109 protein-coding genes, 2 tRNA genes and 2 pseudogenes (1 of these 113 running past the window's edge) are annotated in these 115343 nt (G+C 45.1%); 59 read left to right on the forward strand and 54 right to left on the reverse strand.

Features of this window, described 5'->3' with window-relative positions; genetic code table 11:
- Nucleotides 1-157: 157 nt before the first annotated feature.
- From LAY57_RS02445 to pruA, 4 genes are all read right to left on the reverse strand, one after another.
- A complete protein-coding gene (locus LAY57_RS02445) occupies nucleotides 158-3130 on the reverse strand; it encodes a phospholipid carrier-dependent glycosyltransferase (protein ID WP_249064707.1) in 2973 nt (990 codons plus the stop codon).
- 118 nt (nucleotides 3131-3248) lie between these two features.
- Nucleotides 3249-3464, reverse strand: a complete 216-nt coding sequence (locus LAY57_RS02450) for a DUF6887 family protein (RefSeq protein ID WP_249064708.1) — start codon at nucleotides 3462-3464, stop codon at nucleotides 3249-3251.
- Nucleotides 3445-3636: a DUF6888 family protein gene (locus LAY57_RS02455; protein ID WP_249064709.1), complete on the reverse strand. Its 192-nt coding sequence runs from the start codon at nucleotides 3634-3636 to the stop codon at nucleotides 3445-3447. The genes LAY57_RS02450 and LAY57_RS02455 overlap by 20 nt, the downstream gene beginning before the upstream one ends.
- A 271-nt stretch (nucleotides 3637-3907) precedes the next feature.
- The gene (gene pruA, locus LAY57_RS02460) at nucleotides 3908-6889 is read right to left on the reverse strand and encodes an L-glutamate gamma-semialdehyde dehydrogenase (RefSeq protein ID WP_249064710.1); all 2982 of its coding nucleotides are present in this window, start codon (nucleotides 6887-6889) and stop codon (nucleotides 3908-3910) included.
- 219 nt (nucleotides 6890-7108) lie between these two features.
- Here pruA and LAY57_RS02465 point away from each other — a divergent pair, with 219 nt between their 5' ends.
- A complete protein-coding gene (locus LAY57_RS02465; protein WP_249064711.1) occupies nucleotides 7109-7627 on the forward strand; it encodes a DUF29 family protein in 519 nt (172 codons plus the stop codon).
- A gap of 95 nt (nucleotides 7628-7722) precedes the next feature.
- On the opposite strand, the gene LAY57_RS02470 is transcribed toward LAY57_RS02465, so the two are convergent.
- From LAY57_RS02470 to LAY57_RS02495, 7 genes and pseudogenes are all read right to left on the reverse strand, one after another.
- Nucleotides 7723-7926, reverse strand: coding sequence for a hypothetical protein (locus LAY57_RS02470; protein WP_249064712.1), 204 nt, complete (start codon nucleotides 7924-7926; stop codon nucleotides 7723-7725).
- Nucleotides 7927-7930: 4 nt separating this feature from the next.
- Nucleotides 7931-8266 carry a hypothetical protein gene (locus LAY57_RS02475; RefSeq protein ID WP_249064713.1) on the reverse strand — a complete coding sequence of 112 codons (336 nt, stop codon included), beginning with the start codon at nucleotides 8264-8266 and terminating at the stop codon, nucleotides 7931-7933.
- Nucleotides 8267-8341: 75 nt separating this feature from the next.
- Nucleotides 8342-8692 (reverse strand): DUF433 domain-containing protein, encoded by a 351-nt coding sequence (locus LAY57_RS02480; RefSeq protein ID WP_249064714.1) that lies wholly within the window; start codon nucleotides 8690-8692, stop codon nucleotides 8342-8344.
- A gap of 121 nt (nucleotides 8693-8813) precedes the next feature.
- The gene (locus LAY57_RS02485; RefSeq protein ID WP_249064834.1) at nucleotides 8814-9194 is read right to left on the reverse strand and encodes a DUF5615 family PIN-like protein; all 381 of its coding nucleotides are present in this window, start codon (nucleotides 9192-9194) and stop codon (nucleotides 8814-8816) included.
- A gap of 20 nt (nucleotides 9195-9214) precedes the next feature.
- Entirely contained in the window at nucleotides 9215-9565 is a 351-nt protein-coding gene (locus LAY57_RS02490; protein WP_249064715.1) for a DUF433 domain-containing protein, read from the reverse strand.
- A 115-nt stretch (nucleotides 9566-9680) separates the two neighbouring features.
- Nucleotides 9681-9770: pseudogene (locus LAY57_RS35690) on the reverse strand (DUF5615 family PIN-like protein); the annotation flags it as partial.
- An 18-nt stretch (nucleotides 9771-9788) separates the two neighbouring features.
- Nucleotides 9789-10058: a DUF433 domain-containing protein gene (locus LAY57_RS02495; protein ID WP_338022342.1), complete on the reverse strand. Its 270-nt coding sequence runs from the start codon at nucleotides 10056-10058 to the stop codon at nucleotides 9789-9791.
- Between the two features lie 159 nt (nucleotides 10059-10217).
- Here LAY57_RS02495 and LAY57_RS02500 point away from each other — a divergent pair, with 159 nt between their 5' ends.
- The 14 genes from LAY57_RS02500 to LAY57_RS02565 all read left to right on the forward strand — a co-directional run bounded on the left by LAY57_RS02500 (nucleotide 10218) and on the right by LAY57_RS02565 (nucleotide 22384).
- Nucleotides 10218-10424, forward strand: a complete 207-nt coding sequence (locus LAY57_RS02500; protein WP_249064716.1) for a type II toxin-antitoxin system HicB family antitoxin — start codon at nucleotides 10218-10220, stop codon at nucleotides 10422-10424.
- Entirely contained in the window at nucleotides 10421-10642 is a 222-nt protein-coding gene (locus LAY57_RS02505; RefSeq protein WP_249064717.1) for a type II toxin-antitoxin system HicA family toxin, read from the forward strand. The genes LAY57_RS02500 and LAY57_RS02505 overlap by 4 nt, the downstream gene beginning before the upstream one ends.
- A 409-nt stretch (nucleotides 10643-11051) precedes the next feature.
- Nucleotides 11052-12632, forward strand: coding sequence for a Re/Si-specific NAD(P)(+) transhydrogenase subunit alpha (gene pntA, locus LAY57_RS02510; RefSeq protein ID WP_249064718.1), 1581 nt, complete (start codon nucleotides 11052-11054; stop codon nucleotides 12630-12632).
- 186 nt (nucleotides 12633-12818) lie between these two features.
- Complete coding sequence (pntB, locus tag LAY57_RS02515) at nucleotides 12819-14225, forward strand: Re/Si-specific NAD(P)(+) transhydrogenase subunit beta (protein WP_249064719.1); 1407 nt, start codon at nucleotides 12819-12821, stop codon at nucleotides 14223-14225.
- Between the two features lie 235 nt (nucleotides 14226-14460).
- A complete protein-coding gene (locus LAY57_RS02520; RefSeq protein ID WP_249064720.1) occupies nucleotides 14461-14979 on the forward strand; it encodes a DUF2808 domain-containing protein in 519 nt (172 codons plus the stop codon).
- A gap of 73 nt (nucleotides 14980-15052) precedes the next feature.
- Entirely contained in the window at nucleotides 15053-15196 is a 144-nt protein-coding gene (gene rpmH, locus LAY57_RS02525) for a 50S ribosomal protein L34 (protein WP_190474509.1), read from the forward strand.
- 35 nt (nucleotides 15197-15231) lie between these two features.
- Nucleotides 15232-15639, forward strand: a complete 408-nt coding sequence (gene rnpA / locus LAY57_RS02530; protein ID WP_249064721.1) for a ribonuclease P protein component — start codon at nucleotides 15232-15234, stop codon at nucleotides 15637-15639.
- Nucleotides 15611-15988, forward strand: coding sequence for a PH domain-containing protein (locus tag LAY57_RS02535; RefSeq protein ID WP_249064722.1), 378 nt, complete (start codon nucleotides 15611-15613; stop codon nucleotides 15986-15988). The genes rnpA and LAY57_RS02535 overlap by 29 nt, the downstream gene beginning before the upstream one ends.
- Before the next feature lie 197 nt (nucleotides 15989-16185).
- Nucleotides 16186-17328 carry a membrane protein insertase YidC gene (yidC, locus tag LAY57_RS02540; RefSeq protein WP_249064723.1) on the forward strand — a complete coding sequence of 381 codons (1143 nt, stop codon included), beginning with the start codon at nucleotides 16186-16188 and terminating at the stop codon, nucleotides 17326-17328.
- A gap of 5 nt (nucleotides 17329-17333) precedes the next feature.
- Nucleotides 17334-17846, forward strand: a complete 513-nt coding sequence (locus LAY57_RS02545) for a Jag family protein (RefSeq protein WP_249064724.1) — start codon at nucleotides 17334-17336, stop codon at nucleotides 17844-17846.
- Between the two features lie 104 nt (nucleotides 17847-17950).
- Nucleotides 17951-18457, forward strand: coding sequence for a YceD family protein (locus LAY57_RS02550; protein ID WP_249064835.1), 507 nt, complete (start codon nucleotides 17951-17953; stop codon nucleotides 18455-18457).
- Nucleotides 18458-18577: 120 nt separating this feature from the next.
- Nucleotides 18578-20092: a Ycf46 family AAA ATPase gene (locus LAY57_RS02555; protein WP_249064725.1), complete on the forward strand. Its 1515-nt coding sequence runs from the start codon at nucleotides 18578-18580 to the stop codon at nucleotides 20090-20092.
- A 394-nt stretch (nucleotides 20093-20486) separates the two neighbouring features.
- A complete protein-coding gene (locus LAY57_RS02560; RefSeq protein ID WP_249064726.1) occupies nucleotides 20487-21023 on the forward strand; it encodes an SH3 domain-containing protein in 537 nt (178 codons plus the stop codon).
- Between the two features lie 257 nt (nucleotides 21024-21280).
- Nucleotides 21281-22384 carry a peptidoglycan-binding domain-containing protein gene (locus LAY57_RS02565; RefSeq protein ID WP_249064727.1) on the forward strand — a complete coding sequence of 368 codons (1104 nt, stop codon included), beginning with the start codon at nucleotides 21281-21283 and terminating at the stop codon, nucleotides 22382-22384.
- Nucleotides 22385-22449: 65 nt separating this feature from the next.
- Here the strand turns inward: LAY57_RS02565 and LAY57_RS02570 are convergent, their stop codons facing one another.
- From LAY57_RS02570 to lipA, 5 genes are all read right to left on the reverse strand, one after another.
- Nucleotides 22450-22905: a Fur family transcriptional regulator gene (locus LAY57_RS02570; RefSeq protein WP_249064728.1), complete on the reverse strand. Its 456-nt coding sequence runs from the start codon at nucleotides 22903-22905 to the stop codon at nucleotides 22450-22452.
- Nucleotides 22906-23032: 127 nt separating this feature from the next.
- Nucleotides 23033-23551, reverse strand: coding sequence for a Fur family transcriptional regulator (locus tag LAY57_RS02575; RefSeq protein ID WP_249064729.1), 519 nt, complete (start codon nucleotides 23549-23551; stop codon nucleotides 23033-23035).
- A 253-nt stretch (nucleotides 23552-23804) separates the two neighbouring features.
- Entirely contained in the window at nucleotides 23805-25046 is a 1242-nt protein-coding gene (sigC, locus tag LAY57_RS02580; RefSeq protein ID WP_249064730.1) for an RNA polymerase sigma factor SigC, read from the reverse strand.
- Between the two features lie 421 nt (nucleotides 25047-25467).
- Entirely contained in the window at nucleotides 25468-26499 is a 1032-nt protein-coding gene (locus tag LAY57_RS02585; RefSeq protein ID WP_249064731.1) for an NAD(P)H-dependent glycerol-3-phosphate dehydrogenase, read from the reverse strand.
- Nucleotides 26500-26577: 78 nt separating this feature from the next.
- A complete protein-coding gene (lipA, locus tag LAY57_RS02590) occupies nucleotides 26578-27456 on the reverse strand; it encodes a lipoyl synthase (RefSeq protein WP_249064732.1) in 879 nt (292 codons plus the stop codon).
- Nucleotides 27457-27726: 270 nt separating this feature from the next.
- Here lipA and LAY57_RS02595 point away from each other — a divergent pair.
- A tRNA-Pro gene (locus LAY57_RS02595) sits at nucleotides 27727-27800 on the forward strand.
- Between the two features lie 60 nt (nucleotides 27801-27860).
- Here LAY57_RS02595 and LAY57_RS02600 read toward each other — a convergent pair.
- Together LAY57_RS02600 and LAY57_RS02605 are read right to left on the reverse strand one after the other, a co-directional pair.
- Nucleotides 27861-27933: transfer RNA gene (locus LAY57_RS02600), tRNA-Arg, on the reverse strand.
- Between the two features lie 31 nt (nucleotides 27934-27964).
- Nucleotides 27965-29470 carry a site-2 protease family protein gene (locus LAY57_RS02605; RefSeq protein ID WP_249064733.1) on the reverse strand — a complete coding sequence of 502 codons (1506 nt, stop codon included), beginning with the start codon at nucleotides 29468-29470 and terminating at the stop codon, nucleotides 27965-27967.
- A 3-nt stretch (nucleotides 29471-29473) separates the two neighbouring features.
- On the opposite strand from LAY57_RS02605, the gene LAY57_RS02610 reads away from it, so the two are divergent.
- Nucleotides 29474-30130 carry an MBL fold metallo-hydrolase gene (locus tag LAY57_RS02610; protein ID WP_249064734.1) on the forward strand — a complete coding sequence of 219 codons (657 nt, stop codon included), beginning with the start codon at nucleotides 29474-29476 and terminating at the stop codon, nucleotides 30128-30130.
- Between the two features lie 105 nt (nucleotides 30131-30235).
- On the forward strand, nucleotides 30236-30829 hold the full coding sequence (locus LAY57_RS02615; protein ID WP_249064735.1) for a Uma2 family endonuclease: 594 nt from the start codon (nucleotides 30236-30238) through the stop codon (nucleotides 30827-30829).
- A 45-nt stretch (nucleotides 30830-30874) separates the two neighbouring features.
- Here LAY57_RS02615 and LAY57_RS02620 read toward each other — a convergent pair whose 3' ends face one another.
- From LAY57_RS02620 to LAY57_RS02655, 8 genes are all read right to left on the reverse strand, one after another.
- A complete protein-coding gene (locus LAY57_RS02620) occupies nucleotides 30875-31243 on the reverse strand; it encodes an aspartyl protease (protein ID WP_249064736.1) in 369 nt (122 codons plus the stop codon).
- On the reverse strand, nucleotides 31240-31560 hold the full coding sequence (locus LAY57_RS02625; protein WP_249064737.1) for a hypothetical protein: 321 nt from the start codon (nucleotides 31558-31560) through the stop codon (nucleotides 31240-31242). Before LAY57_RS02625 ends, LAY57_RS02620 begins: the two co-directional genes overlap by 4 nt.
- 91 nt (nucleotides 31561-31651) lie before the next feature.
- Nucleotides 31652-32020 carry an aspartyl protease gene (locus LAY57_RS02630; protein ID WP_249064738.1) on the reverse strand — a complete coding sequence of 123 codons (369 nt, stop codon included), beginning with the start codon at nucleotides 32018-32020 and terminating at the stop codon, nucleotides 31652-31654.
- Nucleotides 32017-32337 (reverse strand): hypothetical protein, encoded by a 321-nt coding sequence (locus tag LAY57_RS02635; protein ID WP_249064739.1) that lies wholly within the window; start codon nucleotides 32335-32337, stop codon nucleotides 32017-32019. The genes LAY57_RS02630 and LAY57_RS02635 overlap by 4 nt, the downstream gene beginning before the upstream one ends.
- 91 nt (nucleotides 32338-32428) lie before the next feature.
- Nucleotides 32429-32797 carry an aspartyl protease gene (locus tag LAY57_RS02640; RefSeq protein ID WP_249064740.1) on the reverse strand — a complete coding sequence of 123 codons (369 nt, stop codon included), beginning with the start codon at nucleotides 32795-32797 and terminating at the stop codon, nucleotides 32429-32431.
- A complete protein-coding gene (locus LAY57_RS02645) occupies nucleotides 32794-33117 on the reverse strand; it encodes a hypothetical protein (protein ID WP_249064741.1) in 324 nt (107 codons plus the stop codon). Before LAY57_RS02645 ends, LAY57_RS02640 begins: the two co-directional genes overlap by 4 nt.
- Before the next feature lie 474 nt (nucleotides 33118-33591).
- On the reverse strand, nucleotides 33592-35763 hold the full coding sequence (locus LAY57_RS36120; protein ID WP_249064742.1) for a methyl-accepting chemotaxis protein: 2172 nt from the start codon (nucleotides 35761-35763) through the stop codon (nucleotides 33592-33594).
- A gap of 209 nt (nucleotides 35764-35972) precedes the next feature.
- Nucleotides 35973-37169 carry an NAD(P)/FAD-dependent oxidoreductase gene (locus tag LAY57_RS02655; protein ID WP_249064743.1) on the reverse strand — a complete coding sequence of 399 codons (1197 nt, stop codon included), beginning with the start codon at nucleotides 37167-37169 and terminating at the stop codon, nucleotides 35973-35975.
- A 69-nt stretch (nucleotides 37170-37238) separates the two neighbouring features.
- Between LAY57_RS02655 and LAY57_RS02660 the strand changes: the two genes are divergently transcribed.
- Together LAY57_RS02660 and LAY57_RS02665 are read left to right on the forward strand one after the other, a co-directional pair.
- A complete protein-coding gene (locus LAY57_RS02660; RefSeq protein ID WP_249064744.1) occupies nucleotides 37239-37394 on the forward strand; it encodes a hypothetical protein in 156 nt (51 codons plus the stop codon).
- A gap of 37 nt (nucleotides 37395-37431) precedes the next feature.
- Nucleotides 37432-38019, forward strand: a complete 588-nt coding sequence (locus tag LAY57_RS02665; RefSeq protein WP_249064745.1) for a Uma2 family endonuclease — start codon at nucleotides 37432-37434, stop codon at nucleotides 38017-38019.
- Between the two features lie 468 nt (nucleotides 38020-38487).
- Here the strand turns inward: LAY57_RS02665 and LAY57_RS02670 are convergent, their stop codons facing one another.
- Nucleotides 38488-40158, reverse strand: coding sequence for a DUF655 domain-containing protein (locus tag LAY57_RS02670; protein WP_249064746.1), 1671 nt, complete (start codon nucleotides 40156-40158; stop codon nucleotides 38488-38490).
- Nucleotides 40159-40586: 428 nt separating this feature from the next.
- Between LAY57_RS02670 and LAY57_RS02675 the strand changes: the two genes are divergently transcribed.
- Both LAY57_RS02675 and LAY57_RS02680 read left to right on the forward strand, forming a co-directional pair.
- Nucleotides 40587-40967, forward strand: a complete 381-nt coding sequence (locus tag LAY57_RS02675) for a DUF7682 family zinc-binding protein (protein WP_249064836.1) — start codon at nucleotides 40587-40589, stop codon at nucleotides 40965-40967.
- A 73-nt stretch (nucleotides 40968-41040) separates the two neighbouring features.
- Nucleotides 41041-42207 (forward strand): cysteine desulfurase family protein, encoded by a 1167-nt coding sequence (locus tag LAY57_RS02680; RefSeq protein WP_249064747.1) that lies wholly within the window; start codon nucleotides 41041-41043, stop codon nucleotides 42205-42207.
- Between the two features lie 15 nt (nucleotides 42208-42222).
- On the opposite strand, the gene LAY57_RS02685 is transcribed toward LAY57_RS02680, so the two are convergent.
- From LAY57_RS02685 to LAY57_RS02700, 4 genes are read right to left on the reverse strand one after another with little or no spacing between them, the layout of a single operon-like run.
- Nucleotides 42223-42456: a hypothetical protein gene (locus LAY57_RS02685; RefSeq protein WP_249064748.1), complete on the reverse strand. Its 234-nt coding sequence runs from the start codon at nucleotides 42454-42456 to the stop codon at nucleotides 42223-42225.
- A gap of 22 nt (nucleotides 42457-42478) precedes the next feature.
- The gene (locus LAY57_RS02690) at nucleotides 42479-42724 is read right to left on the reverse strand and encodes a hypothetical protein (RefSeq protein ID WP_249064749.1); all 246 of its coding nucleotides are present in this window, start codon (nucleotides 42722-42724) and stop codon (nucleotides 42479-42481) included.
- A gap of 22 nt (nucleotides 42725-42746) precedes the next feature.
- On the reverse strand, nucleotides 42747-43679 hold the full coding sequence (locus tag LAY57_RS02695) for an RpnC/YadD family protein (protein ID WP_249064750.1): 933 nt from the start codon (nucleotides 43677-43679) through the stop codon (nucleotides 42747-42749).
- 56 nt (nucleotides 43680-43735) lie between these two features.
- Nucleotides 43736-44548: a DUF8743 domain-containing protein gene (locus LAY57_RS02700; RefSeq protein WP_249064751.1), complete on the reverse strand. Its 813-nt coding sequence runs from the start codon at nucleotides 44546-44548 to the stop codon at nucleotides 43736-43738.
- 89 nt (nucleotides 44549-44637) lie between these two features.
- On the opposite strand from LAY57_RS02700, the gene LAY57_RS02705 reads away from it, so the two are divergent.
- The gene (locus LAY57_RS02705; RefSeq protein WP_249064752.1) at nucleotides 44638-45381 is read left to right on the forward strand and encodes a DUF1995 family protein; all 744 of its coding nucleotides are present in this window, start codon (nucleotides 44638-44640) and stop codon (nucleotides 45379-45381) included.
- Nucleotides 45382-45394: 13 nt separating this feature from the next.
- On the opposite strand, the gene LAY57_RS02710 is transcribed toward LAY57_RS02705, so the two are convergent.
- Nucleotides 45395-45904: a GNAT family N-acetyltransferase gene (locus tag LAY57_RS02710; RefSeq protein ID WP_249064753.1), complete on the reverse strand. Its 510-nt coding sequence runs from the start codon at nucleotides 45902-45904 to the stop codon at nucleotides 45395-45397.
- Between the two features lie 267 nt (nucleotides 45905-46171).
- Between LAY57_RS02710 and LAY57_RS02715 the strand changes: the two genes are divergently transcribed.
- The 3 genes from LAY57_RS02715 to LAY57_RS02725 all read left to right on the forward strand — a co-directional run bounded on the left by LAY57_RS02715 (nucleotide 46172) and on the right by LAY57_RS02725 (nucleotide 54960).
- Nucleotides 46172-48034: a GAF domain-containing sensor histidine kinase gene (locus LAY57_RS02715; RefSeq protein ID WP_249064754.1), complete on the forward strand. Its 1863-nt coding sequence runs from the start codon at nucleotides 46172-46174 to the stop codon at nucleotides 48032-48034.
- A gap of 80 nt (nucleotides 48035-48114) precedes the next feature.
- A complete protein-coding gene (locus tag LAY57_RS02720) occupies nucleotides 48115-54402 on the forward strand; it encodes an AAA family ATPase (protein ID WP_249064755.1) in 6288 nt (2095 codons plus the stop codon).
- Between the two features lie 177 nt (nucleotides 54403-54579).
- Nucleotides 54580-54960 carry a response regulator gene (locus tag LAY57_RS02725; protein WP_249064756.1) on the forward strand — a complete coding sequence of 127 codons (381 nt, stop codon included), beginning with the start codon at nucleotides 54580-54582 and terminating at the stop codon, nucleotides 54958-54960.
- Between the two features lie 59 nt (nucleotides 54961-55019).
- Here LAY57_RS02725 and LAY57_RS02730 read toward each other — a convergent pair whose 3' ends face one another.
- Nucleotides 55020-55607 (reverse strand): MiaE family protein, encoded by a 588-nt coding sequence (locus LAY57_RS02730; RefSeq protein WP_249064757.1) that lies wholly within the window; start codon nucleotides 55605-55607, stop codon nucleotides 55020-55022.
- Nucleotides 55608-55922: 315 nt separating this feature from the next.
- Between LAY57_RS02730 and LAY57_RS02735 the strand changes: the two genes are divergently transcribed.
- Nucleotides 55923-56666 (forward strand): metallophosphoesterase family protein, encoded by a 744-nt coding sequence (locus tag LAY57_RS02735; RefSeq protein WP_249064758.1) that lies wholly within the window; start codon nucleotides 55923-55925, stop codon nucleotides 56664-56666.
- A 211-nt stretch (nucleotides 56667-56877) separates the two neighbouring features.
- Here the strand turns inward: LAY57_RS02735 and LAY57_RS02740 are convergent, their stop codons facing one another.
- On the reverse strand, nucleotides 56878-57741 hold the full coding sequence (locus LAY57_RS02740) for a M48 family metallopeptidase (RefSeq protein WP_420839058.1): 864 nt from the start codon (nucleotides 57739-57741) through the stop codon (nucleotides 56878-56880).
- A 295-nt stretch (nucleotides 57742-58036) separates the two neighbouring features.
- Between LAY57_RS02740 and LAY57_RS02745 the strand changes: the two genes are divergently transcribed.
- The 4 genes from LAY57_RS02745 (at nucleotide 58037) to LAY57_RS02760 (ending at nucleotide 61471) form a co-directional block, all read left to right on the forward strand.
- Nucleotides 58037-58567: a DUF4330 domain-containing protein gene (locus LAY57_RS02745; RefSeq protein ID WP_249064759.1), complete on the forward strand. Its 531-nt coding sequence runs from the start codon at nucleotides 58037-58039 to the stop codon at nucleotides 58565-58567.
- 399 nt (nucleotides 58568-58966) lie between these two features.
- Nucleotides 58967-59611: a hypothetical protein gene (locus tag LAY57_RS02750; RefSeq protein ID WP_249064760.1), complete on the forward strand. Its 645-nt coding sequence runs from the start codon at nucleotides 58967-58969 to the stop codon at nucleotides 59609-59611.
- Nucleotides 59612-59717: 106 nt separating this feature from the next.
- Nucleotides 59718-60500, forward strand: a complete 783-nt coding sequence (locus LAY57_RS02755) for a hypothetical protein (RefSeq protein WP_249064761.1) — start codon at nucleotides 59718-59720, stop codon at nucleotides 60498-60500.
- 272 nt (nucleotides 60501-60772) lie between these two features.
- On the forward strand, nucleotides 60773-61471 hold the full coding sequence (locus LAY57_RS02760; protein WP_249064762.1) for a polysaccharide deacetylase family protein: 699 nt from the start codon (nucleotides 60773-60775) through the stop codon (nucleotides 61469-61471).
- A gap of 366 nt (nucleotides 61472-61837) precedes the next feature.
- Here LAY57_RS02760 and LAY57_RS02765 read toward each other — a convergent pair whose 3' ends face one another.
- Nucleotides 61838-61984: a hypothetical protein gene (locus tag LAY57_RS02765; protein ID WP_249064763.1), complete on the reverse strand. Its 147-nt coding sequence runs from the start codon at nucleotides 61982-61984 to the stop codon at nucleotides 61838-61840.
- Between the two features lie 384 nt (nucleotides 61985-62368).
- Between LAY57_RS02765 and rpoD the strand changes: the two genes are divergently transcribed.
- Nucleotides 62369-63493 (forward strand): RNA polymerase sigma factor RpoD, encoded by a 1125-nt coding sequence (rpoD, locus tag LAY57_RS02770; protein ID WP_249064764.1) that lies wholly within the window; start codon nucleotides 62369-62371, stop codon nucleotides 63491-63493.
- A 263-nt stretch (nucleotides 63494-63756) separates the two neighbouring features.
- Here rpoD and LAY57_RS02775 read toward each other — a convergent pair whose 3' ends face one another.
- Complete coding sequence (locus LAY57_RS02775; protein ID WP_249064765.1) at nucleotides 63757-63909, reverse strand: CAB/ELIP/HLIP family chlorophyll-binding protein; 153 nt, start codon at nucleotides 63907-63909, stop codon at nucleotides 63757-63759.
- Nucleotides 63910-63961: 52 nt separating this feature from the next.
- The gene (locus LAY57_RS35705; protein WP_275993525.1) at nucleotides 63962-64096 is read right to left on the reverse strand and encodes a hypothetical protein; all 135 of its coding nucleotides are present in this window, start codon (nucleotides 64094-64096) and stop codon (nucleotides 63962-63964) included.
- 285 nt (nucleotides 64097-64381) lie between these two features.
- Between LAY57_RS35705 and LAY57_RS02780 the strand changes: the two genes are divergently transcribed.
- Nucleotides 64382-70207 carry a trifunctional serine/threonine-protein kinase/ATP-binding protein/sensor histidine kinase gene (locus LAY57_RS02780; RefSeq protein ID WP_249064766.1) on the forward strand — a complete coding sequence of 1942 codons (5826 nt, stop codon included), beginning with the start codon at nucleotides 64382-64384 and terminating at the stop codon, nucleotides 70205-70207.
- 34 nt (nucleotides 70208-70241) lie between these two features.
- On the opposite strand, the gene LAY57_RS02785 is transcribed toward LAY57_RS02780, so the two are convergent.
- Together LAY57_RS02785 and LAY57_RS02790 are read right to left on the reverse strand one after the other, a co-directional pair.
- A complete protein-coding gene (locus LAY57_RS02785; protein ID WP_249064767.1) occupies nucleotides 70242-70478 on the reverse strand; it encodes a hypothetical protein in 237 nt (78 codons plus the stop codon).
- 33 nt (nucleotides 70479-70511) lie between these two features.
- Nucleotides 70512-71792: an ABC transporter ATP-binding protein gene (locus tag LAY57_RS02790; RefSeq protein WP_338022343.1), complete on the reverse strand. Its 1281-nt coding sequence runs from the start codon at nucleotides 71790-71792 to the stop codon at nucleotides 70512-70514.
- Between the two features lie 238 nt (nucleotides 71793-72030).
- Between LAY57_RS02790 and LAY57_RS02795 the strand changes: the two genes are divergently transcribed.
- Both LAY57_RS02795 and LAY57_RS02800 read left to right on the forward strand, forming a co-directional pair.
- Nucleotides 72031-74418 (forward strand): CHAT domain-containing protein, encoded by a 2388-nt coding sequence (locus LAY57_RS02795; protein ID WP_249064768.1) that lies wholly within the window; start codon nucleotides 72031-72033, stop codon nucleotides 74416-74418.
- 72 nt (nucleotides 74419-74490) lie between these two features.
- Nucleotides 74491-75753: an FAD-dependent oxidoreductase gene (locus tag LAY57_RS02800; protein WP_249064769.1), complete on the forward strand. Its 1263-nt coding sequence runs from the start codon at nucleotides 74491-74493 to the stop codon at nucleotides 75751-75753.
- Between the two features lie 114 nt (nucleotides 75754-75867).
- On the opposite strand, the gene LAY57_RS02805 is transcribed toward LAY57_RS02800, so the two are convergent.
- Complete coding sequence (locus tag LAY57_RS02805; protein WP_249064770.1) at nucleotides 75868-76548, reverse strand: metallophosphoesterase family protein; 681 nt, start codon at nucleotides 76546-76548, stop codon at nucleotides 75868-75870.
- A 66-nt stretch (nucleotides 76549-76614) separates the two neighbouring features.
- Nucleotides 76615-79164 (reverse strand): DNA gyrase/topoisomerase IV subunit A, encoded by a 2550-nt coding sequence (locus LAY57_RS02810; RefSeq protein ID WP_249064771.1) that lies wholly within the window; start codon nucleotides 79162-79164, stop codon nucleotides 76615-76617.
- Nucleotides 79165-79497: 333 nt separating this feature from the next.
- Between LAY57_RS02810 and LAY57_RS02815 the strand changes: the two genes are divergently transcribed.
- The 5 genes from LAY57_RS02815 to LAY57_RS02835 all read left to right on the forward strand — a co-directional run bounded on the left by LAY57_RS02815 (nucleotide 79498) and on the right by LAY57_RS02835 (nucleotide 86368).
- Nucleotides 79498-79896 carry a response regulator gene (locus LAY57_RS02815; RefSeq protein WP_249064772.1) on the forward strand — a complete coding sequence of 133 codons (399 nt, stop codon included), beginning with the start codon at nucleotides 79498-79500 and terminating at the stop codon, nucleotides 79894-79896.
- Nucleotides 79897-80436: 540 nt separating this feature from the next.
- The gene (locus LAY57_RS02820; protein WP_275993529.1) at nucleotides 80437-80829 is read left to right on the forward strand and encodes a CHASE2 domain-containing protein; all 393 of its coding nucleotides are present in this window, start codon (nucleotides 80437-80439) and stop codon (nucleotides 80827-80829) included.
- 221 nt (nucleotides 80830-81050) lie between these two features.
- Nucleotides 81051-83978: an ATP-binding protein gene (locus LAY57_RS02825; protein ID WP_249064774.1), complete on the forward strand. Its 2928-nt coding sequence runs from the start codon at nucleotides 81051-81053 to the stop codon at nucleotides 83976-83978.
- A gap of 2 nt (nucleotides 83979-83980) precedes the next feature.
- The gene (locus tag LAY57_RS02830) at nucleotides 83981-84343 is read left to right on the forward strand and encodes a response regulator (protein ID WP_249064775.1); all 363 of its coding nucleotides are present in this window, start codon (nucleotides 83981-83983) and stop codon (nucleotides 84341-84343) included.
- A gap of 633 nt (nucleotides 84344-84976) precedes the next feature.
- Nucleotides 84977-86368: a response regulator gene (locus LAY57_RS02835; RefSeq protein WP_249064776.1), complete on the forward strand. Its 1392-nt coding sequence runs from the start codon at nucleotides 84977-84979 to the stop codon at nucleotides 86366-86368.
- A 202-nt stretch (nucleotides 86369-86570) separates the two neighbouring features.
- Here LAY57_RS02835 and LAY57_RS02840 read toward each other — a convergent pair whose 3' ends face one another.
- A complete protein-coding gene (locus LAY57_RS02840) occupies nucleotides 86571-87407 on the reverse strand; it encodes a tetratricopeptide repeat protein (protein ID WP_249064839.1) in 837 nt (278 codons plus the stop codon).
- 559 nt (nucleotides 87408-87966) lie between these two features.
- Here LAY57_RS02840 and LAY57_RS02845 point away from each other — a divergent pair.
- Entirely contained in the window at nucleotides 87967-89877 is a 1911-nt protein-coding gene (locus LAY57_RS02845; RefSeq protein WP_249064777.1) for an HlyD family efflux transporter periplasmic adaptor subunit, read from the forward strand.
- Between the two features lie 12 nt (nucleotides 89878-89889).
- On the opposite strand, the gene LAY57_RS02850 is transcribed toward LAY57_RS02845, so the two are convergent.
- The gene (locus tag LAY57_RS02850; protein ID WP_338022345.1) at nucleotides 89890-90147 is read right to left on the reverse strand and encodes a hypothetical protein; all 258 of its coding nucleotides are present in this window, start codon (nucleotides 90145-90147) and stop codon (nucleotides 89890-89892) included.
- A 77-nt stretch (nucleotides 90148-90224) separates the two neighbouring features.
- Here LAY57_RS02850 and LAY57_RS02855 point away from each other — a divergent pair, with 77 nt between their 5' ends.
- Nucleotides 90225-91439 (forward strand): ABC transporter permease, encoded by a 1215-nt coding sequence (locus LAY57_RS02855; protein WP_249064779.1) that lies wholly within the window; start codon nucleotides 90225-90227, stop codon nucleotides 91437-91439.
- A 112-nt stretch (nucleotides 91440-91551) separates the two neighbouring features.
- Nucleotides 91552-92313 carry an ABC transporter ATP-binding protein gene (locus tag LAY57_RS02860; RefSeq protein WP_275993533.1) on the forward strand — a complete coding sequence of 254 codons (762 nt, stop codon included), beginning with the start codon at nucleotides 91552-91554 and terminating at the stop codon, nucleotides 92311-92313.
- A 419-nt stretch (nucleotides 92314-92732) separates the two neighbouring features.
- Here LAY57_RS02860 and LAY57_RS02865 read toward each other — a convergent pair whose 3' ends face one another.
- Nucleotides 92733-93662, reverse strand: coding sequence for a LysR substrate-binding domain-containing protein (locus LAY57_RS02865; RefSeq protein WP_249064780.1), 930 nt, complete (start codon nucleotides 93660-93662; stop codon nucleotides 92733-92735).
- Nucleotides 93663-93941: 279 nt separating this feature from the next.
- Here LAY57_RS02865 and LAY57_RS02870 point away from each other — a divergent pair, with 279 nt between their 5' ends.
- The 5 genes from LAY57_RS02870 (at nucleotide 93942) to LAY57_RS02890 (ending at nucleotide 98229) form a co-directional block, all read left to right on the forward strand.
- Nucleotides 93942-95405, forward strand: a complete 1464-nt coding sequence (locus LAY57_RS02870) for an APC family permease (protein ID WP_249064781.1) — start codon at nucleotides 93942-93944, stop codon at nucleotides 95403-95405.
- Between the two features lie 51 nt (nucleotides 95406-95456).
- The gene (locus LAY57_RS02875) at nucleotides 95457-96152 is read left to right on the forward strand and encodes a cadmium resistance transporter (RefSeq protein WP_249064782.1); all 696 of its coding nucleotides are present in this window, start codon (nucleotides 95457-95459) and stop codon (nucleotides 96150-96152) included.
- Nucleotides 96153-96179: 27 nt separating this feature from the next.
- Nucleotides 96180-96836: a cadmium resistance transporter gene (locus LAY57_RS02880; RefSeq protein WP_249064783.1), complete on the forward strand. Its 657-nt coding sequence runs from the start codon at nucleotides 96180-96182 to the stop codon at nucleotides 96834-96836.
- 140 nt (nucleotides 96837-96976) lie between these two features.
- Nucleotides 96977-97648, forward strand: coding sequence for a hypothetical protein (locus LAY57_RS02885; protein WP_249064784.1), 672 nt, complete (start codon nucleotides 96977-96979; stop codon nucleotides 97646-97648).
- 152 nt (nucleotides 97649-97800) lie between these two features.
- Nucleotides 97801-98229, forward strand: a complete 429-nt coding sequence (locus LAY57_RS02890; RefSeq protein WP_249064785.1) for a YidH family protein — start codon at nucleotides 97801-97803, stop codon at nucleotides 98227-98229.
- 254 nt (nucleotides 98230-98483) lie between these two features.
- Here the strand turns inward: LAY57_RS02890 and LAY57_RS02895 are convergent, their stop codons facing one another.
- The 4 genes and pseudogenes from LAY57_RS02895 to LAY57_RS02905 all read right to left on the reverse strand — a co-directional run bounded on the left by LAY57_RS02895 (nucleotide 98484) and on the right by LAY57_RS02905 (nucleotide 101307).
- Entirely contained in the window at nucleotides 98484-99281 is a 798-nt protein-coding gene (locus tag LAY57_RS02895; RefSeq protein WP_249064786.1) for a sulfite exporter TauE/SafE family protein, read from the reverse strand.
- 83 nt (nucleotides 99282-99364) lie between these two features.
- A pseudogene (locus LAY57_RS36390) lies at nucleotides 99365-99562 on the reverse strand (RNA-guided endonuclease IscB); the annotation flags it as partial.
- 176 nt (nucleotides 99563-99738) lie between these two features.
- On the reverse strand, nucleotides 99739-100107 hold the full coding sequence (locus tag LAY57_RS02900) for a DUF7980 family protein (RefSeq protein ID WP_249064787.1): 369 nt from the start codon (nucleotides 100105-100107) through the stop codon (nucleotides 99739-99741).
- 393 nt (nucleotides 100108-100500) lie between these two features.
- Nucleotides 100501-101307: a prohibitin family protein gene (locus LAY57_RS02905; protein ID WP_249064788.1), complete on the reverse strand. Its 807-nt coding sequence runs from the start codon at nucleotides 101305-101307 to the stop codon at nucleotides 100501-100503.
- Between the two features lie 456 nt (nucleotides 101308-101763).
- Here LAY57_RS02905 and LAY57_RS02910 point away from each other — a divergent pair, with 456 nt between their 5' ends.
- The 5 genes from LAY57_RS02910 to LAY57_RS02930 all read left to right on the forward strand — a co-directional run bounded on the left by LAY57_RS02910 (nucleotide 101764) and on the right by LAY57_RS02930 (nucleotide 105763).
- Nucleotides 101764-102840: a sulfate ABC transporter substrate-binding protein gene (locus tag LAY57_RS02910; protein WP_249064841.1), complete on the forward strand. Its 1077-nt coding sequence runs from the start codon at nucleotides 101764-101766 to the stop codon at nucleotides 102838-102840.
- Between the two features lie 40 nt (nucleotides 102841-102880).
- Nucleotides 102881-103486 (forward strand): NIL domain-containing protein, encoded by a 606-nt coding sequence (locus LAY57_RS02915; RefSeq protein WP_249064789.1) that lies wholly within the window; start codon nucleotides 102881-102883, stop codon nucleotides 103484-103486.
- 83 nt (nucleotides 103487-103569) lie between these two features.
- Nucleotides 103570-104427, forward strand: coding sequence for a sulfate ABC transporter permease subunit CysT (gene cysT, locus LAY57_RS02920; protein WP_249064790.1), 858 nt, complete (start codon nucleotides 103570-103572; stop codon nucleotides 104425-104427).
- Nucleotides 104417-105298 (forward strand): sulfate ABC transporter permease subunit CysW, encoded by an 882-nt coding sequence (gene cysW, locus LAY57_RS02925; protein ID WP_249064791.1) that lies wholly within the window; start codon nucleotides 104417-104419, stop codon nucleotides 105296-105298. The genes cysT and cysW overlap by 11 nt, the downstream gene beginning before the upstream one ends.
- Before the next feature lie 111 nt (nucleotides 105299-105409).
- Nucleotides 105410-105763, forward strand: a complete 354-nt coding sequence (locus tag LAY57_RS02930) for an NIL domain-containing protein (RefSeq protein ID WP_249064792.1) — start codon at nucleotides 105410-105412, stop codon at nucleotides 105761-105763.
- Nucleotides 105764-105887: 124 nt separating this feature from the next.
- Here the strand turns inward: LAY57_RS02930 and LAY57_RS02935 are convergent, their stop codons facing one another.
- From LAY57_RS02935 to LAY57_RS02945, 3 genes are all read right to left on the reverse strand, one after another.
- Nucleotides 105888-106532, reverse strand: coding sequence for a response regulator transcription factor (locus LAY57_RS02935; protein ID WP_249064793.1), 645 nt, complete (start codon nucleotides 106530-106532; stop codon nucleotides 105888-105890).
- 302 nt (nucleotides 106533-106834) lie between these two features.
- Entirely contained in the window at nucleotides 106835-107275 is a 441-nt protein-coding gene (locus LAY57_RS02940; RefSeq protein WP_249064794.1) for a (2Fe-2S) ferredoxin domain-containing protein, read from the reverse strand.
- 90 nt (nucleotides 107276-107365) lie between these two features.
- Nucleotides 107366-107527, reverse strand: a complete 162-nt coding sequence (locus LAY57_RS02945) for a hypothetical protein (protein WP_249064795.1) — start codon at nucleotides 107525-107527, stop codon at nucleotides 107366-107368.
- Nucleotides 107528-107709: 182 nt separating this feature from the next.
- Between LAY57_RS02945 and groES the strand changes: the two genes are divergently transcribed.
- The 5 genes from groES (at nucleotide 107710) to LAY57_RS02970 (ending at nucleotide 111126) form a co-directional block, all read left to right on the forward strand.
- Complete coding sequence (groES, locus tag LAY57_RS02950; protein WP_249064796.1) at nucleotides 107710-108021, forward strand: co-chaperone GroES; 312 nt, start codon at nucleotides 107710-107712, stop codon at nucleotides 108019-108021.
- An 85-nt stretch (nucleotides 108022-108106) separates the two neighbouring features.
- On the forward strand, nucleotides 108107-109747 hold the full coding sequence (gene groL / locus LAY57_RS02955) for a chaperonin GroEL (protein WP_249064797.1): 1641 nt from the start codon (nucleotides 108107-108109) through the stop codon (nucleotides 109745-109747).
- Between the two features lie 112 nt (nucleotides 109748-109859).
- The gene (locus tag LAY57_RS02960; protein WP_249064798.1) at nucleotides 109860-110051 is read left to right on the forward strand and encodes a DUF6888 family protein; all 192 of its coding nucleotides are present in this window, start codon (nucleotides 109860-109862) and stop codon (nucleotides 110049-110051) included.
- Nucleotides 110035-110250, forward strand: a complete 216-nt coding sequence (locus tag LAY57_RS02965; RefSeq protein WP_249064799.1) for a DUF6887 family protein — start codon at nucleotides 110035-110037, stop codon at nucleotides 110248-110250. Before LAY57_RS02960 ends, LAY57_RS02965 begins: the two co-directional genes overlap by 17 nt.
- A 315-nt stretch (nucleotides 110251-110565) precedes the next feature.
- Nucleotides 110566-111126 (forward strand): hypothetical protein, encoded by a 561-nt coding sequence (locus LAY57_RS02970; RefSeq protein ID WP_249064800.1) that lies wholly within the window; start codon nucleotides 110566-110568, stop codon nucleotides 111124-111126.
- Between the two features lie 236 nt (nucleotides 111127-111362).
- On the opposite strand, the gene LAY57_RS02975 is transcribed toward LAY57_RS02970, so the two are convergent.
- Both LAY57_RS02975 and ilvD read right to left on the reverse strand, forming a co-directional pair.
- Nucleotides 111363-112241, reverse strand: a complete 879-nt coding sequence (locus LAY57_RS02975; RefSeq protein ID WP_249064801.1) for a hypothetical protein — start codon at nucleotides 112239-112241, stop codon at nucleotides 111363-111365.
- Between the two features lie 89 nt (nucleotides 112242-112330).
- Complete coding sequence (ilvD, locus tag LAY57_RS02980) at nucleotides 112331-114016, reverse strand: dihydroxy-acid dehydratase (RefSeq protein ID WP_249064802.1); 1686 nt, start codon at nucleotides 114014-114016, stop codon at nucleotides 112331-112333.
- A 362-nt stretch (nucleotides 114017-114378) separates the two neighbouring features.
- Between ilvD and LAY57_RS02985 the strand changes: the two genes are divergently transcribed.
- Nucleotides 114379-115215 carry a pentapeptide repeat-containing protein gene (locus LAY57_RS02985; protein WP_249064803.1) on the forward strand — a complete coding sequence of 279 codons (837 nt, stop codon included), beginning with the start codon at nucleotides 114379-114381 and terminating at the stop codon, nucleotides 115213-115215.
- A 67-nt stretch (nucleotides 115216-115282) separates the two neighbouring features.
- On the opposite strand, the gene LAY57_RS02990 is transcribed toward LAY57_RS02985, so the two are convergent.
- On the reverse strand, nucleotides 115283-115343 hold the end of the coding sequence (locus LAY57_RS02990) for a tetratricopeptide repeat protein (RefSeq protein WP_249064804.1). 1985 nt of this gene lie beyond the right edge of the window; 61 of the gene's 2046 nt are visible here — the last part of the coding sequence; the start codon falls outside the window, past its right edge; the stop codon is at nucleotides 115283-115285.

Here is a 115343-nt window from a genome sequence, read left to right on the forward strand (position 1 = left end):
CCCTCTTCCCTCTTCCCTCTTCCCTCTTCCCTCTTCCCTCTTCCCTAGCCCCTAGCCCCTAGCCCCTAGCCCCTAGCTATAAGTACTAAAATTTTTCGATTGTTGAAAGACCGTTTAGTATAAAAAAGTCCATTTTTAAAGAAAAAAATTAAGCTACTTACTTAGCAAAAGTTAATATTTTGAAATAATTCCAAGCTGCTACCACATTGCCCTGCATGAGTGCGGCAACACCACTGAGTGCTTGGAGTTCTGGTAGATTGGGGTTGAGAGCTAGAGCGGGCTTGAGGGCGTTTTGGGCTGCTTTGGGATGCCAGTCGTACAGGTGGACAAAGGCGAGATAGGCGTAGGCGTAGGGGTTCTGGGAGTCCAGTTTGGTGATTCGTGACAAGGCGGCGATCGCACCTGCTGGCTGTCGCCGCAACACCTTCGCAAGGGCCAAAGCATAAGCCAAGTCTAGGTTTTGCGGTGACTGCTGCAATCGATAATTTAGTGTCTTGCTAGCTTGAATCAGATAATCTTGAGTCGGATCGTACTGGTTGATTCGCCCAGTTTGGTCAAAGACGGGATCGAGTGCTGTTGGCCCTTGGGGTAATTTAACTGCTAAAGTCCGTAATTGAGTGAGTAAATCTAATTCCGGTGCGGGTGTTGGCTTCGCAGTTGGGTCAATTTTCAAGGTGACAGGCGGTACTGGGATAGGATAACTTTCACCAGTTTGTCGATTTAGGTAAGTTGCCTCTAAAGTGTAAATTCCAGGGACGAGATTGGCGGGCGGAAGCATCGCCGTTCGTTCGATTACTTGAAAAGGCTGACTGTCTGTTGGGACGCGCTTACCCGGATGCAAATTTCCCATCGCGATAGCATGGTCATGCAACCACTGTTTTTGCTTCGTTGCTTGTGCAGGCGAAACACCTAAGTTGCGCCAAGTTAACACTACCAGGCCCGATCGCAATTGATTCCAGGGGCCAGACCAATCGTAGACGACGGGAACTGGAACTCCTGGTGGCGATCGATCTGGTACTATAACTCGATTCAATTTTAGATTTTGGATTTGGGACTCAGAAATTCTCTCCTGCTTTACTTGTACCGGGGGAATTCGGCTGTGGTAAAGCTTCAAAGTACTCTCATCTGGCAAATTCCAAGTTTTCTGTAATTGGAAATCTCCGCCTTGTTCTACAATTTGGACGATCGCAGATTGCGCCTCGCTGGGAACTGACCCTTGATTGCCAGTTTTGGTGAGAAACCAGGAGAGACTGCGTGCATCTTGCTGTAGGTGTTTTTTTCGCGTCCCCACCTGACGCCCATAAACCTGAAAATTGCTTAAAGCTCCGTAATAATTGAAGTTGTGCTGGTTTAGTTCTGGTGTCGAGGGTAGGACACCTAAAGTCGATCGCAGATAAGGTTCAGTTTTGATGATTTCCCCAATTACCTGCTGATGCGGCCACCCAGCACCAAAATATGGATAATGCTGAAAGCGAGGACTGAGAATCTGCGTTATCGAGCTACCTCCGATCGGATAAATATTTGCCAACATTAATAAGATGGCTAGACCGATAGTATTGCGGCGGATATGTTGCGCCCACCGCCCAGACCAAAGCGTTAACCAGTAAGCTAATAACAGCGACAGCACTGGCAAATATGGCAAAACATAACGAGTATCTTTATTAATATTTATAGAACAAAGCAGATAGGCACTCACCAAAAATATAACTAACCATTTAATAGGCGATCGACGAAAGTTATTACTCTCTGCACCTATGCGCTCCCGATCCTCTGCTTTTATGCCAAGTGGCTTACTTATATAATACATACAACAGAAAATTAACAATATAACTTTGTGCCATAATTTGATCTGCAAAACTGGCTGTTGTTCGATCTCCGCTGCTGTTTTTCTAAATTCGGGCGGCCAAGCTGACATTTGTTTTTCGATCTCCGCCGCTGCTTTCCTAAATTCGGGCGGCATCTTGCCAGTTTTCCTAAATTCGGCCTGCCAAGCTGACATTTGTTTATTTTCCGCTGCTATTTTCCGTAGCGGCTCTGCTTCCTCAGCTGTTTTCCTACGTAGCTGCTCTACCCCTCTAATGGCTAACTTACCCAGATAAAGTAGTAAACCGACGATGGGTACTAGCAACAGAGGCCAAGAAACTATGTATGGTAAATCTTTCCAATAAAAAATCCAGGCATCGAGGGTATTGAGGGCTGGGTCGCCTTCTGCGATCGCCGAATCTATAGTAGCTCGTTTCCCAGCTGTCAGCATTAGAAGCCAATTCGTGCGATACCAAGGGCCAAATACTAACACTGACAACAACAAAGCACCTAATAGCTGAGCTAATCTTTCAATTGCATTAAAAATAGAAGAAGGCTGATTTTTAATTCTTAATCCTAAGTTTTTCCAGAAATTACTAAAATCGTCATTTATTACCAAAACTATTGGTATTAGCAGGAAAAATAGGGCTGTTTGCTTCACCATTAAAGCGACGCCCAAAGAAATACCAAATGCAGCTGCCCAAAACCATTTTTGAGTGCTGAGTGCTTCGGCTTTAGTGCTGAGTGGGAGAGTGGGAGAGTGGGAGAGGGGGAGAGTGGGGGAAGTAGTATTTTGTTCCTCTGCTTTTCTGGCTATTCCCTTCCAAACACTAAGGCAATAGAAACTTAAAGTGACAACGGATGTCAGGGGATAATCCAATAAAAAATCTATGCGAAATCTATATAATCCCGGCAAAACCTGACATATCGCCGCCGCCAATAACCCGACTTCAACGCTGAACAATTCTACGCCCAAACCATAAACGGAGACTAATAGAATAGCGCTAAAGAAGAGGTTGACAAGTGTAGCTTTATCTGCACCAGTGCCAAATATATTTTGGATAATACCTGCGGCAATATAGGTAAAAGGCGGGACTTTGGAGGTGAGTTGCCAAAAACTCGTCCACCATTCACCGGAAAACCACTGGGGATGTTGTAAGGCTTGCCAGTAGTTTAACGAACCTGTGAGGTAGTCTGCCTGATCCCAAGCTGGGATAGAATGGTCGATGGCGAACCAGATGCGATCGCACACCGCACCCGCCAGCCAAATTATACCCAGGACTAGCAGACCCTTCTTGAACTGGTTGTCTTTCTCGCTCTGAGTCACCGATCGCACCAGATTAGGTTAACCTTTCGACCATTTTCATTTAATAATACCAGTTTCTTGATGGGATAATTTCATTTATAACTTCAAAAACTGAGCCAGCCCTCAGACGAACTACAAGCTACGTATTACCATTCCCCACTCGTCTTTCAATCAGTTGTTCTAGTTGATTAAAATCTTCTTCATTTAACCCTCCCGTATGTCGGATTATGCCTGACTCATTGTGCAGGCGATCCATATAGATTCGTAAAGCTTCATCATCTTCCCGGTGAGCCAGGACATAAGTTCTGAGTTCTTTTCGACTCATCTGTTGAAAGTTAGGCTTCAGCGTCATCATCAAACTCCCAGTGTCCGTTTCTAAATATTGTGATACCTATTGTATCACCAGCTAGAATGTAAATCTCCTCCCGCTTTTCGTCATAACGGAATAAGTGGATGTCACTATAGAAGTTAGACAAAGTTTGGCAGACTCGCACACAGGCAAGCATTTGTTCTACAGTTGGTATCATCTTTCAGCTACTTTCTATTCTCACTTATATTCCGACTCTACTTTTACTGACACTCTAATCACAAACAAATAGGGCCTTGATTGGCTGACAAAACTTCTCTTTATTAATCAGATCGGGACTTACGCAATTGGCACATTCAGAAGTACGTTGTCGCGCTTTAGCGCTAAAGCGCAACAACGTACCTTAAAAATCAGCCCTTCTTTTATGACACTTGCGTAAGTCCTACAGATATTTTGTAGATTTGTCAGCAAATCTACTTTTTATCCTACTCTTATTCTGCACCTTCAATCGGTGCAAAACCTTGACGTTGAATATTCTCCGTCACCGCACGAGGTTCCAAGAATTGTAGCAGATAATCCGGGCCACCCGCTTTAGAACCAACACCAGAAAGTTTAAATCCGCCAAAAGGTTGACGCGACACAATCGCACCAGTAATCCCCCGATTGATATACAAATTCCCCACTTCAAATTCAGCTTGCGCCTTTTCAATGTGGGAAGGAGTACGCGAATACAAACCACCAGTTAAGGCGAAATTCGTACCATTAGCAACATCAATTGCTGACTGAAAATCCTTCACCCGAATTACAGACAATACTGGGCCAAAAATCTCCTCCTGGGCAATTATCCCCGTCGGAGATACTTCCGAAAAAATTACCGGCCCAATAAAATAGCCGTTTTCCGGTGCAGACATTTCCAGCGCAACTTTTGCTTCCTGACGCCCTTTCTCGATATATTCTTTGATGCGTTTATGGGCATTCGCATCTATCACAGGGCCTACTTTTGTGCTAGGGTTTTCTGCTGCACCAACGTTCAGACTGCGAGTAGCTTCAACTAAACGCGGTACAAACACATCATAGATAGATTCCAACACAATTACTCGCGAACAAGCAGAACATTTTTGACCGCTATAACCAAAAGCCGATTGCACTACACCCGCAACTGCTTGATCTAAATCTGCACTTTCATCAACGACGATCGCATTCTTGCCACCCATCTCAGCAATCACTCGTTTCAGATGTTTTTGTCCGGGTTGTAAAATCGCCGCATCTGCGTAAATTTGGCAACCAACTTCTTGAGATCCAGTGAAGGTAATCATGTGAACATCGGGATGTTTCACCATGTAAGAACCGACAGTGGAACCTTTGCCAGGTACGTATTGGAATACGCCACTAGGAACCCCAGCTTCGATCAAAATTTCCGTTAATTTGGCTGTAATTACAGAGGAAACTTCCGCTGGTTTCAGAAGCGTACAATTTCCCGCCACTAAGGAAGCAACTGTCATCCCCGTAGGAATAGCCAAGGGAAAATTCCAAGGCGAAATAATCAGGGAAATTCCACGCGGTTGATAGTTATAGCGGTTATTTTCGCCAGGAATATCGTAGTTATATCCCTGTTCCAAACGTTCCATCTCATCGGCGTAGTAGCGGCAGAAATCGATCGCTTCCGAAACTTCGCCATCGCCTTCGCGCACTGGTTTTCCTGTTTCCAAAACCATCCAAGCAGTTAATTCAGCGCGGCGTTTTTCCATTAATTCTCCTGCTTTCCGCAATACGCCTGCACGTTCGCGTACAGGGGTTTTTCGCCAAGCGGGAAATGCTGCTTTTGCTGCTTTAATTGCTTGTTCTGCTTGTTCGACGCTAAGCAATCCGATTTTGCCAACTATTTCGCTGGGATTGGAAGGATTGACAGAATCAACAGTTTGTGATGTGTTTACATATTCACCATTAATTAAAGGTGAATATGTTTTACCGAGTTGTTGACGAACGGTTTGGATTGCTTGCTGCGATCGGACCCTCTCTTCCTTATCGGCATAATCGGTATCGGCTACATTAGGGAAGACTTTAGTAAATTCTGCTTGAGAATCAATTTTCCCATTTTTTAGCGTTGGTGGCGCTAATAATTCCTCGATTGGTCGTTCTTCCAAACTTTGTCGCAAGAAAGAACTATTCGCAGTATTTTCTAACAGTCGGCGAATCAAATATGCCATACCGGGAATTAAATCCCCATAAGGACAGTAAACTCGCACGCGATAACCGCGATCCACGATTGATTTTGCCAGTTTATCTGCCATCCCGTAAAGGACTTGCATTTCAAAGCGGCGACGAGGTACATTTAAAGTTTCGGCAATTGCCATCGCCCGCGCTTGACTGCGAACATTATGGCTACCAATTGCCGAATAAATATACTCGTGATTCTCCAACATCAACTGAGTTATTTTCTCATAGTTGATATCGGTTGCCGCTTTATCATTGTAAACTGGTTGAGGCCAATCTCTCTGGGCTGATTTGATAGTTTCCTGATCCCAATAAGCACCCTTCACCAAACGGATAGTTACCGGATTACCGCGCAATTTCGCCCAAGCAATCAAATCACGCAAATCTTTTTCGCTGTCGCGTAAATAAGCTTGAATTGTGATTCCAATATCCGTGCGAGAACGAAATTCATCTTCCAACAAAACCTGTTTGAGGATACTCAAAGTTAGGTCTTTGTAGGCATATTGTTCCATGTCAAAGTGAACGGCGGCACCTAATTCTTTAGCGCGGCGTAATAGAATGCGAATGCGATCGCTCACTTTTTCCTGACTGCCTTTCTCATCCAACGGATCGAACTGGGAATAAAAGGCAGTTATTTTAACAGATACTTGCACTTTTGGCAATGGTTCGCCATCAGCAGAGTCGATCGCCTCAACAGTTGACCAACTTTTCGCGGCTTCTGTTAGCTGTTCCATCAGTTCCAAATAGCGATCGAGATAAGATTGCGCTTCCTCCTCCGTAATCACCGCCTCTCCCAAGAGGTCGATCGTGAAAGCCATTTTATCCTTACGCAATCGTTCAACCGTCTTAATTACCTGCCTAATATTTTCCCCAGAAATGTACTTATGAGCTAAAGTTTCCACAGCCGTCGAAACCGTCGTTGCTGCCAATTGTCCCGGCATTGAGTCCGCGTTAGCAAAGTTTAGCAACCCTTTGAGTGCGGCGGGGAGTTCCACCGACTCATCCCCCAGGTATTCCTGCAAGTGACGCGCAATTTCCGGTTTACTACGTAGCGAAGGCAGACAATCGATGAAGCGGAACAACTGCACCCGCAAACCAGGGTTAGACATTGCCCATCCCAGCAATTTATCATCCCAGCGCATCTGATCGCGCATTTGGGCAAAAAATGAGCGATTTTCCTTAGTTGCAGCCAGAAGTTGTTTGGCAATCTCCTGGGTCTTAGTTTCGTAAATTGTATTATTTGATACTTGTGCGACCACAGCTAACGGACTCCTAATTGACGGTAAGGGCAAAAGTGCTAGAACCCTTTATTTTCTATTTTCTCGCTTTATTACGCCATTAGACAGGCCGCGTTATGATAAATTTGCATATTTGTTGTCAAAGACGAAGTTGCGAGGTTGGTTTTGCCTTGCCATTAGTGCGAACCGTCTTAAGTGTTATATTAAACTTAAAAGCACTGCTTCGTGAAAACAACTTTTATGACTCAGGAACTAACAGATTTAAGAGCTAGCATCCTAGAGGGAAGATACACAGATGCTTTGGGACTTGTAGATGAATTAGAGTGGATGAGTAAACAAGCAAACCTGCGTAATATCGAATCCTTTTTAATCAGGATGCTGGTTCACTTCATTAAAAACCAAGTTGAACAGAGGTTAACTAATTCTTGGGCTGCTTCAATAGGTGATTCTGTTCAACAAATTCAAAAGCTAAATCTCAAAGACAATAAAACCTCTTACTACTTCAAATCAGATGAATGGCAGCCTTTACTGGAAGAGATACTGAAAACAGCAATTCGTACTGCAAGTGTGGAAGTGATGAATGGAACCTACAGTCCGTTTCAACTTTCAGAATTAGTCAATCGAGACGAGATATTACTAACTGCTCAGAAGTTCATAGCTCTCACTTATGTCCATAAGTCAATCGATTTACCTGACATTATAGATGAAAAATTAACACAATTACCCGGTGGGCAAGATTGGAAAGAAGGCAGACGATAAATCTGACACAAGGGTTTTGATTGACGCGGTGACGCGGAGAGGTTTTGATTGATATTATCCTATCACTTCACGCCAACCCTTACAAAATCGATGTGCTAAGTATTTTGAGCCAGCTTCTCTTCTTGTAATTTTCTTGCCTCTTCAACTTCAAGTCTTGCCAGCGTTGTAGCCGCATCTGCCAGATACATTGCTAAAGTAGCTCTTATTTGCGGATCTTTTTCCCGCCAAAGGTCATGGGCAAACACCATAACTGTGTTGCGGTATGCTCTAATTGATTCTGGGTCTAATGCGTAACCCATAGTTTTAGAACCTCCCCATATCGAATGGATAACGTTGGACAAAGATTCTGAGAAGTTGCCTTTCCGGTTCCAGGTAAATAAATCTTACTTGCAATAGTTCATCGGCTGCAAGTGTCACCTTTTGAGTTGCTTCCGGCGGATTGACCGATTCGTGGAAAGCTGCTGCTATGTATTCACCGGGGGAAAGGTCGGCAAACTGTGCAATAGCGTATCGCAAACTAACTGTCTGTCGGTCAACAGTAGTTCCATCTTGCCTCAGAATCGCGACGAATGCCACCCCTTCAACAGAAGTCATGGCATTGCCGTTTTGGTTGCGGATAGAAATGAAAATATCTGACATTGCACTATTTTAAGGGAAAAGGTTGATGAATTGAAGTTGCGAGCTGTTTTCATCTGTATAAAGACTTCCCACTTTTCAAACTACCTCATCTTCTTGCATTACTTCATTATTTTCTCTTATTGCCTGTTCAATTTCGTCTGGATAGGCATCGGCATAAGCCCAAGCATTCACCAAATCGGCTGCGGTTAGATGGGGGAATGCTTCTAAGATAATGGCATCACTTGCATCTAAACGACGATAACTCACCAGCGACCAAACTGGTATCCGAGTTCTGCCGATACAAGCATCACCACCCACAACGCCGGGAGTTTTTTGAATCGCTGGCGAACCGCTGGTTAAATTCTCGGTCAAAATCTGGATAGCTTCAGCTTTTTCAACCGGAGTTAAAACAAGGAGTTTTGTTTGTAATTCTTCTTTGACAAACATAGATGTGTTCTGATTTGTGCTAAAGAAATATCTAATTTATAGTTTAGCCTGTATCTGCTTGCCCTTATTTGATTTTCCCAATCCCATTGCAGAGGTGCAACAGCAGCCGATCGCCTCATCCTCATCTTTGGGGACGGTTCACTCGAATCAATTTCTCTCTCAAAGTTTCTTCAGCAGAAATAGCTTCATTAATGCGTCTGGCTTGTCTTTCAAAATTATCGTCTTGCTTGCAGACAATGATACCAGCATGACCTACTTGTAAACGGTGCAATTGGATGAAATCACCGCGATTGCGTGTTAAAACTACTCGCTCATTACTTACCGCAAAAGCTAACACATCCTCATCAGGAATCCTAAGATTTGCATTTCCCGCTTCTTGGGCTGTTAAGACATCGTGACCAAAAGCGCGTAGCAATTCGACGACTGGCAGTGGGAAGTTTTCATCTGTATAACTGGAGTTTAGACTAACCGCGCTTGAGGGCGCGGTTAGTCTAAACTCCAGGTATAAAGACGTGCCACTTTTCAAACTTCCTCATCTTCTTGCATTGCTTCATCATTTTCTCGTATTGCCTGTTCAATTTCTTCTGGGTAAGCATCAGCATACGCCCAAGCATTTACCAAATCGGCAGCAGTAAGTTGGGGAAATGCCTCTAAAATACGGGCATCACTCATACCCAAACGGCGATCGATTACTAACGACCAAACTGGAATGCGAGTTCTGCCGATACAAGCATCACCACCCACAACGCCAGGAGTTTTTTGAATCGCTGGCGAACCGCTGGTTAAATTCTCGGTCAAAATCTGGATAGCTTCAGCTTTTTCAACCGGAGTTAAGACAAGGAGTTGTGTTTGTAATTCTTCTTTGACAAACATAGATGTGTTCTGATTTTTACTAAGGAAATATCTAATTTATAGTTTAGTCTGTATCTGCTTGCCCTTACTTGATTTTCCCAATCGCATTGTAGAGGTGCAACAGCAGGGGATCGCCTCCAGCGTTTCCTGCTTCTTGAACTGTGAGTACATCGTGACCAAAACTTCGGAGTAATTCCACTACTGGCAGTGGGAATTGTTCATCAGCCTAAAGATTTCTCATAACTTATACTTCATCTTCCATTGCTTCATCTTGATCTCGCAGTGCTTGTTCAATTTCCTCTGGGTGTGCATCAGCATAAGCCCAAATATTCACCAAGTCAGCAGCACTAATATGGGGATAAAACTGTAGAAGTTCAGCATCACTCGCACCTTGACGATGCAAACTCACGAACAACCAAACCGGAAGCCTAGTTTTGGCGATACAAGCCTCACCACCCATAACACCTGGAGTTTTTGTAATCCCTAGCGAACCCTTGTTTAAAGTTTTGGTCAAAATTTGGATAGCTTCAGCTTTTTCAGCGGGAGCTAAGACAAGTAGTTGTGTTTATAATTCTTCTTTGACAAACATAGATCTGTTCTGATTTGTATTAAAGAAATATCTAAGTTATAGTTTAGCCTATAGTAAAATATAATAGTACCCAGCGGTGAGACTATGCGGCAAGTACTGATATATACAGATGAAGATGGCTATTGGATAGCTGAATGCCCCAGCCTACCAGGTTGTAACAGCCAGGGTAAGACAAAACAAGAAGCTCTTGCCAACATTAAAGAAGCGATCGAACTATACATCGAAGTGTTGCAGGAAAAAGGTCGGCCTGTACCAGAAGACCGTTTTGACATTATGTTGGTGGCGGTATGAGTCGATTACCTCGTATTTCCGGCAGAGAATGTGTTAAAGCGCTGGAAAAGGTAGGTTTCTATTTCCTGCGTCAGAGAGCAAGTCATATCTCTCTGTGTCGGGACGAGCCATTTGCTCAGGTAGTTGTCCCAGATCATCGTGAAATAGCCAAAGGAACTCTCCGAAATATTATCCGAGATGCCGGACTCAGTGTTGATGAGTTTATTGAGTTGCTGTAAGCGGGCAACTGGCTTCGCCAGATTTGGTTTCACTAGCTAACGCAAGTTGCTAGTTAGTAGTAGATCCGTTGGGCTCTCCTGTACTTATGGGGATAAGCTGAGTTTATCATTTCCATAATCCTTGCTCGGCAAGGATTATGGAAATAGATTTTCAAGGAAGCTATCAAAAATCACGGGTTTTCCCCCAAAGGTACGGGAGAGCCTTTTCTAATATTCGCAACCTTTATTTACGAATAATTTTTCAAATCTTGATAAACTAAGCTTTAGAAAAAAACAGCCATTAAAGCTCTCAATGCTAAAATTTTGAAACAGAAAAGGCCCGATCGCACACAAAGTTACAGAAAAAGAGCGATCTGGGCAATAACTCCCAATACATAAGATTCTTGACGCACGCTGGGAACTCATTTGAATGGAAACAAAAACACCTATAAAGGTTGGAATCCCCAAGGAAATCCACCCCGGCGAATGTCGCGTAGCAGCAACGCCAGACACAGCCAAGCGGCTTATGAAGCTAGGTTTTGAAGTACTTATAGAGTCTGGGGCAGGCGAATTAGCCAACTTCCCCGATGAAGCCTACAAGCAAGTTGAATGTAAAATCCTCCCTGATGCCCCCTCCCTTTGGGCTGAGTCGGATATCGTCCTCAAAGTCCGTCCACCCGAAATTGCACCAGACGGCAAGCACGAAGCCGAATTGCTTACTCTTGGCGGTACACTGATCAGCTTCATCTGGCCTGCCCAAAACCAGGATTTGGTAGAGCGTCTGGTTTTGCGGAAAGCCACGGTGCTAGCAATGGAAGCCATTCCGCGTATTAGCCGCGCCCAAAAGATGGACGCCCTCAGCTCGATGGCAAATATCGCCGGTTACCGCGCTGTCGTCGAAGCTGCGAGCAATTTTGGTCGCTTCTTTACCGGACAGATTACCGCCGCAGGGAAAGTACCGCCAGCGAAGGTACTGGTGATCGGTGCTGGAGTCGCGGGACTGGCAGCTATCGGCACGGCAAAGGGCCTGGGTGCGATCGTCCGCGCTTTCGATACCCGTCCTGTGGTTAAAGAGCAAGTTCAAAGCTTGGGCGGAGAGTTTTTGGAACTCGATTTCGCAGAAGACGGCACAGGTCAAGGCGGCTACGCCAAGGTGATGAGCGAAGAGTTTATCAAGGCGGAGATGGCCCTCTTTGCTGACCAAGCTAAGGAAGTTGACATTATCATCACAACGGCTGTTATCCCTGGCAGAAAAGCACCAGTCCTAATTACCAAAGAGATGGTCGAGAGCATGAAAGAAGGCTCTGTAATCGTCGATTTGGCAGCAGAACAGGGCGGTAACTGCGAGGTTACTAAGCCGAAAGAAATTTACTCTCACAATGGTGTAACGATCGTTGGCTTAACAGATCTGCCTAGCCGTCTGGCCCAACAGTCGAGTCAGCTTTATGGCAGCAATCTTTGGCACTTGCTCGACGACATGACCAAATCCGGTCAGTACAAAATCGATATGGACGATGAGGTGGTTCGCGGTGCCCTCCTAATCTACCAAGGCGAACAATTACCTCCGCCGCCGCCAAAAGCAGCACCTTCACCCACCCAACCCGCTACTACACCCGCAAAAGCAGTCGAAGCAGGGGTAAAAGCACCAGCAAAACCAACAACCACCTTTAGCACCAACGATTTAGTCGTACTGGGACTAACTGGCTTAGCCCTCTTGGGCGTCGGTATCGCGGCCCCTACCTCGTTCCTGTCTCACTTCACCGTATTTGTGCTGGCTTGCTTCGTTGGCTGGCAAGTGATTTGGAACGTCAAACCCGCTCTGCACACGCCATTGATGAGCGTCACCAATGCAATCAGCGGCATTATTATCATTGGCGGCATTCTCCAGATATCCAGTTCGCTAACTTCTCCCAGTACCATCTTGGGCGCGATCGCAATTCTCATCGGTACAATCAACATTTCCGGCGGCTTTCTCGTCACCCAACGGATGCTCAAGATGTTCCGCAGATGAAGGGGCTAGGGAAGAGTGGGGGAGTGGGGGAGTGGGGGAGTGGGAGAGTGGGAGAGTGGGAGAGTGGGGGAGAATTCCCAATTACCCAATCACCAATCACTAATTACCCAATCACCAATCACTAATTCCCTAATTCCCCAATTACCCAATTCCCAATTTCCAATCACCAATCACCAATTCCTCAAAATGACAAGTAGTGTATTGACAGTTTCTTACATTGGTGCAAGCGCCCTGTTTATCCTCAGTCTGGGTGGTTTGTCCAATCAAGAAAACGCAACCAAGGGCAACCTCTACGGCATTATCGGGATGCTGCTAGCGATCGTCGCCACCATGTTGGGCCTCGGCGCTGGCATCACCGAATATGGCACCTTGGCAGCAGTGATAGTTCCCGGCGCAATCATCGGTGCGATCGTGGCAGCAAACGTCGCCATGACTTCCATGCCAGAATTAGTGGCGATCCTGCATAGCTTTGTCGGTGCAGCCGCAGTTTTGGTGGGTGTCGCCAACTACCTACAACCGAATCAATCCCTAATTGGTGTCGAAGCTACCATCCACGAAATCGAGATTTTTATCGGCGTGTTTATCGGTGCTGTCACCTTCACCGGATCGATCGTCGCATTTGGAAAACTGCGCGGCATCATCAGCGGCAAACCGTTACTTCTGCCGGGACGCCATTTAATTAATCTCAGCATCATCGGTGCTTCCGTCGGACTCGGCACCACCTTTATCGGTGCCGAAGACTACACCGGACTGCAACCGCTGTTGATTATGACCGCCATCGCCGGAGTTCTGGGCTTTAATCTGGTCATGGGGATCGGCGGTGCGGATATGCCAGTCGTCGTCTCCATGCTCAACAGCTACTCTGGATGGGCAGCAGCAGCCGCTGGCTTCATGCTATCCAACGACCTCCTGATCGTCACTGGTGCGCTTGTCGGCAGTAGCGGCGCGATCCTCAGCTACATCATGTGCAAAGCCATGAACCGATCGTTTATCAGCGTCATCCTGGGTGGCTTTGGCACCGGATCGGGAACAGTCTCAGCAGCCACCGAAATGGTGGGCGAAGTAATCTCAACCACAGTTGATGATACCGTCGAACTCTTGCGCGATGCCAAGCACGTGATCATCGTTCCCGGCTACGGTATGGCAGTAGCTCAAGCTCAACACTCTCTCTCAGAAGTTACCAAGATATTGCGGGAAAAGGGCGTACAAGTTCGGTTTGGCATCCATCCCGTAGCGGGTCGGCTACCCGGACACATGAACGTACTACTGGCAGAGGCGAATGTGCCTTACGACATCGTTCTGGAAATGGAAGAAATCAATGAAGATTTCCCCGAAACCGATGCGGTACTTGTGATCGGTGCCAACGATACCGTTAATCCAGCGGCGATGGAAGATCCAAATAGTGCGATCGCCGGAATGCCAGTATTGGAAGTGTGGAAATCCAAGAAAGTTATCGTCATGAAACGCAGCATGGCTAGCGGCTACGCCGGAGTGGAAAATCCTCTGTTCTACAAGGAAAACTCCCGAATGCTGTTTGGCGATGCCAAGAAAAATGTCGATGCCATCCTCAACCAGCTGCGCTTACCAGCTTGATGAGGTCAGAGAAACCCGGTTTCTTGAACAATACCTTCGCCAAATCGAAAAATGCCGAAGGTATTGTTGAAGAAACCAGGTTTCTGGGGTTCTTGAAGAAACCCGGTTTCTGGTGCAGATTTAATTTCTACTCTTAAATCTAAAATCTAAAATTTAAAATTACCCCCGCCTGATGGTTGACAAATGACTAATGACTAATGACTAATGACTAATTAGCGCTTTCAATTAAGAGTCTATGTCTTTCAAACGAAGTTTACTGGCAGCCTTTGCTTGTACTGCTGTACTAACTGGGGTTCCCACCATCAGCTGGGCTGACAGCTTACCCGGATTCACCCTGTTTGGTGGCCCTCCCCGCGAAAACCAACTACCCTTCCGGTTGGATTTTGGCGGCGCACCCAATTCTTGGGATCGTTACCGACTGAGGATTCCCGCTAAAAAAATGCAGTTGGCAGTCGCTCAATTTTCTATTTCCTATCCGAATTATTACAGAGGGGAATTTGATAGCAAAGAGGTTGAGGTGCGGGTAAGAGGCAAATCTGTGCCCCTGCAAGAGGTGGTCTGGGATAAAGAAAACCGCGTCATTCAAATTTACCCCCAAGAGCCAGTACCAGCGGGTTATCAGGTCGAATTAGTCTTGTCTAACGTGAAAAACCCAAATTTTGGCGGGATGTTCTACTTCAACTGTCAGATTCTTTCTCCCGGCGATGTGCCTTTACTGCGTTATATTGGCACTTGGCTCTTGAGCATTAATTAGTTGCCAAATAGCTGATAAAATAGTAGATTGTAGCTTTTTTATCCAGTAAACTCGCCAGATAGGAGAAAAAATAATGACGAAACGCACGTTACACGGCACCAGCCGTAAAAGAAGAAGAACTTCCGGTTTTCGCGCCAGGATGCGAACCAAAAATGGTCAGGCAGTGATTAAAGCCCGCCGCAAAAAAGGACGTTATCGTCTGAGTGTAAGCGGTTAGCCAACTTCGGTTAGAGGGAGGAATGCACGACGCCTGTGGCTTTGCGTAAAGCAAATCGACTCAAGCACCGACAACATTTTAGTGCCGTATTCCGCAAAGGAATTCGTCGCCAAAGTGCTAATTTGACCTTGCGAGCCTTGAAGCAGTCAGCCGACTCGGAGGGAGGTAGATCGCCAGCCACAGGGCCAGAAATTCCCTCTCGCATTGGCATTTCTGTCAGCCTAAAAGTGAGCAAGCGGGCGGTGACCCGCAATCGAATTAAGCGGCAAATCAGGGCGGCTTTTCGTCATCTACTGCCCCAGCTTAAGTATGGCTGGTGGCTGGTAGTTGTCGTGAAACCGAAAGCCGAGCAGTGCGAATATCAACAATTTCTGCAAGAATTAGAGCAGTTGTTGGCAGAAGCTGAGGTACTCAATGGGCATTCGCGAGGAAGTTTATTATGAAGGCGGCCCTCATATCGGGGATCTGATTATTAACATCCTGATAGGACTGACGGTGATTGGCTTACCGTTAGCGGTAGGAGCGATCGTCAGAGCCATCTGGTTGCGCTACCGAATTACCAATCGTCGCATTTCCGTGACTGGAGGTTGGATGGGACGCGATCGCAGCGACATCATCTACTCAGAAATAGTAGACATCAAAAAGGTGCCTCGTGGCCTTGGCTTCTGGGGAGATATGGTGGTGACTCTCAGAGACGGTAGCCGCCTAGAGCTGCGAGCAATCCCCAAGTTTCGCGAAATTTATGACTACATCAGTGAAAAAGTGGCAGTCAAATCCGCCAAAACAAATTGAACGCCGAGTCGCTAAAAAAAACAGCACCACAGGCGTTCCCCTCCGTAGTAGTTTGTGGCAGCTAGATTTCGGTTCGGACTAGAGTCCCCTTCGATCTGCTGGCGTGCCATTTACCCCTACCTCAGCCGCAGATTCCTGCCTCTTAGCTAGTAGATTAGATTTAAACAATACAGCGCTTGTAGGTTGACTTCACACGCATGGATTTTGGTATCGGTTTTCTATCCAACAACGTAATGCTGCCGATCCTGGATTTCTTTTACGGGATCGTCCCCAGCTATGGGCTGGCTATCGTCGCGCTAACACTGGTAGTTCGCTTTGCACTCTATCCCTTGAGTGCTAACTCGATTCGCAGTATGCGACGCACGCGGGTCACCCAACCAGTAATGCAAAAGCGGGTAAAGGAAATTCAGGAGCGCTACAAAGAGGAACCTGCCAAGCAGCAGGAAGAAATGTCCAAACTCTACAAAGAATTTGGCAACCCTTTGGCAGGATGTTTTCCCATCCTGGTGCAAATGCCGGTGCTATTGGCATTGTTTGCTACCTTGCGGGGCTCCCCCTTTTCGGATGTTAATTACACCGTCAACCTGGAAATTTTTCCCAAAGAACAAATTGAGCAGATTCAACCCCAAGTCTTTGCGACAGCACCGCAAAACATATATATTGCCGATGGCGTTCACTATCCCGTTACAGCGCTAGTCCCCAGCGGTAACCGCTTAATTGTAGGCCAGACAACCAAACTGGAATTTCAGACTGTAGACGGAAAACCGTTAAATCAGATTAAATCTGAGTCTGCTGAAAGTAAAACTCCTCATTGGAAGGTTACTAAAGGAGAAGATCGGGTAAGAATTGATGAAAACGGCAACATAGAAGCCTTACAGCCTGGAGAAGTAACAATTCAAGGCACAATTCCAGGGCTAGCAACTGATAAAGGCTTCCTCTTCATCGATGCCCTCGGTCGTGTTGGGGCTATGGATGAGAAGGGAACCATACACTGGGATATTGTTGGCATGGTGGTGTTCTTTGGTCTGAGTTTATACGTAAACCAGCTACTTTCAGGCCAGCAGGGTTCCACCTCGAACCCGCAGCAGGAGACAGTCAACAAAATTACCCCGATTATATTTTCCGGGATGTTTTTGTTCTTCCCACTGCCTGCTGGGGTATTGATGTATATGGTGATCGCTAACATTTTTCAGACGGCTCAGACCTTTATTCTGTCACGGGAACCTTTGCCGGAAAACCTCCAAAAATTAGTGGAGGAGCAGGAAAAAGAAGCCGATGCAAAGGGAAGAGAGGCCCTCCCCTTTGAACCGGGTCGTTCTAAGAAAAAAGCCTCAGGGTAATGTTCATGACTGATAGTCGAATGCAGCGGGGTCAAAAGTGGCTGGAAGAACTGCTGCGGTTGATGAAAATTCCTGCCAAAGTTAAGCCAGAAAGGCAAGCAACGCTAGGAGAACAGGAGGATGTTTCCGAACCCGAACCAGATAGCTACTGGTTGACGATCGATCATACACACTTGACGCCAGCGCAAGTCCAGATTTTGGTCGGTGCAGAAGGTGGGACGTTAGATGCCATTCAGTATTTAGCTAATGCTATTCTCAACCTTGGTCAAGAGCAGGAGGAGCAAGCTACTTATACTGTTGAGCTAAATGGCTACCGCGTCCGCAGAGAAGCAGAACTCCGCGCCTTGGCAGAGTATGCGGTTCAGCAGGTGCGAGCTAACGGTCAAGAGTTTGAAATGGAATATCTTTCTTCAGCTGAACGGCGTCAAATCCATACCTTTTTGAAGGAATTTACCGATTTAGAAAGCTACAGTCGGGGCAAAGAACCAGACCGCCGTCTTGTCGTGCGGCGGCGCTGAGTCAATTTTGGATTTTAGATTTCAAATTTTAGATTTCAAAGAGGAACTTTGAAATTTGAAATTTGAAATCTGGAATTTAAAATCAAAGAAGGATGACTCAAAATATGGAACCAATTTACATTCCCCAACTGCTCAAAGCTGTCGAAAAGACAGAGGCAATTCAACTCCAGGAATTTATAGCTGGTTTGGAAACCTTAACGCCAATTCGAGGGCTGATGCGAGTTACCCATCAAGGAAATTACCTTGAGGTTTGGGTTAAAGCAGAAGCAATTATGACTTTAACCTGCCACCGATGTCTGCAACAGTACAACCATCGCCTGGTGATAAAAACTTCCGAACTCATTTGGTTAGATGAAGCAGCTAATCAATTGGATGATGGCCCGTTGGAACGGGAAGTTGCTTTGGAAGATTTGCTGGAAATGCTACCTCCAAAGGGTTATTTTAATCCCAGCGATTGGCTATACCAACAAGTGTCTCTGGCTATTCCTCAACGGCAACTGTGCGATTCTAAGTGTCCGGGAATTCCACTAAAATCTGATTTTACCGAGTTAGAATCTTTGGCTGACCGACGCTGGGCTACTCTAGAAGCACTTAAAAAACAACTACCCTAAGAATTTTAGATTTTAGATTTTGGATTTTATATTGGAGGTGATGGGACACAATGAAAAACCGTCGATGCTATCTGTTACTCTCTTAATTCTAAAATCCAAAATCTAAAATCCAAAATAGCCATGAGTTTCAGTGAAGATTTTGAACTGCTGCTGCGAGCCCGCTACCCTTTGATATATATTCCAACTTGCGAAGAAGAAAGAGTGGAAGTTGCGATCGCAGCCTGTGCGAAAAAACAGGGCAATCGCGGCATCTACATTTGGGATTTTGTCGATGGCTACCAGGGTAACCCTAATGATGCTGGATTTGGACGTCGCAATCCCCTGCAAGCGTTGGAATTAGTAGAAAAAATAGCGGCGTCGGCGAAGGCTATTTTCATTCTGCGAGACTTCCACCGATTTTTGGAAGATGCCGGTGTTTCCCGCAAACTCAAAAATCTGGCGCGGTTGCTAAAATCTCAGCCCAAGAATTTGGTAATCTTGTCACCCAGAATCGCTATTCCAGAGGAGCTGAGCGAAGTAATCACTGTCTTGGAATTCCATCTACCTACGGCACCTGAGATTAAAGCGGAAGTTGAACGTTTGTCAGCAGCTACCGGAAAATCGCTGGAAGGCAAAGTTTTAGATGAAGTTGTCCGTTCGTGCCTGGGACTTTCGATGGAGCGAATTCGCCGGGTGCTGGCAAGGGCGATCGCTACTCACGGCGAACTGCGTCCTGAAGACGTGGAACTGGTTTTGGAAGAAAAACGCCAAACCATCCGCCAAACCCAAATCTTAGAGTTCTACCCCGCCACTGAGAACATTTCTGATGTTGGTGGTTTGGATAATTTAAAAGATTGGTTGCTGCTGCGAGGCGGTGCGTTTTCGGAACGAGCTAGGCAATATGGCTTACCGCATCCCAGAGGCTTGCTGTTGGTGGGAATTCAGGGAACTGGCAAATCTCTGATGGCAAAAGCGATCGCCCACCACTGGCACCTACCCTTACTCCGCCTGGATGTCGGGCGTCTGTTTGGTGGTTTGGTGGGCGAATCAGAATCCCGCACCCGTCAAATGATTCAGCTGGCAGAAGCTTTATCTCCCTGCGTGTTGTGGATTGATGAAATTGATAAAGCTTTTTCTGGCGTTGATGGTAAAGGCGATGCTGGCACCAGCAACCGCGTGTTTGGCACTTTTATCACCTGGTTGGCTGAAAAAACTTCGCCTGTGTTTGTTGTCGCCACCGCCAATAACATCCAAACGTTACCCGCAGAAATGCTCCGCAAAGGCAGATTTGATGAAATTTTCTTTGTCGGTTTGCCCACCCAGGAGGAACGTAAAGCAATTTTTGCCGTCCATTTATCCCGGTTGCGCCCTCACAACATCAAAAATTACGATCTCGATCGCCTTGCCTATGAAACCCCCGATTTTTCTGGCGCAGAAATAGAACAGTCTTTGATTGAAGCGATGCACATTGGCTTTAGTCAAAACCGAGACTTTACGATCGATGACATTTTGGAAGCCGCCAGCCAAATAGTCCCCCTAGCGCGAACGGCTCAAGAGCAAATCCAGTTTTTACAGGAATGGGCAGCAGCCGGTAAAGCTCGTCTAGCTTCTAAGCATAGCAGTCTGAGCTGTATAATTCAGAGCCAATTTCGATAGCCCAGTCCCTTGATTTGTGGTAACAAAAAATACCCAGATCCAAACACTCCTTCATTAGGCAGAAATGTCCTGATTTACACAACAAAAGTCATCCGTAAAGAATGGCTCAATCAAGGAATAATCAATCTCTCTAAGACTTCGGTAAAAACGATAAGCGAATTAAGCGTGATTTGTTTAGTGCGGGTGATGGCAGACTGATTAATGCGGATGTGAATGGCAGTGCTAACATTGTGAGAAAAGCATTTCCCAACGCAAAAGCACAAGGGAATACAGGGCGTGGTAGTACGTCCGGTGAGGTTCACACCTTACAAAATGGTTGTTCGAGGCAAGTGTAATATTTGCCAATAAAGCCTGTAACTATTATGGTATAATTATCGATTGACTGGGAGTGGGCATGAGTTTTTCTGGACTTGTAAAATTTTTGATCGGTTTTGTGATCGCGATCGCCTTAATGATTGGCGCAGGTGTCGCGGCGGCACTCTACTTTGTCACAAAATTAACTGCACCTCCTGACAAACCCATCTTTGCCAATGACAAACCAATAGTCAAAGCCCAGGCAACAATAGCCAAGAGCCTGCCAAAACCGACACCTACCCCTACCAACCTCGCCGCTACCACTCCCACACCTGCAACTCCAAGCAACACTCCCTCTGCTGAACAAGCTATTGCTACCCCAACACCGAGCGATACTCCTTCTCCAAAACAACTAGAGCCGGGAGCCTACAAAGGCCGCGTCACTTGGTCGAAGGGCCTCAGTCTTCGGGGTGGGCCAAACTTGGAGTCGGATCGGATTGGAGGTGTAGCTTATAACCAAAACATCGTTGTTTTGGCCGAAAGCGATGACAAAAGGTGGCTGAAAATTCGAGTGGAAGATGGAGATACCGAAGGTTGGGTCAAAGCAGGGAATATAGAGCGAGTGGAATCACAGTAGACGAAGTAAGCCTACCTTAAAATCCCCTCGATCGCTTCGCCCACAAAAATCCTGATTCATGACTATTGCTTGCGAAAATTGAGCTAGGGAGTATAAACGGATTTATTATGGCAATATGAATTTTTAGCTGCTAATATGTTTGCCTAGATGAATGATTAGGTTAAATTCTTGTTCAAGGAAGAATATCTGTCAGCTAAAATCAAAAATGTACAACCCTCTGTAAGTAGAGTGGCTAGTAAAAGTTTTACAGGACAATTATGGAAACCCTTGTCTATATACATCTTGCAAGTGCCTATGAGGCATCTGGGGCAACGGACAATCCCGCCAGTCCCAGCGTGCTAAAAGTTTCCCAGCACAAAGTAAACTGGAAAACACTTTCGAGAAAAGTCGGCGTTCATTTACTAAGTTTTGCGATCGGATCTCTGGGCTTGGGAATGGCAGATCAGGCGATGGCCGCCCTGCGCCAAGGCTCTAAAGGCCCAGAAGTATCACAACTCCAGCAACAATTGCGACAACTAGGCTACTTTAATCGCCGTGCGACTGGGAGTTTTGGCCCTCTGACCAAGACAGCCGTCATCAAGTTCCAGCAAGATCGAGGGCTGAGGCCAAATGGCGTTGTAGAAGCAGAAACTCAACAAGCTTTACAGAATAAAATTGGCGGTAGCGAAAATGCCGTCCCAGGTAGTGATGAAAGCCGCCCCACCCTGCGAAAAGGGTCAAAGGGTTCCCAAGTTAGCTACCTCCAGCAACTGTTGACAGATGCAGGTGTTTATGACGGACAAGTTAATGGCGTCTTTGATTCGCAAACGAATACCGCTGTTAAGCAGTTCCAGCGCTCTAGCGGCTTAGCCGTTGATGGAATTGTCGGCAAGCGAACCTGGACAACCTTGACATCGGGCGACGCGCCAACTGCCAATCAGCCCTTTGACAGTTCTCCTTTTACCAATCAAACCAGCCCACAGCAAGGCTTTAGCGAACCAGTAACCACACCTGTACTGCGGGTGGGGGACAGAGGAACAGCAGTTAGTACTCTCCAGGAGCGTTTGCGAGATTTAGGCTATTTCAAGAGCCGTCCCACAGGAGGTTTTGGCTCGGTAACTAAAGCTGCGGTGATCCGCTTTCAGCGAGATAATGGACTCAGACCTAATGGAATTGTGGAGCAAAAAACCCAAGCAGCATTACAAAACACTGCTTCGCCCAGTAATTTTAATGTGAGCGAGTTACAAAAGCGCCTCCAAGAAAAGGGCTTCTATCGAGGGCCGATAGATGGTAATTTTAACGCTCAAACCAAAGCAGCGGTAAAAGCAGCCCAGCGTTCCTACGGTATTGATGAAAGGGACATTCTGAAAGTGAATTTCTAAGGATTTTGCAAAGGGAATAGCTCTCAGATATCCGAGGATCTGGGAGCTAAAAAAATACTCTAGTTTTAAACTGGTAATAAAGCCCGTTGGCAGGTAGGACAAATGGCATGGATGGTTAGCTGGCAATCAAGCAGGTGATATCCTTCTTTTTCTGCTGTCTTGGTTCCTATTTTTAGAATCGAATCGTTTTTGAATTCGATCGTCTTATTGCAGCGAACGCAAATAAGATGATCGTGGTGATGCGGATAAGGCTGATTGAGTTCGTAGTGTTTGTGTCCTTCCCCTAGTTCGAGTTCACGCAGAATGCCCATGCGGGCCATTAACTTCAGGCTCCGATAGATGGTGGACAGGCTGATCGGTTCTCCTTGATTCTCTAGCAGATTATAAAGATCTTCTGCACTGAGATGCTTACCTTTAGGAAGCTCTTGAAAAACATTCAGTATGGTCTGGCGTTGGGGAGTCAAACGCCAACCTCTGTCATTAAGTTCCGCTTTTAGTACGGATGTCGTGTAGACAGTCATCTTCACCTTCTCAACAAAGGTACTCTATTGAAAATCATACACAATTAACGAGTTATTTTCAACAAACATTACTTATTGAGAATAAGTCTTAATTAACCAATTTAGCTGGCTCATACCAGGACTCTAATTAAGTTGAAGGTGAAGAACCTGTTTGCGAGAAGGTTCTGAGGCATGACCAATTGCTAGGGAGCAAGGAAGGCCATCCCTGACGCAAAGCTTCGGGACAGATGGTATGAATGGTCAACTGGCAGTCCAGCAGATGTAATCCCGTTTTTTCAGATTGCTTGAGGCCAATTTTCAAAATTGAGTCATTTTTAAATTCGATCGTCTTGTTGCATTGAATGCAGACTAAATGATGATGGTGATGGGGATAGGGCTGATTTAGTTCGTAATGCTTGTGTCCTTCTGCCAGCTCCAGTTCTCGCAAGAGGCCCATCCTCACCATTAATTTAAGAGTTCGGTAAATAGTAGACAGGCTGATCTGTTCTCCTCTACTCTGTAGCACATTGTGCAGGTCTTCAGCGCTGAGATGGTCGCCTTTGGGAAGATGTTGAAAAACTTGCAAAATCGTCTCCCTCTGGGGAGTCATACGCCAGCCTTTCTCATTGAGTTCGGCTTTAAACGAGGTCGCTGTGTATTTAGTCATAATTGACTTTCTCAAAAAGTCTTCTATATCAGGTAAGGATACACAATTTAGTAACTAATTTTCAAGAAATCTGGCTTATTGAGAATTAATATCTAAAAGAATTTTAAGCAATTAAGTTTATTGAGAAAATATATAATTAGTTCAATAATTAATAAAAATTGGCATCAAAAAAGATGGGTGATAGGCGATCGACAAAAAGTTAGGGACTAAAGAAAACTTCTCTAGTCCCCAGTTCCAAGTTCCTCTCTAGCGATCAGCTGAAAGATTCTAAATAATCCCGCACGCGATTGCGACGCTTAGGTTGCCGCAACTTTTGCAAAGCTTTCGATTCAATTTGGCGGACTCGTTCGCGAGATAGATCTAAGGCCCGACCAATTTCTGCCAGGGAATAAGGATGACCGTCTTCTAAACCAAACCGCATGAGGATGACATCGCGCTCCCGGCTGGTTAAATCGGCTAACAGGTGCTGCAAGTCGCGAGAGAGAGCTTCTCGCATTAAGGTTTCTTCGGGAGATACATCCTCGGTTTCCAAAAGATCGCCCAGCTCGGTGTCTTTTTCTTTACCCACTTTGGTTTCCAAAGAAACAGAGCGGGGCACTCGGAATAACACTTCCCGCACTTGTAGGGGTGTCATCTCCAATTCCTTGGCAAGATCTTCCAGAGTCGCGGTGCGGCCTTTTTCTTGGGAAATTTTCCGCTGGGCTTTCTTGATTTTGTTGAGTTTTTCGGTGATGTGGACTGGCAGGCGAATTGTGCGGCTTTGAGTTGCGATCGCGCGCGTGATGCCCTGGCGAATCCACCAATAGGCATAAGTGCTAAAGCGGTAACCTTTAGTAGGATCGAACTTCTCGACAGCTCGCTCCAAACCCATCGTTCCTTCTTGGATTAAATCCAATAATTCTAGGCCGCGATTTTGATACTTCTTAGCAACCGACACTACCAAGCGCAGGTTTGCCTTGATCATGTGTTCCTTTGCCCGCACGCCTTCTGCTTGGATCTCATCTAGTTCTTCAATATCCAAACCAGTCAGGGAAGCCCAGCGTCTTTTGCCGGTAGCCAAAGTTTGCTTGAGTTCGGGAACTGTCACGCTGGCGGTGGCAGCCCACCGTTCCCAAGACGGACGGTGCCCCAGATTAGCAGCCAAACGATCGTGGATCTCAATCAATCGGACATAGAGCCGAATCGTTTCATCTTCCTCCTGGGCGGCGAGTTCTCGTAATTCCAGCAACCGCATATAGCGCTGGACTTGTTGTGCTTCGGAAACTTCTTCATCTCGCCCTAGCAAGCGCACGCGACCGATGTCTTGAAGGTACAAACGAACTAGATCGGTAGTGCGACGACTGGCGCTTTGCTGAGGGTTGGCAGCGTCTGCCTCCTCCAAATCCAGATCGACCAGATCCCTGGCTATTTGTTCAGCGGTGTCTTCTAGCTCAAAGCTAGCGGCATCTAGTTGACTCTCGTAGGTGGCATCGGCGGAATAAAAGGTTGCTGGCATACTGATTGCCTCAACTGCTCCAGGTGACAAAGGGGCTTTCTTGAAAAGCCTACTTGTTTCTAGTTCTGGTATTTTCCAAGACTAGAAACACGGCTTGGTTTTGCCTAGTCGGCTTAATTACTGGTGATGCACTCTTGTGTTAGAGACTGGCGATCGTCTTAGCTTGCTCGTACTCTACGGATCGAGAGTTACTCGAATCGATAGAAATGCTGGCATTGAGCAGCTAGGCGGTCAGCAAGAAAGTTTTTTGACTTTCTGCATTCGTCAGCTAGTATAAGGAAAAGATCGATGGGTCAAGGGTGACCTCTGTCAAAGGCTTAGTTAATCTACATCACTAGATAGATGCTTTCCCGATCACTGTTAAAATGGCATCGGTTGTATTCCCCTCATACCCACTGCCAAATGTCTTTGGGTGCGACGTTCAACTCTCTGACCGACTGTACTCTGGCTTAACGTCTCGCAGCATTAGCGCTTCCAAGGCGACTTGGGGAGTCACTTCTCCTTTGAGCAAGCGATACACCTGATAAGAAATTGGTACAGAAATTTCCTGTCGATCGGCCAGATGAACTAGCACTTCGGTTGTATTCACACCTTCGGCGGTTCCCTCTAAGGAAGCCAAAATTTCTGGTAAGGTTTCGCCTTGGGCGAGTTTGTAACCAACTTGGTAGTTGCGACTGAGGGCGCTGTTGCAAGTTGCGAGTAGATCGCCTAATCCTGATAAGCCATAAAATGTGTCGGTATTAGCACCCCAACGATCGCCAATGCGGATGATTTCAGCTAAGGCACGGGTAACCAGAGCGGCTTTGGCATTTGTTCCCAGTTGCAAACCATCACAGGCACCAGCTGCGATCGCTATTACATTTTTTAGTGTACCACCTAGTTCTACACCCAAGGGATCGGCATTGGTATAGACGCGAAACCGATTTGAGTTGAACACCCCTTGCACCACAACTGCTGCATCTGCGTCTTTACTGGCAACAACGGTAGCAGCTGGCAATCGGGCCTGAATTTCTTTGGATAAGTTTGGCCCTGCTAGAATGACGACGGGATGAGATGGAAATGCCGCTTGCCAAATTTGAGACGGTGTGCAAGTTGTAGACGGGTCTAATCCTTTGGTCGCAGTAACAAAAATCGTGGTAGGGGAAATCGGTAAGCAAGAAACTTGCTCTACCACTGGTCTGACGCCTTTCATTGAGACGGCTGAGAGGATAATATCAGCACCTGCTATGATATCATCTAGGCTTTCAGAACATTGACGAGACCACAAACCCACGCGATGACCGTTCGCCGCTGCTAGGGTCGCCAAAGTCTTACCCCAAGCACCCGATCCCAGAATAGAGATCGATTTTGGATTTTGCGCGAAGTGGGCGTCTTGGCGGTTCCCGTCACGATGCCCACCTTCGCAAGAGAGGATTTTGGATTTTGGATTATTCGTTTCTTCGTTAGTTTCCATTACCATTAGCCAATAAAAGCCTATAAGAGTAGGCTCTCCCGTAAATGTGGCGATCGTCAAATATTATCTAACTAAAATCTAAAATTTCTGGCGCGGGTAACGTTCCATCAACGCTCTCACTTGTTCAGCATGATATGAACTGCGTGTCAAGGGTGAAGCAACAACTTGTAAAAATCCGATTGATGCGCCAAACTCTTGCCATGCAGCGAACTGTTCTGGCGGCACAAAGTTATCGACTTTTAAATGTTTTTGACTAGGTTGGAGATATTGTCCGATGGTGAGGATATCGCAATCGACGTTTCGCAGATCCTGCATGACTTCTCGGATTTCAGCGTCAGTTTCTCCCAGTCCTACCATAATGCCTGATTTGGTATAAACCCAAGGAGCTAATTGGCGCGATCGCTTCATTAATTCCATTGTCCGCTGATATTCCCCTTGCGGACGCACTCGCCGATACAAACGCGCTATTGTTTCGGTATTGTGATTTAGCACTTCTGGTTCTGCTTGCAAAATACCTGCCAGCGCTTCCCAATTACCGCATAAGTCAGGAATCAGCACTTCAATTGTCGTACCGGGGGAACTAGCGCGAATTGCTTCAATGCAGCGCACAAACTGAGATGCGCCGCCATCTGGTAAATCATCCCGGTTTACCGAGGTGATGACAACGTGATTTAATTTTAGCCGCCGCACCGCTTCTGCCAAACGTTCCGGTTCCGTGGCGTCTAGGGGTTTCGGCTTTTTCTCAAAATCGATATCGCAGTAAGGACACGCTCGCGTGCAGGCAGGCCCCATAATTAAAAATGTAGCCGTGCCATTGTGGAAGCACTCGCCAATATTCGGGCAAGAAGCTTCTTCGCAAACGGTATTCAGGGATAAATCCCGCAAAATATCCTTAACAGCACCGACGCGCTCCCACTGAGGCGCTTTTACTCGCAACCACTCCGGTTTTACTACCACGCCTGCCTCTAACTCCTGAACTTCGATCGATCGTTTGTAGGGGCGGGTTTAGCAATTATTTGCGATCGAAGCAATCATTATCTCGCTCCAAAACCCGCCCCTACAAGTCTCTATGATAACAGCCATTCGATTTTGGATTTGGCGCGAAGTGGGCGTCTTGGCGGTGACCGTCACGATGCCCACCTTCGCAAGACAGGATTTTAGATTTTGGATTGTCAGTAGGTATTCACGCTAAAATGTGATACTATAAAAAAAACTGGTGTTTTAATCCGGGATGTAGCGCAGCTTGGTAGCGCACCTCGTTCGGGACGAGGGGGTCGCAGGTTCAAATCCTGTCATCCCGATATTTAAGAATCCTTATCTCTACTAGCTTTCAAGCCAGTAGAGATAAGGATTCAGAAAAACGAGCGCGGAGGGATTTGAACCCCCGACCCTCAGGACCGGAACCTGATGCTCTATCCACTGAGCCACGCGCCCTTATATTCCAAATTATAGCATATCTAAACGCTCACATATTCAACAGATGGATCAGAAAACTGGGAGCGGGCAAGATGACGATCAGCAAGAGGCCCAGGGACGCTAAACCCCAGAAGTCCCTTTGGTTGTCGAGTTCGCTGACATCGTTCAAAGCCGGTTCATCGTTTATGGGGATTAAGAAGAGGAAAATTGCCCAATATAAATAGTAGGGCGGAATTAGAGAAACTCCTACCAACCAAGGCATCAGAGCAGCTATCAGCAGTAGGAATCGAGCAATTTGGGCAATGGTAGCAGCTTGTCGTTGCCCAAAGATGGCATGGACAATATGACCGCCGTCGAGTTGGCCGACGGGCATCAGGTTGAACGCGGTGACGATTACGCCCAAAAATCCTGCTACTGCGACGGGATGAAGATCGATCGCTTTATCTGCCGTTAAAGCAGTGCCTAGCGCCAATTTACTCAGCAAAGTTAGCAATAGGGAAAACGTGGGGTTGAAGGCGTCGAAGTTCAATATGACCGCCTTGTTAGAGAGAGGAACTACAGTAGAATGGGCTAGACCCCAAATCAGCAAGGGCAAACTCACCACGAAGCCTGCTAATGGCCCAGCAATTCCCACATCAAACAAAGCTTTGCGATCGGGTAGTAGACTACGCAGCTGAATAAACGCCCCAAAAGTACCTGGAAAAAACGGCACGGGGATAAAATAGGGCAGAGTCGTGCGAAGTTTATAGAACCGAGCCGTCAGGTAGTGACCCATTTCGTGGATGCCCAGAATAGCCATCAGCGCCAAAGCATAGGGAAGTCCTTTGAGGAGAACGGCTGAGTTGGATTCCACTGCTTGCGGGGTCACCCCTGCTATTTGGGCCCCAACTAGGAGTGTAGTGAATAAGGTTGCCGCCAACAGTCCTAAAGCCAAACCGGGTCGCGTTAAGACTTCCTTGTTACGCTTAGCATCTGGATGGGCTTGGGGATTGGGAACTAGGGCAAAAAAGGGATTGGAGTTGAAACCTTGTTGAAAGATAATTAAGAAGCGATCGCCAAATTTTGCTTCAATATTCTCCCGGATAGTTTTGTATGCCACTTCCGGTTTGGTTCGCAGGTGTCCCCGGCAAATCACCGCTTGGGGTCGGAACTCCAGATTTTGCAGGTAGTAGACTCCCCAAGGGAAACACTCCCGCAGCTGGGTTTCTTCCTCCTTATTGATGGGACGTACCTTAGCTGCCCCATTATCTGAGTTAGCAGTCTCTTGTGAAGCTGCGGGATCGGAACTCTGAGGTGCTGGGGGTTTAATGTCTTTACGCCCTAATTGAATTAACCAGCAGTACAAAAATATGCTGATTGCGAATACCCCAATCATCAAAGCGACTGGCATAGGCTTATTTCTGCCATATACCAAGATCCACCCAGTCCACGCAAAGGGCGGTGCCATCATGGCCAGCCACAATATCCAGACAGGGGTTTTAGTGATATCGGCCACGCTGCGCTTCACAATGAAGTAGGTAGCCAGTCCCAGCAGTACAAGTAAAAATATATTCATCTTATGCCCAAACAACCACGGGCTGTCTTGGACACCATTATTGCCTTTCCACCCAATCGAGATACGTTGGGAGCAACAGCCTATCTTATTGTAGAAAATGAAACTAAGATTCTGGTTGATTGTCCCGCCTGGGATGAGCAAAATCAGAAATTTTTACGCGATCGAGGTGGTGTATCTTGGTTAGTTGTCACCCACCGAGGCGGTATTGGCAAGGTGGAGGAGATTCAGCAAGCTTTTGGCTGCAAGGTTTTGATTCAAGAACAGGAAGCTTATTTGTTGCCGAAACTGGAAGTCAATACGTTTCGGTCAGAATTCCGCCTTACCCCCCACAGCCAAGTTATTTGGACTCCAGGCCATTCTCCCGGTTCTTCTTGCCTTTATTACAGTGCTTTTGGTGGCGTGTTGTTCTCTGGACGTCACTTATTGCCTAATCTGGAAGGCTTACCCGTACCGTTGCAGACATCGAAAACTTTTCATTGGCCGCGACAAATTCGCAGTATTGAGTTATTGTTAGCACGGTTTTCACCAGAAACTCTCAAATATATCTGTCCTGGTGCCAATACGGGATTTCTGCGGGGGAAGAGGGCGATCGATCGAGCTTATCAGCACTTGGTTAGTTTGGATTTAGATGCTTTACTTTTGGCGAAACCTGTGCTTTGAGGTGCTTCAGAAACCGGGTTTCTTGGAGAAACCGGGTTTCTGGGAGGGTTTCTCGCTCAATGATGCGATCGCTCATAATAAAACTAACCTCGTTGCCAAAAACCGATGGAAACACTCACTCTCAATGTACCACCCGCAGTAGGTCTGACAGACGAGCAATTTTATCAGCTATGTCTGGCTAATCAAGAATGGCGCTTAGAACTAACTTCTGAAGGAGAATTGATTATCATGTCCCCAACTGGTGGCGAAAGTGGTATTAGAAATTCTGGCCTGAACGCTGAACTTGTTATTTGGAATCGTCAAACTGGTTTGGGATATGTCTTTGACTCCTCTACTGAGTTCAGATTACCTAATGGTGCTTATCGTTCTCCCGATGTTTCTTGGGTAACAAAACAACGTTGGGAAGCATTATCTCGTGAGGAAAGGCGACGCTTTCCTCCCCTGTGTCCCGACTTTATAATTGAATTGCGTTCTGAAACTGATTCCTTATCCAAATTACGCACAAAAATGCGCGATTACCTCGCTAACGGGATGCGTTTTGGTTGGTTAATTGACCCTCAAACACCGTTAGTGGAAATTTATCGACCTGGTACAGATGTAGAAACTATCAATTTTTCTTTAGAACAACCACCGACGCTTTCTGGCGAAGATATTTTACCTGGATTTATTTTAGATTTAGGGCTAATTTTAAATATTTAAACTTATTCCATAGTCAGCACTTGCAACGCTTAGAAACCGGGTTTCTTATCCCAGTGTCAGCACTCCCAGTGGCGAATCTACCACTAATCTCATATTTGTAAGCCATTGCAAACCGAGCAAAGGTTCGGGAATTCCCGCACCAACATGAACGGGAATAGTGTATTCAATTCCATCTAGTAATATCTTTCCTTCATAGATAGTAAAAGTGTCCTCCCCCTGTGCTGTTCGCATAGTTCGATCGCGGACTATCACAGGCCAACCTAAACTTTGTGCGTCTTGGGTGTCTATGGCTAGATAGCCAGTAGTAAATCCAGTATCTACTAATACATCAACTGGAAGCACATCTCCATCGGCAGCAATCAAATCAATCTCAAAAAATAGTTCGCCAATCTCACCAAATTTACCAGAAATCATATCATGCCGCAGGCTCCTGTCTCGTTAATGCGAAAAGTAACAAGCCAGTCTGAAGGATACTTTTGACGAGCTTTTTCGACGGCAAGATTTTCATCGGGATCGATGAAATAATCGCCACTATTTGGTTCTATAATCATAAACCAGTTATAATGGTCTGCTATTAACTCATCGCGCCATCGTTCAAAAACTGGACGAGTTCGCTGATAGCGTGCTTTTCGTTCGGCTTCGCTTCGTGCTAATTCTTCCGGCGGTATAGTATATTCTGGGAAAATTCTGCCGCGACGGATAGGACGTTTGGTGGGTTGTTGAGTCGTCATTTTTGTTGTCCCTGTTTAAGATAAAAGGATATTTTAATTATATCAAGTAGAAGGTTTAAAAAAGGCATTTGCCACTCATAAACCCGGTTTCTTATCCCAGGGTCAACATTCCCTGTAGGGAATCTACCACTAATCTCATATTTGTAAGCCATTGCAAACCGAGCAAAGGTTCGGGAATTCCCGCACCAACATGAACGGGAATAGTGTATTTAATTCCATCTAGTAATATCTTTCCTTCATAGATATCAAAAAATTTCTCTCCTTCGGCTGTTTGCATAGTTCGATCGAGTTCAACTACAGACCAACCTAATCCTTCTAAGTCTTGAATATTTATCGCTAAATATCCAGTTGTAAACCCTGTATCCAGTAAGGCATCAACTGTAAATATTTCTTCGCTAGCTGCAATTAAATCTATTTCAAAAAATAGCTCTCCTATCTCGCCAAATTTACCAGAAATCATATCTTACCGCAGGCTCCTGTTTCATTGATTCGGAAAACAGCGAGCCTGCCAGAAGAGTACTTTTGACGAGCTTTTTTGATGGCGGTATCTTCATCAGAATCGATGAAATAATCACCACTATTTGGTTCGATAATCATAAACCAGTTGTAATGATCGTTTATCAACTCATCGCGCACTCTTTCAAAAACTGGGCGACAGCGTTGATATCGTGCTTGTTGTTCGGCTTCGCGTCGTGCTAGTTCTTCCGGCGGTATAGTATATTCTGGGAAAATTCTGCCGCGACGGATAGGACGTTTGGTGGGTTGTTGAGTCGTCATTTTTGTTGTCCCTGTTGAAGATAAAAGGATATTTTAATTATATCAAGTAGAAGGTTTAAAAAAGGCATTTGCCACTCAGAAACCCGGTTTCTTATCCCAGGGTCAACATTCCCTGTAGGGAATCTACCACTAATCTCATATTTGTAAGCCATTGCAAACCGAGCAAAGGTTCGGGAATTCCCGCACCAACATGAACGGGAATAGTGTATTCAATTCCATCTAGTAATATCTTTCCTTCATACAAATCAAAAAGTGACTCGCCTTGTGCCGTTCTCATCGTTCTATTCAAGTCGATAAAAGACCAACCCAAACCCTCTAAGTCTTGAGTATTAATGGCTAACCAGCCAGTTGTAAAGCCTGTATCCAGTAGTGCATCTACTGAGAATACTTCTCCATTAGCTGCAATCAAATCAATCTCAAAAAATAGTTCGCCAATCTCACCAAATTTGCCAGAAATCATATCATGCCACAAGCTCCACTTTCATTAATTCGGAAAGAGACAAGTATGTTACCACGGGGGTACTTTTGACGAGCTTTTTCGACGGCAAGATTTTCATCGGGATCGATGAAATAATCGCCACTATTTGGTTCTATAATCATAAACCAGTTATAATGGTCTGCTATTAACTCATCGCGCCATCGTTCAAAAACTGGACGAGTTCGCTGATAGCGTGCTTTTCGTTCGGCTTCGCTTCGTGCTAGTTCTTCCGGCGGTATAGTATATTCTGGGAAAATTCTGCCGCGACGGATAGGACGTTTGGTGGGTTGTTGAGTCGTCATTTTTGTTGTCTCCGTTCAAGCTCGAAGGATATTTTAATTATACAGCGGGAACCGCTGTAATACAGTACATTTTAAGTAGTAGCTCCGCATTCCGGTAATTAACCTCTGCATATAACCAATAAGTTATTTGCCGGAATGCTAATGAACTGGGCACGCTGAGCGAACGCCCTTATGTTTGTACCTCATAACAGCGGAAACCGCTGTATCAAATAGAAGATTTAAACCTGTATTTTAGGGTAGATAAGCTGCTACGCATCTAATTTTACAGTCAACTGATATTCTTGTGGGATGGACATACAAGCCCCGTCTTTTTATTCGATTTATAGCAACCGCTCTCGTCGGTTAGGGCAACTCCAACTCTTACCTCTGGTTCATAATCTTTTACGGAGTAAGCTTTTCCCTCTTCCCTCTTCCCTAGCCCCTTTGCCCCCTCCCCTAGCCCCTAGTCCCTAGCTATAAATGCGGAGTAGCTTATCAACTACCAGCGACTTTAAAACGAGAGATTTCGTGGCGTAAGCCTTGTGTAGCATTTTTCAATTCTCCCAGCGAACTGTTAATTTCGAGCAAAGACTCGGCAGTTTGCGAGGAATCTTCGCTCAATTGCACCATCGCATCGTTAATTTCCTCTGCGCTTTGCGACTGAGCTTCCATGCTGTTACTCACCGCTTGAAAGCGGGGAGTTAAGGATTGCACTTGTTCAATAATCAACTCTAATTTAGTACTGATATTATGTACAACTTCAAAGCTCTGTTTCACTTGATTGGTGAAATTATCCATTTCTGTCATCCCAGAAGAAACCGCCGCTTGCATCTGTTCAACCATATTTTCGATTTCGAGGGCGGCAACGCCTGTTTGATCTGCTAGGCGGCGAATTTCTCTGGCTACCACAGCAAAGCCCAGCCCATACTGACCAGCTTTTTCCGCTTCAATTGCCGCATTGAGGGAAATTAAATTAGTTTGGTCAGCTACTTTAGCGATCGTGGTGAGGATTTTGTTGATGTTATTGGCTTTTTCGTTAATCGTTCCCAGTTTCGTAGAAATGGTATCCGTTGCATCCACCAATTTATACATAGTTGTTTCCATGTACATCAAGTCTTTTTTGCTCTCACCAGCTGCCTGCGCTGTTGTTTGCTGAACTTCATCCATCGTCTCAATCAGCGATCCGGAGGTGGCAACAATTACCTTAGCCGTAGCGGCTACCCGATTGGTGGAAGCTATTTGTTCTGTCATTGTAGCTTCCAGTTGTTTACCCTCAGCAGCGATTTCGGTGGTGGTAGCAGTAATTTGAATTATGGATTTCTGCACGTGAAGGATTAAGGAATTTAGATTATCAGTCATATTTTGAAAGGAAATCAGTAACATCCCAATTTCATCTTGGGCATTTGTGAGTGGCACTACGGTTGTGAGATCGCCCTCACCAACTTTTTGGGCACAATTAGCTAACCGCTGTAGGGAATTTGAGAACGTTGCCGCGACGGGAATAGCGACTAAACCAGCTAATAAGGCAATTCCTGCGCCGATTCCCCACCCAGCGAACCTCAGTATATTCAAGGTTTTTTCCACTTCAGTTGTGGGTTCCCCTACATAAGCAATTCCCACAGGTTCTGCTTTGATCGAATTGAGTTGTTCTTGATGGTCGTAAATGGGACTGTAGCCAGTGATATAGTCAATGCCAATGATATTTGCAGCGCCGATAAAAACTTTTTTCTGATTCAAAACTGTTGTTGCGACCTCGCGAGAAACTCGTGTTCCGATCGCTCTAGTTGTTCGATCGGTATAAGGAACATTAGTGCTGATTCGCCAATCTTTGGCAAACAGGGTAGCAGTACTTACTCCTACTTCTTGTTTGAGGCGATCGACTATTTCAAAATTTCGATTTAGCAATGTACCAACAACGATCGTTCCTACAAGCTTTTCTTGAACTTGTATCGGGTGAACCGCTACGATCGCTAAGCCAACTTTTCCTTCGTCAATCTCATAAGTTCCTTTGGCAAAAGGTTGTTTGGCTTCAGGCAATCCTTCAATTTTCTGCGCTCTTATCCCAATATTTGCTTGTTGTTCTAAACCTAAACGTTTTAGCCACTCACTCTTGAACAATTCAGCGCCAGAGAGAGAACGTCGAGAATTTATAGCATTTTGTAAGATGGGAATATCCCCCAAATTAATACCGATGGGTAAGGAGACGGGACTAAATTCCGGTTTCTTGAGATCCTGTTTCGGTAGAGACGGATAGCTGGAAAAATTATCTCGAACCTGTTGTATATACTGAGCAACAGTCCGACCTTGGGCATCTGTAATCAAGTAAAAACTATTATCTGTACCAACGCGAACATAATTAGACAATAGTTTGCTAAGTGCCGTAAGCTCTTGGGGGTCGCTCAAATCCCCTCCCTGAGACTCTACAAAAATAGCTAAATTTCTAGCTTCTAGAGCCACCTTTCCTTCAGTGTCATTAAGTTGGGTTTCTAGGGTGTTTAACTGGATTTTTAACGTTACTTGTAAATCTTGAAGCAGCCTCGTTTGTCCAAGGCTGATAATACCTTGAGTAGCAACAAAAGTAGGCACTATAGCTCCTGTCATCAACAGTATGCTCATTTTCCTACGGAAACTGAAGTTATTCCAAGCCCGATCCAGTTTCTGAAGCATAAATCAACGTTGGCCTCTAAAACGATATAGTAAAGTGCTGAGTACTTTGATAGCTCTATATTGTCCTAACATATACGACTATGGCTATAGAACTTATATCAAAATAGTCATAAGTCATTAGTCATTAGTTATTAGATTTTTGGCCTACGCTTGGGCGGGTATGTACCGGAAAACTAATGACTTTTGATTAATGACTGATGACCAATTAATCAACTTGGATTGATTAATTCCAATATAGGATTAGCTATCCAGTTTACGCCGACTCTTAACTGATGTTCTGAATTTGGCATCCGATACAGATAGGCGAGGCGACGGGCAAGATAAGCTAACTGACCGTCTAATTGCACTCCCATGCCGCTGATAGTGGCGCTGTCAGTTCCCAGAGTGAGCATTTCTCCTAAATTCTGATATTGGAAGGAAAGCAACGGACGATCGCACAGGGAAGCCCAAACATTCCAAGCTGCAAAGTCGGATTGCTGGTAAGCTGCTTGTGCTGAGTCGGGTACTTGTTGACCTTCTCCATCGCGACAATCTGCTAAATCTCCCAAAACAAAGATTTCTGGATGGTCGATCGCTTGCAGGGTAGGTGTGGTGGTTAGCTGTGAACGCTGATTTTGTTTGAGGGGGAGATTACGGACGACAGCAGAACCTTGCATTCCTACCGTCCACAGTATCAGTTCGGCTGGGATGGTGTCTAACTGTGATTTATACAGCAGGGAGATGGTGTCTGGCCCGATCGAGTCAACGGTGGTTTCCAAATCTATCCAGATACCCCGCGCCTCTATGGCTTTGCGTGCTGTTTCTCGGTTAAATTCGGGCGATGTTCGCAGAATGCGATCGCTTTGTTCGATCAACCGCAAGCGTCCTCTCTCCCCCAGTCTATCTGCCAGTTTGCACGCTAACTCGACGCCGCAATAACCAGCCCCGACGATCGCAACTCGAATTTTATCTGCTTCTGATGCTTCTAAAACTCGCAGTCTTTCTTCCAGACGATAAGCATCGCTGAGGGTACGGAAGGAAAAAGCGTAGGAACTAGCACCAGGAACGATATCTAGGGGAGATTCTCCACCCAAGGCTAAGACTAACTTGTCGTAGGGTATTTCGGGGCCATCCTGCAAATAAACCCGGTGCTGTTCTACATCAATCCCTGCCACTACGCCTTGACAAAAACGAACTTCTGTGTTATTTAAAATTTCTGCAAAGGGTGGGGCTATTTCCCAGGTTTGCAGTTCGCCGGTGAGGAGTTCGTAGAGGAGGGGGGTGAATACGAAGCGATCGCTTTTATCCACCAGCACAATTTCGGGTTTAGACGCCTTTTCCCAAGGTAGCTGGCTCAATCGCAGAGCGGTATACAGACCGCCAAAGCCTCCGCCGAGTATACAGATGCGTGCAGGTTGTTGGGTCATGGTTGATTGTGCGGTCGTGGTCGCAGGGGAACTTTCTTCAGGATAACAAGCTGTAGTAGTCTGTATTCAATGCTAAGGAGTTTTCTGATCTCCCCGACAACTTCTGAAATTTCGTTTAAATTCCTCTTTGTAGAGAATGGTACAGCCCAAGGACTTTGGGCTCAAAAAGCGATCGCCAACGAACGAGAAATAATCTTAGGAAAAGATACCAGTTTGCTCTGCTAGGATAGCTAAAGAAGCGTCTGCTTAAGGAGCTTACGCCATGATTAAAACACCCAACCCCACCTTGACCTTTGAGGAGTATCTAACCTACGATGACGGAACCGATAACCGTTACGAACTTGTTAATGGGGAGTTAGTAATGGTTCCCCTACCAACTGCCGACCACTCAGATGTAATTGATTTATTATCTGACACTTTTAGGGCAGAAATCAGAACAAAGTCCCACCCTTGGATTGTTAAACGCGATGTAGGGGTGTATGTAGGCACCGCTCCAGATACTGGAAAAGACCGCTCTCGTACCCCAGACTTGTGTGTTATAACTCAAGCGCAGTGGAATGGACTTAAAGCCGACAAGAAAGTAGCAGCTGTTTTGAGAACCCCGCCGTTGCTGGTGGTTGAAGTAGTTAGTCCTGGCTCCAAGAAGACAGACTACGAAACCAAAGAATCTGAATATAAAACTATTGGAATTCCCCAATATTGGATTGTAGACCTCCGCAAGTTCAAGGTTTCAGTTTTGTTTCTGGTGAATGGGAACTATCAGATAGCAGAGTTTACAGGAAATCAGCGAATTGTCTCTCAGGCTTTCTCAGAATTCCCTCTGACGGCTGAACAAATGTTGGCAGATTAGATATTTCACCCCTACTATCTGATGAATAAAAAAACGAGGAAGACAATTGCAGCAATAATTAAAATCGGGATGGCGATGATAATGGCGAGACGATACCAAATAATATGGATTACCTAAATGTTTGCTACAGATGTAGAGTCAATTCATGAATTGACTCTACACCAGAGAGTGTTCATATCATATCCTTACGCATCGGTTATGCTATACCTAAAAAATTCGTATTCTTATTCTTATAGCTACCGCCAAGGCGGTCAAGGCATTCTTAATTCCTGAAACCCTTGATAATAAAGCTTTCTTACCCTAGCCCCTAGTCTCTAGTCCCTAGCTATATCTGCGTTTATCGTTCGACTGAGCGCTCACGCCGAAGTCTGCGTTCATCAGTCCTTCCTTATCTGCGGTAAAAATTTAACCAACGATGACAACAGTGCAATATCCAGAACATCCTTCATTGATAATGACATAGAGTTTCTACCAAGTAACTCTGTCTTTCAACTTATCCAACAAACTCGGCCCGACTCCCGGCACATTGTCCAAATCTTGTAAAGAAGTGAAAGGTTTCTTTTGACGTGACTGAATAATTTCCTGCGCCAATTTCGGCCCGACTCCTGGTAAAGCTTCCAATTCTTGTTGGCTAGCAGTATTGAGATTAACTTTCTGACTAATGTTTTCACTAACTTTAGGTGTAGCTGAACTTGTCGGCGAAGAAGATGGAGAAGCTGTTTTTATTTGCGAACATTGTTGCTGCTGATTCTTAATTTTTTGCTTAATTCCATCTGGTAAACCGAGTATAGAATCGGCATAAAGGCGATCGAACTCGCGCTCAAAATGGGCTGCAACGGTGGTACTTTGAATTACTAAAACTGTTTCGTCATTATTAGTGTTTGCTGCTGCTGACCAGTTGTGGGAACCAGTAATAACAATTTGTTTGTCCACAACACCAAATTTGTGATGCAACAGATCGCCTTTTTTTAGTTGGGGAATGCCTACAGTGGTAATCGGATTTTGCCAAGGACGGTTATCAACTTCGTATTTGCAATTATTAAGCAAAGCAACTCCCATCATATCCAACGCTTCGCTATAGCTGCGATAGGCAAAGTCGGCATCGATTAAAGCTCGTATTTGCACACCGCGTTGATTGTCAGTTTCTAAGATATTGGCTAGACGCTGTTCTGAAAATACAAATAAGGCCATATTTACAGATTGGGTAGCGGTATTTAAGGTTTTACCGATCAAACCGTTGCTGCTTTGTTCCCAAGGCTGCGTTGATGATGTTGGAGAGAAATGAACTGCAATGGTAGTAGTTCCTAGAGTGATTTGCTGAACTGGTCGAAACGGCTTTTTTATCCCAAATTTGCTATCTGGATTACCCCCAAGGCCATCGCCCCATAGAATGTTAAATTCTTCTGTGAAAAGAGTGGCTAATTCGGAATTATCAATTCTGAGAAGATTGTTGGCATTTCCCAAACTGCTGGGAGATATGAAGTCACCGTGAATGTCGCTAGTTGTAAAATTTGCCGATGTAATAATGAGAGTGCGATCGTCAACGACGACAAATTTATGGTGCATTAAACCACTGCCTTTTGAACCATCAGCGGTATCATCAATTATGGGAATACCGGCATTTTGCAACATGACGATCGCATCCCCTCGATCGATCTCATCTTTGCTGAGCTGATTATCGCCATTTTGGTCTGCTAACTTGACAAATTCGTTGTAGCGTCCGCGTTCCCGTTCCGGTAGTTTCGCTACCTCATCTGGTGTAAATTTACTCCAAGGACGGCTGTAAGTATTTTCCAGAATAACTCTTACCTTAACCCCAGCTTTTTTGCGATCGACCAAAGCCTTGGCAATATGAGGTAAGCGCAACTCCTGAACCGCCACATCCACAGTAGACTTAGCGGTTGCGATCGCATCGACTATAAGTTGTTCGAGGTCATCTCCCGATCGCGTTTGCTTGCGGTAGGGTTCCCTGTACGAACCCGACTCAGCATGATTGAAATAAACTTTAACAAAAGGATCTTGGGGCAGAGGAGTCGGTCGCTGGGTTTGCGGCCTAGCCCTTTGACAAGCAGCTAGGGTCAGCGCTAAAAGAATCGTTGCTACTTGCCTCCCGATTGCACGTTTCAGATTAATGTCCATAAGTCAATAGGTTACAGCAGTCTATTTTTACCCATTTAGCGGCAAGCAACTTATCCCACAGCTAGAAGCGGTGAGCTTTCTTGCTAAAATTCTGTAATCTAAAGTTTATTATTTTGACAGCCGCTTTCAAGCAGTTGTCAAAAACTACCGTGTGGCCCACGGAAAGTGACGCCTGTGGAGAGAAAGACCTCAACGCAGAGGTCTTTTCATCTGTGTGTAAGCCTACTCGTGGAAGCAGGATGTCAAACCTTGATATCTTTTGGCGCTGAAATAAATTCCGCGTCTGCCTAAGTAAAAAATGGCACATAATATATGGCTACGGCTTTTGCGAGCTGGCAGCAATTAAAACTGTCGCAAACCCTGGCGGGTACATGGCCAACCTTGCCGCATTTAAAGTGGATGTATTAGTATCAATCCACACTTATGTTATGCCTAGAAGAAAAAAGCAATTTCCGTGCGGTCACAAGGGCTATGGTCAACTGTGCCATCAGTGTGCCCAAAAAAAAGCCGTACTGGAACAAAAAAGACAGCTAAAAAACGAGTGGGAGTCCACTTTTGCCGATGATCCCATAGATTTAAGGGATCTACCCATCCATGTGGTGGTCAAGGCACGCACTGTGATTGCTGCTTTACAGCAGCACAAAAATTACACAGAATTTGGCGGCAAGCGATTGCGGCACGATCGCTTTGTGATCAGCATTCCCATCACCCGCAACTACCGAATGCTCTGCCGGGACTGCGGTACTATACTAATTCCTCAAGCTGTCTTGTCCCATGAGGACTACAATGTCCGCAAGCCGGGAAGTTAATTGTTAGACGTTGGCGGTATATGCTGAAATTAGAGAGCCAGTCGGTCGCAGCGACCCCTAACGCTTAAGGATTATGCAAATTTATCTAGATTACAGCGCTACAACACCGACCCGCCCAGAGGCTCTAGCAGCTATGCAAGAAGTCCTCACCGTTTCTTGGGGCAACCCCTCCAGCTTGCATGAGTGGGGACAACGGGCAGCAATGATATTAGAACAAGCCAGAATGCAGGTAGCTGGGCTAATTAAGGCACCCGCAGAGTCGATTGTATTTACATCTGGCGGCACTGAGGCAGACAATCTGGCAATTATGGGTGTGGCTCGATGTTACACCAAACCACAACACATCATTATTTCCAGCGTTGAGCATTCGGCTGTGGCAGAACCAGTACAATTGCTGGAACAATGGGGCTGGGAAGTGACGCGCTTGCCGGTGGATAGGTGGGGACGAGTCAACGAAAATGACTTGGAAAATGCGCTGCAACCCAATACAGTTTTAGTTTCGATTATCTACGGTCAGAGTGAAGTCGGGACACTACAACCGATCGAAGCTTTGGGAAATATTGTCCGCGATCGCGGAGTGCTGTTCCATACAGATGCAGTCCAAGTAGCTGGGCGTTTGCCGATCGATGTGCAAAAATTGCCGGTAGATTTACTTTCCCTTTCCAGTCACAAAATTTATGGCCCTCAAGGGTCTGGGGCGCTTTATGTCCGTCCCGGCGTGGAATTAGTTCCTTTGTTGGGTGGTGGAGGACAAGAAATGCGCTTGCGTTCTGGAACTCAAGCTGTGCCAATTATTGCCGGTTTTGGAGTAGCTGCGGAACTGGCGGCGCAAGAAATGGCTACGGAAACGTCCAGGTTGATTGGGTTGCGCGATCGTCTTTTTGACTTACTTTCCGATACTCGCAGTTTGACACCCACGGGTCACCGTTGGCACCGTTTGCCTCACCATGTCAGTTTCTGCTTGCAGGATGCCGATGGTAAAAAGCTTAGCGGCAAAACCATCGTGCGGCAAATGAACTTAGCTGGTATTGGTATTAGTGCTGGTGCTGCTTGCAGTAGCGGCAAACTCAACCCCAGTCCTATCCTGCTGGCGATGGGATACAGTACGCAGATGGCAAAAGCGGGAATTCGCCTGACTTTGGGGCGTGACACGACGGAAGCTGATGTGGATTGGGTGGCGATCGTACTGAAGCAAGTGTTGCAAAGATTGATACCAAAGGTGGCATTAGCTGGGCGTTGAATTCAGGGGATACATTTAACGCTCTCCTTGTGCCAACAACTCCTCAAACTCTTGCACCGAATTTACAGTAATAGCGCGTTTATGCAGTCGTTTCAGTAGCGCTAAATCTTCGATCGCAAAAATGCTACTCCTTAAGGCATCTGGCACAGTTAAAAACCGCGTTTCCAGAACATCAATAACATTTTCGCGAGACATTTGCAGGCGACCCTGCTGTATACCATCCCGCTCAAAACTGGTAATGTATGGCATTCGCCTTTCCTCCTCTATCCCATTAAAACTCTCCTTGTGCCAACAACTCCTCAAACTCCTGCACAGAAGTAACAGTAATAGCGCGTTTAAGTAGTCGTTTCAGCATTGCTAAATCTTCGATCGCAAAAATGCGATTTCTTAAGGCATCTGGCAAAGTTAAAAACCGCGTTTCCAGAACATCAATAACATTTTCGCGAGACGTTTGCAGGCGACCCTGCTGTATCCCATCCTGTATCCCATCCCGCTCAAAACTGGTAATGTATGGCATTCGCCTTTCCTCCTCTATCCCGTTACAACTCTCCTTGTACCAATAACTCCTCAAACTCCTGCACCGAAGTAACAGTAATAGCGCGTTTATGCAGCTGTTTCAGCATTGCTAAATCTTCGATCGCAAAAATGCGATTTCTTAAGGCATCTGGCACAGTTGAAAACCGCGTTTCCAGAACGTCAATTACAGCCTCGTGAGACATTTCTAATTTCGCATCCCGCTCAAAACTGGTAATGTATGGCATTCGCCTTTCCTCCTCTATTCGCTTGATTTCAGTTTTAAACTCCTGCTGAACTGCCTCCGGTAATGCCATGATCCATTCAATGAACCGGAACAACTCCAAAATCCGATTTTTACTATAGCCGCGCTCGTACAGTCGTCGCACTAACCTCAATTTTAACTGGAAACGGCGCGGTAAATCACTGCGTGTTGCTTGGGTTTCCAGATGCGCGGCGATAATGGTAGCAAAGGGATTAGTGCTTTCCTCTAGGGTAGCTGCTGGATAGTCGAGCAGTTTCACTACCGGAAACTGCAAACTGCTCTCAAATCCCCATCGACTATAACTATAGCCTGTCGGTCGCCAATTGGTGTTTTCGTCTCCCAATACGGCAAAGCTGAAGACTTTTTGCCGATAGCGATCGAATAACCGATGATTGTAAATATACATCCGCTCGGCAAAATCTGACTGCTCTTGTCCTTGAATTTCGACATGAATTAACACAATCGCTTCTTCGCCGGAGTTCAGCCATACTTTTACTAGCTTATCTGCTAAACGCCTGCCTGTCTCGGCATCGCGAATCACTTCTTGCAATTCGGTGTCTAAAGTTTCATAACCTTTCTCCCAATCAATATCGCTGTGAGTATCTGCAAAACAAAAAGCCATAAATGGCTCAAAATAGACAGTTAGGGCTTCTTTCCAAGCGCTGTCGTAGTCGGCTCGCACTTCATCTTCCATTCAGTATATCCTCCTCTTAGATAATCCACCCTTGGTAGAGTCCTCAAATTTAAAATTTAAAACAAACTCAATTGCACAAATTCAGCCGATGAATTCGATTTAATTAAACGCGGGAAACCTCTACCTTCTTCCTTCAAACCTCCGAGACGGTTAATATTTTCAATAATTATCGGTAGACAATCCTCAGCCATTTTTTCTTGAATGTGATAAGTATTGAATCGCAAGATATCCCAACCTTCTGTTTGCAAGTCGTTATTTCGCTGATTATCTAAAGGAATGCGTTCTTTGTCAGCGTGCCAGGTATCGCCGTCAGTTTCAATATTGATTTTACCGTAAGTACAGTAAATGGCAAAGTCAAGGGCGTAGTTATTGTTTCTAGCTGTCACAAACTCCTGACGTTCGGCATTAATTTCTAATTGTTTAAATTCAGCCCACAATTTATCTTCCAGAGGACTTTCATCATACAAATCGTTAATCTCACCTGCATTGGTGAATTTTTCCCAGGTAGTTTGGATGAAAACAATCCGACGCGATCGACGGCTGAATATTGATGTTTCTAAACGTTGCAATGAGGATAACTCTAGTTTAGAATAACGCTGACGGCTTTTATTGTCTTGGGGTAATTCGGAGAATAATTCCCATCGAAAAACTTCGCTAATTTGCTCAATTTTAGCATAATATCTCACGGCATAAGCTTGTTTGCCAAAAGTTCCTGGTTGGTAAAAAGCAATCCATTGAGGAGGCCAACGCTTATTGAGAAATTTATGCACACTATCTACAGGAATGCGATACCAATGCCGATCGCGAGCAATTTCCAAATCTAGCCGATTAGGTAGGATGGCGACTAATACTTCTTCATTTAATGCCATTGAATTTTCTGGGGAAGCTGGATAGATAAATATCAATGTTTGTGCTGGTACTATCACAGTACAATAACTTGTAAGCAAAAAAATACATTATGGCAGAACTACCCCAAAGTCTTGAAGAAGCGATCGCACAATCTCGCGAAGCTACCCTGGCTGCGATCGCAAATGGCTACACTAGGCTGCAAATAGAGTTAAATTTCCCAGAAATCGCACTCCAAGCACAGTCCATCGCCCAGCAATTCATCCCCGTTTTTGAAGACCGCCTTTCCCACCTGAAAGTTTTTTTCCCAGATGCCGGTGCAGCCGCATTGGCCCGCCGCGACTGGGGAGAAGTTCCTTTTAAGATTCAAGACATTGGCATGGGTAGAACTCCCATCCAAAACAAAATTGAGCCGGAAGACGAGGTATTCTTATTGGTTAACCTCAGTTCGGTGGAAGTGGGGGAAGTAGAAAAGCTGTGCAACGCAGTGGGCTCAAGGCCCGTTGTTTTACTCATTCCCCACTTGGAAGATGCCGCTACTGTCGGTATAGGCTATGCTGGTCGTCAGTTGCGGGAACGATTACTCAATACCTTGGAATCTTGCTACTATGTCAAACCCGTAGAAGGGGCAGCTTTGTTTCGCTACTATCCCTCTCCTTGGCAGGTTTGGCTCCAAAATAGCGAAAACTACAATTTAATTGCCGAATTGCCTAAAAAACCAGCTGGCGACGAACTCGATCAAATTTTATTTAAGGCAACTCAGCCTAACAGCCTTAATGCGGGTGACGCCCCGCGTCCCAAAAAACCCGGACTTTTCACTAATATGCAGCGCTTTTTACGAGCATTGAGCCGATAGTGCGTAGGGTGCGTTAGCTTGAGCGTAACGCACCCTCCCAAACAGTCAGATATTTGACATAGACGAGATCGCATCTCGCCGTCTCTACTCCAGAAGCCGGTTGATACCCGCTGCTTTCATATAGCTGGACTGCTTCTTTTAAAACAGTGGCAGTCTCAATCCAAATTTGTTGAAAACCTCTAGTTGCGATCGCACTTTCTAACTCTTTCAATAAAAATTTCCCCAGTCCTTTTCTCCTTGCAGATGGCAACAGATACATTTTGCGAATTTCTACTGCGTCTTGGGCCTTTTTGATGGGATAGTAAGCAGCTGTTCCTACCACTTGTCCCTGCTGTTCCACCACCCAAAACTCTCCCCCAACTGCCAGATAACTTTCTTCGATCTCCAATACATCTCTGTCTGCCTTATCTGGTTCCCAAGGTAAACCGTATTCGGTTAATACGAAATGGATGACATCGGCAGCAAAGGCCCGATCGCCCTCCGACCAGGAACGAATCACAAAATCGCGATAGTGAGTTTTCACTTTAAATATAATTATTCTTCAATTATTTATTTTAATATAAACTTCCCAATAAATTATTGGTTTCCCTCCCCCCAGATTCATCCGTGTGGCTAATCCCAAATCCCAAATCCCAAATTGAATGGGTTACGCAAATCTACGTAGTTGTGAAATATAATGGATATGATAATATAGTGTGCATTAAAACATATCTTTAGGTAGATGATGAAGAAACTACCTATGAATCATCATAAAACTTGGTAATGCAAAATTGAGGAGAGATAAAATAAAATGATTCAGATCGGCCTCAAGAAGCTATTATCTAAAAAAGAAAGTTCATCGACGATCGCCAACCTTGTAAATACTGTTGATAATTGTATCAGCATTCGGGATGCAGAAGGCAATACGCTGATAGGGGTGGCAAGTGAGAATGAATTAAATAGATGTCCGATCGAAGTTTCAGGAAAAACGATCGGATGGGTAATTGGGTCAGAAAAAGCATCTTCCGTAGCTGCTTTTATATCCTATTTAGCTCATAAAGAGCTAGAAAAGAAAGCACTTGCCAACGAATTATTAGATCGATATAGAGAAATCGCAGTTTTATATCAAATTTCCCAAAAGTTAACGGCAACTTTAGAACTAAAAGAAGTTGCCAAATTAGCGCTCGATGAAGCAAGGGAGCTAATCGAAGCAACCAGCGGCTCGATCGTGTTAGTTCATCCAGTCACGGGCTGGCTTGAAGTCATCTCGGCATTTGGTAAAGAATGCCAGCCAAAAGCAACTTTAAAACTAGGTGAAGGCATCATCGGTAACGTAGTTATAAGAGGAACGGGAGAAATAGTCAACGATGTATTATCCGATCCCAGATATGTAGAAAATCAAGAGCAAGTAAGCTCTTTAATTTGCGTTCCTTTGAAGACGAAAGATAAAGTAATTGGTGCGATCGAAATCAGCAGCAAGACACCAGTCAATTACACAGCAGCAGATCTAAAACTGCTTACCATGCTAGCATTTCAAGCCGGATCGGCCATTGAAAATGCCCTTCTCCATGAAAACCAGCTGCGCGAAAGCCGCCGGGAAGCTTTGCTTTTTCGTTTGGCAACCCAAATCCGTCATTCCCTGAACCTCGATACAATTTTAGAAACATCTGTGAGCGAGATCCGCAGTCTCCTGCAAATCGATCGCTGCCAATTCATCTGGTATAGACCCGAAGCAGAGAAATTAGTTCCCAGCCAGAACCAGGAAACAAGGTCAAAAGGCCAAAGTGAAGCAGAAAACTGCATTCATCCTTCGGAAATCCCTGCGAAGTACATCGATCGTTCTTCCGCTAGCTGGGAAGTTGTCAAAGAAGCCAAAAACCCAGATTTACCGAGCTTAATGGGTTACTACTCAGCTGTAGAGGTTGGTTCGTTTACGCAGAAGCTTCTAGACATGGAAGTAGTTTGGGCAGATAATGTCGTAAACCTCAGCGATCCGGTAATGAAAGATTTCTTCCTCGATCGCAAATTTAGCTCTTTATTCGCACTGCCGATTCAGACTCGCGCTGGCACAATTGGTGTAATTAGTTGCGGTCACAGTACAGAAGTGCGGAAGTGGAGCGACCATGAAGTAGAATTGTTGCAGGCTGTGGCTACTCAACTAGCGATCGCCCTCGACCAAGCAGAATTGTACCAAGAAACTGCGATCGCAGCCGCCACAGCCCAAGCCCAAGCCCGACAATTACAGCAAACCCTGCACGAATTACAGCAAACCCAAGCACAGCTAATCCAAAGCGAAAAAATGTCCAGCCTTGGCTGTATGGTTGCTGGTGTAGCCCACGAAATCAACAACCCCGTCAATTTTATCTACGGAAACCTCTCCCACGCCCATCAATATTCCCACAGCTTACTCGATCTTGTCCAACTTTATGGCAAGCACTATCCGCAACCAGTAGGGAAAGGTACAGGGCTAGGTTTATCCATTAGCTACCAGATTGTGGTAGAAAAACATGGAGGCAGCTTGAAGTGTATATCTGAACCAGGTCAGGGTGCAGAGTTTTTGATTCAGATTCCCGTCAAAGCGATCGCACTAAGTCGTCCTCAGAGTAACAATCACCATCTGGTTGATTTTACTCCTAATTTGCAGACATACCGCCATCAAACTCAATATTGTTAACCACTTGTAGAACACTCTGCAAATTTTGGTTATTAATATACCAGACTAAAATAACCTCACAAAGCGATAGGAGAACACGAATGATTTCCATTCCAGGTTACATAATCACCGAACAAATTCAAGCCGGTTTCCATACTCTTATTTATCGGGGAGTTAGGGAACAGTCTCAAACATCGGTGATTATTAAAACACTCCTCGCCGATTATCCCACCCTCGAACAAATTACTCGACTCAGACATGAATATCAAATTCTGCAAAAATTAGATATTGAAGGAATTGTTAAAGCATACGCATTAGAAAACTATCATAACGGTCTAGCAATCATATTAGAAGACTTTTCAGGACAATCCCTCAAAAAAATTTTAGTGACTCAAAAAATCGAATTAATTCCCTTCCTAAAAATCAGCATTCAGCTAGCCATAACCCTAGAGCAGTTACATCAAAATCAGATTATACATAAAGACATAAAACCCGATAACATCCTGGTCAACACTTCTACAGGGAAAGTTAAAATTATCGACTTTAGCATAGCATCACGCCTATCCAGAGAGACGACAGAAATTAGTAATACCAATTTACTAGAAGGAACCCTAGCCTATATATCACCAGAACAGACAGGCAGAATGAATCGGTCAATTGACTACCGCACAGACTTCTATTCATTAGGAATAACATTCTATGAAATCTTGACAGGACAGCTACCATTTAATGCCACCGAACCCCTAGAATTAGTTCACTGTCATATAGCCAAACAACCAATCCCACTCCATCAACTAAATCCAGAAATTCCCCACGCGATTTCTGATATCGTGATGAAGTTATTATCCAAAACCGCTGAAGACCGTTATCAAAGCGCTTTAGGACTAAAAGCAGATTTAGAAACCTGTCTAAATCAACTGCAATCAACTGGCAATATTTCTGACTTTTCAATCGGTAAGCGGGATAAATCCGGCTCTTTTTCCATCCCACAAAAACTCTATGGCCGCGACGAAGAAGTACTTACTTTGCTGTCAGCCTTTGACCGAGTTAGTCAAGGAAAAAGCGAGATGATGCTTGTGAGTGGCTACTCAGGGATTGGTAAAACCTCAGTAGTCAATGAAGTTCATAAACCCATAGTTCGGCAAAGGGGTTATTTTATAGCAGGCAAATTTGACCAGTTCAAGCGGAATATTCCCTACGCTTCAATGATTCAAGCATTTCAAGAATTAATCCGACAACTGTTAACAGAAAATTCCGAAAAAATAGCTATTTGGCAAGAGAAACTATTAGAAGCTGTGGGTATAAACGGGCAGGTAATTATAGATGTGATCCCCGAAGTAGAACTGATTATCGGCCCCCAAATAGATGTTCCTGCACTGGGGCCATCCGAATCACAAAATCGCTTTAATCGAGTATTTAAACAATTTATTCATGTATTTACAAAACCCGAACACCCCCTGGTAGTTTTCCTAGATGACTTACAGTGGGCAGATTCAGCTTCCTTGAAATTGATTGAGTTGCTAATAACTGATCCAGATAGCCAATATCTGTTGATGATCGGCGCGTATCGAGATAATGAAGTAACTTCAACTCATCCCTTAATGCTCACATTAGAGGATATTCAAAAAACTGGTGTCCGTATTGCTACTATCACACTCCAACCTTTAGATATCAGCAACGTCCGCTTACTTGTTGCCGATACTCTTCACGATGAGACTTCCAAATCTCAGCCGTTAGCTGAGTTAGTTTTCAATAAAACTCAAGGCAATCCTTTCTTCTTGACTCAAATGTTGCAAACTCTACATCAAGAAGAACTATTGACATTTAACTTTAGTACTGCCTGTTGGCAGTGGAATATTAAAAAAATTCAAGCTGTAGGTATTACTGATTATAATATTGTCGAATTGATTGCCAGAAATATTCAAAAATTAGCGCTAGAAACCCAACAAGTATTAAAATTATCAGCTTGTATTGGAGATAAATTTAATTTAGAAGTTCTCGCAATTGTCAATCAAAAATCTTCCTCAGAAACAGCATCTAATTTGTGGCCAGCACTTCAGTTGGGTTTGATTTTACCCCTGAGTGATGCCTACAAGATTCCGCTAGTCGGAATGGGTAATTGGTTATCGACAATGGAAAATGAACAATCCTACCAATTACCAATTACTAAAATTTCCTACAAATTTCTCCATGACCGCGTGCAGCAGGCGGCTTATTCTCTGATTCCCGAAGATCAGAAAAAAGAAACTCACCTAAAAATTGGTCAACTGCTCCTGAAAAATACCCCAGAAACGGAGATTGAAGACAACATATTTGAGATTGTAAACCAACTGAATATTGGTGCTGAATTCATTATTGACCAGGTGGAAAAAGATCGGCTAGCTCAATTAAATCTAATCGCATCTCGGAAAGCTAAAGCGGCGACTGCTTACGAACCTGCGCTCAATTATTTAACGGTAGGATTGAGACTTTTAGAGCAAGATAGTTGGCATTATCAGTATGATTTAACGCTGAATCTCTATGTCGAAGCAGTAGAAGTGGAATACTTAAATACTAACTTCGATCGGGCAGCTATTTTAGCGGAAGTCGTCCTGCAACAGGCTACAAATCTACTCGATCGAGTCAAAGTATATGAGACTCAAATCCAGTTTTATACTGCTCAAAATCAGATGCTCAAAGCAGTCAATACTGGACTACAAGCCCTAGAACTCCTCGGTTTTTCTCTGTTAAACACACCCAGCGACTCTCTGGAAATATTCCAGTTGCCCAAATTGGAACAACTAGAAGAAATTCCTGTAATGACAAATCCTGAGCAACTTGCGGCTGTACAACTCCTGATTACTGTCATTGGTCCAGCGATTATTGCAGATCCAACAATTTTTGTGCGTGTGAGCTTGACCCTAGTGAATCTCTGTATTCAAAATGGTCATTCAGCGTTGGCTGCGATCGCCTATACTAATTATGGCTGGTTGCTATGTGGAGCAGGAAAACTGGATTCTGGATATCATTCTGGTCAGGTGGCTTTGAGGTTGTTGGAGCAATTCAAAGCCAATTCACTAAAAAGTAAAGTTTATGCTCACTTTAATGGATTTATTAGACACTGGAAAGAGCATATCAAGGAAAGCATTAAGCCTTTATTGGAAGGAATTAAAAGTGGACTAGAAAGCGGAGATATGGAATATGTTGGCTATAATGCTTGCCACTATTGCAATCACATTTTTTGGATAGGAGAACCCCTGGAATTTGTAGAGCAGCAACAATTATCTTATATCAATTTAATGATGCAATTACAACAAAAATTTACTATATACTATCTTCAAATATGGCATCAGTTTACGTTAAATCTACAGGGATTGGAAGTTGAAACAAATCGGTTGCTTGGCAAAAGTTTTAATGAGACCGCAATGTTACCATTGTTGCACGAAGCAAAAGATGGTATGTCACTGTTTGTTATCCATCTTTCCAAAATGATTCTCTCTTACTTATTTAAAGATGGAAAAATAGCTATCGAAAATGGATTTTTGGCAAACGAGCAAACAGCGAATGTGAATGGATTTGTATTTGTTGCTTTACACAATTTTTACTATTCTCTGGCTTTACTCGCTGAATATCCTCAAGTCGAAAGCAGCATCCAAAAAGAATATCTCGCTCTGGTAGAAGAAAATCAAAATAAAATGCAATTATGGGCTCTTCATGCGCCGATAAATTATCAGCATAAATACGACTTAGTAGAAGCAGAGAAAGCGCGAATTTCGGGAGAAATTGGCAGAGCAATGGAATATTATGAACGTGCTATTCAAGGAGCGAAAGAACAAGGATACATTCAGGAAGAAGCACTCGCCAATGAACTAACAGCAGAGTTTTATCTTTCTCGCACTAGAGATAAGGTTGCTCAAGTATATCTAACTGATGCTTACTATGGATATATTCGCTGGGGAGCGAAGGCAAAAGTTAGAGATTTGCAAGAAAGATATCCAGAATTTTTCTTGCGGCTCTTAGCTAGAGAAACTTCTGAGAACGAAGTAAGGCCGACGGCTAATCCGACGACGAGCGGAAGTTCAGCGATGCTGGATTTAAATACGGTGATTAAAGCTTCACAAGCCATTTCGTCGGAAATCGTTTTCGACAAGTTGCTGGAGAAGTTAATGCACATTCTCATTGAGAATGCTGGCGCTCAAAAGGGTATTCTCCTCCTGGCAAAGGAAGGAAAATTATTAGTAGCAGCAGAAAAATCTGTAGATAAAGATCGGGTTTTGTTGCCTTCTATTTATCTGGAAACAAGCCAAAATATTCCCGTGACGATTATCAATTATGTAGAAAGAACTCTGAGAAATGTGGTTTTAAATGATGCGACGAGCGAGGGAATGTTCGGGACGGATACTTATATTACAAATAACCAAATTAAATCACTACTCTGTGCGCCGATTATTCATCAAGGAAAACTCGTTGGGATCCTTTACCTGGAAAACAATCTGACAAAAAGTGCTTTTACACCTGAAAGGCTGGAAATTTTAAAAATACTTTCTGCACAGGCGGCTATCTCGCTTGAGTTAGCACGAGCAGTAAACGAAGTTCGGGATACTGTGGCTTATCTGAGAGCGATCGTCAATAATATTGCTGATGGTTTGTTGGTGACAGATATCAATGGCAAAATTACTCATATTAATCCGGCTTTGTTAGCGATGTTTCATCTGGAAGGTGGGGATGCGATCGCAAAAGATTGCCAGGAAATTTTCAACAGTCAAATAGCAGCACTCGTAGCTGAAACTAGGGAACATCCAAATGAGGTTTTGACGGCAGAGATAGAACTAGCAGATGGTAGAATTGGCAAGGCTGTGGCGACTACCATTTCTAAAGGCACTTTTCTTTCTGAATCTGCTAAATCTGAGTGTCTCGGTTCGGTGAGCGTTATCCGCGATATCACGACGGAAAAAGAAATCGATCGGATGAAAACCGATTTTATCTCTACAGTTTCTCACGAATTGCGGACGCCTTTAACTTCTGTACTGGGCTTTGCCAAGCTGATTGTGAAAAAACTCGACGATGCGATTTTTCCTTCAATTCCAGAGTCGGATCGCAAAGCTCAAAAGGCATTCAAGCAGGTCAACGACAATGTCAACATTATTATATCTGAAGGCGAGCGACTGACGACGTTGATCAATGATGTCTTGGATATCGCCAAGATGGAGGCTGGTAAGGTGGAGTGGAATATGCAGCCTTCTTCGGTAGCGGAAATTGTCGATCGCGCGATCGCTGCCACATCTTCCCTGTTTCAAGCTAAAAGTATTGCCCTGCTTAAGGATGTCCCAGAAGGACTGCCGGAAGTGCTGGGCGATCGCGATCGGTTGCTGCAAGTTTTAATTAATCTTATTTCCAATTCTATGAAATTCACAGAAACAGGCTCTTGTACTGTGAAAGCAAGACAGGAAGGTAACCAAATTATCTTCAGCGTCATCGATACTGGCATTGGGATCGCTCCTGCCGATCGAGAGAAGGTATTTGAGAAATTTCAGCAGGTTGGTGATACCCTCACAGACAAACCCAAAGGAAGCGGTTTAGGTCTACCTATATGCAAACAAATTGTTGAACATCATGGCGGCAGAATATGGGTAGAAAGTCAACCGACACAAGGAAGTAATTTCTCATTCAGTCTACCGATCGCTGACAGCAATAATGCGGAGACAGACAAAATTTCTATTGATATCTTGGTTAGACAATTGAAGGAAAGCTTGGTACAAGCAGCACCCTCGACGTCACAGCATGAGAAAAGCATTCTCGTCGTCGATGATGATGCGAACATTCGCCAATTGCTCAGACAGCAACTAGAACCGGAAGGTTATCAAGTCAGAGAAGCTAAAGATGGAATGGATGCGATTACCCAGGTAAAAACAGCTAGACCAGACTTAATTATCCTTGATGTGATGATGCCTCAGATGAATGGTTTTGATGTGGCAGCAGTGCTTAAAAACGATCCACAAACAATGGGTATACCCATCGTCATATTGTCAATCATTGAAGATAAACAGAGGGAGTATCGACTGGGAATAGATGGCTATTTTACTAAGCCTGTTAACGCAGAAGAACTGCTTAATAATATTGGATTGTTGCTGTCTCAAAGAACATCGAAAAAGAAAATTCTAGTAGTAGATGAAGATGCCTCAGTCGTGAAAACTGTTTCTGATGTGTTGCAGGCGAAGGGATATAGCGTTACTGAAGCCTCCAACGGCCAGGAGTGCATCGATAAGGCGTTAACCGTGAAACCGGATATGATTATAGTCAACTCCATACTTTCCGAACAGCACGATCTTGTCAAATTATTGCGATTTGAAAAGGGACTGGAAAATGTATTTTTTGTATTACTGGCAGATGGGGAGAAAATCAATCTTTAAAAAGGTATGCTAATTTTTTAAGATATACAGGTTAGATCGCAATACTGTTCGGAGCGGGGTAAGGGCGAAGCATTCGGACAGAAGATCTAGGGTTTTAGCGATAGATTATTGCCCGAATGCTTCGCCCCTTGTGACCACGAATATCTTAACCGAGCAGTATTGGGTTAGATCGGCTATATGACGAAAAAAGTCTTGATTGTTGATGATGAACCTCATATCAGAGTTCTGATGGAACAAACTCTAGAGGAACTGGAAGAGGAGGGTGTGGAATTACTGATGGCAGAAAACGGCGAAAAAGCTCTTGAGACTATAAAGAGAGAAAAACCTCAACTGGTTTTTTTGGATGTAATGATGCCTAAAATGAGCGGTTTTGAGGTTTGTAGTGCTGTCAAAAAAGACCTGGGAATGCGGGATGTTTATATTATTATGCTGACAGCAAAAGGACAGGAGTTTGATAAACAAAAAGGGAATGATGTAGGTGCAGATTTATATATGACAAAGCCTTTCGATCCTGATGAAGTGCTGGAAAAATCTAAGGAGATTCTCGGTTTTAAGTAGGATCGTAGTTCATTGTTCATGATTGAATGGCAATAAATTACGAACAATGAACTATGAACTTAGCTATGAATTCTCGGTTCGGGATGCAGAGTAGCCAGGATATTACTTTCTGCTCCTGCTAATTCTTCCAGCCGCGACCTCACCGCAGACCGATCGCAATAAGTATCCGCTAAGCTCCAATAAACGCCGTAATGCCGCGCCTCCGAAGCCATCAAGCTGCGATAAAATTGGGCTAACTCGCGATCGGGACAATGAGCGGCTAACAAGCCCAGGCGCTCGTGAGAGCGAGCCTCAATCAAACCGCAGACTAACAAAGTATCCAATAACCGCATCGGTTCATCCCGGCGAATTTGCCCGTTAAGACTGGCACCGTAAGGAGGTGCTGCCAGAGGGCCAAGAGGAATACCGCGTCGTTCCAGCCACTGATTGACCAGATCGAAGTGTTCCAATTCCTCACGAGCGATCGCAGTCAGCATCCTTACCAGCTTAGTATTAGACGGGTAGCGAAACATCAAATTTAAAGCCACTCCAGCTGCTTTGCGTTCGCAGTGAGAGTGATCGAGCAAAATCGCGTCTAGATTAGCTAGAGCTTGCTCGACCCATTCCCATCTAGTCGGTTGTTTGAGCGCATTAATAATTGTTATCATCAAAGATCACCATTAACCTATTTTTCGCCGATTGGGGGCATAATTAAATTAACGGGGTGCTTGCAACAGTAGCCGATCTCCCAGTTTATCAAACCAGTCCCAGCAGGCTACATAGCAAAGTGCTGAATGCTAAGTGCTAAGTGCTTCGGCTTTAGTGCAAAGGATGCCTTAAAAATACAGTCGCTATATCTGACTGTGGCTACTATAGCAACCGCCAGGGCGGTTACGGCATCCTAAAACGCCAGATCCAATTCACAGCAAGCATTTGACTTTTGCTATAAATTCTTACCCAGTAATTTGGCAATAGAAATTCGGATGAGGGAAACCACCCACCGTCGTATCGTTATCGGTGATGTACACGGCCACTATAACGGCCTCATGACCTTATTAGAGGCGATCGCTCCAGGATCGATGGATCGAGTCTATTTCTTAGGAGACTTAATCGATCGGGGGCCTCAAAGTTGTCAGGTTGTAGAGTTTGTCATCGCCAACTCCTATACCTGCCTGCTTGGCAACCATGAGCAGCTATTACTAGACAGCTTTGTCAACGGAAAAGGCCAAGCTCATATACTGCAAGTCTGGCTCTACAGCGGCGGTCATGCAACAGTGGCTAGTTACGCAGACTCCCGCATTTGTGCCGAACACCTCGACTGGATGCGGACACTACCCACCTATCTAGACTTAGGCGATATCTGGCTAGTTCATGCAGGCGTCGATCCCCAGATGCCGATTTCAGAGCAAACTGCCGACCAATTTTGTTGGATTCGCGATGAATTTCACAGTATTCAAAAGCCCTACTTCCCCGACAAACTGATTGTCACAGGTCACACCATCACCTTTACTTTACCCGGCGTCCACCCAGGAAAAATTGCCCAAGGAGAGGGTTGGCTGGATATTGACACCGGCGCTTATCACCGCAAAAGCGGCTGGTTGACCGGATTGGACATCACCAACAATCTTGTGTATCAAGTTAATGTGTTTGAGAATTGCGTCCGCACCCTACCCCTTGAGAAAGCAGTGGTGCGGATTGAGCCAAACCTGATTTTCGCTCGTCGGTAGTATAGCTAGGGGCTATAAAAGTCAAAAGTCAAAAGTCAAAAGTCAAAAGTCAAAAGTCAAAAGTCAAAAGAAGAAACAAGAAACAAGAAAGGGGCTAGGGGCTAGGGAAGAGGGAAGAGGGAAGAGGAAAAAGGTTACGACCTAAGAGATTATGGACTTCATGTAACAGTTGGAGTTGCCCTCATCGCCCTAAAGTTGCTATATCTAGATGTCACGCACCGCCCGATCGCAAAAGCGATCGGATATTGGCTCTGTAGTCAGTCTCGTTTAACCCATCGCCAACGTTAGCGCCTGCTGGATCGATCGCACGTTCCAGGGCGACAATGCGATCCTTCGCAGCCGGATGAGTACTTAAAAAACTGGGAGGGGAAGATTCACCTAGAAGTTTTTCCATAAACGCAACCATTGCCGATTGAGCATAACCCGCCCGCGCTAGAGTCCGCAATCCGCTTTGATCCGCTTCCAATTCCGCCTTGCGGCTTTGCGGACGGTTGACTGCCAAATCCACGCCCAGGGCAATCATAGTATTGCGATTTAGCCCCGCCGCTGTAGCTAATCCGCGCTCGATCGCTACCTGACGCATTTGTGCCACCGCATGACGGCTGACAATATGGCCGATTTCGTGACCCAAAACACTTGCCAGTTGAGCTTCGTTGTCTGCGGTTCTAAGCAACCCAGTGGTGATGTAAACAAATCCCCCCATCGTCGCAAAAGCATTGACGCTATCATTCCTGACCACCTGAAAAGTATAGGGAATATTAGAGCGATCGCTCGCAGCCACCAACCGCTGGCCAACCTCATCCACGTAGTTAGCAATTTGCGGATTGCGGTAAAGCTGAAACTGCCTTCCTAATAGCTGAGCGTTAATCTGCTGCCCAATCTGGACTTCCTGCCGCTCCGACATATTAGACAGCTGGATGACTTGAATTCCCTGAAAAATCAAATCCCTCCAGGGAAGCGCCTGGGTGGGATGAGGTGATAGAGTACACAGGCTCAGCGTCACCATCAAAGAAAGCAACGGATAAAACCAGCGGTGACGAATGCGATCGAAAAAAATAGACTTGAGGTTCAACATATCAGACCAGAGTGACAAAAAATTAAACTCACAACCTTTCCTGAGCAACCTTTGGTTCAATAAGTTTATAAGACAGACGCATTCTCAGTAATTCATGTTGCATTATCGTTCATCCTTCATTGTTCATTTCTCCCACTCCCCCACTCTCCCCCTCCCCCCCTCCCCCGTGTGGTAATCTGGCAAATCAGAACCAGCATCTTCTAGCTGTGCAACTTCTCAGGAACTTTTTACAATAATTGGCTGGCAGGGATTTCTTGACTAAATTTTTTTCTCGATTAGCAACGGACGATACTCCATGAAGAAGATTTTGGACTCTCAAGGTCGCTTGTTCGGCAAACTCAGCATCCTCGATGTGGGCGCTGCTTTAGTGATTCTGCTCGTTGTAGTAGGCATCTTTTTCTTTCCAGGCACTTCCGGTTCCGTAGCTCAATTGGGAGTCACCACAAAACCCGTCGAGGTTGATGTCGTTGTCAGAGGTTTGAGCATACTTAACCCCCAAGAATTAATCAAGGAGTTTCAGACCAAAAAGAAAACCAATATTATTATCCGCAATCAACCCTACGGCCAGGTTGATATCAAATCGGTCAAAGAACTGTCCAGAAGCGTGGTAGTTCCCCAACCCGATGGTTCCGTCAAAGCGCTTCCCGATCCCAGAAAGGATACTTTTAGCACCGATATGCTGATCACCTTAGCTGGTAAAGCCCAAATCACCGCTAATGGCCCTGTTCTCGGCAACAACAAAATCAAAGTCGGTATGCTGCTACAGCTGGAAGGCTTCGAGTATGATTTCAATGCCAGCGTTATCGACGTGCGGATTAAAAGCTAATTAGATGGTGCTTTAGCTCGCATAACACCAACATGGGTAAACTTGCAACATCACTATGGATGATGGCAAGTTTACCCATGTTGTGGTAATAGATTGATTTCATCAATATTTCCCGTTGTCTTAATTGCAGATGAATGTGGGTTGAAGATAAACAGGTTTTCTGTAAAGATTAAGTGAATTTTTTAATACCAGTACAAAAGCATTTATAGCTTCAAAATGCTGACACCAGCCAACTATAGCACTTGTGGATAGGCAATGGGGGGTTAGACCCCACAATCGCTTTTTCATGTTATTCTATGCAAAACGACCGTATATACACCGAATCAAATTTAGAGTCAAGCATACCAAGCCGAAAACTCTGAGGCGATTCAAAAAAAACGAGCAGATTTTTCTCGTTTTTTGGAGTTCAAACAAGAGCATATAGTTAATCAGGTTGAGCGAGAAATGTACTCAGAATGCGTGATGTCCAAGCAGTTCAGCCCTCAATCGGATGAACTTGGCGCATTAGGAACACTGGGGCTGGCGATGGATAAGAAGATCGATGCACCGACTTTTTTGGCTTCTCCTGGCAGCAGTCAAACGACATCGGAATCTGACTTACTCGTTACCGTACCAGCCTGTGTTTACTTGAATCTGGAAGACCTCAAGTGTTTTGAAGTGGTGGATCGGCAATTTCAACGCTGGGGAGTAATATTCCATAACTGTATAGCCATTCATCCTTCTAACCCAGCTTTTCCGGCGCATTCTGGCGCTACAGTACTGATGGGAGCGCCGAAGACAGGATGGCTGGAAGCCACTTTCCTGCAACCAGTTTCTTTTGTCAAAGCCTTTATTACCAGTTCGCAGCGGCTGGTTCTATCAGCCTACGATCGCGATAACCACCGACTCACCCAAGTGGAAATGCCGGGGTCAAATCTAGCCGGATCTAACTCGGCAATTCCCCCGAACATACCGATGATGTTAAAAGCGCCAAATATCCACCGCATTACCTTCTGTGCTTTTGATGGTCAGTTTACCGTTGATGATTTGAATTTTGAGATGTAGGACTGGTAATAGCTTAGGTATCCTAGTAGGTGATATTGTTTCCATCTAGAGATGTGGATATTTATCCATATTTTTAGATACTATTCACCGTTAACAGGTAAGCAACGTGGCACAGGCTTCGTCTTGGTGGCAGCAACTCGTCAACCAGATACCGGACTCGTCGCTTCCAGAATTCAAAAGTAGAGCCTTAAAATCGCTTTCGGGTAAGTATTTCGGGCATCTGGGACTCTGGCTTTCCGGCTTGACTGTAGCGATCGTCATGCTGTTTTGGAACTGGAAGCTTTTATTAGCTACTAGCGTCGGCGTGCTGGTAATGTGGTTGGTCTATCGGCTGCAAGTGTTGGACTGGCAGCTTTATTGGTCAAATCTGCGTCGTTTTTTTGGAGGAGCGAATCGCCAGTTAACTATAGCAGTCGGCAGTGGCGGACTTGCTACCCTCAGCACCTATACGGCAATCTCGATCGGAGTTGACACCGATAGTCCCTGGATCGCTGGTGGTGCAATTCTGCAAGGCTTAGGTACGCTGGCAATCTTGGTATTGCTGATTTGGCAAATTGTGGGACGGCGGGTTTTTCGAGATGAGGCAAAGCTCGATCGAATGCTAGCTTCCCTGACGGATGCTGACCCCCTCAAGCGTTTGATTGCCGTTCGACATCTGACGCGATTTGGCACAAAATATGACTCTTCTCAGCAGCAAGCGATCGCTGAGTACTTTTGCTTGATGCTCTCTCAAGAGTCAGAAGCAGTGATTCGGGATGCGGTTCTCGATGGCTTACAGGCATTCGATCGTCTTCAACAGCTGCCTCTTGGCGAAGGGCCCTTATCAGTACCACCAGATTTAAAGCGAAAAGCCGCCTCCTCACGCCGCCGTGTTCCCTCAAATTTTTAATTTTTAATCTGTACAGGACTTACGCAAAAACTAAGGTTTTGCCCCCTTGCCCCCTCCCCCCAAATCTGGGGCCTCAAGAGTCCTTTTCCCCCCAGATTTGGGGGGCTATTGTGTAAATTTATATGTATAGCAACCGCTCTCGTCGGTTAGGGCAACTCCAACTCTTACCTCTGGTTCATAATCCCTTACTCCGTAACCGTTTTCCCTCTTCCCTCTTCCCTCTTCCCTAGCCCCTAGCCCCTAGCCCCTAGTCCCTAGCTATAATTTTGCTGATGGAATTTGCCCCCCTTTATCCCATTGCATATCGAATTCTCAAACCCGCCTTTAAGAGCTGTCTTTGGGCTGGAACTATTACCCAACCCAGCGTAGCCCTCACTTTTGATGATGGCCCCCACCAAGACTACACACCGCAACTATTAGAAGTTTTAGACCGCTACAACATCACAGCCAGTTTCTTTTGGTTGGGTGCCTGCGTCAACCGGGCACCAGATCTTGCTAAAGAGGTTTATCGCCGGGGACACTGGATTGGTTTGCACGGTTACGATCATCGCGTTTTTCCCAGTCTCTCTCCCGACGAATTCAGGTGGAGTTTACAACAAACCCAAATTGCGATCGCCAACGCCTGCGAACTAGATTTACAAGATGTATACAAGTCTGTCCGAGATGTTCGACCTCCCAACGGCGTCTTTACGCCCCAGACCTTGAAATACTTGCACCAGTGGAACTATCGTCCCGTTATGTGGAGTGTTGTACCCGAAGATTGGGTGCGACCTGGAGTCTCCGTAGTCGTGCAGCGCGTACTGCGGCAGGTTCGCAACGGTTCGCTGATTGTGTTGCACGATGGCGCTTGCGGTGGGCAAGATGTCGCCCAAACCACTGCCCAGATTGTTGAGAGTCTGCTGCAACAAGGGCTGAAATTTGTTACAGTCGATCGGCTTTGGCAGCAAACCAACTACCCCCGCCCCGGATAAGCTACGGACTTTAGTAGTAGAAATGTTAATTTCTCAACCCCGATCGCTCCCATATCACAGATTAGTTCATTAGAATGTCAGATGAGTACTTCAGCAATTTGTCAAGTCAACCTGGACTGAAACGTATTAGTTTAACCTGAAATCTCTCCCCAAAGACTTGGTGGAATTGAAATTCATCCACGTCACTACTGCGATGCCAAAGCTTTTCAGGCGCGGGTTGAACCAGCTTGAGCCTGCTTACCAGGCAAATATCTAGTTCAACCAGCCGATACTAAGCAGCAGTCAACTGCAACGCAGTCAAAAAAGGGGAAAAATACCAGCAACCTGAACTAACTTGACCGAAGGCGAATGATACTCACAATTAATTCAAGGAAATCGACAAAAGATGGGTGCAACAATCTTTTCAGCCTTACTCTCAATAAAACGGACAACAACTAAGTCCAACCAATTCTCTGGCATTCGATCGGGACGGTTCGCCTGAACTTTCCCTTTCTTATCAACCGCAGGTCGCATTATCCAGCTTTTTTGAGATTATGCCACTGTTAAGCATCGCAAGCCAAAAGCCTGTGGTGCAAAAGCGGAATTTTTGATGATTTTCCAGCTTGATGCAGAGGATGAATTAATCGCGTGGATTATATGAAAAACTGCGTGCAATTTTTGTGAGAAAGGCTACAATCGGAAAGATCTTTGCAAGATGCAACGGCAAAGTTATCTACTGCGCTTCCACTTAAGCAATCTCTTTTGCTGCGAAGCTCAGTGTTTTTCCCCTAGCCAGTCAACCATCGATCGAGTATTAAATACTTGTCAGGTGTACCCCTGGCTAGAAAATAGCGATGTCGATACATCACCATTTTTAGTTGTTGATTTGTTAACCCAAAGGAGCATGAGGAACGCGGCATGACCCAGGCTAGCAACGTATTGGAAACCCTCGATCAGCCTGTTAATGATTTTGAACTCTTATTGTTAGAGGACGAAACAGATCGAGACGATTTTTTAGAGGTTTCAACGGAAGAAGACGACGGGAAGCCTGGTAAGGTTCGCACTACCCGTCGTCGAGTTCAAGCCAAGAAGAAGCACTATACAGAAGACTCTATTCGTCTCTACTTGCAAGAAATTGGTCGGATTAGACTCTTGCGGGCGGATGAAGAGATTGAACTGGCACGCAAAATAGCAGATTTACTGGAATTGGAACGCATACGGGAGCAACTTTCCAGCCAGCTAGAACGAGATCCGCACGATAGCGAATGGGCCCAAGCGGTTAGTATGCCGTTACCAGCGTTTCGTCATCGCCTCCATCTGGGTAGGCGGGCGAAGGACAAAATGGTGCAATCCAATCTTCGTTTGGTAGTTTCGATCGCGAAAAAATACATGAATCGGGGGCTGTCATTCCAGGATTTGATCCAGGAAGGCAGCCTCGGTTTAATTCGGGCGGCAGAAAAGTTCGATCACGAAAAAGGCTATAAATTTTCCACCTACGCAACTTGGTGGATTCGTCAGGCGATTACGCGGGCCATAGCCGATCAGTCTCGCACCATCCGCCTGCCTGTTCATCTCTACGAAACCATATCTCGGATTAAGAAAACTACCAAGTTACTTTCCCAAGAAATGGGTCGCAAACCCACTGAAGAAGAAATCGCTACTCGCATGGAAATGACCATTGAGAAGTTGCGGTTCATTGCTAAATCAGCTCAGCTGCCAATTTCTTTAGAAACGCCGATCGGAAAAGAGGAAGATTCCCGACTGGGCGACTTTATTGAATCCGATGGCGAAACACCAGAAGACCAAGTATCTAAAAATCTTCTCAGAGAAGATTTGGAAAGTGTCCTCGACACCTTAAGCCCCCGCGAACGCGATGTTTTGCGTCTGCGCTATGGTTTGGATGATGGACGCATGAAAACTCTGGAGGAAATCGGCCAGATTTTCAACGTCACTCGCGAACGAATTCGCCAAATCGAAGCTAAGGCTCTCCGCAAATTGCGCCATCCCAACCGCAATAGTATTCTCAAAGAATATATTCGGTAGCAAGCAATCTGCTGTCAATCTCAGGCTCCGATAAGTCGCTGTTATCGGAGTTTTTTTATTGTGTATTTTATCTGCGTTTATCTGCGTTTACATATAGCGCTGCGCGAATACATTAGGACAGTATTAAACGCTTAAAGCAAGGCGGGGACTGTGTTTGTACTCAGCACTCAGCACTCAGCACTCAGCACTCAGCACTTTGCTATACCTTAGAAACCGGGTTTCTTGGAGAAACCCGGTTTCTGCGCGGCAAAAGAAATGGGAAATTAGATGAGTCCTAAAAAGTGCAGCACACCTTGGCCGGTGACGAATTCAGTAATCAATGCGGCGACAAAGCCAATCATGGCTAGACGACCGTTCAAATTTTCGGCTCCAGGAGTAAAGCCAAACTTTACATCGTTCCGATTTTGACCTTGCATAGTCCGATCTCCGTTTGGTAACTTTTTGTAACCTCTATGTAAATTAATATAACTAGAACTTGGCAAAAATGCAAGTATCTGCATAAGTCGGTGCTGGGTCTGCCTTGTGGGAGATAGGTTGGAATATATACTGCAAAGCGATCGCGCTGTGGTCAAAACCAGAAACTTTCGGTTCTTCCCTTGTCAAATATGTTCTAGTAGTAGCACAGCTAATTAAAATCTTAGTATGACCGACATATTGATGATGCTGTGCTACTACAAAATGAACAGGAGCTGTAGTAGGGGTACGGCATAATTAAAATCTTAGTATGACCGACATATTGATGATGCTGTGCTACTACTATTGCACAGGCCCGATCGCAATTCTATAAAAAGGGCGGTGAATAAATTCTTTGTGACATTTGTTATGGATTTTTTCTAGGTTTTGTGATATAGCTGAATAAATAAGATTTTGATTTAATTAAACAAAATTATGATAACGCTTCCAGGCTATCAAGTTTTGGCAGAAGTCGATGAAAGCGTCAATTCAATTGTGTATCGCGGGATACGAAATAGCGACAATCTACCCGTTATTCTCAAAGTTCTCAAAAAAGAATATCCAACACTGGACGAAATTCGCAGATACAAGCAGGAATATGAAATTATCAGCCATCTGAACATAGATGGCGTTGTCAAAGGTTATGACTTGCAGAAATATGAGAACACTCCCGTCATTATCCTGGAGGATTTCGGGGGAGAATCCTTAAAAAAATTGATGGCAAGTGTGACCTTTACGCTTTCCGAAAGTCTCCAGATAGCCATCAAGATTACTTTGTGTTTAGGTCAACTGCATCAGCAGAATATCATCCATAAAGATATCAATCCAGCAAATATTGTTTTTAACTTAGAAAGCGGGATTATCAAACTAATCGATTTTGATATTTCCACAGTATTGACGCGGGAAAATTCTATCATTAAAAATCCCAATGTTTTGGAAGGAACTTTAGCTTATATATCGCCAGAGCAAACTGGCAGAATGAATCGATCGCTCGATTACCACACAGATTATTACTCTCTGGGTGTTACCTTTTACGAACTGTTTACAGGACAACTGCCTTGTTATGCTAATGATGCGATCGAATTGGTACACTGTCACATCGCCAAACAGCCAGTACCTCCCTGCGAAGTAAATACAGAAATTCCCAAAGCAGTTTCGGATATTGTTATGAAACTGTTAGAGAAAACTGCCGAAGACAGATATCAAAGCGCTTACGGATTAAAGGCAGATTTAGAAGAATGTTTGGCTCAATTACAACGTAACGGTAATATATCCGATTTCCAAATTGGGAGAAAAGATATTTCTGACAAGTTTCAAATTCCTCAAAAGATATATGGTAGAGAGTCAGAAATTGAGGGTTTAATCAAGACATTTGAACGAGTTATTCAAGGCAGCAGCGAGATGATGCTGGTATCCGGTTATTCCGGCATTGGCAAGACGTCTTTAGTGCAGGAAATTTATAAACCCATTACCAAGCAACGTGGGTATTTCATTGCGGGTAAATTTGACCAGTTTCAGCGCAATATTCCCTACAGTGCTATAGTCAGCGCCTTCTCCGATTTGGTGCGGCAACTTTTAACCGAAAGCGAAGCGCAACTTTGCGGATGGCGAGACAAGCTAAAAGCTGCCTTGGGCGCAAACGGTCAAGTAGTTATCGATTTAATTCCCGAAGTAGAACTGATTGTTGGAAAGCAACAATCAGCGGTAACTTTGCCACCAACAGAAGCTCAAAATCGCTTGAAGTTGGTATTTCAAAACTTTATTAGCGTGTTTGCCAAGGTAGAACATCCTCTAGTAATTTTTCTGGATGACTTACAGTGGGCTGATGCGGCTAGTTTGAAATTGATCGAATTGCTGATGACAACAGCTACAACAGGACTATTTGTAATTGGGGCGTATCGGGATAACGAAGTGAGTGCGGTTCATCCGTTGATGTTGACGTTGGATGAGATTCAAAAAGCGGGCGCAGTTGTAAATCATATATTCCTTGAAGCTTTGGATTTGGCAAATGTTAATCTGTTAATTTCAGATACGCTTCACTGCACACCAGAAAGTTCGCTCCCCTTGGCAGAATTAGTGCTGGAACGGACTAAAGGAAATCCATTTTTTACAAATGAATTTTTGAAATCGCTTTATGCGGAAAATCTGATAAAATTTGACTATCAGCAGGGCGGTTGGCTGTGGTCTATAGAGGGGATTGCGGCGCGAGGATTTACTGATAATGTTGTAGAATTGCTGGCAGACAAGATTCAAAAATTGCCGCATACTACGCAACAAGCGTTGCAACTGGCAGCTTGTGTTGGCAATCAATTTGATTTGGATAAGTTGGCAAACGTTTATAAAAAATCTCCGCAAGAAACAGCAGCGGATTTGCGGGAAGCTGTTGCGGAAGGGCTAATATTGCCTCTTGGCAATAGTGGGAATGTGGAATTAGTTCTCATCTATAGAGAATCCTTCAATGACTCATTACCGATTACCCATTACCGATTACCAGAATACAAGTTTGCTCATGACAGAATTCAGCAAGCAGCATATTCTTTAATTCCTGCATCTAGCAAGCAAGCTGTTCACACGCAAATAGGGCAACTATTGCTGCAAAATACTCCACCCTCTCAGCGAGAACAGAAAATTTTTGATATTCTTAACCAACTGAATTTTGGCATCGAATTAATTAACGTTCAGTCAGAACGGGATGAACTTGCCGAATTAAATTTAATTGCTGGCAAAAAAGCTAAGGCATCGGCAGCGTATCAACCTGCGTTTAATTACCTGAATATTGGCATAGAACTACTTAACAAAGAGAAACCGGGTTTCTCTTCTTGGGAGACGCTGTATAACCTGACTCTGGAACTGTATGTAGAAGCAGCAGAGGCAGCGTACCTCAGCGGTAATTTTGAGGAGATGACTCGATTAGCTGAGGTGGTGCTGGAAGAAGCGCAGATGCTGCTGGACAAAGTGAAAATATATGAAGTAAAAATTCAAGCTTGTATAGCGCAAAACAAATTACTAGAAGCGATAAAAACAGCGCTACAAGTTCTGAAGTTGTTGGGAGTGAGGTTACCTGAAAAACCGAAAAAATTAAATATTTTGCTTGCCTTGTTGGGAACAAAGTTAGCTTTAGTTGGGAAAAGAATCGACGACTTAATAGAACTGCCGATAATGACCGATCCCATCAAGTTAGCGGCAATGCGTATCTTATCCAGTATAGTTACTGCCACGTATTTTGCAGTTCCCGAACTGATGCCGCTGATTGTGTTTAAACAAGTCAATTTATCTCTTAAACATGGCAATGCTTCTGAGTCGTGCCATGCTTATGGTGTTTATGGTTTAATTCTCTGCGGGGTAGTGGGAGACATTGATTCTGGTTATCAATTTGGACAACTGGCTTCAAGCTTGGTGTCGCGGTTGAATGCTGAAAATATCAAAGCTAGGACGTTTGGTATAGTTAATGGCAGTGTCAATCATTGGAAAGAACATCTTAATATTTCATTAAAACATTTATTAGAAGCTTATCAAAGCGGATTGGAAACAGGAGATTTAGAGTATGCTGCTTATGCAGTATGGTCTTACTCCTCTTTCTCATATTTTATGGGCAAAGAGCTAACAATCGTTGAACGGGAAATGGCGACATACAGCGATACTATCGACAAATTCAAGCAACAAACAGCCCTTAATTATTATAAAATGTACCATCAGGTAGTTTTAAACTTGTTGGGTAGTTCTAACAATCCCTCTCGTTTAGCTGGTGAATCGTATGTCGAGGAGACTATGCTGCCACTTCATCAGCGAGCGAACGATAAAACTGCAATTTGCTTCTTATATATAAACAAACTTAGGCTCTCTTATCTGTTCCACGAGTACGCTGAAGCTGTTGAAAATTCAGCTATAGTCGAAAAGCATTTAGACGCTGTGGCGGGACTGCCTGAAGTTCCTTTATTCCATTTTTATGATTCTCTAGCTCGACTTGCTGTGTTTCATAATTTCGAGAAGCCGGAACAAAAGCGTATCCTGTCTAAAGTAACAGCCAATCAGAAAAAGATGAAGAAATGGGCGCATCATTGCACGATGAATTATTTGCATAAATTTTATTTGGTGGAGGCAGAACGGTATCGAGTCATCGGTGAAGATGCGAATGCAAGGGATTTGTACGATCGCGCTATTTCCCTCGCCAAAGAAAACGAATTCATCAACGAAGAAGCATTAGCTAACGAACTAGCAGCTAAATTTTATTTATTCCGAAATAAAATCAAACTCGCCCAATTTTATATGCAGGAAGCCCGTTATTGCTATCTCAGATGGGGTGCAATTGCTAAGGTCAAGGATTTGGATGCGCGATATTCCCAATTGTTACATAAAAAGTCCGAAATTGCCACAACAGAAACAATTGCCAAGACAACAAATTTTTCAACTACAACTGGAAACAGTAGTTCATCAGCACTGGATTTTTCAACAGTGATGAAAGCATCGCAGTCGATCGCTAGTGAAATTGTGTTGGATAAATTGCTGGCTTCTTTGATGAAAATTCTGATCGAAAACGCGGGAGCTACAAATGGCTTTCTTATCTTGCCTAAAGACGGAAACCTACTAATCGAAGCATCATCAACGGTAGATTCCAAAGAAGTAGCGGTGTTGCAATCTCTGCCAATCGATGCTGGTGATAATTTACCTATAACAGTGATTAATTATGTAGAGAGAACTCGCTCTGATGTGGTTTTAAGTGATGCTGCGTGTGAGGGAGTGTTTACCACCGATCCTTATATTTTGTCAAATAAATTAAAGTCTGTGTTATGTACTACTATCGTTAATCAAGGTAATCTCATCGCTATTCTTTACTTGGAAAACAACTTAACTGACGGAGCATTTACACCCGATAGGTTAGAAGTTTTAAGAATGCTTTCTTCTCAGGCAGCTATCTCCTTAGAAAATGCTCTACTTTATGCCAATTTGGAACAGAAAGTGCAAGAGCGAACGCGGGAATTAAAAACTAAAGAAGCCAGTCTTGCCGAAGCTCAAAAACTAGCACAACTCGGCAGTTGGGAATTAGATTTAGCCACACAAGAAATTACTTGGACTGAGGAAATGTTCAGAATTCATGGAGTTAATTCAAACCAAGATAACCCGAACTTATGGCAATATTTTCAACTGATTCATCCGGATGAGAGAACTTCGATTCAAGAACGATTAGAAGGGATTATTAATACAGGGGAAACTTATGAAATTGAGTATCGGCTTTTACGAACTGATGCTTGTGTAAGATATATTTCTGCTAAGGTACAGGCTACTTTAAATGAGTCGGGTAAAGTGATTAAGCTGTTCGGAACTTTACAAGATATCACGGAACGCAAGTTAGCAGAGATAGCACTCCAACAATCTGAAGCACAATTAAGACAAACTCTACAGGAACTTAAACGCACCCAATCTCAATTAATTCAGACGGAAAAAATGTCGAGTTTGGGGCAGATGGTGGCAGGTGTGGCGCACGAAATTAATAATCCGATTGGCTTTATTTACGGGAATCTGACTCCGGCGTCGCAATACGTTCAAGACTTAGTAAAGTTGATTCGTCTATACCAAGAAAGCTATCCTCATCCCACAGATGAGATATTAGATACTACTGAGGAAATCGACTTAGAATTTCTGGTAGAAGACTTGCAAAAACTGATGGCTTCGATGAAAAACGGGGCCGATCGCATCCGCATTATTGTGCTTGGGTTGCGGAATTTCTCGCGCCTGGATGAATCGGATATGAAGCCGGTGGATATTCACGAAGGGATTGATAGTACTCTGTTAATTTTGCAGCATCGTCTGCACCCTACCCAGGCGGAAACAATGGGAAAAAATGTCAAAATTACTGATATAAAGGTGATTAAAGAGTATGGAAAACTGCCGCTGGTTACTTGTTATGCTTCTCAGATGAATCAGGTGTTTATGAATATTTTCAATAATGCGATCGAAGCACTGAAAGAGAAGAAAGATTCTCCAATCCAAAATCCGCAGATTCGCATTCGCACTGAGGTAACTTCTTTAGAGTGTGTGAAAATAACTATTTGTGATAATGGCCTTGGTATGACTGAGGATGTGCTTAGTAAGATATTCGATCCGTTTTTTACAACAAAACCAGTGGGGAGTGGTACTGGTTTGGGATTGTCGATTTCCTATCAAATTGTAGTAGAAAAACACGGCGGACAAATAAGTTGTGTTTCACTACCGGGAGAGGGGGCGGAGTTTGCGATCGATCTTCCGATTAAACCGAAAAAATAGGATTACCCTCTTTTCCCTGACGACTAAAGTTAGTCTATACATTGGATAATAACATTTGTTCTAACAGCCATTTGTTAGAAGTGTTATCCAGCGTTGGAAGCAGGCGAAAGTTAAAATATTCTTCCCATATATCAATCCCATAACGGTTGGTGAAGTCGCTCTCTAGCTGCTGGAAGTGGAAGAAGTTTCGATTGCCGATCGCACTAAGTAACGAGATTAATTCCGTAATGGGAATTTCGGTAACTAGCCCTGTTAGTTGCGCTTCAGTCATCTTGTTTGTCCTCAAAATTATTATCTTTATTCCCTAGCCCCTTCCTTGAGGCCATATCGCCATGCCGGTTTCTGGGTCAAATAGATGAATTTTGTCAGGTGCGATCGATAGCCAAAGTGTCTCACCTATCTGTACAGAGCGATCGGGTGCAACTCGCACTTGTAAAGTAGAAGAATTGGCAGTCGCTTCTGTGAGATGAACAGATAGAACTGTTTCGTTGCCCAGTGCTTCCACTAGGTCTACTTGAACTTGCAAATTTTTCGGTGCTGGCAGACTTATGCTCAGATGTTCTGGACGAATACCTAAAGTTAAAGAACAGTTGTCGTACTTTTGTAATGCACGCTCCCAGATGTCTGGTAAGGTGAGGCGGAATTGGGGATTTGTAATTAAGAAAGGAGCTTGAAACTGTACGGGGAGAAAATTCATGGGGGGTGAACCAATGAATTCGGCGACAAATCGGTTGGCTGGATGGTTGTATAGTTCCAAGGGGTGAGCCAATTGCTGGATTTGACCTCGATCCATGACAGCAATGCGATCGCCCATCGTCATCGCTTCCGTCTGATCGTGGGTAACGTAGATGGTAGTCGTACCTAACTGTCGCTGTAATTTGACTATTTGAGCGCGAGTTTCGGCTCTGAGTTTGGCATCTAAGTTAGAAAGCGGTTCATCCATCAAAAAAACTTGGGGATTGCGTGCGATCGCTCTTCCCAATGCTACCCGCTGTTTTTGTCCTCCAGATAACTGTTTTGGCAATCGCGTGAGCAATGTTTCAATTTGCAGCAATCCAGCGACGAGACGCACCTGCTCATCTACAGCTTTTTCTCGCTCAGTGAGATAGTTTAGTTTTTTAGGGAGCGATCGCGTTATTCCCACCAACAGAGTGCTGAGTGCTGAGTGCTGAGTGCCCTTCTGCTCCACCGCTCCCCCGCTCATCCGCCGCAAACCAAAGGCAATATTGTCATAAACTGTCATGTGGGGATAGAGGGCGTAATTTTGAAACACCATCGCGATGTCTCGTTCCTTGGGGGGCAAATCGTTGACGAGGCGATCGCCCACCCAAATATTACCGCCAGTCAACTCCTCCAACCCAGCAATCAAGCGCAGCAGCGTACTTTTACCGCAACCGGATGGCCCCACCAATACCATAAATTCGCCATCTTTCACCGTTAGGTTAATGCGCCTCAAGACAGCCTGTTCGGGACTCTTAACTGGGGATTCTAGCGCGATCGAGAGATCCTCTGTTCCCCTGTTGTCTTTCTCGCCCTTGCGACCTGAAAAGCTTTTGTAAACGTTTTCTAGTACAACCTGTGCCACAATGATTTCCAGTCTCTTTTTATTTAGATCTATTTTCGCTAATCTCTAACCGTAATTTCAATGATGGATTATACATTTTTTGCAGCTACTCAACTACAGGTTAACTTTCCTTCATGTTTTTCTTCCACAATCTGACGAAAAATCGATAAGCATTCTTTATAAAAAAACTAATTGCAAATAATGCTATAGTGTGTTAAAAAATCTTTAACTAATAATTAGCATTCTAGGTGGTCAGAACATGAAACTAAAAATTATAGCCAGTGCCGTAATGTTTCCGCTGCTGTGGTTAGCAGCAGTCTCTGCCGAAAATCTTCCAAAATCTAAACATTTTACAGAATATCGTGAATGTAAAACTTGCAACGTGCCTGCACAATTTTCAAAACAGTTATCACCAATCGATTCCCTAATTCAATCGGGTATTCAGCAGCGCAGATCTGGCAATTACCAACAATCAATTGCCACTCTCGAACAAGCTTTGAAACTCGCACAGCAATCTGGAAATTTAGATGGGGAGTGGCAAGCACGCACATTTTTGGCATTAACTTATAAAATAGCTGGTAATTTGCAGAAAGCCGCCGAATTGCACGAGCAAAATTTAGTATTTGTTCGGAAACACCCAAACGAACTGGCCAGCGAACCGATGAATCGCGAAACTGCTTCCCTAGAAGCTTTAAGCGGAGTTTATACTTCGCAGAAAAATTACGCCAAAGCCATTGAATTACTGAGAGAAGAACTGAAAATAGTAGAAACGAAAGACACCAATACAGGCAGCTTGGCCAAGCCTAAAATCATCCAAAAGTTGGGAGTAAATTTATTTCTAAGCGGCAATGTAAAAGAAGCAGAAAAAACTCTATTAGCAGCTTTTGAAGCTTATGAGAATGCGCGGCTGTTTAGATTAAATGCGGGAATGCCCGCCATAGGCGAATATGAATTTGAAGTAGAGGTTCTGCGCTGGCTGCAACAAGTATTGGTAACGCAAAATAGAACAGACGAAGCGTTAGAGTTAGCAGAACGCGGTCGTTCTCGCGCTTTTGTCGGATTATTGGCAAGTCGTTTGGCTAATAACTCCAGATTGCAGATTAATGTTGATTCACCTAACATTAATCAAATCAAACAAATTGCTAAAGCACAGAATTCAACTTTAGTAGAATATACTGTTACTTATGAATATGACCCTGACTTACCATTACAGTTTAGTAATTATCGAGATATACGTGCGACCGGCTTGTTAATTTGGGTAGTAAAACCAACAGGTGAAATCGGATTTCGACAAGTGAAACTAGAGCAAAATAATGCTTTGTTAGGAGAACTGGTTCAAAACGCTCGCAATTCGATCGGTGCTAGAGGTAGAGGCTTTGCAATAATTGCTAGCGCCGAGACGCAGAATACTTCTGTTAACAACAAAAAACTACAGCAACTCCATCAAATTTTAATAGATCCGATCGCACAGCAACTGCCAACCGATCAAAATGCTCGCATTACCTTTATTCCGCAAGACTTACTATTTCTAGTTCCTTTTGCTGCACTTCAAGACAGTGCTGGAAAATATCTAATTGAAAAACATACTATTATCACAGCGCCATCGATTCAAGTTTTAGATTTAACCCGCCAGCAACAGCAACGCATCCAGGAAGTTGCCAAAGGTGTTTTGGTAGTGGGGAATCCTACTATGCCAAGTTTGTCCCAGGAAGGCGGTTCACCCGAACAATTACCCAGTTTACCAGGAGCAGAACGGGAAGCAAAAGCGATCGCACAACTCTTCAACTCCCAAGCTATCATCGGTAACGACGCAACTAAGGCAACTGTAGAGCAGCGGATGTCCCAAGCGCGAATTATTCACCTAGCAACTCATGGAATTCTCGATGATGTGGGAGGCGTCTTCAGTTCCCTCGCCTTCGCTCCAGCAAGTGGGGATAATGGTTTTCTGAATGCTAGAGAAATTCTTGCTCTGAAGCTAAATGCCGAATTGGTTGTTTTGAGCGCCTGCGACACAGGGAAAGGTAAAATTACCGGCGATGGAGTTGTAGGACTTTCCCGTTCCTTCATCAGTGCAGGCATACCCAGCATCATAGTCTCTCTGTGGTCTGTACCCGATAGCCCTACCGCTCAACTCATGACCGCATTTTATCAGAATCTCAAAAACGGTTCCGATAAAGCGCAAGCACTGCGAATCGCAATGCTTCAGACAATGAAACAATTCCCCAACCCAAGAGACTGGGCAGCATTTACCCTCATTGGCGAAGCTGATACCTCTAAGACCCTTGCTACAGTAATGGGTGATAGTTCTTCTGGCAGTGGCAATTCCGTTCAGGCAACTGCATCGCGTTATACGGTTTTTCCTTTACCCGACAATGTAAAGAACTACACTGAATTTCCTTCCCGTTTTGTCCAAGGCGAGGTAGATGTATTTTTTACAAGTAACCTCAGTGCGGAAGAACTGATTAAGTTTTATCGGCAAGCTTTTATACAGAAAGGACTGACTGAGCGATCGAATTTGGCTAGAATCGACGAAACAGGTTTTCAGTTAGTTTTTTACGGTTCCCCTAACGGTCATCCAATTACGATTCAAGGTAGTAGCGTGGGAACTGATTATCGTACTGTTAGCATCCGTTTTGAGGAGAAATAAGTAGTAGGGTAGACAGTGCTTACCAACAGGAAATAACTTTTTTAATCTTTAATTGATTTGGGAGCTTTTTTCATGACTGCTATAATGTCAAATTTTAGGCAAACTGAGGCGCAAACCGCAGACCATGAAATTATCGATGTAACCGAAACGAACTGCTGTATCGTTGGTGGTGGCCCAGCAGGAGTGGTTTTATCGCTTCTCCTAGCGCGTCAGGGTATCCCGGTGATATTGCTGGAAACGCACAAAGATTTCGATCGCGATTTTCGTGGCGATACAGTTCATCCATCAACTATGGAAATCATGGATGAACTTGGTTTAGCAGAACGCTTACTCCAATTACCTCACAGTAAAATTCGCACCCTTACCGTAACCACGCCAAACGGTTCAGTTCAACTCGCTAATTTGGAGCGTTTGAAAACGAAATACCCCTACATTACGATGATGCCCCAAGCGAAATTTCTGGAGTTCATCGTAGAGTCAGCGAAACAATATCCCAACTTTCAATTAGTAATGGGTGCGAACGTCCAGGAATTAATCGAAGAAAATGGAATAATTAAAGGTGTGCGATATCGCGGACACGGCGGTTGGCACGAAGTCAGGGCGCAGCTTACAATAGGTGCAGACGGTCGCCATTCTCGTCTGCGGCAATTAGCTGGTTTTGAAGCAGTGGGAACTTCGCCGCCGATGGATGTGTTGTGGTTCCGCTTACCCCGCTTTTCAGAAGACCCGTCAGGTGGTATGGGTCGCATCGGTAACGGTCACATTTTAGTAATGCTAGAACGCCCTGACCAATGGCAGATAGCTTACGTTATTCCTAAAGGCGGTTATCAAGAAATTCGCGCTGCTGGAATAGAAGCCCTTAGAAAAGCTATTGTTGAGGTAGTGCCAGAATTGAGCGATCGGATCGAAAATCTCAAAGATTGGTCGCAAATTGCCTTTCTCTCCGTCGAATCCAGTCGTCTCCCCCGTTGGTATCTTCCCGGACTACTTTTAATTGGAGATGCTGCACACATCATGTCTCCCGTAGGAGGTGTTGGTATCAACTACGCAGTTCAAGATGCTGTTGTCGCGGCAAATGTACTAAGCGAATCACTCAAGCACAATAGTATTCACATCTGGGATTTAGCAGAGGTGCAACGTCAACGCGAATTGCCAATACGGGTTATCCAAGCATTTCAATCTGTAATTCAGCAGCAAATTTTTGCTCGCGTTCTTAACTCGAATAATTCAAATCAGTCATTGACGCCGCCAGCTTTTCTCCAGTTGCCAATTTTGCGCGACCTCCCAGCGCGGTTAATAGCTTTCGGCATTTGGCCCGTTCATGTGAAAACTTAACTTTTACCGATTATTTGCTAGCAGTGTCTTTTTTAAGGTTGTCAACTTCATGCAGAAGATCGAGGCGCAGTTGAACAAGTGCCTCTACGTCTTCCTGCGTTGCTTGGCGAATGTTTAGCATTGCAATTCGTTAATTAAAAATTGGCGTTGTTGACCTGCTTGATTCGCTTGCCAAACTCTGCCGCCAGTCACATCCAAACAGGTTAGCCAACCGTTTCCGTAAGCCCAAGTATCAATACAAATAGCGTAACCAAGATTTAACGGTAAACCGTTTTCTTGCGTGTCATGTCCGTAAACCATTGTTTTGCCGGAAAAGTGCGGCGATGGCCGATCGCATAATCCCCAAAAGAGTACATATTGGGATTGTTCAGCTAGCGGTAAATCTGGCTCGGCATCTGCGTGTACGAAAAAATGCTTATCAGTTTCGTACCAGTTTACACACTTATTTTCCAGAAATTCCCAGTGGCTGTCGGGGACATCCTGCAAAGAAAGGCGATCGCCAAATCCCGAATAAGAAGCAAGCGTCGCGTCTCCACCGAGATGCAGCCAACCCGATAGCTTCTCACTATAACGAGAGTTCAGCATGAGCTGCTCGTGATTGCCGCGCAGAGCGACAAGTTGCCCCTCATCGTGCAGAGCAATCAATCGGTCGATTACTCCTTTGGAATCCCGGCCATGATCTACGTAGTCGCCGAGAGTGATTATTTTATCATTTTGCTGCGGGTCAACGGCAGCGAGGAGGGAATCTAAGGCGATCGAGCAACCGTGAATGTCACCAATGGCAAGGATACGCATAATCAATTTTAGATTTCAGATTTTAGATTTTAGATTTAATTACAATCTAAAGTCTAAAATTTGAAATTAGGCAATGACTACGTTGATGACTTTTTCTTCTGGTTTTAGCTGAACGATGCGATCGCCCGTTCCATCTTTACCCCAGAACTTCATCTCATCCCCTACTATTCTCACCACCCGCTGCGTATTCGTCACCACCATCACCTCAGCCTTCGGTGCAGCTACTACCATCGCCGCCAAAGCGTCCGACTTACTCGTAAACTGAAGCGCCTGAGTGCCAATATTACCAAGTTGAGCGAGTGGCATAGCGTTCACCGGCAGACGTTTGACATACCCCAATTGAGAAACCAGTAAGAGGCTTTGATTTGGCAAAGTCGTACAAGCGCCAACCACCTGCTCGGAACGTCGCAGCCGCAATGCTTGCAGCCCTTGAGCCGTCCGCCCCATCATCGGCAATTGGTCATCATTTACCTGGAGTCGCAATAGGCGTCCCCCGCTAGTCGCCAAAATCACTTCTTCCTTAGCAGCGATGAGATGAGCGTACAATAATTGGTCATCATCCTTTAGCTTCAAGAGTGTCACACCGCGACGAGTTAAGTTGGCAAATTCTAAAAGTGCCAAACGCTTGATCCGTCCCTGCTGGGTGAATAGCACCAAACTGCCTTTCTCCAAAGCGTCAGGTAACATAAAGTGGGTTGCCAGCGTTTCTGGAGTTTCCTTAGCTCCCGGTAACAAGGTAACGAGAGGCGTTCCCTTACTTCCGCCAGATGTCGGTGGAATGTCGCCAATTTTAACTGGGTAAGCTTTGCCACTGCTAGTTACTACCACCAAATCTGTTTGAGTGGTAGCTGTCTGAGTCTTGACAACAAAGTCATCATTTGCTTTCAAAGATGCAGATTTATTGCCATTTTTTGACAACCGTCGCACATAGCCTTTATGGGTAAATTCTACGATCGCCTCTTCTGGAGCTGGAGAGGTAAAAAGTGAGGGTTGTTGCGTTTCTGCCTTCTGAGTCTTAGATTTTTCTTTCTTCTCCCGCTCTCCCGCTCTCCCGCTCTCCCGCTCTCCCCTTCTCCCCCTCTCCCCCTCTACTGGTGTTCCAGGACTAGCTTTAATCCGAGTGCGACGGGGATCGCCGTACTTGCGTTTGAGCGATCGCAAATCCTTTTTAAGAGTTTTGAGGAACTCGTTGCGATCGCTCAACAACCTCTCCAGCTGACTAATCCGATTTGTCAATTCGTCAAACTCTGTCTGCAACTGCTGCCTTTCCAAACCAGTCAGACGTCGCAGGGGCATTGCCAAAATAGCATCGGATTGGCTAGAGCTAAAATTAAACTGACTCTGGAACGTTAGTTTTGCCGTACTCCCATCTGGCGCATTCCTGAGAACTTCAATCACCGCATCCATCTGCTCCAGCGCCCCGATCAACCCTTCAACCACGTGCAGGCGCTTCTGAGCTTGCGATCGTTCGTAGTTATATTGCCTAGTGAGAGTTTCTTCTCGGAAGCGCAAGAACTCCTGCAATAACTGCCTCAGAGTCAGCTGGCGCGGCTGTCCATCCACCAGCGCTAGCATATTCGCCCCGAAGTTACTGCACAGAGCAGTTTGCTTGTAGAGATCGTCTAAAACCTCTTGGTAGTTGGCATCTCGTTTGATTTCAACTACTACGCGCATCCCTTCGCGATCGCTCTCATCCCGGATATCCGCAATTCCTTCAATTTTTCCATGATTGACCAATTCAGCGATCTTTTCAATCCAGCCCGCCTTATTCACCTGGAAAGGCAACTCTGTAATTACGATCGCCGTCCGGTTTTGAACCTTCGATTTAGAAGACGAGCGACGGCTGATTTCCTCAATCTTAACAACTCCCCGCACAGGAATACTGCCCTTGCTGGTGGTATACGCCTCCCGAATTCCCTCTTTGCCCACGATTTCGCCGCCAGTGGGGAAATCAGGCCCAGGAATCAACTCTAGCAACTTATCTTCTGGCAAGTCAGGATTATCAATGAGGGCAATCAAACCATCCACCACTTCCCCCAAGTTGTGCGGCGGTACATTTGTTGCCATTCCCACAGCAATCCCAGCGCAACCGTTGAGTAATAAAATTGGCAGCTGAGCGGGCAATACGACTGGTTCGGCTTGAGAATTATCAAAGTTGGGGGTAAAGTCAACCGTAGCCTCCCCAATTTCGCTCAGCAACGCCTCATGGCCAATGGGCGCGAGGCGCGTTTCCGTGTAACGCATCGCTGCCGGTGGGTCGTTATCTACCGAACCAAAATTGCCGTGACCGCCGAGTAAGGGATATCGACAGGAAAAATCCTGCACCATCCGCACTAGAGCGTCATAAACCGCCTGGTCGCCGTGGGGGTGATATTTCCCCAGAACATCCCCGACCACGCGGGCACACTTGCGGTAGGGGCGGTCTGGCACCAGCCCTAATTCGTGCATCGCATACAATATGCGGCGGTGAACGGGCTTTAAGCCATCGCGGACATCGGGCAATGCCCTCCCGACTATGACACTCATGGCATATTCAAGATATGACCGTTGCATCTCCGTATGCAGGGCAGTGGTAATAACCTGTCCTGTTGAGAGAAGGTTCAGTTGTTTTGCCATGAGTCCAGATTCCTTATGAGTGCAAAAAAATTAAAGTAGGGGCTAGTGCCGAAGAGCGGAAGTCAAAAGTCAAAAGTCAAAAGTCAAAAATCCTTAGAGTGTCAGGCATTTAACTACTTCTGAACTGGTGGGTTATTTCTGCCGCGCCGCACTCTTAGGCTAGGGGCTAGAGGCTAGGGGCTAGGGGGAAGAGGGGCTAGGGAAAAAAATCCTTCTTTTGACTTTTGACTTTTGACTTTTGACTTTTATAGCCCCTTCTTCCATTTTCACAGTAGTATCAAACGGCAGGAGCCTAGACTGCCTTATTCTGAATCAAGCGAACAGGAAAAAGTTATGAGAACCGTTCTGATTGTGGAAGACGACCCGATTAATTTGCGCGTTTTCTCGAAAATTCTGACCAAGCGAGGCGGTTTGGAGGTCAAGGGTACGGAAGATGTGGAAGAGGTGATGAAAATTGCCCAGTCTGGTAAAGCAGACATTATTTTGATGGATGTTTCCTTGCAACACAGCGTCTACCAGGGTAAGGCGGTTGACGGCATCAAGATCGCGCAGATGCTCAAGTCTGACCCCCAGACTGCCAATCTTCCCATTATTCTGGTCACGGCTCACGCGATGGAGGGCGATCGCGAAAACTTTCTCAAGCAAAGTGGTGCCGATGGCTACATCTCTAAACCAGTGGTGGATCATCAACAGTTTGTGGATCAGATTATGGCACTGCTGCCAAAAGATTAAAAACATAGATACGTCCCATTTGCTGTCTTCAGGAGCCTGTCTCGGTTGCAGCACTCTCTGATTACGATTTTTGTTTTGTCTTGGAGTGGTTGCTACAGGCTTCCTGAGCCAGTGTAATTAGTCGCATTTTCCGATTTTGGATGCACTTAATGTAAAAATGCAAGGATTTTACTCCGAAAGATTCCAGAACAGATCTGTGACTCCAAGGCTCTGGATTCTATTTTTAGCCAAAATCAGACACCAAATAAGGGTTTTAACCGATTCTAACTCCAATTAAGTACATATGTACTACTTTATAGCCGATCGCGGCAAACTCGCCGGAAAGCCAGAGGAAAGTGAAATGGTCTACTCCCTTCCCGGTAGAAGACTATGTATAGTGGGAGGGCGAAGCATTGCGGGATTTATCTTAACTCAAAACCGAAACGTTAATTCCGCAATGCTTCGCCCCTACATAATCTTGTGGCGGGAACGGTGTAATTATTCTTTCTACTGGGAAAAAGCCGCCGAAAAACTGGCGGTTATACCGCTCTTTTCTCTATTTTGGGTAATCCCGCACTCAAACAATGGCCTTTTTCAGACGATATTTTGGCCAGACTAATTCAGGAAATTAAAAAACATAATCCAAAAGCAATTGGATTAGATTTGGATCGCAATCTACCTGTAGAACCTGGTTACGATCGATTAGTAAAGCTATATAGAACTCCTCCTAATTTAATTGGAATTCAAAAAGCGATCGAAGATAAATTTAGCTCCCAGATTCCTCCTTCTCCGGTTCTCGCTCGCGAGTGCCTAGCGCTCTGGCAGGGAGCGATACAGCCGAGAATGCTCAGACTACCCATTAATTTAAAATTAACAATCGAACTGTTACTTAGAGAACATCAAGGGGGAAATCTAAATAATAAGATAGATTTTGAAGCTCTAATACGAAGGTGAGAGCGGCTGGTAATAACGCTCGCAAGCACTATTTCATTTCAATCCCTGATAGGGATTAGCACTTTGTCGCCCCCCAACAATTTAATATAATAACACATCTAGCTGGAACCGGGCGTACTTCGCTCAAGTGAAAACCGCTATAACCCAGAGGAATTTAGAGTCGTCCGCACTGGCAATCAGGAGCAACTGCGTTTCCAACAAATTTTAGGTGAAATTAATTAATGTCACGAGAAACCCAAACGGAGTCCTGGAACGGCTACCGCTCGGAACAAAATCAGCCTTCCCTGGGTGGGAAACACAATCTGCGATCGCTCATGCGCCTCCCCCGAAGCCTAAGCTATCTAGAAACCTGGGGTTTTGGTATGACGGGTCATATCGGATGGTTCAGCACCGCACCGGCAATGCTGGCAGCACTGGGATCATCATATATCTGGGTGTGGATGCCTTGCGCCCTAGTCGGCATGATGCTGAACCTACAGGTGAAACGCTTAGGCGAATATTGGCCAGACATAGTAGGAGGAACCCCCAATTACACCACCAAGCTACTGAAGAAATATCCAGTTTTGGGACGGTATGCAGCGATCGCGTACTTCTTCACCTGGATGGCAGCACCGCCAGTTAATGGTATCGTCATCGCACAACTGATTAAAGGCAACCTCGAAACATTAGGGATTTACTGTCCACAGACACCGCTGACAATTGGCTTCACCGCCATCGGGTTTATTGTCGCCTTAAGTGGCTCCCGCGCTTTGGGAATCCTGCATTTATGTTTTATTGTCCCTGCAATTGGTTTCCTACTGGCCTTTGGCGTGCAAGGTTTGGGTTGGTTAGTCTTCTCTGCCGACAGCCCCGGCTTTTTCCCCTCCAGTTCGCCGCCTCTATCCTTTGTAGACTGGGCAAAATGGTACTTCTTCGCCACCTACGCCGTCTATGCCTGCGAAACCACATCCTCCTTTGTTGCCGAAAGCAAGGACTCCACTAAAACGTTGCAGTTTCTCAAAATTGCTGCCTTGCTAATTCCGGCAGTATATGTAGGCAACTCCTGGGTGCTAGTGCGTTTGACTAATTCGACATCCACTAGCGGCGATGCCTTCTTGAATCTGGTAGAAGCCTCCACACCCTTCTGGGGTCAGTCAGCCTCGGTTTTCGTAACTTTCCTACTCGTTTCTGGCGGACTTCTCAGTTGCGCCACAGCGGTTTCCAACTGTCCGCGCATACTGTATCAACTCGCTAAAGACGGACATCTGTCCCCCACCTTCGCTGTTGTATCTCCGCGAGGGGTTTTCGGCCCTGGTCTATTATTTGGGCTCGCACTTAGTCTGATTTGTCTGATTTGGGGAGATATAGCCCGGATCGTCGTGGTAACGGGTACTGGCTATCTGGTGTCGATTATGACAGTCCACCTTGGATTGTGGCTGAATCGGGGCAGATCGGAAGTGCGGTGGTCTTGGCTGTCGGGAGGCTTTTTGCTGGTGGAAGCCTCTGTATTGCTTGTTGGAGGTTGGGCTTGGGGTTGGCAAGATGTGCTGATTGGTGCGCTATTTCCTCTTCTGATTTTAGGGGTGGATGCAGCGATGCGGCGCATTCAATTTGCACCATTTCATGCTGCGTGGTGGATTAAGCGCTACCGACAAAAGCCTAAGAATCCGATTAAAGATTTTGTGGCGCTACAGGTGTTTGTTCTGATTTTTCTGGTTTGTAGTGCAGTGGCGATCGGCTGGATTTTTGGTCTTAAATTAAATGCGATCGCCAATGTTAACTCAAATTTATTGTTAGTGCTAATCCAGGTTGTGGCATTTATCGGGGTGGCGATCGCCTGCTACACAAGTTTACCCCAAGTTGTCGCAATGGACGAAGCACGGGAGGCAGCCGAACAGCTATTTGTTGTTGCCATAGACGCTATTGTAGTGCTGGATGAAACCGGAGTAATAAAGCAAACTAACCCCGCTGCTGAGTCTCTGTTTGGAGTCAAAACTAAGCTAATTGGTCATCACCTGAACCAATTATTACCCGGATTAGCAAATCAGCCAGAACAATGGCTCAGTCGCAGCGAACAAACTCTGAATCAGCAGGGGTCAACAGAACGCATTCTTGAAGTTGCCATCTCAGACCGATTCTCTCTAAATGCTTCGCAAACTAATCGGGATTTGCAAGAATATGTTGTAATTTTGCGCGACATTACCGATCGCAAGCAAGCCCAGGAAGCGCTGGAAAAAGCCAATGAACAACTAGAAATCAAAGTTTCAGAGCGTACATCTGAACTTACCCATACTGTTGAGCAATTGCAGGTAGAGATTCAAGAGCGCCAGCGCGTAGAAGAGAATCTCAGAGCCATGCAAAATCAGATTATTGTGCAAGAAAAGCTGGCTTCTCTGGGAAGTTTAACCGCCGGGATTGCCCACGAAATTAGAAATCCCTTAAACTTTGTCAACAACTTTTCAGAGCTTTCTAATGAATTATTACAAGAACTGTTTGAAGAACTGGAAAATCAAACAGAGCGGTTAGAACCAGAAACCAGTGAGTATATAGTCGAACTGTTCAATGACCTCAAAGGCAATCTTCAAAAAATCAATCATCATGGTCAAAGAGCGGATAGAATAGTTAGCAATATGTTGTTGCATTCTCGTGGAGAACGCGGAGAATGGCAGTCAACAAACCTCAACAATTTACTTTCAGAATATGTCAACCTAGCTTATCATGGAATGCGAGCTAAAGAGCCGGCGTTTAACGTCACTATAGAAACAGATTATGACGATTCTATTGGCGAAATAGAAGTGGTATCCCAAGACATGAGCCGGGTTTTCCTTAACCTAATCAACAACGCTTGCTATTCCTCTCATCAAAAAAGATTAGAAATCGGCTCAGATTTTTCACCTCTACTTTATGTACAGACTAAAAATCTGGGCGAGCGCGTTAAAATCCGCATTCGCGATAACGGTTTTGGGATGACCACAGAGGTGCTAGATAAAATTTTCAATCCTTTTTTTACGACAAAGCCTGCTGGGGAAGGTACAGGTCTTGGTCTATCTATCAGTCACGATATTATTGTCCAACAACATAGAGGAGAAATCAAAGTGGAAACTGAAGTAGGAAGTTTTGCAGAGTTTATTATTCTCTTACCCAAAAAGATAAATAGTATGGGAGGTTAAAAATGAAAGTAATGGTTGTAGACGATGAAGAGGATATCCAATCTCTGTTCAAGCAAAAATTCAGAAGAGAGATCAAAGAAGGTAAAGTTGAATTTTATTTTGCCCTTTCCGCAGAGGCAGCCTTAAACTATCTACAAAATAAAGAAACCTCTGTTGTACTGATTCTCTCGGATATTAATATGCCAGGGATGAATGGATTAGAACTTCTCAAAATCATCAAAGAGAATTATGTTGATATCAAAGTATTTATGATTACCGCTTACGCAGACGAACGGAACTATCGGACAGCGATCGAATATGGGGCTGATGACTATATTAACAAGCCTGTCAACTTTGAAGAGTTAAAAGCAAAAGTATTTAGCTAAAAAGTAAGTATTAAACAGCTAAATTAGGAGAGAAATATGCGAGCTAAAATTTTATTAGTAGATGATGAGCCTGCCATAGAAAGTCTAATGATTCAGAAATTTATAAAAAACGTCCGCGCCCAGGAATAAGCTGCTACGCATTTAATTTGTATGTTTAGCGGGAGTGGGAGAGTGGGGGAGTGGGGGAGTGGGAGAGGAATTGAAGGTTTGATTGCCGGATTAGAAATATCCGAATTAGATGCGTGTTAGCTTACGAGTTTATAGCGCTACGCGCTGGTATAGTTACAGATTAGAATAGAGTACACTCAACTATACAGAGGTTCAATTCCGTATTTGTAAATACGCCAGCGCGTAGCGCTATATTTTTGATCGTAATGGCGTAGAAGCACTGGAAAAATTGCAACCTGAACCTATTCCAGTAGGCTTATCTTGCTTTTTACGGCAATCAGTAATAATATAAGCTATAAGAAGATGTGGAAAATAGGTCAGTATAACAATACCCTCGCCATTTCATCTTAGGTTGGGTTTCGTACCTCTTTTTGTAACGTAAATAGCAACTTGGGATAATAATATAAGCTATAAGAAAAGACGGAAAATAAGTGAGTATAAATTATCTAAATTAGGATTCAGGATATGACAGCGAAAATACTGATTGTGGATGATGAGCCCGACTTAGAATCCTTAGTGTGCCAAAAATTTAGAAAAAAGCTTCGCCAAGAAGAATTAGAACTTATTTTTGCCCGTAACGGCGTAGAAGCACTAGAAAAATTGCAACTCTGTCCAGATATAGACATGGTGCTGACTGACATTAATATGCCAGTTATGGATGGGCTAACTTTGCTAGATAAACTTAATCATATATCTCCCACAATCAAAACAGTGGTTCTGTCCGCTTATGGCGACATAGCAAATATCAGAAAGGCGATGAACTGCGGGGCTTTTGACTTTTTGACCAAGCCGATAGATTTTAAGGATTTAGAAATTACCATTAACAAAACACTTTCAGAGGTACAAAAGCTAAGAGAAAACCGGCGCGATCGCCAAGAAAAAGAGGAGGCGTTGCAGCGATCGGAAGCTAGTGCTAGAGAACACGCAACCAAACTCGAACTTGCTTTACAAGAATTGCACCGAACCCAAGCTCAGTTGATCCAAACTGAAAAAATGTCCAGCCTCGGTCAGCTTGTAGCCGGTGTAGCGCACGAGATCAACAATCCTGTCAATTTTATCTACGGGAACCTGGATCACGTCAGCGAGTACAATCAGACTCTCCTTGATTTAATTAACTTGTACCAGCAGTGCTATCCCAACCCTGACCCTGAAATCCAAACTTTGATTCAAGATAGCGACCTTGAGTTTCTGAGCGAAGATTTACCTAAAATCCTGTCTTCGATGAAAGTTGGTGCTGAACGCATTCGTCAAATTGTGCTGACTTTGCGTAATTTCTCGCGAGTTGACGAATCTGAGATGAAGCGGGTTAACATTCACGATGGGATCGATAGCACGCTCGTAATTTTGCAGAATCGTCTCAAAGGAAGAGCGGATCGTCCTGCTATTGAAATTATCAAAGAATATGAGGAACTGCCCTTGATCGAATGTTATGCTGGACAACTCAATCAGGTGTTTATGAACCTGCTGAGTAATGCCATTGATGCGGTTTTGGAACAAAAGAAAGAAACAGCACTTTCTCAACTCTCACCTTGTATTTGGATTCGTACTTCTGTCTTGAACCGGGATTTGGTGAGAATCAGTATAAAAGATAATGGGCTAGGAATGTCCGGTGGCGTAAAAGCGCAATTATTTAACCCCTTCTTTACAACTAAGCCAGTGGGCAAAGGTACTGGTTTGGGATTAGCTATTAGTTATCAGATTATTGTGGAAAAACACGGCGGACAGATGCAGTGTGTCTCTAAACCGGGAGAGGGAGCAGAATTCTCGATCGATATTCCGATCTGGCAAAGCGATCTAGCACAGCTGAAGGTAAGTAAACGATCGGATAGATTTATAGCCGAATGCTCACAACCCTAGCCAATTACAATTATGTATAAATAGATACTTAATTTTAAGATATTATTATAAATAGTATATCTCAATAATTAATTATTTCTCAAACTGGTGAAGGAACTGAGTTTTTAATTGAGATTCCTATTCGACAGAGGGAAGAGGAACTAGGGGAATTTTAGATTTTAGATTTCAAATTTGAAATCTAAAATCTAAAATTTTTCATCTGTTAGGGAGCGGATTGAGTTCGATCGGGTTGACTTTGAGTTTGAGCCAAGGTTGCTTTAATTCTGGGGGTTTCTAAAAGTTTTTGCGTGTCTTTTAGGAGACGATCGCCCCAAAGATTATCCTTTAAAAACTCCACATCCGCGTAGCGATCGTCCTTGCGGATAGCTGCTTCTCCCATTGCTAAGCCTTGTTCCCGATCGCCTTTAGTATAAAGTGCGGCGGCTATGGCTAATGTTGGTTCTGCGGCATCCTTTTCAATAGCTAAGGCTGCTTGCCACTGTTTAATAGCTCCTTCCACATCGCCCTGTTCGTATTTTATCAGTCCGACGTTGTTAATCGCGGGCCAGAATTTGCCATCAGTCGCCACTGCTTTTTGGTACTGGGCGATCGCATCGGGAAACTTCTTTAAGCGGTAATAGGCATTGCCCAAATCGAATAAAGCCTCTGGGGAATTGGGTTTGAGCTTTAAGCCTTCTTGCAAAGAAGCGATCGCATCCGAGTACTTCTGTTGTTGAAAATAGGCTGAACCCATAGCGAACAAAATCGACGGTTCATCCGGTTTAAGCGACCTTGCCTGTTTTAAAGCTGCAATTCCTTTATCTGCTTCATTCGTTTGCAAATACAAGCCTCCTAAGAGGAACCAGGCTTGATAATTTTTCGGAGCCAGCTGGGTTGCCAGCCTTGCTCGCGACAAAGCTACCTCATATTGTTGGAATTGCGCCAATTGAGCAGCTTCTTGTGCCAGACTCACGCCCTGCTGCTCTAGCTGAGCAGAATCGAGTTGCAGCGTGTGCGGTACGAGTGCCTGTCCAGAAACTGGCCCAGCAGCACTCAACATACCGAATATAACCAGAAAATAAAACCAGGGTTTGCGATTTGTAGGCACAGTATAGCCTCTAAGTCCAGAAGATATCTTAAATTTACTTCAACCTTACTCCATTCCATCGTGGCGGACAAGTTTAGCCGATCGCAAGCTTTCTGGAGTACTGGGTCCAAAGGGCCAAGTCCTGATTGAGCATTTTTCTTTTGGATTGAAGATTGTAGAACTCCAGTATCAATGATGCCAACCGATACCCAACTGGTGATGCCTCTACTATCACCACATCGCTAGTATTAAGAAAGATGAAGCACTTAGTATATCAGTAGGCAAATTTATTGGGCCTAGCGCATATAAAAGTGCTGAGTGCTGAGTGCTGAGTGCTGAGTGAGTAATGAGTGGTGAGTAATGAGTAATGAGTGCTGAGTGCTGAGTACAAACGCTTTGAGCGGTCAATACTGTCCTGACATATCTGACTCTGGCTATATTTTCTAATCGGAGACTAGACGGCTTCTGGCGATCGGGTGACCCCCACTGGCGACAGGCCGGTCTTTAACCTTAGAGTTGCAAAACTAAGAATATGCAAATTCCATTGATTGGCAAAAAAGTTGACCAGCGGACTTCCTGGATCGTAGGATTGATAGCTGCGACGCTTTTGACTGCCTCCGGTAGCACATACTTATACCTAAATCGGGCAACACCAAAACAGTCAGACATTGCCGATCTGACCGTACCTGTTGAATCAAAAAACCTCACTCTCCGCATTACCGCCAGCGGTTCGGTAGTGCCAATTCAGACCGTTAACCTCAGTCCTAAAACAACTGGGCGTCTAGCCGAGTTGCGCGTAGAACAGGGAGACAAAGTAAAGCAAGGCCAAATTGTCGCTCGCATGGATGACGAGGATATCCAGGCTCAGATAGTGCAAGCTAAAGCTAAATTGGAGCAAGCCAAAGCTAACTTAGCCAAAGTACGTGCGGGAAATCGCCCGGAAGAGATTGCACAAACCAGAGCGCGTCTGAGCCAATCTGAAGCCCAACTAGCCGAGGCACGTGCGGGGAGTCGTCCCGAAGAGATTGCACAAGCCAGAGCGCGTCTAGCCCAAAGTGAAGCCCAACTAGCAGCCGCCCGTGCGGGGAGTCGTCCCGAAGAGATTGCACAAGCGAGATCTCGTCTAGCCCAAAGTGAAGCCCAACTAGCAGCCGCCCGTGCGGGGAGTCGTCCCGAAGAGATTGCACAAGCGAGATCTCGTCTAGCCCAAGTCGAAGCCCAGCTGGCGTCGGTGCAAAGTGCTAATCCGCAACAAATTGCAGCAGCCAAAGCTCAAGTAGAATCAGCCCAAGCACGGGTGGACTTGGCGAGGGAACGGGTTAATCGCTATCAGAGTTTGCAAAAGCAGGGCGCAATTGCTCGCGATCGCTTGGATGAAGTCCTAACAGACTTCCGCACGACTACAGCGTCGCTGGATGAAGCCGAACGTCGTTTGGCGCAAGTCCAGAATGGCACTTCTCCAGCGGAAATTAACCAGCGACAAGCAGCTGTGGCAGAAGCGCGGCAAGCATTACAGCTGATGCAGAATGGCACGCGCAGAGAGGAAATTACCCAGCGAGAAGCAGCTGTTAGAGAAGCGCGACAAGCATTACAGCTGATGCAGAATGGCACGCGCAGTGAGGAAATTACCCAGCGAGAAGCAGCTGTTAGAGAAGCGCAACAAGCATTACAGCTGATGCAGAATGGTTCCCGCAGTGAGGAAATTGCCCAGCGAGAAGCGACTGTCAGAGAAGCCCAACAAGCCTTACAGCTGATGCAGAATGGCTCCCGCGTGGAGGATATCGCCCAAGCAGAAGCAAGCGTTAGAGAAGCTGTGGGTCGGTTGCAACAGGTTCAAGTCCAGCTGGAAGATACCATTATTCGAGCCCCCTTAGATGGTGTTGTAACGCAGAAATATGCCAATGTGGGCGCTTTCGTGACACCTACTACGTCGGGTTCAAATACCGCTTCGGCGACTTCCACTTCTATTGTCGCGATCGCAAAAGGTTTGGAAGTTCTGGCGAAAGTCCCGGAAGTGGATATCGGACAAATTAAAAAGGAACAGCCTGTTGAAATTGTGGCAGACGCCTATTCAGATACGGTGTTTAAGGGTCGCGTGCGCCTGATTGCGCCGGAAGCTGTACTCGATCAAAACGTCACATCTTTCCAGGTCCGTGTCGCTCTTGATACCGGACTTGACGAGTTGCGTTCTGGGATGAACGTGGATATGACGTTTTTGGGCAACGAGGTGAAAGGTGCCTTAATGGTGCCAACAGTGGCGATCGTCACCGAAAAGGGACAGACTGGTGTGAAAGTACCGGGTGAGTCGAAAAAATGCGAGTTTCGCGCTGTGACGATCGGGCCGACGATCGAAGACCAAACTCAGGTTCTGGATGGATTAAAAGAAAGCGATCGCGTCTTTGTTGAGTTGCCCAAAGAATGCCAACCAAAACCGGAAAGCTAGAAAAGTCAAAAGTCAAAAGTCAAAAGTCAAAAAGGGGGGAGTGGGAGAGTGGGAGAGTGGGAGAGTGGGAGAGTGGGAGAGTGGGAGAGTGGGAGAGTGGGAGAGAGAATGACAACTGACAACTGACAACTGACAACTGACAACTGACAACTGACAACTGACAACTGACAACTGACAACTGACCACTGACAACTGACCACTGACAACTGACAACTGACCACTGACAACTGACAACTGACCACTGACCACTGACCACTGACCACTGACCACTGACCACTGACCACTGACAACTGACAACTGACAACTGACAACTGACCACTGACCACTGACCAATCCCAAATCGAAAGATGGATATTTTAGAAAGCATTAAAATGGCTACCACAACATTGGTAGCTAACAAACTCCGTAGCAGCCTCACCATGTTGGGCATTATCATTGGCAATGCCTCAGTGATTGCAATGGTAGGAATTGGACAGGGTGCCCAGAAGTTGGCTTCCGAACAGTTTGAGTCTCTTGGCCCTAACGTTTTGTTTATCATTCCAGGCAATCAGAATGCTCAAAGGAACCGGGATGTTCCAAAGACTCTGGTGCTAGAAGATTCAGAAGCGATCGTCCGTCAAGTACCTTCCGTCGGCGGGGTGGCACCTCAAATCCAAACCCGACAATCTGTTACTTACAGCAACAAAAATACCAATACACAGATTATGGGTGTGACGCCAGAGTTTCTGCCAGTACGCAGCTTTAATGTTGCTAAAGGACGATTTTTTAGCAACCAAGATGTGAAGGGAAATACCCAGGTGGCTATTTTGGGGCCAGATGTAGTCAAAAAACTCTTTGGCAACAGCGACGCGATCGGCGAACGGGTAAGAATCAAAAATATTAGTTTTTTAGTTATCGGGGTGATGGAATCAAAAGGATCTTTCCTGGGAAGTAACCAGGATGATACTGTTTATATACCGCTGACAACAGCGGCTAACCGCATTATCGGGCGGACTTCTCCCTATGGTTTAGAAGTATCGTTTATCTCGGTTTCAGCTAAAGATGCAAATAGCATTGGGGCGGCTCAATTTCAAATATCTAACCTGCTGCGTCTGCGTCACAAAATTACTACTGAGGATGATTTTACTGTCCGAACTCAGAAGGATGTTCTGACGATTGTCGGCACTATTAGTGGGGCGCTGACGTTGATGCTGGCTGCGATCGCAGGTATCTCGCTATTTGTGGGTGGTATTGGCGTTATGAATATTATGCTCGTCTCCGTTACCGAACGCACCCAGGAGATTGGATTGCGTAAGGCAATTGGCGCTACTCAGCAAGATATCCTCATTCAGTTTATGATTGAGGCAATCATTTTGTCGGCTGCTGGTGGCATACTCGGCACTTTTATTGGCGTCGGCGGTATCATGTTAGTGGGTGCCGTGACTCCTTTGAAGGCAGGTATTTCGCCAGTTGCGATCGCTATTGCTGTGGGCGTTTCTGGTGGTATCGGTCTATTCTTTGGTGTTGTGCCAGCACGACGCGCTGCTCAACTCGATCCAATTGTCGCTTTGAGAAGCGCGTGAAGGGGAATTTAAAATTTAAGATGGCAAATTTCAAATCATTCAAATTTATTAAATTTGGAATCTTAAATTTTCAATGGTCTTTTATTCCTAATTTGATTGTTAAACATTAAAAATGCAAAACCAACTCAGCACGGCATCCGAAGCACTCAGCACTGAATTTAAACAAGTAATTATTCGCCTGGAAAACATTTCCAAAGTCTATGGCATGGGCGAAACTCTAGTTCATGCGATTCGGGATGCCAGTCTAACGGTGGAACAAGGCGAGTATTGCTCTATTATGGGGGCGTCTGGATCGGGTAAGTCTTCTGTTATGAATATTATCGGCTGTCTCGATCGGCCCACCAGCGGTCACTATTACCTCGATCGCGTGGATGTGTCGCAACTGGGAGACTCCGAGTTAGCCCGCATTCGCAATATCAAGTTGGGATTTGTGTTCCAACAATTTCACCTCTTGGCGCAGTTGAGTGCTGTGGAAAATGTCATGCTACCGATGGTGTATGCGGGTGTTAAACCTGGGGAAAGACGCGATCGCGCTGTGGAAGCACTCACAAAGGTAGGATTAGCCAACAGACTCAACAATAAGCCAAATCAACTTTCTGGGGGACAGCAGCAACGGGTAGCGATCGCGCGTGCGATCGTCAACCGCCCCGTCTTACTATTAGCAGATGAACCAACAGGTGCTTTGGATTCCAAAACAACCCAGGAAGTAATGGACATCTTTACAGAATTCAATGAAAGCGGTATTACTATTGTGATGGTGACTCACGAACCCGATGTAGCGCGTCAAACTCGTCGCATCGTTTGGTTCCGCGATGGCGAGGTTTTGCACTCCCATTTGAAGCCAGAGGATATTAACCAACTTGCCGTATCTTGAATATTTTGCATTGCACATTTCGTTACTTTTATAACAAAATAACAGCAATATATAGAAAATCGATTCAGTAATCAGAATTGTGGGTAGAGGATGCGATCGCTCAGAAGACCGTGACTTTTTTTTGCGATCGTATATTTTCGGATACCACTCGATCGGTGTTATAGCAACCGCTCTCGTCGGTTAGGGCAACTCCAACTCTTACTTCTTTTCCAAATCCCTTACGGAGTAACCTTTTCCCTCTCCCCTCTCTCCTCAACGCTCGCCCCTAGCCCCTAGCCCCTAGCTATAATACAGCCGCAGTGCTAGAGCTTCACCGAACACCGATTCAGCAATCAAAAACCTAACCCCAAGGGGCAATGACCTAAAAGTCACGATAAAATGTTTAGATGGCTACGCGATTTGTGCAGATTCACCGCTAATTATTCAGCCCCGGTTAAAGTCAACAGGCTCTCAAAAGTTTGGGAGAGGCGAGTCTGAAAACGCTGCCGATGCTTCAGCTTCAAAAACGGGCGGCATATTTCAAGGATAGTGCTACTGTTATCTATAACTTCAACGGTACGCAAAGTATCAAGTTGTAGTTCCTTTTCTACCATCAATTCGGAAATAGCAGTTGCACCTACACCATTCTCAACAACTGCTTTCACCATCTCCCCACTATTCAAAATTAAAATTATATTTAATTGGCTAAGAGCGATTCCCCAATTTTGCAATGCTTCTTCAAACCTTTGCTGGGTGCCAGAACCGGACTCTCGCATCACCCAATCTGTTGTGGTTAGTTCCGTTAAGGAAATCTCTACACGCTCAAACCAAGGGTGAGATTTGCCAACAACAATTACTAAGCGATCGCTGCCCACGATTTCTTGCTCTAAAGTACTCTTAAGCGATGGGCTAACTACGCCTTCTACCAAACCCAAATCGAACTGTCCCGTCGCCGTTCCTACACAAATATCTTCTGTATTGGCGAGAGTGCAGTTAACAGAAATTTTGGGATATCGCCGCTGAAACTCACCGAGTTTGTTGGGTAACCAGTAATTACCAATTGTCAGACTCGATCCCAATTTCAACTCACCACGTTGCAGATTGTTCAATTCCCGCAACCCGCGTTCGGTGAGGGTAACTTGGTCGAGAATTTTCTGCGCTTCCACTTGCAGCAACTTGCCAGCCTCAGTAATCTCGATGTGCCGACCGATACGATGGAACAGCTTGATTCCATATTCTTCCTCTAAGTTTTGGATCGCCGCACTGACCGCGGGTTGGGTAATGTACAGCGTTTCTGCCGCACGGGTAAAGTGGAGGTGTTCTGCGACAGCAAGAAAAACGCGCAACTGGTCGAGGGTCATTCCCGCCATTTGAGGTGTCCGTGAAACTTGGTGTAAAAATGTTAATCACTTTAATTTATTAATATAACAAAAAAGAACATTTGATTCTATCGCTGAGGTTCCCTAAAGTAAAAACTAGCCTTTTGCACCGATTTGAAGTGAGGCAGTGCCTGCAAGTTCAATTCGAGCCGAAAAGCGATATGCAATACGCGATCGCTTAAAAGTGCAGGCTTTTTGGAGTCATTGTACCCGCCCCTTTGCGGAGTCGCTGTCCCCAAGCTTGGAAATCTGTAAGCGAGAAATTGCTGTATGACCAGTGAAATACATCTAAATCAAAATCAGAGCGCTCACGGCTTAAAGCCAGAATGCCTGCCCTACAGGGAAGTCCTGGCGCAATCAATTGCCGTAATCGCACCCACGACAACACCAGCAGCGAATTTAGCCTTAATCTTTGCCGCTGCGGGAAACGGCACCTGGCTGAGTTTCCTGATCGGCATGATTGGGCTAGTCTTTGTCAGCCTCAACATCAACCAATTCGCCCGCCGATCGGCTTCTCCAGGTTCCCTATATTCCTATATCGTTAAAGGTCTTGGCCCCACGGCTGGCGTCCTCTGCGGTTGGGCTTTGGTTCTGGCTTATTTGTTTACAGGGACGGCAACTCTGTGCGGTTTTGCCCACTTTGGCGCTATCTTGATAGGTCACATAGGCATCCATCCTTCCCCAATTACGATGTTAGCGATCGGCGCTGGCATAGCTTGGTATATGGCCTACAAAGACATCAGCCTATCAGCGACGATGATGCTGCTGCTAGAAGGAGTATCTGTTGGCTTAATCCTAATTTTGGCGCTAATTGTTTGGGCTCAAAAAGGCTTCGCGCTGGATATGGCTCAAATTACCCTGCATGGAGCCACCCCAGGCGGAGTAGCGATGGGACTTGTCCTGGTTGTCTTCGGCTTCTCTGGTTTTGAAAGTGCCACGTCCTTGGGTGATGAGGCGAAAGACCCGCTCAAAACTATCCCTAAATCAGTAATTCAAAGCACTCTCCTGGCAGGTCTATTCTTCATTATGACCGCTTTTATTGTAGTGCTTGGTTTTAGCGGCCTTTCTGTTTCCCTTGCCGACACTGAAGAGCCTCTGACTGTTCTGGCGCAACAAGCGGGAGTAGGTTTATTAGGAGAGCTAATTAGTATCAGCGCATTGCTCTCGTTCTTCGCTTGCGTTCTCGGCAGTATCAATCCGGCAGCCAGGATATTCTTCATGATGGCGCGTCACGGTTTGTTTCACACTTCCGTCGGTGCAGCACATTCGTCAAACAGAACGCCCCACATTGCTGTCACTATGTCAGCGCTGATTATGTTTCTGGTGCCAGCTTCTCTGTGCTTATTTGGTGTCAAGCTGTTTGAGAGTATGGCCTACACGGGAACGATTTCTACCTACGGATTTTTGCTGGTATATATTTTGATTTCCATTGCAGCGCCAGTTTATCTGTATCGACTGAAAAAACTACAGCCATTAGATATCGTCTTTTCGGTTTTGGGAGTTGCTTTTATGCTGATCCCCGTTCTGGGTACGCTAGGTATTCCCGGTAGCAATCTTTTCCCCGTTCCCGAATCTCCTTACAATGCGTTTCCTTTTCTGTTCTTGCTGTACTTAATTGCTGGTTGTGGATGGTTTATCATCCAGAAGCGTCGTTCTCCCAAAATGATCGGGAGAATGAAGCGATCGATTGATGCAATTCACGTCAGATTCGACGAAACCGATCGCCTTTTGTAGGACTAATGAGTAATGGCTAATAATCGAGCGTGAAAACAAGGATTTTTCAAAATGAGCGAGTTATTAACTGCAATTCCCACAGGCTTAGCGGCCTTTACAGCCACCAACCTCGATGATATCGTTATCCTGCTGCTGTTTTTCTCCCAGGTAAATGCGGCGTTCCGTCATCGGCATATCGTTACCGGCCAGTATTTAGGTTTCGCGGCACTTGTCCTGGCTAGCCTTCCCGGTTTCTTTGGTGGTTTAATCCTACCAGACCGCTGGATTGGATTGCTTGGCTTGGTGCCAATTGCCATAGGGTTGGGTCGCTTGCTTAATCCAGAAAGCGATTCTGAGGATGAAGTCAAGTCAGAAACAGAGCAGTCTGACTATTCTGGAATTGCCAGTTTTCTTTCTCCCCAAGCTTACGGTGTGGCAGCTGTTACGTTTGCCAATGGTGGTGACAATATTGGCATCTACGTGCCGTTGTTTGCCAACAGTAGCTTAACGAGTCTTCTGGTAATCTTAAGCGTATTCTTTCTGCTGGTAGGAGTTTGGTGCTACACTGCTTACAAATTAACCGAACTGCCTGCTGTAGCTGACATCCTGACTCGTTACGGCAATACTCTTGTTCCTTTTGTTTTGATTGGTTTAGGCATTTTCATCGTGTTGGAAAATCACGCTTTGAATCCCCTAGCTTTAGTTGCTGCTAGTCTCTGTTTGATGGGGTTGGTTAAAAAGGGTGAGCGATCGCCTGAAAAAGCGTAAAATTAAGTTGGCGATCGGCTCGACCTCATGAATTGGCTTATAACGGCAATTATTACAGGGATAACATCCTTTGCAGCGACAAACATTGATGATATTGTCATTTTGACGATCTTCTTCTCCCAGGTGGATGCTACCTTCCGCCGCAGGCATATCGTTCTTGGTCAATATCTGGGTTTTACAGCGATCGTTATCGCCAGTCTGCCTGGTTTCTTTGGTGGCTTAATAGTGCCGAAAGCGTGGATTGGTATATTAGGGTTACTTCCCATTTTAATAGGGATCAGTCGCCTAGTGAATCGGGAAAATGATGAGGAAGTACAGGCAGTATCAAGTGAATTTAAGCACTCTAGATCCAATACATCTATGGTGTCAAAACTAGCTAGTTTTCTTTCTCCCCAAACTTATAACGTGGCAGCAGTAACATTGGCTAATGGGGGAGACAACATCGGCATTTATGTGCCGTTGTTTGGCAACAGCAACCTTGATAGTTTGGCAGTAATTTTGGGCGTATTCTTTTTACTCATCGGAGTTTGGTGCTACATCGCTTACCTGCTAACCCGCCAGCCTGTTGTAGCTCGCGTTTTAACTCGCTACGGTAAAGCGATCGTTCCCTTTGTATTGATTGGCTTGGGAATTTTTATTCTCATAGAAAGCGGTACTTATCGGCTGCTACCCCAGTTTCAATAGCTACATAATTTATCGGAATGAAAAAGATAAAAGCAACAAATTAAATTTTTAGTGCTGCTCCCGACTTGACAAATTTACACTTAAGAATTAAATTTAAATTATCAAGTTAATTCCTGCAAAATTCGAGAAAGACAAAAGTTATGAAAATCATCAAATATCTAGTGATGGTGTTGATATTGACGGCAAATTTACTGTTTGTACAACCTTCATGGGCAGATGCAAAAAAGCCATCATTTGCAAAAAATCCTGAATACATAGAGGTGACTAAAAATCTAGATGTTCTCTTGAAAGCGAAAGAGGGACAAACTCAATTAGAGAATTATACACCGGAGGAGATTCAGAAAAAAATCGATGAATTAGAGTTTCAAAAATATACTCTTGAATCAGGAATAAACTGGAGTCAGTGCCGGAACGAGACAGGCAAGACAGTGGCTGTATACGGCCCGAAACAAAAAAAATCCAGCGAACAATACGAAAATGCACTTTACTTTTTAGCTGACGGTCAGACAACTGAAGAGAAATGGGATTGCGAAGGATTTTACGTACCTAATGACGCAGTACTAACAGACTTAACTGTTGAAGGACAGGATGGACAACAATTGAGGGGCGCTGTTGCTGTCAAGATACCTGATGGAACGAATTTAGTTCTCAAGAAAAATCCCGACACAGGCATAGTTGAATTCAACGTTCCTTCTAGTAAAATATTGAAAGCAGGCGATGCCAACTGGTTTATACCGAATGTATCGCAAGCATTCATAGATACACGAGTCCCAAATGCACTTCCCAGTCAGAACGAGGATATCGAGGATTAAAGTTCCCGCATTTGTCCTACTGTGAAGGCATATTTGTGATTACGGTTACAGCCAAAATACGCGAAAAAATCAGAAGTAACTCTCTGAAAAACTCTGATAATTTGGCTGTAACCCTGACTAAAGAAGAGTACTAAAAATTAAGGGTGTTATTGATGCAGTTAAAGTTAAAATCCATCCAGGTAGAGGCAAATACGAAGAAGCAAGGACGACTGAATCCGTCGCGAGTGCGGGATCACTTGGCGAACGAACGCACTTATCTGGCATGGATGCGTAGCGCGATCGCACTCATGGGTTTTGGCGTCGTCATCGTCCGTCTTCGCGCCTTCCACCCACCGCTTCTCCCTCATCCCGGCAATGGCTGGAAATTAGGTTTACTTTTCTCTCTAGTGGGATTGCTGACAGTCTTACTCTCTACCCAGCACTACTTCGCCGTCCGCCGCGACATCGACGAGGATACTTACGAACCAGCCGATCGCTGGGTGATCCTGTTTAGCCTCGCCGTACTGATCCTGGGTGCGGGAGTTATCTATTTTGTCTTCACAGCACCCCTCAGTCCAATGAGTCCCGTTATGCCTGACTGATATAGCTAGGGACTAGGGGCTAGGGACTAGGGGCTAGGGAAGAGGGAAGAGGGAAAAGCTTGACGAAGTAAAGGATTATGAACCAGAGGTAAGAGTTGGAGTTGCCCTAACCGACTTTCGTCGGTTGCTATAATTCTCTCTAGTGCAGCGCGGCAGAAATAACCCATCAGTTCAGAAGTAGTTAAATGTCTGACAATCAAAAGATTTTTGACTTTTGACTTTTGACTTTTGACTTCCGCGTAGCGGCACTAGGCTCACGCCGGAGAAACTAATTTCCAGCTTACCATCACTAATATTGTGTAAATAACAAGCCGGAGTGCTGGTTGAGGAGTAATTTTGCAAAGTTTAGCACCCACCAGCACCCCCGGCACCGTGCCTAACCAAATCGGCAATACCAGACTCCAGTCAACTGTGCCAAGGCACAAATGCCCCAGAGAAGTAAAAAACAACAAAATGGCTGCCTGTGAAAGATCCGTTCCTACCAACTTACGAGAGTCAAGGCGGAAAAATGAAATCAGTACGAGTGCAAACATCGAACCGGAAGACACGCTAGTCAAACCGACCAGACAGCCTAAAACAGATCCAATACCAATCGTCTGAAAACGACCGCCGTTAGTTTTTAAGTCAAATTTGGGTAGTTCTGGTAACTGCAATTGAGGAACAAAATTTTTCAACAACAATTGTGCAAGCGCCGACAAAGCGACAAGCAGCATCATTATCCCCAGCAAGCGCAGCAGTATGTCATCCAGATTAAGAGTCCCATTATGCTTGATGATGTATAAAATCCCCACTCCCGTCAGCGACCCAGGAACACTTCCCAATGCCAGCCATTTGACAACTTGCAGATCGAGTGTTTTTTGCTGCCAGTGCTTGAAACCACCGACAACCTTCATCAAAGTAGCAGCCACTACATCAGAACTGACAGCGATCGAAGGCGGTACTTGGAACACGAAAATCAACATCGGGGTGATGAGAGACGCTCCACCAATTCCTGTTAAACCAACTATGATGCCAACTACGAAGCTAAGACCCGAAAGTAATAAATAGTTCATCGGAATATACGGTATGGGGGAAACTCAGTCACGAAGCGTGCCCAGAGGAAAGCAACACGAGCGGTAATAAAGCGCCATGAATCTTAAAATGCGTAACTGTAGCCATCTTTTCGATGAACAATTTGGCAGTATTTGTAACTAATTCCTTGCACCGTTTCTGACGCATAAATGTTAAACGAGCCAGATGACCTAACCGCAACACGCCCCACGTACTCACCAATTTTCTTTCCTGATGTAACAATTGCTTTCACAATGTCACCTGTTTGAAAACCCTTAACGAATTTATTTCGAGGAACGTATCTTAGTGCTAAAACACAACAACTTAAGCGAACAGTAGATCAAAGCCCTTACCACCAGTTAATCCGCTTTTCAACTTCGAGCAACATAACGATTACTTAGCCAAAACTTTGGTGGGTTTAATCTATTGTAACTAGACAAATTTACTGTTTACGGAGCTTCACATAATCTTTACAGGAAATAGAGCGGTAGTTTCCAGAATTTTAAACTGCATCAACGCCAAAATGATTACAGTGTAGGCGGTAGAGGAAACTAGACCCGTCAATAGCTCTTTTTTAAGATTACGCTCTTTGGGTTGCCCTTGAAAAACATCCACAGATCCAAATTGCATCAATATAATCCCAGCAATGTTGGAAAGCCAATACCCTAAGATTGAGCAAGGTAGACGTAAGTCTGAGGAAAGTAAACTACAGACATAGCCAAAAAAATAAGCTATTGGCAAATTGAAAATCAAATCATTCCACCAACATAGTGGTGAGAGCAAATATCCAATTACCAGAAAAAATCCGCCCCTTAGTTTTTTCGACATGACTTCTATCCTTTCAATGGGTTAGAGCTATACAGGTAATCTACGGTTATTTTGTGGGGTATGGCCTCTCGTTGTCCCTTGCTTACGTCTAGGCCAGAATATCCAGGCAGGGCAAGAACTTGAACCCCTCTTGTGCAGGCTGGTGTAGCTGCTCAGATTATTGCTGACTGTTCTGACGTTAGCATAATACATAATTCCGCTAGACTTACCGTAGTTTACTCTAAAGGTTGAGCAAATGTCTAGAGGAAAATTAGGATCGATCTTTCTTGGGGATCGCCCTGATTGCTTGCGCTTGTGCCTATTCCCAATTATATAAGTAATTATACTTAATCGTTTGACCGATTCGGGTTGACACGAGCAAAGACAACTTTGGTGCTTCTTCGTTCGGTTCGCTTACTTCGATCGACCTATGAATAATTCCCTCAAATCCAACAATTTTGCACTGTCATTACCAAAAACCACAGGCAGATCCCCATTCCATTTATCTATGGCTTGCTTTAGCAGTATTTCAGGAGTCAAATTTTCGCGCAGCAACCTTTGTGCCTCCGCCTCTCCTTTAGCTAAATTAACCTTAACCTCTGCTTCTTTTGTGGCTTTTTGCGCTAAAAAACTTGTTTGCTTTGCTTGCTGTTCGGCAATTTGTTTCGCTTCGACGGCCTCATTAAAGCGTTTTGAGAAATGGATATGTACTAGAGAAACATCATCAATTGCCAAGTGATAGTTAGTTATTCGTGCGGTCAATAACTTGTCTACTCCAGATTTAACTTCTGACCGCTTAGTAATGATTTCTTCGGCTGTATACTTTGCCATTACTGCCTTTAGCACTTCTTCAACTGCTGGGTTGATAATGCGATCGACTACCTCCGTCTCAGCACCAATTTGTTGAAAAACAATGTCTGCTTCCTCTGGAATAATATGCCAGTTGAGAGCTACATTGGTGAAAACATCCTGGAGATCTTTCGAGGATGCTTGAGTGGATATATCCTGCTTTTGTACGCGAACGCTCAATTTTTTTACGGTATTGACTAAGGGAATAATTGGATGAATTCCTTCTCCTAGTACCCTTTGTACTTTACCAAATTGCATCAACACGCCCCGTTCTCCAGCATTTACAATTGTAAAGGGCGTAAAGATAATAATTAGTAGCAATACAACTAAAGTCAGTTTACCAACCCTGGAAAAAGCATTACTTTTTTTCATGACTAATAACTTAGCTCTAGAACACCGATTCAGCAATCAAAAGCCTAACCTCCTTGGCCCCTGACCCCTTACCTACAAGGCGGTGCGATCAAAAACAGTTGGTGGTAGGGAGGACAAGGGGAACAAGGGAGACAAGGGGGACTCTTTCTGCCAACTACTTATGACCACACCCCTTACAAGGCAGGGGCAAGGGTTAAAAACAGTCGCGTCTATAAGTATCCACCGGGTAGCGTCGTCTAAAAATACCTATTGCGTTTTTACAAGAACCTAGTTAGGATCTAATCTTGTAACTATTAAATACGGTATTCCTACCAATTAACCGTAGATTAACAAGGAGAACATTAGATGGGTCTGTGGCATAGCACCAAGAAACAAGGCAAGTCCTTAGCTGAGTCGGCTACTGGTGGAGCCGCTGAATTATCAGGGTTTATAGGACAGTGGTGCGAACAGCAGGGCATGGGCAAGTTAAAGTTTGCTTCCCTAAAAGGCTTCGTGTCGTTATTTTTGGTGGGAGTGAGTTTGAGTGCAGTGCTAGCATCCTGCTCTGGCAACAACTCTAATCCCAGCGCTACATCAAGTGGTGGTGCCAGCCCAGGGGCTAAAACTGGGGACGTTGAAGTGACGCTGGTTTCCTATGCAGTCACCCGCGCCGCCTATGAAAAGATTATTCCCCAGTTCACAGCCAAGTGGAAACAGGAACACAACCAAAACGTTACCTTCAACCAGAGTTATGGCGGGTCTGGTTCCCAAGCCCGTGCCGTGATTGATGGTTTGGAGGCGGATGTGGTGGCGTTAGCCTTGGCGCTCGATACGAAGCAAATTGAGAAAGCCGGACTAATTCTACCAGGTTGGGAAACTGAAGCTGCTAATGGTGCGATCGTCACTAAATCCGTCGCCGCTTTAGTCACCCGCGACGGCAACCCCAAAGGAATTCAAACCTGGGCAGATTTAGCAAAAAATGACGTAAAAGTCATTACCGCTAACCCCAAAACTTCAGGTGGCGCTCGCTGGAATTTCTTGGGTTTATGGGGTTCCATCACCCGCACTGGAGGTGACGATGCCAAAGCCCAGGAATTTGTTAACAAAGTCTACAAAAATGTCCCCGTGCTACCCAAAGATGCTCGCGAAGCCAGCGATGTCTTTTTCAAACAAGGTCAGGGAGATGTTTTAATCAACTACGAAAACGAAGTGATTTTGGCTGGGCTAAACGGTGAGAAACTTCCTTACGTAGTACCAGATGTGAACATTTCGATCGACAATCCTGTCGCCGTTGTAGACAAAAACGTTGATAAACACGGCACCAGAGAAGTTGCTGAAGCATTTGTCAAGTTTCTCTACACACCAGAAGCCCAACGGGAATTTACTAAAGTAGGCTTCCGACCCGTCGAGCCCACGGTAGGAGAAGAAGTAGCCAATCAATTTGCCAAAATCAAAACCCTTTTCACCGCACAAGATTTGGGTGGTTGGGATGCAATCCAGAAGAACTTTTTTGATGATGGGGCTGTTTTTGACAAAATTCAGTCTGCCAAGTAACGATTTTTTCAACCCAGCCTTCTGAAAAAAGGAGCCGATCGTGACTGCCATCTTCTTCGCTTATCTAACCATAAGTTACTCATTTTCTGGGTTGTTTTGCTATCTGGCTTTCCAGAAAAGTGTAAACAAACAGGTTGATTCAAAAGAATTGCAACGCCAGCCAGTTCCATTAAAAAGCTTTGCGCTCACGCTGTTGTGGCCTCTTTGGATGGTTCGCGAGAGTCTTGGTAACAACAACTGGCAGGACGATCGCATCTATCTTTTAGAACCACAAAACGTTTGTTCAGAAGTTTGGTTTGAATCTCTCTCTGAAGCACAGGACTTACGCAAAAACCAAGGTTTTGCCCCCGGCGTAAGTCCTCAAGCAGATAGTTGCTTCCAGAGCAGTCAAGCGAACAAGTTTGGGCTGGGTAGTTCGACGAGTGCAACCATTAAAATTCAGATTCCTAAGAATTATCAGAAAGAACCTGTAATTTCGCGTCTAACCTCAGATTATGGTTTGACATTCTACATTACAGAGGCAATTCTCGGAACCAGCAATCAAGAAGATGGTTTGTTTGCTTTAAAATTGGATGGCACACCTCAACAGATTAAAAACGCTCTTGATTACCTTTTGAAAATGAAGGTAAAAATTTCCGAACCTTAATTGATGGCTAATAGTTCATATTTTCTGCTAAATAGCAATGAACAATGCACAATAAGCAATCAACAATCAACAAATAACTACTTATGGCTGTATCTGTTTCTTCGACACCTACTCCAACTAGGAAAAACTTTCTGTATCAGCTGACCCATATCTCTTGGCCGTGGCGAATTACCATAGGGTATCTTGCCCTAATGCTATTTCTACCAGTGTCGGCGCTTATATTAAAAGCGAGTACAGAAAATCCGGTTAACTTTTGGCGAATTGCTACCAGTCCCATAGCTCTATCTACTTATGATGTCACCTTTGTCACATCATTTATCGCAGCTTTAATCAACGGAGTGTTTGGCTTTTTAATTGCTTGGGTTTTAGTCCGGTACGATTTTCCCTTGAAGCGGTTGATTGAAGCTGCGATCGATTTACCGTTTGCTTTACCTACTTCCGTTGCTGGTTTAACTTTGGCAACCGTTTACAGCGAAAACGGCTGGATTGGTTCCCTGCTAGCACCTTTCGGAATTAAAGTAGCGTTTACTCGCCTGGGGGTAGGCGTAGCAATGCTGTTCATCTCCTTGCCTTTCATAGTGCGAACCTTGCAGCCTGTAATGCAGCAAATGGAAAAGGAGATCGAAGAAGCAGCCTGGTCATTGGGAGCTTCTCAATGGCAGACTTTTTGGCGTGTGGTTTTGCCACCCTTAATGCCAGCACTTTTAACTGGTGTCGCCCTGGGGTTTGCTAGAGCTGTTGGAGAATACGGTTCGGTTGTAATTGTGGCTTCAAACATTCCATATAAGGATTTAATCGCATCTGTGCTGATTATCCAGAGATTGGAGCAGTATGACTATTCGGGCGCGACAGTGATTGGTGTTGTGCTGTTGGGAATTTCACTGTTAATACTAATCGCAATTAACGTTTTACAAGCTTGGGGGCGACGTTATGAACTCTAATTTAGTGGGACATTCTTTGCAGCCAGATTCGCCGGATTCTCAATCGTCCTCATCAGCTGGGAAGCGTGGTTGGGTAAAAGTAGTTTCGATCGCAGTTGCGATCGCCTACTTATCGCTAATCTTGTTCATTCCCTCCCTCAACGTCTTTGTACAAGCGTTTAAAGGAGGGTTTGGGCCTTTTATGGACAACCTTACAGAACGTAATTTTCTTCATTCCGTACAGCTTACGCTCGTAATCGCTCTGATTGTCGTGCCCATCAATACAGTGTTTGGACTCTGTGCCGCTTGGGTAATTGCACGCAATCAATTTCGCGGTCGAACCTTTCTAATTAGCCTTTTAGACATCCCCTTTGCCGTATCCCCAGTCGTAGCCGGACTGATGATTATGCTGCTTTATGGACGGAATGGTTGGTTTGGGCCACTACTAGCAGCGGCAAACATTAAAATTGTTTTTGCTATGCCTGCAATGGTATTAGCGAGTGCTTTTATCACCTTGCCTTTTGTCGCCCGCGAAGTCATTCCCGTTCTAGAAGAAGCTGGTTCCGAACAAGAAGAAGCCGCTAAAACTTTGGGTGCAAATGACTGGCAAGTATTCTGGCGCGTCACATTGCCCAATATTAGTTGGGGTTTGCTTTACGGTGTGATTTTAACTAATGCCAGAGTCATGGGCGAGTTTGGTGCTGTCTCTGTCGTATCTGGTAATATCACTGGCAAAACTCAAACCCTGCCGCTTTTTGTAGAAGAAGCGTACAAGCAATACCAGACTCAAGCCGCATTCTCAGCCGCCGTACTGCTCGCCGGTTTGGCATTTGTCACCCTCGTACTCAAAGAAATTCTGGAACGTAAAACCCGCATCAAAGAAGTTGAATGAGACAGATTTGCTAATTGAAAATTTTAGATTTCTGATTTAAAATTTATTTTTTTATCCGAAATCTAAAATTTTAAATCAGAAATTACTTACTTACCCATTACGGAGGCTAAAATGATAATTGAAAATAGCAACGATAGCCTGTTAGAGCAATTTAACACAACTGACCTCAGCAAGGAAGCAGATTTTCAAACTTCTCCTGATGATCGTAGGCTGACGCAAATTCGCATTCGACTTCGCATTCCCAAAGATTATCATCAGGAACCAGTCATTTCCCGGTTGATTTCTCAGCACGGCGTCACAGTGAATATTGCTGCCGCTTTACTTTCAGCAAACGCAAGGGATGATGGCTGGTTTGACTTGGATCTCAAAGGCACTCCTCAACAAATTAGCAGTGCTTTAATTTACATTAATGATTTGGATCTCGAAGTCTGGCACGATTCCAGTTCTCACGAAGACAGTTGGTAAAAGTTCAGCAATGAGACTTGGTAGATGCCTTAATTGCGACTAATGCCAAAGTAGTGGACGAGTTTGGTGCAGTATGGGTTGTTTGCTTGAGCATTGCTCGCCAAACTCAAACCTTTGGCTAGATTTAGGCCATGCTGTTTTCAATTGCCCAACGTGCTAGTTCTGTGCGGTTATGCAGACCTGTTTTACCCAGCATATTAGAAACGTGGCTTTCTACCGTGCGCTGACTCACACCTAGTTCGTCGGCAATTTCCCGGTTGGATAGACCCCGCGCTACGTGCTGTACCACTTTTAGTTCGGTTGTCGTTAACTGCACATCGAAGGGAACTTGGATTTTCTGGCCATCTTCTCCTTTGGCGTGGTGAGCTATGAGCCGCTCGGTATGCTTGAGGGAAGATTCCACTTGAGCTACTAATTCTTCTGGCTCAAATGGTTTAACCATATAGACATCTGCTCCCGTGTTCAGACCTTTGACCTTATCGGAGCTTTGACCTTTTGCCGAAAGGAATAGAACCGGAATCCAGCTGGATTCTGGATTTTCTCTCACGTGCTTCACGAAGGTATAGCCGTCCATCTCCGGCATCATCACATCGCAGATAATCAGGTGAGCTTTGTCCGTTTCGAGCAATTCCAGTGCTTGCCGACCATTTTCTGCGGTAAGCACTTCGTATCCCCGAAATTCCAGGTAATCCTTGACTAGCAGGATTAGGTTGGGGTCATCGTCTATCAGTAGCAGTCGTTTTGCATCTCTGAGGCGAGTTTCTTTCATGCTGTGCCACTGGTCCATTGCGAGTAAGTCGATCGAGTTTACAAATTGTCTCACCTCGTGTTGTCTAAAATTTGGCTGAACCGGCTGTTGCGTATAACTTGTGAGTAAGGTAACAACTGTCATACGGCACTGGAAATCAGCACTACTCAGAAAACAGAAGTAAGTCTAGTAGTAATACGTAAGTAGGGTGTTTAATTGCAATGATAATATGGAAAGTTTACATAAGTCCAGTAAAAAATAACTACCCCTTCTACGGATGGGATCGATCGCACGCTCTCTTCCTTGAAGGTCTGTGGGCTAAGTCAACTTTCTGTTGAGATTGTAGAAGGTTCTGGCAAAGGATGGGTTAAAAAGGCGTATTCTTCGACGACCCGTGAGCCAATCAGATGCTCTTGGATAATTCGCTCAATGACTTCAGGCGTCGCGTTGCGATACCAAACGCCATCCGGGTAAACTACTAAGATTGGCCCTTGGGCACAAACTCGCAAGCAGTTCGCTTTGGTGCGAAAGATGCAGCTGGGCCTAGTGGGTGTTGGCTTTTCGAGTTTTAATTCTTTTAGCCGTTTTTTCAGGTAGTTCCAAGATTCCAAACCCGCTGACTGGGAGCAACATTCGGGTTTGGTTTGGTCTGCACAGATAAAAATATGCCGTTGAATTTGGCCCAGTCCCAAGGTTTGCACGCAAGCTGCGAAGGCATTGTTGTCTGACGCTTCATCTGCCAAAGCTACTGAGTTTTCTGTCATTGTAGTGCGATCGTCCATTAATCCCCTCAAATGATTGTCTCTCCAAATCACGATTTACGCATCTGGCAGTAGGGGAAAGTCAAAAAGGGGCTAGGGAGAGTGGGAGAGTGGGGGAGCGGGGGAGAATGACAACTGACAACTGACAACTGACAACTGACAACTGACCACTAACAACTGACCACTGACCACTGACCACTGACCACTGACAACTGACCACTGACAACTGACCACTGACCACTGACCACTAACCACTTTGGTAAGTTCGGGAACCCGTACAAAGAAATTTGTTGCGATCGCACTCCATCTCGTTTAAATTAGCACTCAGGAGATGAGAGTGCTAAACTCAAGTTGAGAGCAGAGGCATGGGTAAAAATATAATCTTTTGACCAATGACCTTTTGATCGATCGCAAACTATAGTTGGAGAAAATTTCCTATGGCAGCAGTATCTCTGAGCGTTTCAACCGTTAAACCACTAGGCGAGCGCGTCTTTGTGAAAGTTAGTCCCTCCGAGGAAAAGACCGCCGGTGGGCTGTATTTGCCCGAAACCGCCAAAGAAAAACCCCAAGTCGGAGAAGTTGTTCAAGTTGGCCCAGGCAAGCGCAATGATGACGGCGCACGTCAAGAAATGGAAGTGAAAATCGGCGACAAAGTTCTCTACTCTAAGTACGCTGGCACAGACATCAAACTTGGCACCGAAGAATACGTTCTCCTCTCAGAAAAAGACATTCTCGCCGTCGTTTCCTAAATGCCTTTTTAAGTACTGAGTGCTGAGTACTCAGTGCTGAGTTAATCCAAAATCCCAAATCTAAAATCCAAAATCGTTCAAAACTATGGCTAAGCGCATCATATACAACGAAAACGCTCGTCGTGCCCTAGAAAGGGGTATGGATATTCTGGCCGAAGCCGTGGCCGTCACCCTGGGGCCAAAAGGCCGCAACGTCGTGCTGGAGAAGAAATTCGGCGCACCTCAGATTGTCAATGATGGCGTTACGATCGCTAAAGAAATTGAACTGGAAGACCACGTTGAAAATACCGGCGTAGCACTAATCCGTCAAGCAGCTTCCAAGACTAATGACGCCGCCGGTGATGGCACCACAACCGCTACCGTACTAGCCCATGCAATAGTAAAAGAAGGGCTGCGTAACGTCGCCGCCGGTGCTAATGCCATTGTCCTGAAGCGCGGTATCGACAAAGCTACCAACTTCCTAGTTGAAAAAATTGCCCAACACGCCCGTCAAGTAGAAGATTCTAAAGCTATTGCCCAAGTTGGCACAATCTCTGCTGGCAACGACGAAGAAGTCGGACGGATGATTGCCGAAGCGATGGACAAAGTAGGCAAAGAAGGCGTGATTTCCCTGGAAGAAGGGAAGTCCATGACTACCGAACTAGAAATCACCGAAGGGATGCGCTTTGACAAAGGCTACATCTCTCCCTACTTCGCTACCGACGCCGAACGGATGGAAGCAATTCTAGATGAGCCTTTCATCCTGCTGACAGACAAAAAGATTGCCCTAGTGCAAGACTTGGTGCCAGTACTAGAGCAAGTGGCTCGTTCTGGTCGTCCTCTGCTGATTATCGCAGAAGATATCGAAAAAGAAGCTCTGGCTACTCTGGTAGTCAACCGCTTGCGTGGCGTGCTGAACGTAGCTGCTGTCAAGGCTCCTGGTTTTGGCGATCGCCGCAAGGCTATGCTGGAAGACATCGCCGTCCTCACCGGCGGTCAAATGATCACCGAAGATGCCGGTCTGAAGCTGGAAAGCACCAAGCTGGATATGCTGGGTAAAGCCCGTCGCATCACCATCACCAAAGATAGCACCACCATCGTCGCCGAAGGCAACGAAAAAGCCGTCAAAGCTCGTTGCGAACAAATCCGCCGTCAAATGGAAGAAACCGATTCTTCTTACGACAAGGAAAAACTGCAAGAGCGTCTTGCTAAACTCGCTGGTGGTGTAGCCGTAATTAAGGTTGGTGCTGCTACCGAAACCGAAATGAAGGATCGCAAGCTGCGCCTGGAAGATGCCATCAACGCCACCAAAGCAGCCGTAGAAGAAGGTATCGTCCCTGGCGGCGGTACGACTCTGGCTCACCTGGCACCTCAAGTAGAAGCTTGGGCCAACGAAAATCTCAAAAATGAAGAGTTGACTGGTGCTTTGATTGTTTCCCGTGCGCTGTCTGCGCCTCTGAAGCGGATTGCTGAAAACGCCGGTCAAAACGGTGCTGTCATCGCTGAGCGCGTCAAAGAGAAGGACTTCAACGTTGGTTACGATGCTGCCAAAGGCGAATTCGTCGATATGTTTGATGCTGGTATCGTTGACCCCGCCAAGGTGACTCGTTCCGCTCTGCAAAATGCCGCTTCGATCGCAGGTATGGTGCTGACTACCGAGTGCATCGTGGTTGACAAGCCCGAACCTAAAGAAGGTGCTGGCGCTGGCGCTGGCGCTGGTATGGGTGGCGGCGACTACGATTACTAAATCTTCTGTAGGGTGGGCAATGCCCACCTAATTATCAAAACAGCCGCTTCCACTAGGAAGCAGCTGTTTTTTTTAAGGTATTGTGGTACTTGCTAGTATAAAAGTATTAATTATGCCTACCGTCGAACAGGCTTTTACCTGCGTCAGAGTATCCCAAATGCTCTCTAATGGGTATCAGCCTATTCATGTCTTCCGATACAATCAGAACACTAAAACGGTATTTATCCTTGCTGGTGTAACTGAGAGCTTAGAAATTCTAATCTTTGCTGATGGTCAGTGGAGTTTTAATGATGAAGAAGCCTGAGTTTTATAATATGACTCGTCAAGAATTGAGAGCTTATATCTTAACTCATCGAGAGGATGATGATGCGATCGAGGCTTTGATTAAGCGGAGTAATCCTAATAGTCCGAAATATCCATACCCCCAAACCGATCAAGATTTCCAGATCATGGAAGAGATACTTAAGAGAAAATTGGGAAGCAATGAAGAAGTCGAGAGTTAAATTTTAACCACAGATGAAGACAGATGAACACAGATGAACACAGATAAGAGAGTTATTTTTTTTAGACAACCGATGCCACCGGACATGATATTAATAGAGAATGTAGATTTTTGGGAGCCGGATTGGTTGCCTATTTTTGAAGAAGATGACAATCGCGTAAGTTGACTACGTAGCTACCACTAAAGGATAGTCGGCAGAAATAATCTACTCTGTTTTGTCGTACAACCAGAAATAGTTAGCAATATACGAATTTGGCATCGCTATCAGTGTATCCTCTATAAAAGGCTGTCAACGGACTCTGGAGCCACTCTAAACATGAAATTTAAATTTCTAGCTACCTCCATTCTCGCCGTTCCTCTCTGCCTAGCAACGACCGTCAGAGCGGAAAATACCCTCCAATTCAGACAGTTAGGGGCAATCCAACCGTCAGTTTTGGTAGCTCAATCCGATTGGAGCGAGTTCTCTTCGGCTTCAGGCGGGTTTGCTGTCTTGATGCCCGGTACGCCTAAAGAGGAGAGCGAAACCAGCGACGATGGCTCAGTCGAATACTCATACACTCTTTCTCTGGAAAAAGCGGCTTTCTTAGTTCACTACACCGATATTCCTAATGCAGATGAATTGAGTGCCGAAGAAATTCAAGAACTTTTGGATGGTACTCCTGCTGATTTTGCTAAAGGGGCTGAAGCTAAGTTGTTAGGAACTAGAAGCATTTCAATTGATGACAATCCTGGAAAAGAGTTTGAATTTACTCTCAGCGATGGTACTCCTGGCAAAGCTAGGGTATATATGGTGAAGAAGCGGCTGTATGTTGTCGTGGGAATGACCTCTGAATCTGAAAATACCGAAAGGTTTCTCAACTCGTTCCGTTTGCTTTGATTGTCTGGTTACATGATTGATATAGTTAAGTTGTCTGTTGTCATCGGTGGTTAAATTTTTACCACAGATGAAGACAGATTAACACAGATGAACACAGATAAGAATAAGAAAATGAATTTTTTAGGTAATCGATGCTTAAGGGCATGATATCATTCCAAATCCGGCTCTGATACTCTTTTGATTATTAGTCCGCGAAGGTGGGCTTTGCCTGTGTAGCCGCGACTTCAGTCGTCAGCCTAACGAGAATTTTCGTTTGATGCCAGTATCGCGGTTACTTCCTGCAAAAGCTGGTTTTGCTCTTGTCTAATTGCTTCTAACCTATTCAAGATGTACGCTAGTCGTTCTTTATTATTCTGACTAACTGTTGCGGGAATGGAAGTATTTAAAGCCAGGACATTTCCTTCAGATTGCTTGAGCGTATTTCCAATGAAAGGCAAATAACCGAATACTTTTAAGCACAATCCTAAAATAAGTTGACCAAGTTTGAAAGGTGCTTGTAATATATATAAGAAAATTTGCTGTATAAACTGACTAAGCGCTTTGATGAATTGGCGTATAATAAAAATACTTGAAATGATAATAATTACGCTGAGAATAGGGTGGCTAATTCCCCAAGCTAACACTTGTGTTGCCCAGGACATGACTGGATGAGAATCAATCCATCCTCTGACGCCATGCAAATGTTGATTCATAAAAGTACTCAGAGAATTTTCAATGCCTGTAGAGGTATTTTTGGTTGTTGAAGTGACATTATTAAGCGCATTAACTGCGGTTTGAGTTATTTTATCTTGCGCCTGTTCTGCTGTTTTGGTAACAGTATCGATTGTTTGGCTAGTTGCTTCATTAAACATATTGACTGCCTTAGCAGCAGTTTCAGTCAAGGAAGTTTTCGCGTTTTGTGTTGTTTCGCTAACGCTATTTAATGTTCGATCGACGCTTTGAGTTACGGTATTAACTGCGTTGCGAGTGACTTCTGTCGAAAAATCTTTAATCTGATGAAAGTTTTTCAGAACCTCCTGAGACAAACCTACTTCCATTGCCATGTTCCCCTCTGCGATAATTTCAAATTTCAGATTTGAGATTGCAAATTGAAAATTGCTTTTTTCAATCTGCAATCTGCAATCTGCAATCTGCAATCTCTGTAGTTTATTTTTCTAGATGCGATCGAGGTGCAAATGCAACTGAATTGCATCTATCTAGCGGCTTAAACTAAGCCTAAATCGGTTACGGCACCCACACTGCTGGAAGATACCAATTTGGCATATTTTGCCAATACACCCATCGTATAACGGGGTTTGGGTGGTTGCCACTCAGCGCGGCGGTGTTCTAATTCTTCATTGGATACGTCAAGGTGCAACGATCGCGCATTGGCATCAATTGTGATGATATCGCCTTCCTTGACAAGAGCGATCGCACCTCCCACAGCTGCTTCTGGTGCTACGTGACCGACTACCATACCATAAGTGCCACCAGAAAACCGTCCATCGGTAATCAATCCTACGGAATCTCCCAATCCAGCACCGATAATTGCCGATGTGGGGGCTAGCATTTCCCGCATTCCGGGGCCACCCTTCGGCCCTTCGTAGCGGATGACAATGACATCCCCTGGTTTGATTTGATTAGCTAAAATTGCCTCTAAACAGGATTCCTCAGATTCAAACACCCGTGCTGGGCCGGTGATTTGGGACTTTTTGATGCCAGTAATTTTTGCTACAGCACCTTCTGTTGCCAAATTTCCTCTCAAGATTGCTAAGTGTCCCTGAGAATAAATCGGGTTATGCCAAGGACGGATGACATCTTGGTCTGCTGGTGGTTCATCGGGAACATCTGCCAACACTTCAGCAACTGTTTTTCCCGTGATGGTGAGGGCGTCGCCATGCAGCAGGTCGTGTACCAGCAACATTTTCATTACTTGGGGAATACCGCCAGCTTTGTGTAAGTCGGTCGCCACATATTTGCCAGATGGTTTTAAATCGCACAGGACGGGTACGCGGGCGCGAATAGTTTCAAAGTCATCCAGGCATAATTCGACACCAGCAGAATGAGCTAGAGCCAGCAAGTGCAGCACCGCATTCGTCGAACCACCCACGGCCATGATCGTAGAAATAGCATTTTCAAAGGCTTTGCGGGTGATAATGTCAAGGGGCAAGAGTTGTTTGCGAATTGCTTCCACCAAAACAAAAGCAGATTTTTCCGCACTTTCTGCTTTTTCGGCATCTTCAGCTGCCATAGTCGAGGAATAGGGCAGACTCATGCCCATTGCTTCAAAAGCAGAAGACATGGTATTCGCCGTGTACATACCGCCGCAGGAACCGGCACCGGGACAAGCTTTGCGCTCCACCTCCAGCAGTTCCTTGGCATCAATTTTACCAGCGCTGTATTGCCCCACAGCTTCAAAAGCGCTGACAACCGTAAGGTCGCGTCCGTTGTGATGACCGGGTTTAATCGTACCGCCATAGACGAATATAGCGGGGATATTCAGGCGAGCGATCGCAATCATCGCCCCCGGCATATTTTTGTCGCAACCGCCAATTGCCAGCACCCCATCCATACTTTGGCCGTTACAGACTGTTTCGATCGAGTCAGCAATTACTTCCCGCGATACCAAGGAATACTTCATCCCTTCAGTTCCCATCGAAATGCCATCGCTGATCGTGATCGTACCGAACATCTGAGGCATCGCATCGGCAGCGCGAATACCAGCTTCGGCGCGAATAGCTAGCTGATTTATGCCGATATTGCAAGGGGTGATCGTGCTATACCCGTTCGCAAGACCGACAATAGGTTTAGTGAAGTCGCGATCGCCAAAACCAACCGCACGTAGCATGGCCCGGTTAGGCGTCCGCTGTGCCCCTTGGGTAACAACTTGGCTTTTGAGATTATCCGGCATTGTGTTTTCCCTTGTCATTAGTCATTAGTCATTTGTTATTTGTCAAAAGTCAATTGTCAAAAGGACTTTGTTAGTCGTTAGTTGTTAGAACGCATTACCCACTAACCAATAACCACCGACCAAAGACCAAAGACCAATGACCAATGACCCCTCTTGTTTTTGATTTTCTCAGAAGGAACGTGGTTTGCGTAGCCGAAAATAAAAGACTTTAACAAAACCTTGTGTCATTTGGGATGATGAATGGAACAAACTATAAGCAGTACGGGCAAAGCATTTATTTGAGCAAACCCTCCTTGGCACGAGGGAATGTCCAAAAGCGATCGCTTCCCCTCTAGATATAAAGTCACGATGAGAAATATAGTATGGATGCCAATGAATTGCTGAGACGATATGCTGCCGGTGAGAGAGATTTTTGGGAAACCAATCTACGGGGAGTATCTCTGATCGGCGTTGACCTGAGCGGGGTCAACTTACGTGGGGCAGACCTAAGTGGAGCGAATTTGAAGGGAGCCTCCCTAATTAGTGTAAATCTGCGGGAAGCCAACCTGCGGGGAGCCAACCTGCAAGCTAATTTGAGCGAAGCTAATCTGATTGCAGCCAACCTGAATGGAGCCAACTTGAGTGAAGCTAATCTGAGCGAAGCGAGCTTGCGGGGAGCCAACTTGGAGAACGCCAACCTGAGTGGGGCTAATCTGAGCGAAGCTATTCTGAGCGAAGCTCAAATGCGGGGAGCCAACCTGAGTGGGGCTAAACTAATTGACGCACCCATGAATCGGGCCTATCTGATTGACGCCAACCTGAGTGGAGCCATCTTAGACGGAGCTATCTTGACGAATGCCATCTTGAGCGGAGCCAACCTAGAGAAAGCCCACCTTATAAGTGCCATCCTTATTGGAGCGGTTCTGGAGGGGACTAACCTGACTGGGGCAGACTTGAGCCGAGCAAAACTGAGTGGAGCCAATTTGACTGGTGCTAACCTAAGCCAAGCCAATATGAGGGGAGCAACCATAAGTTGGGCAACTCTGCGCGGGACTAATTTTCGGGGTGCTAATCTCTTCCGGGCGAAACTCGGCTGGTCTAACATGACGGGAGCTATCTTGAGCGAGGCTATATTGATTGATGCCAATCTAAATCGGGCTAATCTACACGGTGCCGAACTCCAAGGGGCAATTATGCCCGATGGCAGAGGTCACGAGTAACTTTTTCTCAAATATTAAGGGTGCATCATCTCAAAAGTCAAAAGTCAAAAGTCAAAAGTCAAAGCACTCAGCACTTTGCTATATTGGCTAAATTTCGCAGGGTTTGAGTTACCAGCACGAATAAGCTC

The sequence above is a fragment of the Argonema antarcticum A004/B2 genome (genome assembly GCF_023333585.1).
Taxonomy (GTDB): domain Bacteria; phylum Cyanobacteriota; class Cyanobacteriia; order Cyanobacteriales; family Aerosakkonemataceae; genus Argonema; species Argonema antarcticum.

Bases quoted from the DNA above. Each gene is read 5' to 3' on its own strand.
- LAY57_RS02450 (WP_249064708.1), bottom strand. From the start codon at position 3,464: ATGATGACGCTGAAGCCTAACTTTCAACAGATGAGTCGAAAAGAACTC.
- LAY57_RS02455 (WP_249064709.1), bottom strand. From the start codon at position 3,636: ATGATACCAACTGTAGAACAAATGCTTGCCTGTGTGCGAGTCTGCCAA.
- LAY57_RS02465 (WP_249064711.1), top strand. From the start codon at position 7,109: ATGACTCAGGAACTAACAGATTTAAGAGCTAGCATCCTAGAGGGAAGA.
- LAY57_RS02470 (WP_249064712.1), bottom strand. From the start codon at position 7,926: ATGGGTTACGCATTAGACCCAGAATCAATTAGAGCATACCGCAACACA.
- LAY57_RS02475 (WP_249064713.1), bottom strand. From the start codon at position 8,266: ATGTCAGATATTTTCATTTCTATCCGCAACCAAAACGGCAATGCCATG.
- LAY57_RS02480 (WP_249064714.1), bottom strand. From the start codon at position 8,692: ATGTTTGTCAAAGAAGAATTACAAACAAAACTCCTTGTTTTAACTCCG.
- LAY57_RS02490 (WP_249064715.1), bottom strand. From the start codon at position 9,565: ATGTTTGTCAAAGAAGAATTACAAACACAACTCCTTGTCTTAACTCCG.
- LAY57_RS02500 (WP_249064716.1), top strand. From the start codon at position 10,218: ATGCGGCAAGTACTGATATATACAGATGAAGATGGCTATTGGATAGCT.
- LAY57_RS02505 (WP_249064717.1), top strand. From the start codon at position 10,421: ATGAGTCGATTACCTCGTATTTCCGGCAGAGAATGTGTTAAAGCGCTG.
- pntA (WP_249064718.1), top strand. From the start codon at position 11,052: ATGGAAACAAAAACACCTATAAAGGTTGGAATCCCCAAGGAAATCCAC.
- pntB (WP_249064719.1), top strand. From the start codon at position 12,819: ATGACAAGTAGTGTATTGACAGTTTCTTACATTGGTGCAAGCGCCCTG.
- LAY57_RS02520 (WP_249064720.1), top strand. From the start codon at position 14,461: ATGTCTTTCAAACGAAGTTTACTGGCAGCCTTTGCTTGTACTGCTGTA.
- rpmH (WP_190474509.1), top strand. From the start codon at position 15,053: ATGACGAAACGCACGTTACACGGCACCAGCCGTAAAAGAAGAAGAACT.
- LAY57_RS02535 (WP_249064722.1), top strand. From the start codon at position 15,611: ATGGGCATTCGCGAGGAAGTTTATTATGAAGGCGGCCCTCATATCGGG.
- yidC (WP_249064723.1), top strand. From the start codon at position 16,186: ATGGATTTTGGTATCGGTTTTCTATCCAACAACGTAATGCTGCCGATC.
- LAY57_RS02545 (WP_249064724.1), top strand. From the start codon at position 17,334: ATGACTGATAGTCGAATGCAGCGGGGTCAAAAGTGGCTGGAAGAACTG.
- LAY57_RS02550 (WP_249064835.1), top strand. From the start codon at position 17,951: ATGGAACCAATTTACATTCCCCAACTGCTCAAAGCTGTCGAAAAGACA.
- LAY57_RS02555 (WP_249064725.1), top strand. From the start codon at position 18,578: ATGAGTTTCAGTGAAGATTTTGAACTGCTGCTGCGAGCCCGCTACCCT.
- LAY57_RS02560 (WP_249064726.1), top strand. From the start codon at position 20,487: ATGAGTTTTTCTGGACTTGTAAAATTTTTGATCGGTTTTGTGATCGCG.
- LAY57_RS02565 (WP_249064727.1), top strand. From the start codon at position 21,281: ATGGAAACCCTTGTCTATATACATCTTGCAAGTGCCTATGAGGCATCT.
- LAY57_RS02570 (WP_249064728.1), bottom strand. From the start codon at position 22,905: ATGACTGTCTACACGACATCCGTACTAAAAGCGGAACTTAATGACAGA.
- LAY57_RS02575 (WP_249064729.1), bottom strand. From the start codon at position 23,551: ATGACTAAATACACAGCGACCTCGTTTAAAGCCGAACTCAATGAGAAA.
- sigC (WP_249064730.1), bottom strand. From the start codon at position 25,046: ATGCCAGCAACCTTTTATTCCGCCGATGCCACCTACGAGAGTCAACTA.
- LAY57_RS02585 (WP_249064731.1), bottom strand. From the start codon at position 26,499: ATGGAAACTAACGAAGAAACGAATAATCCAAAATCCAAAATCCTCTCT.
- LAY57_RS02605 (WP_249064733.1), bottom strand. From the start codon at position 29,470: ATGAATATATTTTTACTTGTACTGCTGGGACTGGCTACCTACTTCATT.
- LAY57_RS02610 (WP_249064734.1), top strand. From the start codon at position 29,474: ATGCCCAAACAACCACGGGCTGTCTTGGACACCATTATTGCCTTTCCA.
- LAY57_RS02615 (WP_249064735.1), top strand. From the start codon at position 30,236: ATGGAAACACTCACTCTCAATGTACCACCCGCAGTAGGTCTGACAGAC.
- LAY57_RS02620 (WP_249064736.1), bottom strand. From the start codon at position 31,243: ATGATTTCTGGTAAATTTGGTGAGATTGGCGAACTATTTTTTGAGATT.
- LAY57_RS02625 (WP_249064737.1), bottom strand. From the start codon at position 31,560: ATGACGACTCAACAACCCACCAAACGTCCTATCCGTCGCGGCAGAATT.
- LAY57_RS02630 (WP_249064738.1), bottom strand. From the start codon at position 32,020: ATGATTTCTGGTAAATTTGGCGAGATAGGAGAGCTATTTTTTGAAATA.
- LAY57_RS02635 (WP_249064739.1), bottom strand. From the start codon at position 32,337: ATGACGACTCAACAACCCACCAAACGTCCTATCCGTCGCGGCAGAATT.
- LAY57_RS02640 (WP_249064740.1), bottom strand. From the start codon at position 32,797: ATGATTTCTGGCAAATTTGGTGAGATTGGCGAACTATTTTTTGAGATT.
- LAY57_RS02645 (WP_249064741.1), bottom strand. From the start codon at position 33,117: ATGACGACTCAACAACCCACCAAACGTCCTATCCGTCGCGGCAGAATT.
- LAY57_RS36120 (WP_249064742.1), bottom strand. From the start codon at position 35,763: ATGCTTCAGAAACTGGATCGGGCTTGGAATAACTTCAGTTTCCGTAGG.
- LAY57_RS02655 (WP_249064743.1), bottom strand. From the start codon at position 37,169: ATGACCCAACAACCTGCACGCATCTGTATACTCGGCGGAGGCTTTGGC.
- LAY57_RS02660 (WP_249064744.1), top strand. From the start codon at position 37,239: ATGCTAAGGAGTTTTCTGATCTCCCCGACAACTTCTGAAATTTCGTTT.
- LAY57_RS02665 (WP_249064745.1), top strand. From the start codon at position 37,432: ATGATTAAAACACCCAACCCCACCTTGACCTTTGAGGAGTATCTAACC.
- LAY57_RS02670 (WP_249064746.1), bottom strand. From the start codon at position 40,158: ATGGACATTAATCTGAAACGTGCAATCGGGAGGCAAGTAGCAACGATT.
- LAY57_RS02675 (WP_249064836.1), top strand. From the start codon at position 40,587: ATGCCTAGAAGAAAAAAGCAATTTCCGTGCGGTCACAAGGGCTATGGT.
- LAY57_RS02680 (WP_249064747.1), top strand. From the start codon at position 41,041: ATGCAAATTTATCTAGATTACAGCGCTACAACACCGACCCGCCCAGAG.
- LAY57_RS02685 (WP_249064748.1), bottom strand. From the start codon at position 42,456: ATGCCATACATTACCAGTTTTGAGCGGGATGGTATACAGCAGGGTCGC.
- LAY57_RS02690 (WP_249064749.1), bottom strand. From the start codon at position 42,724: ATGCCATACATTACCAGTTTTGAGCGGGATGGGATACAGGATGGGATA.
- LAY57_RS02695 (WP_249064750.1), bottom strand. From the start codon at position 43,679: ATGGAAGATGAAGTGCGAGCCGACTACGACAGCGCTTGGAAAGAAGCC.
- LAY57_RS02700 (WP_249064751.1), bottom strand. From the start codon at position 44,548: ATGGCATTAAATGAAGAAGTATTAGTCGCCATCCTACCTAATCGGCTA.
- LAY57_RS02705 (WP_249064752.1), top strand. From the start codon at position 44,638: ATGGCAGAACTACCCCAAAGTCTTGAAGAAGCGATCGCACAATCTCGC.
- LAY57_RS02715 (WP_249064754.1), top strand. From the start codon at position 46,172: ATGATTCAGATCGGCCTCAAGAAGCTATTATCTAAAAAAGAAAGTTCA.
- LAY57_RS02720 (WP_249064755.1), top strand. From the start codon at position 48,115: ATGATTTCCATTCCAGGTTACATAATCACCGAACAAATTCAAGCCGGT.
- LAY57_RS02725 (WP_249064756.1), top strand. From the start codon at position 54,580: ATGACGAAAAAAGTCTTGATTGTTGATGATGAACCTCATATCAGAGTT.
- LAY57_RS02730 (WP_249064757.1), bottom strand. From the start codon at position 55,607: ATGATAACAATTATTAATGCGCTCAAACAACCGACTAGATGGGAATGG.
- LAY57_RS02735 (WP_249064758.1), top strand. From the start codon at position 55,923: ATGAGGGAAACCACCCACCGTCGTATCGTTATCGGTGATGTACACGGC.
- LAY57_RS02740 (WP_420839058.1), bottom strand. From the start codon at position 57,741: ATGTTGAACCTCAAGTCTATTTTTTTCGATCGCATTCGTCACCGCTGG.
- LAY57_RS02745 (WP_249064759.1), top strand. From the start codon at position 58,037: ATGAAGAAGATTTTGGACTCTCAAGGTCGCTTGTTCGGCAAACTCAGC.
- LAY57_RS02760 (WP_249064762.1), top strand. From the start codon at position 60,773: ATGGAATTTGCCCCCCTTTATCCCATTGCATATCGAATTCTCAAACCC.
- LAY57_RS02765 (WP_249064763.1), bottom strand. From the start codon at position 61,984: ATGCGACCTGCGGTTGATAAGAAAGGGAAAGTTCAGGCGAACCGTCCC.
- rpoD (WP_249064764.1), top strand. From the start codon at position 62,369: ATGACCCAGGCTAGCAACGTATTGGAAACCCTCGATCAGCCTGTTAAT.
- LAY57_RS02775 (WP_249064765.1), bottom strand. From the start codon at position 63,909: ATGCAAGGTCAAAATCGGAACGATGTAAAGTTTGGCTTTACTCCTGGA.
- LAY57_RS02780 (WP_249064766.1), top strand. From the start codon at position 64,382: ATGATAACGCTTCCAGGCTATCAAGTTTTGGCAGAAGTCGATGAAAGC.
- LAY57_RS02785 (WP_249064767.1), bottom strand. From the start codon at position 70,478: ATGACTGAAGCGCAACTAACAGGGCTAGTTACCGAAATTCCCATTACG.
- LAY57_RS02795 (WP_249064768.1), top strand. From the start codon at position 72,031: ATGAAACTAAAAATTATAGCCAGTGCCGTAATGTTTCCGCTGCTGTGG.
- LAY57_RS02800 (WP_249064769.1), top strand. From the start codon at position 74,491: ATGACTGCTATAATGTCAAATTTTAGGCAAACTGAGGCGCAAACCGCA.
- LAY57_RS02805 (WP_249064770.1), bottom strand. From the start codon at position 76,548: ATGCGTATCCTTGCCATTGGTGACATTCACGGTTGCTCGATCGCCTTA.
- LAY57_RS02810 (WP_249064771.1), bottom strand. From the start codon at position 79,164: ATGGCAAAACAACTGAACCTTCTCTCAACAGGACAGGTTATTACCACT.
- LAY57_RS02815 (WP_249064772.1), top strand. From the start codon at position 79,498: ATGAGAACCGTTCTGATTGTGGAAGACGACCCGATTAATTTGCGCGTT.
- LAY57_RS02825 (WP_249064774.1), top strand. From the start codon at position 81,051: ATGTCACGAGAAACCCAAACGGAGTCCTGGAACGGCTACCGCTCGGAA.
- LAY57_RS02830 (WP_249064775.1), top strand. From the start codon at position 83,981: ATGAAAGTAATGGTTGTAGACGATGAAGAGGATATCCAATCTCTGTTC.
- LAY57_RS02835 (WP_249064776.1), top strand. From the start codon at position 84,977: ATGACAGCGAAAATACTGATTGTGGATGATGAGCCCGACTTAGAATCC.
- LAY57_RS02840 (WP_249064839.1), bottom strand. From the start codon at position 87,407: ATGTTGAGTGCTGCTGGGCCAGTTTCTGGACAGGCACTCGTACCGCAC.
- LAY57_RS02845 (WP_249064777.1), top strand. From the start codon at position 87,967: ATGCAAATTCCATTGATTGGCAAAAAAGTTGACCAGCGGACTTCCTGG.
- LAY57_RS02855 (WP_249064779.1), top strand. From the start codon at position 90,225: ATGGATATTTTAGAAAGCATTAAAATGGCTACCACAACATTGGTAGCT.
- LAY57_RS02860 (WP_275993533.1), top strand. From the start codon at position 91,552: ATGCAAAACCAACTCAGCACGGCATCCGAAGCACTCAGCACTGAATTT.
- LAY57_RS02865 (WP_249064780.1), bottom strand. From the start codon at position 93,662: ATGGCGGGAATGACCCTCGACCAGTTGCGCGTTTTTCTTGCTGTCGCA.
- LAY57_RS02870 (WP_249064781.1), top strand. From the start codon at position 93,942: ATGACCAGTGAAATACATCTAAATCAAAATCAGAGCGCTCACGGCTTA.
- LAY57_RS02875 (WP_249064782.1), top strand. From the start codon at position 95,457: ATGAGCGAGTTATTAACTGCAATTCCCACAGGCTTAGCGGCCTTTACA.
- LAY57_RS02880 (WP_249064783.1), top strand. From the start codon at position 96,180: ATGAATTGGCTTATAACGGCAATTATTACAGGGATAACATCCTTTGCA.
- LAY57_RS02885 (WP_249064784.1), top strand. From the start codon at position 96,977: ATGAAAATCATCAAATATCTAGTGATGGTGTTGATATTGACGGCAAAT.
- LAY57_RS02890 (WP_249064785.1), top strand. From the start codon at position 97,801: ATGCAGTTAAAGTTAAAATCCATCCAGGTAGAGGCAAATACGAAGAAG.
- LAY57_RS02895 (WP_249064786.1), bottom strand. From the start codon at position 99,281: ATGAACTATTTATTACTTTCGGGTCTTAGCTTCGTAGTTGGCATCATA.
- LAY57_RS02900 (WP_249064787.1), bottom strand. From the start codon at position 100,107: ATGTCGAAAAAACTAAGGGGCGGATTTTTTCTGGTAATTGGATATTTG.
- LAY57_RS02905 (WP_249064788.1), bottom strand. From the start codon at position 101,307: ATGAAAAAAAGTAATGCTTTTTCCAGGGTTGGTAAACTGACTTTAGTT.
- LAY57_RS02910 (WP_249064841.1), top strand. From the start codon at position 101,764: ATGGGCAAGTTAAAGTTTGCTTCCCTAAAAGGCTTCGTGTCGTTATTT.
- cysT (WP_249064790.1), top strand. From the start codon at position 103,570: ATGGCTGTATCTGTTTCTTCGACACCTACTCCAACTAGGAAAAACTTT.
- cysW (WP_249064791.1), top strand. From the start codon at position 104,417: ATGAACTCTAATTTAGTGGGACATTCTTTGCAGCCAGATTCGCCGGAT.
- LAY57_RS02930 (WP_249064792.1), top strand. From the start codon at position 105,410: ATGATAATTGAAAATAGCAACGATAGCCTGTTAGAGCAATTTAACACA.
- LAY57_RS02935 (WP_249064793.1), bottom strand. From the start codon at position 106,532: ATGAAAGAAACTCGCCTCAGAGATGCAAAACGACTGCTACTGATAGAC.
- LAY57_RS02940 (WP_249064794.1), bottom strand. From the start codon at position 107,275: ATGACAGAAAACTCAGTAGCTTTGGCAGATGAAGCGTCAGACAACAAT.
- groES (WP_249064796.1), top strand. From the start codon at position 107,710: ATGGCAGCAGTATCTCTGAGCGTTTCAACCGTTAAACCACTAGGCGAG.
- groL (WP_249064797.1), top strand. From the start codon at position 108,107: ATGGCTAAGCGCATCATATACAACGAAAACGCTCGTCGTGCCCTAGAA.
- LAY57_RS02960 (WP_249064798.1), top strand. From the start codon at position 109,860: ATGCCTACCGTCGAACAGGCTTTTACCTGCGTCAGAGTATCCCAAATG.
- LAY57_RS02965 (WP_249064799.1), top strand. From the start codon at position 110,035: ATGATGAAGAAGCCTGAGTTTTATAATATGACTCGTCAAGAATTGAGA.
- LAY57_RS02970 (WP_249064800.1), top strand. From the start codon at position 110,566: ATGAAATTTAAATTTCTAGCTACCTCCATTCTCGCCGTTCCTCTCTGC.
- ilvD (WP_249064802.1), bottom strand. From the start codon at position 114,016: ATGCCGGATAATCTCAAAAGCCAAGTTGTTACCCAAGGGGCACAGCGG.
- LAY57_RS02985 (WP_249064803.1), top strand. From the start codon at position 114,379: ATGGATGCCAATGAATTGCTGAGACGATATGCTGCCGGTGAGAGAGAT.